The 113838-nt window shown below is 56.9% G+C and carries 107 protein-coding genes and 1 tRNA gene (2 of these 108 only partly in view); 54 read left to right on the top strand and 54 right to left on the bottom strand.

Annotated elements, in window-relative coordinates:
- Positions 1–77, top strand: the final stretch of a protein-coding gene (locus tag ACO6TI_RS02805) for a permease (RefSeq protein ID WP_422384302.1). The gene continues 1471 nt to the left of window position 1, outside the view; 77 of the gene's 1548 nt are visible here — the last part of the coding sequence; its start codon lies off the left edge, out of view; it ends in the stop codon at positions 75–77.
- Positions 78–260: 183 nt separating this feature from the next.
- Entirely contained in the window at positions 261–1481 is a 1221-nt protein-coding gene (locus ACO6TI_RS02800) for a 6-phosphofructokinase (protein WP_029062570.1), read from the top strand.
- 176 nt (positions 1482–1657) lie between these two features.
- Here ACO6TI_RS02800 and ACO6TI_RS02795 read toward each other — a convergent pair whose 3' ends face one another.
- Positions 1658–2200 (bottom strand): hypothetical protein, encoded by a 543-nt coding sequence (locus ACO6TI_RS02795; protein ID WP_409860331.1) that lies wholly within the window; start codon positions 2198–2200, stop codon positions 1658–1660.
- 147 nt (positions 2201–2347) lie between these two features.
- Here ACO6TI_RS02795 and ACO6TI_RS02790 point away from each other — a divergent pair, with 147 nt between their 5' ends.
- Positions 2348–2797: a MarR family winged helix-turn-helix transcriptional regulator gene (locus tag ACO6TI_RS02790; protein ID WP_422384301.1), complete on the top strand. Its 450-nt coding sequence runs from the start codon at positions 2348–2350 to the stop codon at positions 2795–2797.
- A 346-nt stretch (positions 2798–3143) separates the two neighbouring features.
- On the opposite strand, the gene ACO6TI_RS02785 is transcribed toward ACO6TI_RS02790, so the two are convergent.
- Positions 3144–4067 carry a LysR family transcriptional regulator gene (locus tag ACO6TI_RS02785; RefSeq protein WP_029062569.1) on the bottom strand — a complete coding sequence of 308 codons (924 nt, stop codon included), beginning with the start codon at positions 4065–4067 and terminating at the stop codon, positions 3144–3146.
- 101 nt (positions 4068–4168) lie between these two features.
- Between ACO6TI_RS02785 and ACO6TI_RS02780 the strand changes: the two genes are divergently transcribed.
- From ACO6TI_RS02780 to ACO6TI_RS02760, 5 genes are read left to right on the top strand one after another with little or no spacing between them, the layout of a single operon-like run.
- Positions 4169–5359, top strand: coding sequence for a CaiB/BaiF CoA transferase family protein (locus ACO6TI_RS02780; RefSeq protein ID WP_422384300.1), 1191 nt, complete (start codon positions 4169–4171; stop codon positions 5357–5359).
- Positions 5356–6312 (top strand): hydroxymethylglutaryl-CoA lyase, encoded by a 957-nt coding sequence (locus ACO6TI_RS02775; protein ID WP_422384299.1) that lies wholly within the window; start codon positions 5356–5358, stop codon positions 6310–6312. Before ACO6TI_RS02780 ends, ACO6TI_RS02775 begins: the two co-directional genes overlap by 4 nt.
- 16 nt (positions 6313–6328) lie before the next feature.
- Positions 6329–7327, top strand: coding sequence for a TRAP transporter substrate-binding protein DctP (dctP, locus tag ACO6TI_RS02770; RefSeq protein ID WP_422384298.1), 999 nt, complete (start codon positions 6329–6331; stop codon positions 7325–7327).
- Between the two features lies 1 nt (position 7328).
- Positions 7329–7859, top strand: coding sequence for a TRAP transporter small permease (locus ACO6TI_RS02765; RefSeq protein ID WP_104702511.1), 531 nt, complete (start codon positions 7329–7331; stop codon positions 7857–7859).
- Positions 7856–9142, top strand: coding sequence for a TRAP transporter large permease (locus tag ACO6TI_RS02760; RefSeq protein WP_422384297.1), 1287 nt, complete (start codon positions 7856–7858; stop codon positions 9140–9142). The genes ACO6TI_RS02765 and ACO6TI_RS02760 overlap by 4 nt, the downstream gene beginning before the upstream one ends.
- Here the strand turns inward: ACO6TI_RS02760 and ACO6TI_RS02755 are convergent.
- Positions 9139–9423 carry a hypothetical protein gene (locus tag ACO6TI_RS02755; RefSeq protein ID WP_422384296.1) on the bottom strand — a complete coding sequence of 95 codons (285 nt, stop codon included), beginning with the start codon at positions 9421–9423 and terminating at the stop codon, positions 9139–9141. The genes ACO6TI_RS02760 and ACO6TI_RS02755 overlap by 4 nt on opposite strands.
- A gap of 213 nt (positions 9424–9636) precedes the next feature.
- Between ACO6TI_RS02755 and ACO6TI_RS02750 the strand changes: the two genes are divergently transcribed.
- Entirely contained in the window at positions 9637–11070 is a 1434-nt protein-coding gene (locus tag ACO6TI_RS02750) for a glyceraldehyde-3-phosphate dehydrogenase (protein WP_422384295.1), read from the top strand.
- Between the two features lie 122 nt (positions 11071–11192).
- Here ACO6TI_RS02750 and typA read toward each other — a convergent pair whose 3' ends face one another.
- Positions 11193–13016, bottom strand: a complete 1824-nt coding sequence (typA, locus tag ACO6TI_RS02745) for a translational GTPase TypA (RefSeq protein ID WP_055114651.1) — start codon at positions 13014–13016, stop codon at positions 11193–11195.
- Positions 13017–13250: 234 nt separating this feature from the next.
- On the opposite strand from typA, the gene ACO6TI_RS02740 reads away from it, so the two are divergent.
- The 5 genes from ACO6TI_RS02740 to ACO6TI_RS02720 all read left to right on the top strand — a co-directional run bounded on the left by ACO6TI_RS02740 (position 13251) and on the right by ACO6TI_RS02720 (position 17477).
- A complete protein-coding gene (locus tag ACO6TI_RS02740; protein ID WP_055114647.1) occupies positions 13251–13712 on the top strand; it encodes a MarR family winged helix-turn-helix transcriptional regulator in 462 nt (153 codons plus the stop codon).
- The gene (locus ACO6TI_RS02735) at positions 13709–14920 is read left to right on the top strand and encodes a multidrug effflux MFS transporter (protein ID WP_108874297.1); all 1212 of its coding nucleotides are present in this window, start codon (positions 13709–13711) and stop codon (positions 14918–14920) included. The genes ACO6TI_RS02740 and ACO6TI_RS02735 overlap by 4 nt, the downstream gene beginning before the upstream one ends.
- Positions 14921–15017: 97 nt before the next feature.
- Positions 15018–15836, top strand: coding sequence for a dihydropteroate synthase (gene folP, locus ACO6TI_RS02730; protein ID WP_104702506.1), 819 nt, complete (start codon positions 15018–15020; stop codon positions 15834–15836).
- A gap of 1 nt (position 15837) precedes the next feature.
- The gene (gene folK / locus ACO6TI_RS02725; RefSeq protein ID WP_281926670.1) at positions 15838–16347 is read left to right on the top strand and encodes a 2-amino-4-hydroxy-6-hydroxymethyldihydropteridine diphosphokinase; all 510 of its coding nucleotides are present in this window, start codon (positions 15838–15840) and stop codon (positions 16345–16347) included.
- Between the two features lie 56 nt (positions 16348–16403).
- On the top strand, positions 16404–17477 hold the full coding sequence (locus ACO6TI_RS02720) for a phosphatase PAP2 family protein (RefSeq protein ID WP_422384294.1): 1074 nt from the start codon (positions 16404–16406) through the stop codon (positions 17475–17477).
- 68 nt (positions 17478–17545) lie between these two features.
- Here ACO6TI_RS02720 and ACO6TI_RS02715 read toward each other — a convergent pair whose 3' ends face one another.
- Positions 17546–18229 (bottom strand): hypothetical protein, encoded by a 684-nt coding sequence (locus ACO6TI_RS02715; RefSeq protein ID WP_422384293.1) that lies wholly within the window; start codon positions 18227–18229, stop codon positions 17546–17548.
- Positions 18230–18240: 11 nt separating this feature from the next.
- On the bottom strand, positions 18241–19461 hold the full coding sequence (locus ACO6TI_RS02710) for an argininosuccinate synthase (protein ID WP_029062556.1): 1221 nt from the start codon (positions 19459–19461) through the stop codon (positions 18241–18243).
- Between the two features lie 249 nt (positions 19462–19710).
- Here ACO6TI_RS02710 and ACO6TI_RS02705 point away from each other — a divergent pair, with 249 nt between their 5' ends.
- The 3 genes from ACO6TI_RS02705 to ACO6TI_RS02695 are packed head-to-tail and all read left to right on the top strand — an operon-like array spanning position 19711 to position 22827.
- Positions 19711–20109 carry a DUF3302 domain-containing protein gene (locus ACO6TI_RS02705; protein WP_055114633.1) on the top strand — a complete coding sequence of 133 codons (399 nt, stop codon included), beginning with the start codon at positions 19711–19713 and terminating at the stop codon, positions 20107–20109.
- Positions 20106–21257 carry an HlyD family secretion protein gene (locus tag ACO6TI_RS02700; protein ID WP_104702502.1) on the top strand — a complete coding sequence of 384 codons (1152 nt, stop codon included), beginning with the start codon at positions 20106–20108 and terminating at the stop codon, positions 21255–21257. Before ACO6TI_RS02705 ends, ACO6TI_RS02700 begins: the two co-directional genes overlap by 4 nt.
- A 16-nt stretch (positions 21258–21273) precedes the next feature.
- Complete coding sequence (locus ACO6TI_RS02695) at positions 21274–22827, top strand: efflux transporter outer membrane subunit (RefSeq protein ID WP_422384292.1); 1554 nt, start codon at positions 21274–21276, stop codon at positions 22825–22827.
- Positions 22828–23088: 261 nt separating this feature from the next.
- Here the strand turns inward: ACO6TI_RS02695 and ACO6TI_RS02690 are convergent, their stop codons facing one another.
- Positions 23089–23706 carry a TetR/AcrR family transcriptional regulator gene (locus ACO6TI_RS02690; protein ID WP_055114628.1) on the bottom strand — a complete coding sequence of 206 codons (618 nt, stop codon included), beginning with the start codon at positions 23704–23706 and terminating at the stop codon, positions 23089–23091.
- Positions 23707–23886: 180 nt separating this feature from the next.
- Here ACO6TI_RS02690 and ACO6TI_RS02685 point away from each other — a divergent pair, with 180 nt between their 5' ends.
- Together ACO6TI_RS02685 and ACO6TI_RS02680 are read left to right on the top strand one after the other, a co-directional pair.
- Positions 23887–24348 (top strand): (2Fe-2S)-binding protein, encoded by a 462-nt coding sequence (locus ACO6TI_RS02685; protein WP_055114626.1) that lies wholly within the window; start codon positions 23887–23889, stop codon positions 24346–24348.
- A gap of 3 nt (positions 24349–24351) precedes the next feature.
- The gene (locus ACO6TI_RS02680) at positions 24352–26541 is read left to right on the top strand and encodes a molybdopterin cofactor-binding domain-containing protein (protein WP_422384291.1); all 2190 of its coding nucleotides are present in this window, start codon (positions 24352–24354) and stop codon (positions 26539–26541) included.
- Between the two features lie 259 nt (positions 26542–26800).
- Here ACO6TI_RS02680 and ACO6TI_RS02675 read toward each other — a convergent pair whose 3' ends face one another.
- Entirely contained in the window at positions 26801–27412 is a 612-nt protein-coding gene (locus ACO6TI_RS02675; RefSeq protein WP_422384290.1) for a cytochrome P460 family protein, read from the bottom strand.
- Between the two features lie 531 nt (positions 27413–27943).
- Between ACO6TI_RS02675 and ACO6TI_RS02670 the strand changes: the two genes are divergently transcribed.
- Complete coding sequence (locus tag ACO6TI_RS02670; protein WP_196999282.1) at positions 27944–30085, top strand: methyl-accepting chemotaxis protein; 2142 nt, start codon at positions 27944–27946, stop codon at positions 30083–30085.
- Positions 30086–30144: 59 nt separating this feature from the next.
- Here ACO6TI_RS02670 and rlmN read toward each other — a convergent pair whose 3' ends face one another.
- Together rlmN and ACO6TI_RS02660 are read right to left on the bottom strand one after the other, a co-directional pair.
- A complete protein-coding gene (rlmN, locus tag ACO6TI_RS02665) occupies positions 30145–31368 on the bottom strand; it encodes a 23S rRNA (adenine(2503)-C(2))-methyltransferase RlmN (RefSeq protein ID WP_055115553.1) in 1224 nt (407 codons plus the stop codon).
- 245 nt (positions 31369–31613) lie between these two features.
- Positions 31614–32123: an invasion associated locus B family protein gene (locus ACO6TI_RS02660; protein WP_055114619.1), complete on the bottom strand. Its 510-nt coding sequence runs from the start codon at positions 32121–32123 to the stop codon at positions 31614–31616.
- A 285-nt stretch (positions 32124–32408) separates the two neighbouring features.
- Between ACO6TI_RS02660 and ACO6TI_RS02655 the strand changes: the two genes are divergently transcribed.
- Together ACO6TI_RS02655 and ACO6TI_RS02650 are read left to right on the top strand one after the other, a co-directional pair.
- Positions 32409–32975: a sigma-70 family RNA polymerase sigma factor gene (locus tag ACO6TI_RS02655; protein WP_055114617.1), complete on the top strand. Its 567-nt coding sequence runs from the start codon at positions 32409–32411 to the stop codon at positions 32973–32975.
- Entirely contained in the window at positions 32965–33687 is a 723-nt protein-coding gene (locus ACO6TI_RS02650) for a M15 family metallopeptidase (RefSeq protein ID WP_422384289.1), read from the top strand. Before ACO6TI_RS02655 ends, ACO6TI_RS02650 begins: the two co-directional genes overlap by 11 nt.
- A 12-nt stretch (positions 33688–33699) precedes the next feature.
- On the opposite strand, the gene ACO6TI_RS02645 is transcribed toward ACO6TI_RS02650, so the two are convergent.
- Positions 33700–35022, bottom strand: coding sequence for an NADase-type glycan-binding domain-containing protein (locus ACO6TI_RS02645; RefSeq protein WP_196879731.1), 1323 nt, complete (start codon positions 35020–35022; stop codon positions 33700–33702).
- A 178-nt stretch (positions 35023–35200) separates the two neighbouring features.
- Here ACO6TI_RS02645 and ACO6TI_RS02640 point away from each other — a divergent pair, with 178 nt between their 5' ends.
- Positions 35201–36631: an MFS transporter gene (locus ACO6TI_RS02640; protein WP_422384288.1), complete on the top strand. Its 1431-nt coding sequence runs from the start codon at positions 35201–35203 to the stop codon at positions 36629–36631.
- Positions 36632–36679: 48 nt separating this feature from the next.
- Here the strand turns inward: ACO6TI_RS02640 and ACO6TI_RS02635 are convergent, their stop codons facing one another.
- Positions 36680–37225 carry an RNA methyltransferase gene (locus ACO6TI_RS02635; RefSeq protein WP_422384287.1) on the bottom strand — a complete coding sequence of 182 codons (546 nt, stop codon included), beginning with the start codon at positions 37223–37225 and terminating at the stop codon, positions 36680–36682.
- Between the two features lie 181 nt (positions 37226–37406).
- Here ACO6TI_RS02635 and ACO6TI_RS02630 point away from each other — a divergent pair, with 181 nt between their 5' ends.
- Complete coding sequence (locus ACO6TI_RS02630; protein WP_422384286.1) at positions 37407–38381, top strand: NADPH:quinone oxidoreductase family protein; 975 nt, start codon at positions 37407–37409, stop codon at positions 38379–38381.
- Between the two features lie 124 nt (positions 38382–38505).
- Here the strand turns inward: ACO6TI_RS02630 and xth are convergent, their stop codons facing one another.
- Positions 38506–39315 (bottom strand): exodeoxyribonuclease III, encoded by an 810-nt coding sequence (xth, locus tag ACO6TI_RS02625; protein WP_422384285.1) that lies wholly within the window; start codon positions 39313–39315, stop codon positions 38506–38508.
- Between the two features lie 615 nt (positions 39316–39930).
- Between xth and ACO6TI_RS02620 the strand changes: the two genes are divergently transcribed.
- Positions 39931–41133, top strand: coding sequence for a porin (locus ACO6TI_RS02620; RefSeq protein ID WP_196879733.1), 1203 nt, complete (start codon positions 39931–39933; stop codon positions 41131–41133).
- Between the two features lie 152 nt (positions 41134–41285).
- On the opposite strand, the gene ACO6TI_RS02615 is transcribed toward ACO6TI_RS02620, so the two are convergent.
- The gene (locus ACO6TI_RS02615; protein ID WP_055114610.1) at positions 41286–41846 is read right to left on the bottom strand and encodes a TetR/AcrR family transcriptional regulator; all 561 of its coding nucleotides are present in this window, start codon (positions 41844–41846) and stop codon (positions 41286–41288) included.
- A gap of 583 nt (positions 41847–42429) precedes the next feature.
- On the opposite strand from ACO6TI_RS02615, the gene ACO6TI_RS02610 reads away from it, so the two are divergent.
- On the top strand, positions 42430–43131 hold the full coding sequence (locus ACO6TI_RS02610; RefSeq protein WP_035898754.1) for a GH25 family lysozyme: 702 nt from the start codon (positions 42430–42432) through the stop codon (positions 43129–43131).
- Positions 43132–43168: 37 nt separating this feature from the next.
- Here ACO6TI_RS02610 and ACO6TI_RS02605 read toward each other — a convergent pair whose 3' ends face one another.
- Positions 43169–43660, bottom strand: a complete 492-nt coding sequence (locus ACO6TI_RS02605; RefSeq protein WP_051644779.1) for a hypothetical protein — start codon at positions 43658–43660, stop codon at positions 43169–43171.
- Between the two features lie 208 nt (positions 43661–43868).
- On the opposite strand from ACO6TI_RS02605, the gene ACO6TI_RS02600 reads away from it, so the two are divergent.
- Positions 43869–44282: an SH3 domain-containing protein gene (locus tag ACO6TI_RS02600; RefSeq protein ID WP_422384284.1), complete on the top strand. Its 414-nt coding sequence runs from the start codon at positions 43869–43871 to the stop codon at positions 44280–44282.
- A 7-nt stretch (positions 44283–44289) separates the two neighbouring features.
- On the opposite strand, the gene ACO6TI_RS02595 is transcribed toward ACO6TI_RS02600, so the two are convergent.
- Entirely contained in the window at positions 44290–44826 is a 537-nt protein-coding gene (locus tag ACO6TI_RS02595; RefSeq protein ID WP_422384283.1) for a CAP domain-containing protein, read from the bottom strand.
- Between the two features lie 361 nt (positions 44827–45187).
- The gene (gene ccrA / locus ACO6TI_RS02590; protein ID WP_196893815.1) at positions 45188–46489 is read right to left on the bottom strand and encodes a crotonyl-CoA carboxylase/reductase; all 1302 of its coding nucleotides are present in this window, start codon (positions 46487–46489) and stop codon (positions 45188–45190) included.
- Between the two features lie 284 nt (positions 46490–46773).
- On the opposite strand from ccrA, the gene ACO6TI_RS02585 reads away from it, so the two are divergent.
- The 4 genes from ACO6TI_RS02585 to ACO6TI_RS02570 all read left to right on the top strand — a co-directional run bounded on the left by ACO6TI_RS02585 (position 46774) and on the right by ACO6TI_RS02570 (position 50768).
- Positions 46774–48771 carry a protein meaA gene (locus ACO6TI_RS02585; RefSeq protein WP_104702490.1) on the top strand — a complete coding sequence of 666 codons (1998 nt, stop codon included), beginning with the start codon at positions 46774–46776 and terminating at the stop codon, positions 48769–48771.
- Positions 48772–48916: 145 nt separating this feature from the next.
- Positions 48917–49294: a hypothetical protein gene (locus ACO6TI_RS02580; RefSeq protein WP_104702489.1), complete on the top strand. Its 378-nt coding sequence runs from the start codon at positions 48917–48919 to the stop codon at positions 49292–49294.
- A 162-nt stretch (positions 49295–49456) separates the two neighbouring features.
- Positions 49457–50452, top strand: coding sequence for a sodium-dependent bicarbonate transport family permease (locus ACO6TI_RS02575; RefSeq protein WP_196893817.1), 996 nt, complete (start codon positions 49457–49459; stop codon positions 50450–50452).
- A 4-nt stretch (positions 50453–50456) separates the two neighbouring features.
- Complete coding sequence (locus ACO6TI_RS02570) at positions 50457–50768, top strand: P-II family nitrogen regulator (protein WP_055115542.1); 312 nt, start codon at positions 50457–50459, stop codon at positions 50766–50768.
- On the opposite strand, the gene ACO6TI_RS02565 is transcribed toward ACO6TI_RS02570, so the two are convergent.
- Positions 50765–51691, bottom strand: a complete 927-nt coding sequence (locus tag ACO6TI_RS02565) for an AraC family transcriptional regulator (protein ID WP_422384282.1) — start codon at positions 51689–51691, stop codon at positions 50765–50767. The genes ACO6TI_RS02570 and ACO6TI_RS02565 overlap by 4 nt on opposite strands.
- Positions 51692–51819: 128 nt before the next feature.
- On the opposite strand from ACO6TI_RS02565, the gene ACO6TI_RS02560 reads away from it, so the two are divergent.
- The 3 genes from ACO6TI_RS02560 (at position 51820) to ACO6TI_RS02550 (ending at position 54091) form a co-directional block, all read left to right on the top strand.
- Positions 51820–52662 (top strand): cysteine hydrolase, encoded by an 843-nt coding sequence (locus ACO6TI_RS02560; protein WP_422384281.1) that lies wholly within the window; start codon positions 51820–51822, stop codon positions 52660–52662.
- A gap of 228 nt (positions 52663–52890) precedes the next feature.
- Entirely contained in the window at positions 52891–53550 is a 660-nt protein-coding gene (locus tag ACO6TI_RS02555) for a carbonic anhydrase (RefSeq protein ID WP_422384280.1), read from the top strand.
- Between the two features lie 22 nt (positions 53551–53572).
- A complete protein-coding gene (locus tag ACO6TI_RS02550; RefSeq protein ID WP_104702484.1) occupies positions 53573–54091 on the top strand; it encodes a DinB family protein in 519 nt (172 codons plus the stop codon).
- A gap of 95 nt (positions 54092–54186) precedes the next feature.
- On the opposite strand, the gene ACO6TI_RS02545 is transcribed toward ACO6TI_RS02550, so the two are convergent.
- From ACO6TI_RS02545 to ACO6TI_RS02535, 3 genes are all read right to left on the bottom strand, one after another.
- On the bottom strand, positions 54187–56265 hold the full coding sequence (locus tag ACO6TI_RS02545) for a M10 family metallopeptidase (RefSeq protein ID WP_422384279.1): 2079 nt from the start codon (positions 56263–56265) through the stop codon (positions 54187–54189).
- A gap of 395 nt (positions 56266–56660) precedes the next feature.
- The gene (locus tag ACO6TI_RS02540) at positions 56661–57557 is read right to left on the bottom strand and encodes a catalase (RefSeq protein ID WP_422384278.1); all 897 of its coding nucleotides are present in this window, start codon (positions 57555–57557) and stop codon (positions 56661–56663) included.
- Positions 57558–57627: 70 nt separating this feature from the next.
- A complete protein-coding gene (locus tag ACO6TI_RS02535) occupies positions 57628–58587 on the bottom strand; it encodes a catalase (RefSeq protein ID WP_422384277.1) in 960 nt (319 codons plus the stop codon).
- Positions 58588–58708: 121 nt separating this feature from the next.
- Between ACO6TI_RS02535 and ACO6TI_RS02530 the strand changes: the two genes are divergently transcribed.
- Positions 58709–59152 carry a MarR family winged helix-turn-helix transcriptional regulator gene (locus ACO6TI_RS02530; protein ID WP_422384276.1) on the top strand — a complete coding sequence of 148 codons (444 nt, stop codon included), beginning with the start codon at positions 58709–58711 and terminating at the stop codon, positions 59150–59152.
- A 31-nt stretch (positions 59153–59183) separates the two neighbouring features.
- Here the strand turns inward: ACO6TI_RS02530 and ACO6TI_RS02525 are convergent, their stop codons facing one another.
- The 5 genes from ACO6TI_RS02525 to ACO6TI_RS02505 form a co-directional block, all read right to left on the bottom strand.
- Positions 59184–60068: a glycerophosphodiester phosphodiesterase family protein gene (locus ACO6TI_RS02525; protein WP_422384275.1), complete on the bottom strand. Its 885-nt coding sequence runs from the start codon at positions 60066–60068 to the stop codon at positions 59184–59186.
- An 81-nt stretch (positions 60069–60149) separates the two neighbouring features.
- Complete coding sequence (locus ACO6TI_RS02520) at positions 60150–61253, bottom strand: extracellular solute-binding protein (RefSeq protein WP_055114586.1); 1104 nt, start codon at positions 61251–61253, stop codon at positions 60150–60152.
- A gap of 136 nt (positions 61254–61389) precedes the next feature.
- A complete protein-coding gene (locus ACO6TI_RS02515) occupies positions 61390–62217 on the bottom strand; it encodes an ABC transporter permease (RefSeq protein WP_055114584.1) in 828 nt (275 codons plus the stop codon).
- Complete coding sequence (locus tag ACO6TI_RS02510; RefSeq protein WP_104702480.1) at positions 62214–63068, bottom strand: ABC transporter permease; 855 nt, start codon at positions 63066–63068, stop codon at positions 62214–62216. Before ACO6TI_RS02510 ends, ACO6TI_RS02515 begins: the two co-directional genes overlap by 4 nt.
- Positions 63065–64117, bottom strand: a complete 1053-nt coding sequence (locus tag ACO6TI_RS02505; RefSeq protein ID WP_422384274.1) for an ABC transporter ATP-binding protein — start codon at positions 64115–64117, stop codon at positions 63065–63067. Before ACO6TI_RS02505 ends, ACO6TI_RS02510 begins: the two co-directional genes overlap by 4 nt.
- Positions 64118–64284: 167 nt before the next feature.
- On the opposite strand from ACO6TI_RS02505, the gene ACO6TI_RS02500 reads away from it, so the two are divergent.
- Entirely contained in the window at positions 64285–65439 is a 1155-nt protein-coding gene (locus ACO6TI_RS02500) for an ROK family protein (RefSeq protein ID WP_158705406.1), read from the top strand.
- Between the two features lie 10 nt (positions 65440–65449).
- Here ACO6TI_RS02500 and ACO6TI_RS02495 read toward each other — a convergent pair whose 3' ends face one another.
- The 3 genes from ACO6TI_RS02495 to ACO6TI_RS02485 form a co-directional block, all read right to left on the bottom strand.
- On the bottom strand, positions 65450–66571 hold the full coding sequence (locus ACO6TI_RS02495; protein WP_422384273.1) for a mandelate racemase/muconate lactonizing enzyme family protein: 1122 nt from the start codon (positions 66569–66571) through the stop codon (positions 65450–65452).
- Positions 66568–67665, bottom strand: a complete 1098-nt coding sequence (locus tag ACO6TI_RS02490) for an alcohol dehydrogenase family protein (RefSeq protein WP_281926649.1) — start codon at positions 67663–67665, stop codon at positions 66568–66570. The genes ACO6TI_RS02495 and ACO6TI_RS02490 overlap by 4 nt, the downstream gene beginning before the upstream one ends.
- Positions 67666–67799: 134 nt before the next feature.
- Entirely contained in the window at positions 67800–68804 is a 1005-nt protein-coding gene (locus ACO6TI_RS02485; RefSeq protein WP_282045989.1) for an isopenicillin N synthase family dioxygenase, read from the bottom strand.
- A 164-nt stretch (positions 68805–68968) separates the two neighbouring features.
- Between ACO6TI_RS02485 and ACO6TI_RS02480 the strand changes: the two genes are divergently transcribed.
- Positions 68969–69910 carry a LysR substrate-binding domain-containing protein gene (locus ACO6TI_RS02480; protein ID WP_196999269.1) on the top strand — a complete coding sequence of 314 codons (942 nt, stop codon included), beginning with the start codon at positions 68969–68971 and terminating at the stop codon, positions 69908–69910.
- Between the two features lie 20 nt (positions 69911–69930).
- On the opposite strand, the gene ACO6TI_RS02475 is transcribed toward ACO6TI_RS02480, so the two are convergent.
- The 7 genes from ACO6TI_RS02475 to ACO6TI_RS02445 all read right to left on the bottom strand — a co-directional run bounded on the left by ACO6TI_RS02475 (position 69931) and on the right by ACO6TI_RS02445 (position 78669).
- The gene (locus ACO6TI_RS02475) at positions 69931–71646 is read right to left on the bottom strand and encodes a methyl-accepting chemotaxis protein (RefSeq protein ID WP_055114568.1); all 1716 of its coding nucleotides are present in this window, start codon (positions 71644–71646) and stop codon (positions 69931–69933) included.
- A gap of 175 nt (positions 71647–71821) precedes the next feature.
- On the bottom strand, positions 71822–73855 hold the full coding sequence (locus ACO6TI_RS02470; RefSeq protein ID WP_422384272.1) for an FAD-dependent oxidoreductase: 2034 nt from the start codon (positions 73853–73855) through the stop codon (positions 71822–71824).
- A 217-nt stretch (positions 73856–74072) separates the two neighbouring features.
- Positions 74073–74966, bottom strand: a complete 894-nt coding sequence (locus ACO6TI_RS02465) for a DMT family transporter (RefSeq protein ID WP_055114566.1) — start codon at positions 74964–74966, stop codon at positions 74073–74075.
- Positions 74967–74969: 3 nt separating this feature from the next.
- Positions 74970–75710: a TenA family protein gene (locus tag ACO6TI_RS02460; RefSeq protein ID WP_422384271.1), complete on the bottom strand. Its 741-nt coding sequence runs from the start codon at positions 75708–75710 to the stop codon at positions 74970–74972.
- A 259-nt stretch (positions 75711–75969) separates the two neighbouring features.
- Entirely contained in the window at positions 75970–77004 is a 1035-nt protein-coding gene (locus ACO6TI_RS02455) for an aspartate-semialdehyde dehydrogenase (protein WP_055114550.1), read from the bottom strand.
- A gap of 107 nt (positions 77005–77111) precedes the next feature.
- Positions 77112–77249, bottom strand: coding sequence for a hypothetical protein (locus ACO6TI_RS02450; RefSeq protein WP_156958709.1), 138 nt, complete (start codon positions 77247–77249; stop codon positions 77112–77114).
- A 337-nt stretch (positions 77250–77586) separates the two neighbouring features.
- Positions 77587–78669: a pyridoxal-phosphate dependent enzyme gene (locus ACO6TI_RS02445; protein ID WP_055114547.1), complete on the bottom strand. Its 1083-nt coding sequence runs from the start codon at positions 78667–78669 to the stop codon at positions 77587–77589.
- Between the two features lie 151 nt (positions 78670–78820).
- Here ACO6TI_RS02445 and ACO6TI_RS02440 point away from each other — a divergent pair, with 151 nt between their 5' ends.
- Positions 78821–79153 carry an ArsR/SmtB family transcription factor gene (locus tag ACO6TI_RS02440; protein WP_055114545.1) on the top strand — a complete coding sequence of 111 codons (333 nt, stop codon included), beginning with the start codon at positions 78821–78823 and terminating at the stop codon, positions 79151–79153.
- A 22-nt stretch (positions 79154–79175) separates the two neighbouring features.
- Positions 79176–79676: an arsenate reductase ArsC gene (locus ACO6TI_RS02435; RefSeq protein ID WP_055115531.1), complete on the top strand. Its 501-nt coding sequence runs from the start codon at positions 79176–79178 to the stop codon at positions 79674–79676.
- Positions 79677–79684: 8 nt separating this feature from the next.
- On the opposite strand, the gene ACO6TI_RS02430 is transcribed toward ACO6TI_RS02435, so the two are convergent.
- Positions 79685–80884: a multidrug effflux MFS transporter gene (locus tag ACO6TI_RS02430; RefSeq protein ID WP_055114543.1), complete on the bottom strand. Its 1200-nt coding sequence runs from the start codon at positions 80882–80884 to the stop codon at positions 79685–79687.
- A gap of 229 nt (positions 80885–81113) precedes the next feature.
- Between ACO6TI_RS02430 and ACO6TI_RS02425 the strand changes: the two genes are divergently transcribed.
- The gene (locus ACO6TI_RS02425; RefSeq protein ID WP_422384270.1) at positions 81114–83333 is read left to right on the top strand and encodes an esterase-like activity of phytase family protein; all 2220 of its coding nucleotides are present in this window, start codon (positions 81114–81116) and stop codon (positions 83331–83333) included.
- A gap of 84 nt (positions 83334–83417) precedes the next feature.
- On the opposite strand, the gene ACO6TI_RS02420 is transcribed toward ACO6TI_RS02425, so the two are convergent.
- Positions 83418–83912 carry a cytochrome b gene (locus ACO6TI_RS02420; protein ID WP_422384269.1) on the bottom strand — a complete coding sequence of 165 codons (495 nt, stop codon included), beginning with the start codon at positions 83910–83912 and terminating at the stop codon, positions 83418–83420.
- Positions 83912–84319, bottom strand: coding sequence for an antibiotic biosynthesis monooxygenase family protein (locus ACO6TI_RS02415; protein ID WP_422384268.1), 408 nt, complete (start codon positions 84317–84319; stop codon positions 83912–83914). The genes ACO6TI_RS02420 and ACO6TI_RS02415 overlap by 1 nt, the downstream gene beginning before the upstream one ends.
- Positions 84320–84837: 518 nt before the next feature.
- Here ACO6TI_RS02415 and ACO6TI_RS02410 point away from each other — a divergent pair.
- Positions 84838–86730 carry a methyl-accepting chemotaxis protein gene (locus ACO6TI_RS02410; RefSeq protein WP_108874256.1) on the top strand — a complete coding sequence of 631 codons (1893 nt, stop codon included), beginning with the start codon at positions 84838–84840 and terminating at the stop codon, positions 86728–86730.
- Positions 86731–86826: 96 nt separating this feature from the next.
- Here the strand turns inward: ACO6TI_RS02410 and ACO6TI_RS02405 are convergent, their stop codons facing one another.
- A complete protein-coding gene (locus tag ACO6TI_RS02405; RefSeq protein ID WP_055114534.1) occupies positions 86827–87699 on the bottom strand; it encodes a LysR family transcriptional regulator in 873 nt (290 codons plus the stop codon).
- Between the two features lie 104 nt (positions 87700–87803).
- On the opposite strand from ACO6TI_RS02405, the gene ACO6TI_RS02400 reads away from it, so the two are divergent.
- The 6 genes from ACO6TI_RS02400 (at position 87804) to ACO6TI_RS02375 (ending at position 95461) form a co-directional block, all read left to right on the top strand.
- Positions 87804–89249: an aldehyde dehydrogenase family protein gene (locus tag ACO6TI_RS02400; protein ID WP_422384267.1), complete on the top strand. Its 1446-nt coding sequence runs from the start codon at positions 87804–87806 to the stop codon at positions 89247–89249.
- Positions 89249–90226, top strand: a complete 978-nt coding sequence (locus tag ACO6TI_RS02395; RefSeq protein WP_422384266.1) for a membrane dipeptidase — start codon at positions 89249–89251, stop codon at positions 90224–90226. The genes ACO6TI_RS02400 and ACO6TI_RS02395 overlap by 1 nt, the downstream gene beginning before the upstream one ends.
- On the top strand, positions 90223–91908 hold the full coding sequence (locus ACO6TI_RS02390; RefSeq protein ID WP_422384265.1) for a hypothetical protein: 1686 nt from the start codon (positions 90223–90225) through the stop codon (positions 91906–91908). Before ACO6TI_RS02395 ends, ACO6TI_RS02390 begins: the two co-directional genes overlap by 4 nt.
- Positions 91905–92531: a DUF3726 domain-containing protein gene (locus ACO6TI_RS02385; RefSeq protein ID WP_422384264.1), complete on the top strand. Its 627-nt coding sequence runs from the start codon at positions 91905–91907 to the stop codon at positions 92529–92531. The genes ACO6TI_RS02390 and ACO6TI_RS02385 overlap by 4 nt, the downstream gene beginning before the upstream one ends.
- Positions 92532–92540: 9 nt before the next feature.
- Complete coding sequence (locus ACO6TI_RS02380) at positions 92541–93554, top strand: Ldh family oxidoreductase (RefSeq protein WP_235808767.1); 1014 nt, start codon at positions 92541–92543, stop codon at positions 93552–93554.
- Between the two features lie 80 nt (positions 93555–93634).
- Entirely contained in the window at positions 93635–95461 is a 1827-nt protein-coding gene (locus ACO6TI_RS02375; protein ID WP_055114526.1) for a BCCT family transporter, read from the top strand.
- A 59-nt stretch (positions 95462–95520) separates the two neighbouring features.
- Here ACO6TI_RS02375 and ACO6TI_RS02370 read toward each other — a convergent pair whose 3' ends face one another.
- The 12 genes from ACO6TI_RS02370 to tsaD all read right to left on the bottom strand — a co-directional run bounded on the left by ACO6TI_RS02370 (position 95521) and on the right by tsaD (position 104797).
- On the bottom strand, positions 95521–95910 hold the full coding sequence (locus tag ACO6TI_RS02370) for a VOC family protein (protein WP_055114524.1): 390 nt from the start codon (positions 95908–95910) through the stop codon (positions 95521–95523).
- 4 nt (positions 95911–95914) lie between these two features.
- Positions 95915–96334 (bottom strand): hypothetical protein, encoded by a 420-nt coding sequence (locus ACO6TI_RS02365; protein WP_055114522.1) that lies wholly within the window; start codon positions 96332–96334, stop codon positions 95915–95917.
- A 76-nt stretch (positions 96335–96410) separates the two neighbouring features.
- Entirely contained in the window at positions 96411–97523 is a 1113-nt protein-coding gene (gene leuB / locus ACO6TI_RS02360) for a 3-isopropylmalate dehydrogenase (RefSeq protein WP_104702715.1), read from the bottom strand.
- A 142-nt stretch (positions 97524–97665) separates the two neighbouring features.
- Complete coding sequence (locus ACO6TI_RS02355) at positions 97666–98430, bottom strand: sulfite exporter TauE/SafE family protein (RefSeq protein ID WP_055114520.1); 765 nt, start codon at positions 98428–98430, stop codon at positions 97666–97668.
- Between the two features lie 4 nt (positions 98431–98434).
- Entirely contained in the window at positions 98435–99229 is a 795-nt protein-coding gene (locus ACO6TI_RS02350; RefSeq protein ID WP_055115520.1) for a helix-turn-helix domain-containing protein, read from the bottom strand.
- 96 nt (positions 99230–99325) lie between these two features.
- Positions 99326–100501, bottom strand: coding sequence for a M20 aminoacylase family protein (locus ACO6TI_RS02345; protein WP_196879759.1), 1176 nt, complete (start codon positions 100499–100501; stop codon positions 99326–99328).
- A 156-nt stretch (positions 100502–100657) separates the two neighbouring features.
- Complete coding sequence (locus ACO6TI_RS02340; protein WP_422384263.1) at positions 100658–101317, bottom strand: class I SAM-dependent methyltransferase; 660 nt, start codon at positions 101315–101317, stop codon at positions 100658–100660.
- Between the two features lie 3 nt (positions 101318–101320).
- Positions 101321–101746 carry an EVE domain-containing protein gene (locus ACO6TI_RS02335; protein WP_055114514.1) on the bottom strand — a complete coding sequence of 142 codons (426 nt, stop codon included), beginning with the start codon at positions 101744–101746 and terminating at the stop codon, positions 101321–101323.
- Positions 101747–102037, bottom strand: coding sequence for a YciI-like protein (locus tag ACO6TI_RS02330; RefSeq protein WP_055114511.1), 291 nt, complete (start codon positions 102035–102037; stop codon positions 101747–101749). It abuts the gene before it with no gap.
- A gap of 78 nt (positions 102038–102115) precedes the next feature.
- Positions 102116–103123 carry an NAD(P)H-dependent glycerol-3-phosphate dehydrogenase gene (locus ACO6TI_RS02325; RefSeq protein ID WP_055114509.1) on the bottom strand — a complete coding sequence of 336 codons (1008 nt, stop codon included), beginning with the start codon at positions 103121–103123 and terminating at the stop codon, positions 102116–102118.
- Positions 103110–103586 carry an NUDIX hydrolase gene (locus ACO6TI_RS02320; protein WP_055114507.1) on the bottom strand — a complete coding sequence of 159 codons (477 nt, stop codon included), beginning with the start codon at positions 103584–103586 and terminating at the stop codon, positions 103110–103112. The genes ACO6TI_RS02325 and ACO6TI_RS02320 overlap by 14 nt, the downstream gene beginning before the upstream one ends.
- A gap of 140 nt (positions 103587–103726) precedes the next feature.
- Complete coding sequence (tsaD, locus tag ACO6TI_RS02315) at positions 103727–104797, bottom strand: tRNA (adenosine(37)-N6)-threonylcarbamoyltransferase complex transferase subunit TsaD (RefSeq protein WP_422385286.1); 1071 nt, start codon at positions 104795–104797, stop codon at positions 103727–103729.
- 133 nt (positions 104798–104930) lie between these two features.
- Between tsaD and hemC the strand changes: the two genes are divergently transcribed.
- Together hemC and ACO6TI_RS02305 are read left to right on the top strand one after the other, a co-directional pair.
- Complete coding sequence (gene hemC, locus ACO6TI_RS02310; protein WP_055114504.1) at positions 104931–105857, top strand: hydroxymethylbilane synthase; 927 nt, start codon at positions 104931–104933, stop codon at positions 105855–105857.
- A 4-nt stretch (positions 105858–105861) separates the two neighbouring features.
- Positions 105862–106578 (top strand): uroporphyrinogen-III synthase, encoded by a 717-nt coding sequence (locus tag ACO6TI_RS02305; protein WP_108874249.1) that lies wholly within the window; start codon positions 105862–105864, stop codon positions 106576–106578.
- Here the strand turns inward: ACO6TI_RS02305 and ACO6TI_RS02300 are convergent.
- On the bottom strand, positions 106575–107291 hold the full coding sequence (locus ACO6TI_RS02300; RefSeq protein ID WP_196893887.1) for a hypothetical protein: 717 nt from the start codon (positions 107289–107291) through the stop codon (positions 106575–106577). The genes ACO6TI_RS02305 and ACO6TI_RS02300 overlap by 4 nt on opposite strands.
- A gap of 7 nt (positions 107292–107298) precedes the next feature.
- Between ACO6TI_RS02300 and ACO6TI_RS02295 the strand changes: the two genes are divergently transcribed.
- The 3 genes from ACO6TI_RS02295 to ACO6TI_RS02285 all read left to right on the top strand — a co-directional run bounded on the left by ACO6TI_RS02295 (position 107299) and on the right by ACO6TI_RS02285 (position 111146).
- A complete protein-coding gene (locus ACO6TI_RS02295; protein WP_209013175.1) occupies positions 107299–108636 on the top strand; it encodes a COG4223 family protein in 1338 nt (445 codons plus the stop codon).
- 78 nt (positions 108637–108714) lie between these two features.
- Positions 108715–110679 carry a heme biosynthesis HemY N-terminal domain-containing protein gene (locus tag ACO6TI_RS02290; RefSeq protein WP_422384262.1) on the top strand — a complete coding sequence of 655 codons (1965 nt, stop codon included), beginning with the start codon at positions 108715–108717 and terminating at the stop codon, positions 110677–110679.
- 391 nt (positions 110680–111070) lie between these two features.
- Positions 111071–111146: transfer RNA gene (locus ACO6TI_RS02285), tRNA-Thr, on the top strand.
- A gap of 249 nt (positions 111147–111395) precedes the next feature.
- Here the strand turns inward: ACO6TI_RS02285 and ACO6TI_RS02280 are convergent.
- On the bottom strand, positions 111396–112151 hold the full coding sequence (locus tag ACO6TI_RS02280; protein ID WP_422384261.1) for a class II aldolase and adducin N-terminal domain-containing protein: 756 nt from the start codon (positions 112149–112151) through the stop codon (positions 111396–111398).
- A gap of 102 nt (positions 112152–112253) precedes the next feature.
- Here ACO6TI_RS02280 and ACO6TI_RS02275 point away from each other — a divergent pair, with 102 nt between their 5' ends.
- Positions 112254–112445, top strand: coding sequence for a LysR family transcriptional regulator (locus ACO6TI_RS02275; RefSeq protein ID WP_321207498.1), 192 nt, complete (start codon positions 112254–112256; stop codon positions 112443–112445).
- 731 nt (positions 112446–113176) lie between these two features.
- Positions 113177–113838: the 5' portion of a hypothetical protein gene (locus ACO6TI_RS02270; protein WP_055115513.1), read on the top strand. The gene runs 73 nt beyond the window's last position; only the first 662 of its 735 coding nucleotides appear in the window; it begins with the start codon at positions 113177–113179; its stop codon lies off the right edge, out of view.

The following is a 113838-nucleotide window of genomic DNA, read 5'->3' as shown; positions in this document are numbered from 1 at the left end:
TTCTGCCTGTCGTCCTGCTTTTGATTGTGCTTGGGATCTCCCGGAGTATCCGTCCGAGGCATGACGCAAAAATTTAAGGGTTTACGCGCCGGATTGGGCTAGACAGCAAACGCAAGTGCGTCCATGCGTCCACAAGTGATCAAGCCCAAGGCCGCAGCGAGGATGAGTTTGGTCCGATAATGCCGGCCGTCCAATTAGACGCTTGTTCTTTGACCATTATTGGTGCCAGTTTCTATAGATAGATTCGGGAGGACATCTCTGTGTTTCACGGCAAGGTACTGGTCGCCCAGGGAGGCGGTCCAACGGCGGTTATCAACCAGTCCATGGTTGGGGCGGTCCTGGAATCACGCAAGTTCCGCTCCGTCGAGTTGATCTACGGTGCCGTGCACGGCGTGCGCGGGATACTGGACGAGGATTTTTACGATCTGACCCAGGAGACCACCCACAATCTGGAAATGGTGGCAAACACACCGTCTTCGGCGCTTGGCTCGACGCGCGACAAACCGGACCTGAAGTATTGCCAGGAAATCTTCAAGGTCCTGCGGGCGCACAAGATCGGCTATTTCTTTTACACCGGCGGCAACGATTCCTCGGATACGGTTCGCATCGTGAATGATGAAGCGCGCAAGGCAGACTACAATCTGCGCTGCATCCATATTCCGAAAACCATCGACAATGACCTGGTCGAGAACGACCACACGCCGGGCTTTCCCTCAGCCGCGCGGTATGTGGCTCAAGCATTCATGGGAATCAATCTCGACAATGCGGCGCTGACCGGCATCTATATTGGCGTTGTCATGGGGCGCCATGCCGGTTTTCTCACCGCCGCATCGGCGTTGGGAAAGAAATTCTCCGATGATGGTCCACATCTCATCTACATGCCCGAGCGTACCTTCGAGATCGATCGGTTCATCGGTGACGTCAAGCAGGTGTATGAACGCTACGGGCGCTGCGTCGTTGCCGTCAGTGAAGGCATCCATGACGGCTCGGGTGAGCCGATCATCGCCAAGCTGGCCAAGGAGGTCGAGCGCGATGCACATGGTAATGTGCAGTTGTCCGGAAGCGGCGCCCTGGCCGATCTGTTGACGCAGAAGGTCAAGGAGGAACTGCAGATCACGCGGGTCCGGGGTGACACGCTCGGCTATATCCAGCGAAGCTTTGTCGGATGCGTTTCCGATGTTGACCAGAATGAAGCCCGAGAGGTCGGTGAAAAGGCCGTCCAGTACGGGATGTTCGGCGATCGCGACGGATCGGTGACGATAAAACGCACCGGCCACTACTCGGTGGATTACGAACTGGTTCCGCTGGAACTGGTTGCGGGAAAGACCCGCACAATGCCCGACGAGTTCATCACGGCTTCCGGTCACGACGTTACAGACGAGTTCCGGATGTATCTTCGCCCCCTTTTGGGCAAGGGCATGCCGGACGCCCATCGCCTTCGTCCGAACAAGGTGCCGAAGATCCTGGCAGCCTCGTCATAGGAGACGGCACTCGCGCGGGCGGTTCCGGACTTTTTCTGCTCGGTGAATGAACGCCAGGTCAGCGGACATTGCGGTCAGTTTTATGGTGTCTGCAATGGTTGAAACTGCTGTTGGGGTCAGACGTTCAAATCCTTCCTGTGCTGAGGTGTCGAGCTCGCCGCCGACCCCAACTTGAGTCATTGGCTGACAACTTTCCATTGCTTCAGCGAGGCATCGATCTCATCGCAGGTTCCCAAAGTGAGCGGCCGTTTCACCCAGGGACCCGCTGGGACGGTTTCCGCAGCGACCGCCACACAAATCGCCTTGTCCTCATTCAGTCTCAGGGTCTGATCTGCTTCATTGTAAATGAACTTCTGTCGCGGATGGTCGCTGCATTCCAGCAGGGCAAACTCCGACTTTCCGGTCGCGACCAAGGCCTGCATGCAGAAGCCTTCAAATGGGTAGGAAACGACCTGCATGGTGTTTGTGTTGTACTCAAAGCGGGTGTCATGCCCCTCATAGCTGCGCGGCTCGCCCTCACTGGGTGGTTTGCAAGAATGGGTCTGCAACAGATCGGAGCGCCCGGGGCCATATGTATCGATGCAAAACCCAAATCCGTTTGGTTCGTCCTGGTTGTCGCTGAGGACGATGTACGGCGCTTCAGACGGAACCTTTGGTGCGTCGGCGCCGGCAATGCCAGTCGCCCCGAGCAGCGCAGCAGAAATTATGGCAAGTCGCATAGTGCGTCCTTTTCATAGCTTGTCGAGATTACATCTGATTAGCGGCTTTTTGATTTACTATCAACTGAAACAATTTGAATTAGAACTATTTTTCCTGGGCGTATTCTGGCTCTTTTGATAGGCCGCAAGTTCACTTAAAGTGAGTTCATGAAACGTCAGCACGCACAAATTCACCCCTTCCTCCATTCAGCAGCAATTATGGAGAAGCAATTGGAAAACCTGCTTGGATCATCCAAGATACGGCATCGACAAGCTCTTGTTCTGGATGCGCTATTGCAAATCGGACCGTCCTCTCAGCAGCACCTTGCCAAACAGTTCAGCGTCTCACCTGGAACCATGAGTTCGATGATTTCTCGGCTTGAAACACTTGGATACGTGCAACGTGAGACCAACCCTACAGATCGACGCGCCGATGTCGTCAACATCACAGCTGAAGGGCTGACGGCTCTTGCGGGTGTCGCAGACATTTGGCGTGAGGGTGACAAGATTATCGAGAACATCCTCGGACCAGAAGAAAGCAAACGTTTCTTTGCACTCTCGGACAAACTCAGCAGAGCGCTTGGCGGCGGCCCACCAAAGAAAGAAAAGTCCAACTAACAACATAGAACTGTAGTGGTCGCGCATGAGCGCAGTTTTGATTGCTGAGCGGACGTTCATGTTTTGCGCAGTATTTACAACGTCATGCATTCTCGAATGCAGAATACGTTCGCACGTCTTGCGTGATTGTCGCCGCGATGCGGGCTACACCTCCCAAACCATTATTGAATGCCGCTGTTTGACACTGGTTCCGTATTGAGCCTTCGCTGCGATCGAGATCGGCAAACAGGGAGCGGACCAAGGCGTCATCTGATCAAATTGTTCGAACTGGTGCCTGTGGTGCAAAGCGATCAGCGGAACACTTCGCAGTGAACGGCTGCTTCGAACCGATATCGATGTGATGCGGTTAACCTGACAGCGTCGCTTTCCATTGCCGCGCTTCCACCGCTTCAACCGTGAGTTCAATACAGAGTTGACGCACAGCCTCTAAGGCAAACGTTGCCGGGCGATCGCTCAATTCTCCGATATAGAGCGCGCGACTGAGCTTCGGCCTGACAATCGGGCGAGTCACCAATGTGCCTGCGTCAATGTGTTCTTTCAGGATAAACTCGGTGCCTATGAGGCAGCCGATGCCAGAAAGAAGGGATCCGCCGATAGCGGCGATCGAGTTTATCTGGAACTGAGCGTTTTCTTCGATCCGTCTAAGCAGGGACGGATCGTCCATCACGGCCCGGGTGTTCAGGCCTTGACGAAGAATAATCAGCGGTAATTCCAGAAGTGCCTCAAAGCTGATTGCGTCAGTCCCGCCCATTACATCCGGGCGGCCCACCAGAACCAACTCTTCTTCCAATATTGGCTGGAACCTGAAGCGTGAGTCAGGAGACTGATTGTAGGTAAGGGTCAAATCGACTTCCGAAGACGCAAGCTGCTGGGCGGTGGACCCGGAAAAGATCTCGGAAAGATGCAGGCGGAGTTTCGGATAGGCTTGCGAGACACGCTGCACCAGGGGCACACCGATTGCCTTAACGGCCGAATGCGCAAAGCCCACCGAGATCTCACCCGCAACCTCGTTCGCATTATCTCTGATATCGGCACTGGCGGCCTGCATGGAGCGCAGGATCGCTCGCGCGTGCTCATACAATCGAGCACCAGATGCCGTCGGCCGAACGCCCCTTGGCAATCTCTCAAATAACGGCGTTCCAAGTTCAGCTTCCAGATTGGAAAGATGCCTGCTCAAAGCAGACACCGCGACCCTTTCCCGATCCGCGGCGCGAGCCAGCGCACCTTCCTCAAAGATCGCTGCAAAATATCGGAGCTGTCGACTGTCCATGCGTTCTCAATAACAGAAAGGAGCTTTATTAACATTGAAATTTTGCAAAGCACGCCGATCGAGTACCGTTGGCTGGCGCGAGTCCAACCGGAGCACAAACGGTGTCAAACGATTTCAGACCCTTGCAGGGCATCAGGGTCGTTGAAATGACCCACATGATAATGGGGCCAAGTTGCGGCCAAGTCCTCGCCTATCTCGGGGCCGAGGTGATCAAGGTTGAGCCTCCTGCAGGGGATAAGACAAGGCACCTGACAGGAATGGGGCGTGGGTTCTTTCCAAGTTTCAATCGCGGCAAGCGCTCGATCACTTTGGATCTCAAGGCCGAGGCAGGAACGATTGCGCTCGATCGGCTGTTGGCTACCGCCGATGTTTTCGTTGAGAACTTCCGCGACCAGTCACTTGACAAGATGGGATTTGCGCCCTCCGAGTTGCGAAACAAGCACCCCAAACTGATCATAACGTCCTGCAAAGGCTTCCTGCGCGGTCCCTATCAGGATCGAACGGCAATGGACGAAGTCGTTCAGATGATGACCGGAATGGCCTACATGACTGGCCCAACGGGTCGTCCATTGCGCATTGGTTCGTCTGCAAATGACATCATGGGTGGGGTTTTCGGGGCTCTTGCGGTTCTCGGGGCCCTGATGGAGCGACAACAGTCCGGCCAGGGGCGCGCCTTACGCGTCGGCCTTTTTGAGAATTGCCTAATGCTTGTCATGCAACACATGGTTCAGTTCGATCTGGACGGACGCGAACCAGCCCCTATGCCCGAGCGCGAGTTTTCTTGGCCGGTCTACGATATCTTCGACACGCATGACCAGCGCCAGATCTTTGTGGGTGCTGTCACGGAGGGCCATTGGCAGATATTGTGCAACGCCATCGGTTTAGAGCACTTGCTGGAGGATAGCCGGCTCCAGACGAAAATGAGCCAAATCGAAGCGCGGCACTGGACGATCCCCATTTTTGCAGAAGCAATCAAAAAACTCGATTTCACTGAATTGGTCGAAATTCTTGAAGCTTCAGGCATCCCCTTTTCTCCAATCAACCGTCCGGCTGACATGTATCGGGACCCACATGTCTTGCGTCCCGGCGGTCTACAGCACTCGATGCTGTCTGGTGGGCAGGTATTCCGGGCTCCGGGATTGCCCATAGAAGTTGATGGCGACAGTCCCCGTCCGGCATCACTCGATGTCACAGATGTCGGTCATGATACCGAAAACGTTCTTTCAGAGCTTGGACTGTCACCTTCTGAAGTACAGGCCGCAAGCGGCGCTGTGAACGGGAGAACGGCGTGACCCGTCTGTCCGAAGTGTACCCTCCCGAAAGGGTCGTGTTGCGGGAAGTCGGTTTGCGCGACGGTCTCCAGATGGTCCGGCGCCACCCGTCAACAGCAGCGAAGGCCGATTGGCTGCGACGGGAAAGTTCCGCCGGTGTTCGACATTTTGAGATCGGATCTTTCCTTCCGGCAATGGCTATGCCGCAGTTCGCGGATGTTCGGGAGATCATCGACATCTGCCAACGTCTTGACGTGCATTCGGCGGCACTTGTCTTGAACGATCGAGGTGCAGCTGATGCAGTTCAAACCCCGGTCGGTGAAATCGTCACGGTCGTCTCGGCAACCGAAGAGCATAGCCAGGCAAACGCCCGCCGTTCTCGGAAGGACGCAATCGCTCTGGTCGGTAGAACCGTTGAAATGGCCAGGAACTCGGAAACCTTACCTTTGGTTCAGGCCGGTATTTCTATGGCTTTCGGCTGCTCGATTGCCGGTGAAGTCGACCCAGACGAAGTTGTGCGTATCGCATCAGCGTGTGCGGACGCCGGCGCAGACATCATTGGTCTTGCGGATACTGTGGGATTTGCAGGCCCAGATCAGGTGCAAGACCTTGTTGAGTGTGTAAAAAATGAACTGGGCGATGTCGCGCTGAGCATTCATCTGCATGACACAAGGGGGATGGGGGTCGCCAATGCCTCTGCTGCCCTCGACGCTGGAATCCGGGTGATCGATGGCTCGCTGGCGGGTCTCGGAGGCTGCCCCTTTGCCCCTGGCGCGACCGGGAACGTGGTCTTTGAAGACCTAATATACCTTTGTGAACGAAAGGGCTTTGCGACCGGCATCGATCTGGAAAAGCTGATGTCTGCCCGCGAGATCGCCGCATCCGAAATGCCTGATGAACATCTTCGCGGTGCGCTGGCGCGTGCAGGAGCTCCGCGCCAGATCAACTGGCACGCCCAACAATCAACCGGATGACAAAATGGAGGAGAATATGAACATCGTGAAAACTGCAGCCGCCGCATTGCTGGCCGCAACGACCATGAGCAGTGTGGCTCACGCCGAAGCAACCGAGATGCGCTGCAGCCACCAGCTACCGCCTGCGCACCATATCGCGAAGGTCATCGATCGGTGGGCCGAAGAGATTGAAACCCTGTCAAACGGAGAAATCGACGTTCAGGTCTTTGGCGCAAACAGCCTCGTTGGCGCGCGGGAAAACATCCCGTCCGTGGCCAAAGGCAACATCGAATGCGCATTTTCGATCAACCCGCAGTGGGGCAAGACCCTACCCATCATGAACGTGACGCTGAAACCTTATGCCGTAACTGATCTGGAGACACTTGCTGCTTGGCCGGGCAGCGATGCGGCTGCGTTTCTGGACCAAAAGCTCCTTGAAAAAGGCGTGCAATACGCGGTGTGGCTTTTCACTACGCGAATGACGGCGATGACTTCGAAGGGGTCACCGTTGATCAATCCCGAAGACTTCGAAGGCGTCAAGATCAGGGGACTGAACCCAGTGGCTGATGAGGGCCTTGTCGCCATGGGTGCTGCGCCTTCAGCCATGTCGGGATCGAAGGTTTATGAAGCGCTTTCAACCGGCGTGATCGATGCGGGCATGACCGATATTGCAGCTGCCTATTCGCGCAAGTATTTCGAAGTGCAAGACCACGTCACGGTCGTGCCGCTCTTTAGCGTGTTCTTCCATGGTTACCTCAACCCGGCCTGGTATGACGGTCTGACCGATGCGCAGAAGGCTGCGATTGCCGAGGCGGGGGCCAAAGCTGCGGAATGGGCGGTTGCCGCGTCCGAAGAAGCGTCGGCCTCGGCGCCTCGGCAACTGGCCGATAACGGTATGAAGGTGCATTTCCAAACACCCGAGGAAGAAGCTGCCTGGAATGCGATAATGGTACCGGCTTTCGACAAGTCGTTTGGCGACGCAACCGGTGAAGACGGCGTCAAGCTGCTGGAGCTGGTCAACCAGATTTCGAACTAACGTGAAACTAGATCATGAAACTGACGCCTCTGAGGCCTTGCCGGTCTCAGGGGTGGAACGCGGGGTGCGCCTGATTACGTTGTCCGGGGCAGGCATTGCCGCGTTGCTGGTGCTCATCGTCTTTGGAGTGGTGAGTTATAGCGTTTTCATGCGCTACGTCCTTGGAACACCGATCACTTTTTCCGACGAACTCAACGGCTTTATCGTTGTGGCTATGGTGGCCCTCGGAGCTGGCGAAGTACTCTTGCGCGGCGAACATTTCGGGGTCGACCTGCTGACTGAACGCGCTGGCCCCCGAATTCAGTGGCTGGTCGAGGTTTGGGGGATGATTGGTGTGATCCTGGTAGCCGCAGCTGTTCTTTATAGCGCGGTGCTCATGGTGCAGTTTTCATATGATTTCGGCATCTATTCAGATGGATATCTGGGTATCCAAATGTGGATTCCACAAGGTTTTCTGCTGATCGGCATGATCATTTTGATCCTTGCGGCGCTGGCTCGCATCTTCACACTTGTGACGGTGCGCCGGCCATGATGACGTTTCTGATCTTGGTCGGTTTGATTGTCCTCCTGCTAACAGGCATGCCAATCTTTGCCGGACTGGGGCTGACATCGCTAATCATAATGTTGCTGACGGAAGGCAACGTGAACAGCGCAGCCGATACGGTGTTTGCCAAACTGAACAACGGACTTCTAACGGCGATACCGATGTTTGCCTTCATGGCACATGTGATGATCCGTGCTGGTGTGGTCAAGGACCTTTATGACGCAGCCAATGCCATGGTCGGCCATCTGCGTGGTGGTCTTGGAGTTGCAACGATCCTTTCCTGTACCATTTTCGCAGCCATTTCCGGTTCTTCTGTTGCAACGGCGCTGACAATCGGCTCGACGGCCATCCCGCAGATGAAGCGCTTCAGCTACCGCCCGAGTTATTCCTACGGCGTGATTGCGGCTGGCGGTACGCTGGGGATCTTAATCCCACCCTCTGGACCACTCATTCTTTATGCAATCGTAACCGAGGCATCGATCGGAGCTCTCTTTCTAGCCGGGTTGTTGCCGGGTATCATGATGGCGGTCATTTTTGCAGTCTGGGCGATGATCAGCGCCGGGTTTGGGAGCGCAGTTGTCTCCCAACCTTTTGCAGGCATGCGGGTCATCTGGTCGCGCATAAGACAGTCGATCTGGGCCTTGTTGATGCCGCCGGTCGTGTTAGGCGGGATCTACCTCGGAATCTTTACAGCGACTGAAGCTGCTTCTATCGGTTGCCTCTACGCTCTGTTAATCAGTGTTCTGGTTTACCGGAATTTCGGTCTCCGTGACCTTTGGGTTACAGCGTTTGAGACAGTGCGCACAACGGCTATGCTTTTCATGATCCTGGCGGCTGCTGCGCTGTTTGGTCATGCAGTAACCATCATTCGTCTCCCAATCGAGATCGTCGAACAAGTGACGGCAATCGGCCTCAGCCCCGCCCTGTTTGTCGTTGCAGTTATGTTGCTCATTCTTGTGCTGGGCATGTTCCTCGAGACAATCTCGATAATCCTGATCACGACGCCAATTGTTTTTCCTGTAATGCTGGCACTTGGGATCGACCCGATATGGTATGGTATCCTGCTTATGATCAACCTCGAACTTGCGTTGATCACACCTCCCGTGGGGATGAACCTTTTCGTCATCAAAGGTATTGCCAAAGCCCCTTTGTCCGAAGTAATCCGCGGCGCCCTGCCCTATGCAGCGCTGATGCTTCTGGGCCTGATCCTCGTCTTTGCATTCCCAGCTTTGTCCACATTGCTTCCCGAGGCGGCGGGGTTCGGAGGCTAAGCCACGCGTTCACGACACTCCCCGTGGAAGAACATTATTGTGCTGCTTAACTTAAGCGGCACCATAACTCCGCAAAGCTTGGTGTGATTATGGACAATGGCGGCAAAGCCGACCTTCATGCAAGGCGCAGCAATCGGTTGTTTGGGTTCGAAGCTGACTTTTGCAGCGCAGTGCACGGATGCCTGCACAAGACCGAAAAGCGGCTTTAACAGCCACACCAGATGATGCCCGCGATTAACCAGTACCTGCCTTAAGATTTTACAATCAACCCAAGCATCCATGTGTCGATTTCCGATGATCTGGCATGCTCATGATGTGTCGAAAAGGGACAAAAATGCTCCGCCGACAAAGCCCCCCAATTTCAATCGATTAATCTTCAAACAGCTTATGGACATTGTGTTTGCACAAGAGCTAAACACCGGGCGCGAGCCGGGGTCCTGACCCTGAAGACGGCCAGATATTGCGCTGGAAATACCATAAGGGAGTTGCTGGAAATGGCGGCCATGGATAATCACTTCGACAACTGGAAGGAACAACAGTCCGCCGCCGAGCAGCTGATCCCGCTGGTTGGCCATCTCTATCGGGATTACGGCATCAACATCCGGATCTTTGGACGGCGACTGCTGAACAACTCCGCAATAGAGATCATCAAGGCACACCGTTATGCCTTGCAGATTACTGGGCAGGAACTGGAAGTCTCCAAAAGTCTCGAAATCGTCAAGGCGATGCTTGAGATGGATCTCGCCGCGTCCCGCGTCGACCTCGGCAAGCTGTGTCACCGCTACATGGAGGAGGGCGGCGATGTTTCGAGCTTCGTGCAGGAGCAGCTTGCCAGCATCAACACCGGCAAAACCTCTATTCTGCAGGAACCGCAGGACGTCGTTCTTTATGGTTTCGGGCGCATTGGCCGTCTCCTCGCCCGCATGCTGATAGAGCGCGTTGGCGCCGGCAACAAAATGCGGTTGCGCGCAATCGTCGTGCGTGGCGGCAAGGGCGGTGATCTGAAGAAACGCTCCAGCCTTCTGCGGCGGGACTCCGTTCACGGCGCGTTCAGCGGATCAATCACGGTTGACGAAGAACAGAACGCGATTATCGCCAACGGCAATTACATTCAGGTGATCTACGCCAACTCGCCCGCCGAGGTGGATTACACCAAATACGGCATCCGTAATGCGCTGGTGGTCGACAACACCGGGATTTGGCGCGACGAGGAAGGGCTTGGTCAACACTTGAAATGTCCGGGCGCGTCGAAGGTCATCCTGACCGCGCCGGGAAAAGGCAACATCAAGAATGTCGTCTATGGCGTGAACCATGGTGACATTACCGAAGATGATGACATTCTGAGCGCTGCCTCGTGCACCACCAACGCGATCACGCCGGTGCTCAAGGTGATCAATGACGGGTTCGGGATCGAGAATGGCCACGTGGAAACCATCCACGCCTTCACCAACGACCAGAACCTGATCGACAACTATCACAAGGGCGATCGCCGCGGTCGGGCCGCGCCTTTGAACATGGTGTTGACGAGCACAGGTGCGGCCAGCGCAGTGGCAAAGTGCCTGCCTGAAATGAAGGGCAAGTTGACCGGCAACGCGGTTCGGGTGCCGGTTCCCAATGTCTCCATGGCAATCCTCAACCTGAACCTTCAGCGTGAAACGACAGACGCGGAAATGAACGACTACCTGCGTGGGATTTCCGTTCAATCGCCGATGCAGGACCAGATCGATTACACGGCGTCAACCGAGTTGGTCTCCTCCGACCTGGTCGGCTCCACCCATGCCGGTGTGGTCGATAGCCAGGCCACGATCGTCGACGGCAACCGCCTCGTGCTTTACGTCTGGTATGATAATGAAGCGGGATACAGCACCCAGGTGATCCGGTTGATGCAAGAAGTTGCCGGTATGAAATACCCGACAGTGCCTGAGTGATAGAGGTTTCCGCGACCGCACCGGCTGGAGCAACGGCCCGCGTGTTGCAGGCCACCACCGGAAACAAAAAAAGCCCGGGACGATGCCCGGGCTGTTTCCAGAAACGGTCGGCAAAGCCAGCCTTACGCGCTTTCCTTGTTGGCAGCGCGTTCGATGCGTTTGCGCTCGTGCGGATCGAGAATGGCCTTGCGCAGGCGGATGGAGCTGGGAGTGACTTCCACCAACTCGTCGTCTGAGATGTAGGAAAGCGCGGCTTCCAGCGTGAGTTTCTTCGGCGTCGTCAGCTTGACCGCATCGTCCTTTCCGGCAGAACGGATGTTTGTCAGCTGCTTGCCTTTCAGCACATTGACTTCCAGGTCATTGCCGCGCGTGTGCTCACCAACGATCATGCCCGGATAAACCTTGGTGCCCGGGTCGATCATCATCGGGCCGCGATCTTCCAGATTGAAGAGGGCATAGGCAACGGCTTCACCGGTGCCGTTGGACAGCAGCACACCAGTATGACGTCCCTGGATCGGGCCCTTGTAGGGCTCGTAGCCGTGGAAGATACGGTTGAAGATGGCCGTTCCGCGTGTGTCGGACAGGAGCTCGGCCTGATAGCCGATCAGTCCGCGGGTCGGAGCATTGAACACGAGCCGGGTGCGGCCGCCACCGGAGGGCTTCATTTCCAGAAGATCGGCTTTCCGTTCCTGCAGCTTCTGCACCACGACACCGGAATGTTCCTCGTCAACGTCGATGATGACTTCCTCGATCGGCTCAAGGCGATTGCCGGCATCGTCGAACTGGTAGACAACGCGGGGTCTGCCGACTCCGAGTTCGAAGCCTTCGCGGCGCATGTTCTCAATCAGGATTGCGAGCAGCAGTTCGCCGCGGCCCGAAACGACAAATGCGTCCGGTTCGCCGGTGTCTTCCACCTTGAGGGCGACGTTGCCTTCGGCTTCCTTCATCAGACGTTCGCGGATGACACGGGACTGAACCTTGGAACCTTCGGTGCCGGCCAGCGGGCTGTCATTGACGCGAAAGGTCATGGACAGCGTCGGCGGATCGATCGGCTGCGCCTGCAGTGATTCGGTGACGCCGGTTGCGCACAGAGTGTCGGCGACGGTTGCCTTTGCCATACCGGCAATGGCGACGATATCTCCGGCCTCGCCCTGTTCGATCGGCTGGCGTTCCAGTCCTCGGAACGCGAGGATTTTGGAGACACGTCCCGATTCCACCTGGCTGCCGTCACGGGCAAGCGCCTTGATGGGCATGTTGGGCAATGCTGTTCCGGAAACGACGCGCCCGGTCAAAATGCGGCCCAGGAAAGGGTCGGACTCGATCGTGGTCGCCAGCATTCGGAATTCACCCGGGTCCGCTTCAGGAGCGGCGACCTTGTCCAGAACCATATCGAACAGCGGATCCATATTGTCCTGTGGTCCGTCCGGTTCGAGCGCCATCCATTCCTGTTTGGCGGAACCGTAGAGAACCGGAAAATCCAGCTGGTCTTCATTGGCATCGAGCGCGGCGAAGAGATCGAAAACTTCGTCCAGAACTTCGTCGGCACGCTGCTCCGGCTTGTCGATCTTGTTTATGGCGACAATCGGTTTCAGGCCGAGCTTCAGTGCCTTGCCGAGCACGAATTTGGTTTGCGGCATCGGACCTTCTGCAGCGTCGACAAGCAGGATGACACCATCGACCATGTGCAGGATACGTTCGACTTCACCGCCGAAGTCGGCGTGGCCCGGCGTGTCAACGATGTTGATGCGTGTGTCCTTCCAGACCAGCGATGTGACTTTCGCCAGGATCGTAATCCCGCGTTCGCGCTCGATGTCGTTGGAATCCATCATCCGCTCTTCAGTGCGCTGGTTGTCGCGAAATGCACCGGATTGCTTCAGCAGGACGTCGATCAGGGTTGTTTTGCCATGATCGACGTGCGCGATGATGGCAATATTTCGAAGTTTCATGAGTGGCTCCAAAAGACAGAGCGGGCCCGATTGGGACCCGCGACATGTCTGGACTTGTAAAATCTGGGATCGGCGCACCCGCCGAATTTGGCGCCTTTATACGTGGACTGCCTGAATTGTGCAATGCGGTGGTGTCCAGGCTTGCATCCCAAGTGGCGAACCTCGACTTTCTGTGCATTGACAGATCGTATCTGGAACCCTAATTCGTAAGGGAACCTTACTAATAGGCTGTCCATGAACATTGCTTACCCAAATGTCAGCGTCACCATGCTGGTCGTTGATCTTGCACGCTTGCTGAGGCGCCGCTTCGAGGCCGCACTCGCCGACGTGGAGACCGGATTGACGGCTGGAGAGGCACGTACGCTTTTTTACGTCTGGCGCCATCCGGGCCAGCGACAGGCAGCGCTTGCGGACATCATGTTTGTCGAGCCGATGACGCTGGTCGGATATCTGGATTCCCTTGAAGGATCGGGGCTGATCAAAAGGTGCCCGGACCCGAAGGACAAGCGGGCAAAACTGGTTGAACTGACGCCGGAATCCAATCCGCTTCTGGAACGCATCGGAGCAGCCTTGCAGTCGGTACGGGCCAAGGCGCTTGAAGATATCCCGGAAGATGACAGGGCTGTTCTGGAAAGACTGCTGCAGGACATGAAGGACAACCTGATATCCGAGGAAGGCATCGGCAAGCGGAAATGAAGTCCGGCACCGCCATCATGAGCGCGCGGCGCACATCGTTGCTGGGCGCTGGCCTCGTCGCCATCGGACCGGTTTCGATGGCGCTCTATACGCCTGCCATGCCGACACTCGTCGAGGTTTTCGGAACGACAGACGCGGCCGTCAAGCTGACCCTGACTGCCTATTTCGCGGGATTTGCGATCGCGCAGCTCATCTGCGGTCCGCTGGCAGACGCATTCGGCCGCAAGCCTGTTACTCTTGCGTTCTTGAGCCTCTATCTGGCTTCAAGTTTTCTGGCGACATTTGCACCGACGGTTGAGTTCATGGTTGCCGCAAGAGCGCTGCAGGGAATCGGCGCCGCGGTCGGCATTTCCGTTTCGCGGTCGATTGTCCGTGACCAGTTCACGGGACAGGCGTCAGCGCGGATCATGAACGCCATTGCGATGATGCTGGCGCTGGGCCCGGCCGTGTCTCCGACAATCGGTGGATTTGTCCTGGAACTGTTCGGATGGCGCGAAGTCTTCTGGTGCATGGTGATCTACGGCGTGGTTCTGATGGTGGCCGTTGTCTTTTGCCAGGTTGAAACCAATCCGAACCCGGGCCGGCACCATCTCAATCCCGGCCAACTCGCCATCAACTATCTGACGCTTCTGCGGGATCCGAGGTTTCTCGCCTCCAGCATCCTGATCGGGTGCGGACTTGGAGGTCTTTACGCGCTTGCGACCATTCTGCCGTTCATTCTGATAGAGAAAGTGGGATTGACACCTTTCGAATTCGGTCTCGCAATGATCATTCAGTCCGGGTCGTTTATCGTCGGTACTGTCGTGACGGGACGTTTGCTCCGGGTCGTCGAGGCGCGGCGGCTTGTTCCCGTCGGCATGGTCCTCTGGATCGGTTCATCCACACTCATGTGCCTTTTGACGCTGACACAGGAGCCGACAGTCCTGACCGTCATGGGACCGGTGGCCCTGTTTGTTTTTGCACTCGCATTCATTCTGCCGGCAAGTTTCACAGATTCCATGGCGCCGTTCCCTCACATTGCCGGAGCCGCATCGGCCATGACCGGTTTCATGCAATTCGGTGGCGGCATCGTTGCCAGTCTGATTGTCGCCGCGCTTGGCGATCCGCTTGTGGGCCTGGCTTCGGTGCTGCCATTGATGCCGATCGTCGGCATGTTGCTCCACCTGCTTTTCAAAAACCGGGCAACCCGTCTGGCGGCCGCCGAATAGGCAGCTGTTCTTTGTGTCTTCCCGCATAGCTCTTTGCTTGACCCTGCCCGGTCAAACAGGCATCTGTCGGGGAAGACAAGAAAGAGATGGTCTGGGAATGGCGAAAGCCGCTGAATATACCTTGCCGACGCATCGCGCTCACGTGATGGGCATCTTGAATGTGACCCCGGATTCCTTTTCGGACGGAGGCCGTCACAATGAAGACCAGGCTGCCTTGACGCATGCAGCGGTCATGATTTCCGAGAAGGCCGATATTCTGGATATCGGTGCTGAAAGTACCCGCCCGGGCTCGGCGCCAATTACGCTGGAAAACGAGTGGAAGCGTCTGGCGCCCGTTCTGGAACCTGTCTGTGATCTCGGGATTCCTGTCTCCATCGATACCTACAAGGCGGAAACTGCCCGGCGGGCGTGCCGCGCCGGGGCCGTGATCGTCAATGATGTCTGGGGGCTGCAGCGGGATCCTGCCATGGCCGATACCGTTGCCGAAGCCGGTGTCCATGTGGTGATGATGCACAACCGGCAAGCGGCTGATGGAAGCATCAACATTATGGACGACATTGACCGGTTCTTCGAAAGATCCCTCCACCTGGCCGACAAGGCCGGAATTCCCAATGGAAAGCAGATCCTCGATCCGGGTTTTGGCTTCGGCAAGACGGTCGACCAGAATTTCGTCATTCTGAATCGCTTCGAGACCCTTGGAAAATACGGTCTTCCTGTCCTGGCCGGCGCGTCACGCAAACGCATGATCGGTGCGATCCTGAATGTGGAAACGGATGACCGGCTGCATGGATCACTTGCGGTGCATATGACAGCGCTCCTGAAAGGCGCTGCAATTGTCCGTGCCCATGATGTCGGTCCGCATGCAGATTGTGTACGTATGCTGGAAGCGACCCATCTTGAACGGACACCCGACTGACATGAATTCCTCCTCACACGCAACCGACGCCCCGTTCCGCTCCGCGCTCGGGCTTGGCTCGAACCTGGGAGATCCGATTGGCAATCTCGATGATGCCGTCAGACGTCTGTCGGAAACGGACGGGATCACGCTGGTTGCGCGTTCTTCCAACTACAGGACACCTCCCTGGGGACCGGTGCCCCAGGACGATTTCGTCAATATCTGTGTTGTCATTGACACCATTCTCAGCCCTCAGCAGCTTCTGAAACGCTGTCTTGAAGTGGAAAATGAGCTCGGCCGGGTCCGAGAGGTCCGCTGGGGACCAAGGGTGATCGATGTCGATGTTCTGCTCTACGGTTCGCGAAACATTCATGAGGACAATCTGGAAGTGCCGCACCCGCGCATGGGTGAACGTGCATTCGTTCTTGTTCCGCTCGCCGAAATCTGGCCGGACGCCCTGCTGATTGACGGGCGGACCGCCGCAGAAGCACTGGAAACCTGTCCGGGTCAGGACGGGGTGATAAAGACTTAACTTTGATTACATCTGATTGTGTCTTTAAACAAAATATTAAAATCAGCAATCTATGAATGCGCCGTGCTGTTGTATTGGACTCAATTGCGGTGATTGCGGTGACTATAGAGAACTTATCCGACGCTGCTTCGAGTATAGAATTAGAAAAAAATATCTCACCAATTCGGCAGGACTCGCACTTTGAAGGAATAACACAGGATTTTCTGAAGCTATTTCCCGGAAAACTTCCTTATTCTATCCTTCTTATGGTGATTTTTGCAGATTTATTGCTTTATATCAGTCTTTCTGCTGAAATTGAGTTTCTGACATTAGTTCCATATTTTTTTCTTTCTCTGGTTTCTTTGATTTTTGCCAAGTATCTCGACTTGCGCGACAGTGCATTGTCGATCCAGGTTCGGATCCTTGACCGCCTGAAAATCGTTCTTAAAGGCATTGCGTTCATTCTGCTTGCGCTCTCTTCGCTGCGAATTCTCAATCACCTGACCATGAGCATTGCTTTTCCGTTTGCCGATTCGATGCTAGCGAAATCGGATGTCGCGCTTGGTTTGAACTGGTTGGCATACTTCAATTTCGTCGAGACTTACCCACTACTGAAGATTCCACTTGAGACTGCTTACGTGTTGTTTGACGCTGCTTCGTTTGCAGGGTTCATTTTACTTGTTCTGTGCGGGTATTTTCGACGCGCCAAGTTCTTTTGCGAAGTTTTTCTGATCGCTGCCACAATCTCCATTAGTATCGGCTTTCTGTTTCCTGCTCTCAGTGCACCCATTCATTTCTTTGGAATGGTAGATACATTGCCTGGATACGATAAGGTTCCAGGAGCCTATCATCTAGAGCACATGATGGCGCTAAGGGCGGCAGACACACCGGTTGTAAATCTGTTTTCGGTACCGGGGCTTGTGACGTTTCCGTCGTTCCATACTGCGGGCGGCGTCATACTGATTATCTGTTTTCTGCGAACTAAGCTGGTCTGGCCCGTCTCGGCCTATTCACTTACGATGATTGCATCTGCGCCGATTTTCGGAGGGCATTATTTCATCGATCAGATTGCCGGCGCAATGCTTGCAACTGCGGTGTGTATGCTGATAGCGAAGCGCTCCTGCTACACTCGTTTGTTTACTGATTTCTAATTGCAGTTCGCTCCAGCCGAGTCCTTGTAAAGCATTAGGCCAATCAGATCGAAACTAGTTGTATTGCACTAGAGTCCGATAAAACTCTTCATGTGAAACCGGGCGGTATCTGCCGGTGGCTTGTGGTCCACGCCAAAGGGGCAGGCGCGCCGGGCAAGGCAGCCGGACCAGCAATCCGCATCGGGGTTCTGCTCCAGATGGGTTCGGCAACCGGCAACATCGTAATCACCCTTGAGGGACACCGCGTTCACCGGACATATCGTCAGGCAGGGTTTGTCCACACATGTCTCACAAGGTCCTTGCCGGGAAGTTCGTGTCAAAAGATCCGAAGGCGAAGATGACAGAAACACAGCGCGAAAGCCCGACCAGGGGCCAAATTCGGTGTGCGCGAGGACACCGAGCGGGCTTTGTGAAAACCCGCCACACCTCACGGCCCAACGCTGAAAGGGATGATAGGGGGGGCCGTCGAACGGAAAAAGAATCTGGAAACCGTACCTGGACGCCATGGTACCCAGAACACGTCTTGTGTACCGGTCCAGCGGGTCCGGACAATTGTCGGAATACTCGGGGCTGAGACGAAGCACAGGACCGAGCGAAGGTCCTGTGCTGCCGATCAGAAGCAGCGCTCGGGTTGCGGCGCCGTCAGAGAGTGCCGGAACACCGTCCGCATCTTCAGGCATAAAACCACCCAGCGACAAGAAACCGGCGGCCGCGAGATCTTTTTCAATGGTCGCCGCCACCGGAGTTGCCATGTCGGTCTGCCTCAGTCGAGCCGGTCGCGCTTGGCAAGTGTGCGAAGGCGCAGGGCATTCAGTTTGATAAAGCCCGCGGCGTCCTTCTGGTCGTAGGCGCCCTGGTCGTCTTCGAATGTAACAAGCTCTTCGGAATAGAGCGAGTAGGGTGACGACCGGCCAACAAGAATAACATTACCCTTGTAAAGCTTCAGACGGACTGTACCGGTGACGTGTTCCTGGCTCTTGTCAATCAATGCCTGCAGCATTTCACGCTCCGGAGAGAACCAGAAACCGTTGTAGATCAGTTCCGCGTAGCGCGGCATCAACTCATCCTTCAGGTGCGATGCACCGCGATCGAGCGTGATCGATTCCATCGCGCGGTGCGCCGTCAGCAAGATGGTGCCGCCCGGAGTTTCGTAAATGCCGCGGCTTTTCATGCCGACGAACCGGTTCTCGACCAGATCGAGCCTGCCGATCCCGTTGTCACGGCCATAGTCATTGAGTTTGGCAAAGAGTGTCGCCGGTGACATTTTATCGCCGTTGAGCGAGACTGCGTCGCCCCTTTCAAAACCGATCTCGATTTCCGTGACGACGTCCGGCGCCTCAGTGGGGTCGACAGTGCGCTGGAATACGTAATTGGGGGCTTCTTCGGCCGGATCCTCCAGGACTTTGCCTTCCGACGACGAGTGCAGCATGTTGGCGTCCACGGAAAACGGAGCCTCGCCGAGCTTGTCCTTCGGTACCGGAATCTGGTGCTTTTCGGCAAAATCGAGAAGATCGGTCCGAGATTTGAAGGACCAGTCGCGCCAGGGCGCGATCACCTTGATGTCCGGGTTGAGAGCGTAGGCCGAGAGTTCGAATCGAACCTGATCATTTCCCTTGCCGGTCGCACCGTGTGCTACCGCGTCAGCGCCGGTTTCTTCCGCAATTTCGATGAGACGCTTGGAGATCAGCGGGCGCGCAATGGAAGTGCCCAGCAGATAGACGCCCTCGTAGACGGCATTGGCGCGGAACATCGGGAAGACGAAATCGCGGATAAATTCCTCGCGCAAATCGTCGACATAGATTTCCTTGATGCCGAGCATCTCAGCCTTTTTGCGCGCAGGTTCGAGTTCCTCACCCTGGCCGAGATCGGCGGTGAATGTTACCACCTCGCAGCCGAACTCGGTCTGCAGCCATTTCAGAATGATGGAAGTGTCGAGGCCGCCGGAATAGGCCAGAACGACTTTTTTGATATCTCCATGCGCCATTTTGGGGTGGATCCAGTCCGATGTTGTGGCGGTTCTACCGCACCGTTGAAAATTTTCGGCAATTTAGCCGGTTCTCTTGGCGGTGCAAGCCCTTCAATTCGGCCAAATGGTCGCCGTTCCCCCTGCCTGCAAAAGATGGCTCAATCGTCGGTACGTCCGTGACGGTACTTGCAATTGGTCGCGCTCCGGTCGAGGGTGTTCAGGTGACAAAAACATCAGTCTGGTTGTGTTGCGGGCCTGGGAGGTAGAATGGATCTTATCGACTTCAAACTCGATGGATATGACTACGCGACCTTTCTGATTCTGCTATTGGTCGTGATCGCTTTTTTCTATGCGATGATCACACTGGGGGGCTTGCCCGGAAAGCTCGCGGAAAAGCGCAAACATCCGCATGCGGAATCCGTAAAGCTCGGCGGATGGATCGGGCTTTTCACGGTCTTTCCCTGGATTCATGCCCTTATCTGGGCCTATCACGACAGCCTGACCATTGATGTCCGCAAACTTCCCAAGGACATGCGCGACACACCTGAAGACGAGGATCCGGAGACGGGTGAGGTTGCCCGGACGGCGGCAATCCAGGCAACACTGTCCGGAACCGAAGCGGCGGACGCGACACGAAACGCAGCAAAGGACGGAGCGTCCTCATGACTGTCGCGTTGTTGATCCTCGGGTTTTATGCCCTCTTCATGTGGCTGGTGTTCTACAAGTTTCAGTGGCTCAAGTTCAACATCGCCTGGGGTGTGGTGAGCTTCTGGGTGGGTTTCCACGTTCTTTTTCTGCTGATCGTGTTTCTGCGGTTCTATACGCCCTACACGATCGACGGGCATGTCATCCGGCAAACGATCCAGATCGCACCACGCCTTCCGCATCCCACGGTATTGCAGGAAGTCTACGTCTCCCAGAACCAGAAAGTGAAGAAAGGGGACCAGCTCTACCAGTTTGATCCGACCCTTTATGCGGCGCAACTTGCGGAATCCGAGGCTAACCTGGCCAACGCCCAGCAGAATGCGCTGATCCTGGAGGAGAACGTGGTGCTTGCACGCGACTCCCTCAATCAGGCCCGGGCGAACGAGCAATTCGCGAACGAACAGGTGAACCGCTATTCCAACCTTGTGCCGCGCGGCGGGGCCAAGCAGGAAACACTGGACCAGTGGAACGCGCAGCTGGCCGGTGCAGAGGCGCAGGTCGCGGAGGCCGAGGCCAATGTGAAGAAAGCTCAACTGGCCGTGGATGCGAAATTCGATGGTGTCAACGCACAGGTTGCCGCCGCGCAGTCCCAGGTGGATCAGGCGCAATACTATCTCGACCAGACGACGATCTACGCGCCGGAAGACGGCGTGATCATCAGCCAGCAGGCGCGGCCCGGGCTGGTCGTGGGTGGTTTCCGTGTCGGCTCCATCGCAGCTTTCGTTGCCGATGCAAATCCCTATTTTCTGGCTACATTCTATCAGGAACACCTGAAATTCGTCGAACCCGGTCAACCGGTGGAAGTGGCGCTGGACATCTATCCGGGCCAGATCTTCAACGGCAAGGTGAGGGCCATCTGGGAAGGAACCGGTCAGGGACAGATCATTCCCCGCGGACGCGTGCCGGAATTCCTGTTCATGAGCCCGCAGGGGCGGTTCGCGGTTGAAATCGTTCTCGATGACGACCCGGCCCTGAAACGCTATCCGGCGGGAGCCCATGGCGCCGCTGCAATCTATACCGGAGGTGGTGGAAACTGGGTCGCGGTCCTCCGGCGCGTGAACATGCGCCTTTATTCCTGGGTCAACTTCATCGTACCTTTTGATGTCTAGGACGGGCGACAGGTTTATGGGGCGATTGCAAAAGGCAAGACTATCGGCGGTTCTCGGCAGCTCGCTGCTGCTGGGTGGTTGCATGGTCGGACCGGACTTTGAACGGCCCGAAGCTCCCATTCTCGACAGCTGGAGTTCCGGTGCCGATCTGCCGATCGACAGCCGAACCGGGTTCACCACGAGAAGCGCGAATTCCGTGCCGTGGTGGCATGTCTTCCGGGACGAAACCCTGAACGGCCTGATTGCCCAGGCTTACCGGCAGAATGTGGAGCTGCAGGCGGCAGGTGTCCGCGTCTATCAGGCGCGCGCGCAGCTGGGAATCGCACGGGGCGAACTGTTTCCCCAGGTGCAGGAGATCAACGGTGGTTCCAAGAGCATTCGTTTCAGCGCCCAAGATCCGTTTATCCGGGACTTGGAGAGGGTCGGGCTGGTCAATGACCACATTACCCGTGTGTCTGCGGGGTTCGATGCTGCCTGGGAGATTGATGTCTGGGGCAAGATTCGCAGGGACGTGCAGTCGGCCGACGCCAACCTGAAGGCAAACATTGCTTCCTATGATGACGCGCTTGTCACGCTCACGGGTGATATCGCAGCGACCTATGTGACCGTCCGCGAGCTCCAGCAACTGGTGGCAACAGCGCGCAAGAATGCAGCCCTGCAGAAAAAATCACTGGATCTTACCCGGCTACGTCTGGAAAACGGCGCGGCAACCAAGCTGGATGTCGACGAGGCAACTGTTCTTTACAACAACACGCTTGCCAGCATTCCGGGTTACGAGGCTGAACTGGCGCAGGCCTATAATGCACTCAGCCTGCTCTTGAGCGAGCCTCCGGGCAAGATGAAGTCGCGCCTTGGGCGGAGAGCCCGTTATCCGCGTGCCCCGGCAGAAGTTGCCATTGGTGTTCCGGCTGATCTTCTGCGCAGGCGCCCGGACATACGCTATGCGGAATATGTGGCCGCGGCGCAGTCGGCCCAGATCGGCGTTGCCAAGGCGGACCTTTATCCCGCGTTCTCCATTTCCGGCGCGATCGGTGTCAGTGCGGATGATTTTTCAAACCTGTTCGGCAAGGGCACGGCAACCGGTTTCATCAATCCGGGGTTTTCCTGGAACTTCCTGAACTATGGCCGCATCCAGAACAATGTCCGGGTCCAGGATGCCGAATTCCAGGAAACGCTGCTCAACTACAAGAATACCGTTCTCAATGCGTATTCGGAAGTTGAGAACGCCCTGACGGCCTTTCTTCGGTCCAAGCAGGAAGCGGTTTACCTGCGCCGCAGCGTGGCGGCTGCCCGCAGTGCCGTTTCTGAGGTCGAGGCGCAGTATGAAGATGGGACCGCATCCTACAACCGGGTGGTCGATGCCCAGAAGAGCCTGCTTGTCGCCGAAGAACGTCTGATTGCCGCGGAAGCGAACGTGCTGACCAACCTGATCGCGGTCTACAAGGGGCTCGGGGGTGGCTGGGTTCCGGAAAATGTAGACGGCCTGATTTCCGAGGAGACGCGCCAGCAGATGGCGGAGCGGACACGGTGGGGCAAGTTGCTGGAAAAGCCGGTTGGGAATTCGGGTTAGTCAGCTTGTGTCGTCGTTTTGTTTGATGGGCTCGAACCATTGTCGTCTGGGACGCTGCAGAGTGGAGGTTCGGGATCCATTGCGCCGCCGCGGCGGTGTGTCTCTCTCCCTTCAGTGAATACCGGATCTCTGTCTTCGCAAGGATGACAAAGGGGTGGCTCTAGCGTTTTGAACCAAAGATGTCCGTTTAAATCTTGCGGCGTTACAAGAAGGCTACCTGACGGACAAGTCGTCGCGATCGGTTCAGGGCTCAGAGAAAGCCTATTCCGCTGCCGATTTTGCCACTGATGCAACACCATACCTTGCCAGGAACAAGTCGACGCTTTCCTCGATGATCTTGCCGATCTCCTCACGGTCGGGAACGCGGGCGGCGTAGATGTTCGGGAAAAAGGCGCGGGACTTTATGAGGCCCAGAAACTGTTCGGCGGCAACAGCGGGATCTTCGGCCTTCAGTTTGCCTTCCTTCGTCGCGCGTTCGATGAATTCGGCGAAAACGACGAGTTTGGTCATGCGGGCATTCATATCGGCAGCGAGTTCCGGATCGCGGATGGTCTCGCTCATGATCATGCGGGCAAGGCTCATGAAGCACGGATTGATCATCAGTTCACCCTCTGCCCAGCCCAGCCTGACAAGCGCATCGCGAATGGGCAGGTCCGGATCATAGGACAGTTCAAGTGCGGAATTGATCTGGTCGGCGAGACACTGGTTGATGGCCCTGAAGAGAACGTCCTTGCTTTCAAAGTGATTGTAGACTGTTCGCTTGGAGACCTGCGCACGTTCGGAAATCCGGTCCATGCTTGCGCCGGCATACCCCTTTTCCTGAAATTCCGCGATCGCGGCCTCGACTATCTGCTTTTTCTTCTGGTCGGATACGGACATGTCCTGCTCACATCAGCCCTTGTTGCATTTCTTTTTTTGTTTTCAGTTCCCCGCTCTTTTTTCCCAAAAAAGGCACTCTATGTAAACTAGGGAGTTTACAGATACGAATACAAAGACTAAACTGCACAGTGTAGTTTACACCCTTTAGCCAGTTAAGGCCAGCCAAGGGAGACGTCCTTCATGTCAGTTACACTTAAAATCAATGGGGAAACGCGGACGCTCGACGCCGATCCCGAAAGCCCGCTCTTGTGGGCACTGCGCGACGAACTCGGGATGACCGGAACGAAGTTCGGCTGCGGCATTGCCTCATGCGGCGCCTGCACCGTTCATTGGGATGGCGTTCCGATCCGGTCCTGCCAGACATTTGTCGGTGATCTGGAAGGTGCCGAAATCACTACCATCGAGGGAGTTGACGGCAAGGCGGCGCAGGCCGTGCAAGCCGCCTGGAACGAGCTGGATGTGCCGCAATGCGGCTATTGCCAGTCCGGCCAGATCATGGCGGCGACCGCTCTTTTGAGCGAAACGCCGAAGCCAACGGATGAAGATATCGATGCCGCCATGGACGGAAATGTCTGCCGCTGCGCAACCTATGCCCGTATCCGCAAGGCAATCCACCTTGCATCCGACAAGATGGAGGCCTGATCCATGTTGCATTTGCTGCAAAAGCCGCTCGAAGCCGCAAAGCCGAACCGCCGGACCTTCCTGAAGATGTCCGCAGGCACCGTTGGCGGTCTGATGATCGCGATGCACCTGCCGCGTGCTGCAGAAGCTGCCACCGGCGACAGTGGACTTGTCCAGCCGTTCGTGCATATCCGACCGGACAACACCGTCATCGTCCTTTCCAAACATCTGGACAAGGGACAGGGGACTGCAACCGGGCTTACCACGCTGGTCGCCGATGAACTCGATGCGTCCTGGGATCAGGTCTCCGCTGAATTCGCGCCGTCAAATCCGCAGGTTTACGCAAACACACTGTTCGGTGTGCAGGGCACGGGCGGCTCGACCGCCATGGCCAACTCCTTCATGCAATACCGTCAGGCCGGAGCCGTGGCCAAGGCCATGATCGTTGCTGCCGCTGCACAGGAATGGGGGGTTCCGACGGGTGAAGTCACAGTTTCGAACGGGGTGGTCAGCCATTCTTCCGGAAAATCCGCGACACTCGGTGAACTGGCAGGATTGGCTGCTCAGCAAGATGTTCCGGCCGAGCCGCAATTGAAAACCCCGGATCAGTGGGTCTATATCGGAAAAATCTTCCCGCGCGTCGACGTGAAGAACAAGACAATCGGTGCGCCGAACACCTACACCATGGACTTTCAGCGCGACGATCTCCTGGTTGCGGTGGTTGCCCGCTCACCGAGGTTTGGCGGCAAGCTGAAATCCTTCAACGCAAGCGAGGCGGAGAAAGTTCCCGGTGTCGTCAAGGTTCTCCAGATCCCGAACGGGGTAGCCGTCGTCGCAGAATCAACCTGGCCTGCCATCAAGGCGCGCGATCTTCTGGAAATCGAGTGGGATGACGGTGACGCGGAAACCCGTTCAAGCGATGCCATGATGGCGGAGCTGAAGGAGTTGACAGCAAAGCCGGCGCTGAAGGTCCGCGAAGACGGTGATGTCGACGCGGCACTCGAAGCATCCGCGAGCGTTATCGAGGCCGATTTCGAGTTTCCGTTCCTCGCTCACGGTGCCATGGAGCCCCTTGATGCGGCGCTCCTGTATGATGGCGAGACAGCGGAACTGTGGCTCGGTTCCCAGATCCAGACGATCGATCACAACGTGGCTGCAACGATCCTCGAGGTTCCGTTCGAAAAGGTGAAAGTGAACACCATGTGGGCCGGCGGGTCTTTCGGACGGCGGGCACAGGCCGATAGTCATCCGGTTGCAGAAGTCGCCTTCCTCGCAAAGGCGATGCTGGCTGCTGGAATGGACCCGGCACCTGTCAAGATCATCTGGACCCGCGAAGACGATATGGCTGGCGGTTATTATCGTCCGATGTCGGCGCACAAGATCAAGGTCGGATTTGACGGCGACAACAACGTCACTGCATTCAAGTACAACATCGCGGCCAAATCGATCATCAAGGGCACGCCTTTCGAAGCGATGCTGATGAAGGACGGCGTCGACCACAACATGACCGAGGGTGCGCATGACACGACCTATGCGTTCCCGCTGATGAACATGGACCAGGCTTTCCAGGAAACGAAGGTTCCGGTTCTCTGGTGGCGCTCTGTCGGTCACACACATACTGCCTATGTCATGGAGACCATGATGGATCGCCTGGCGAAGCAGGCGGGCAAGGATCCGGTCACGTATCGCCTCGAAATGATCAAGGACGATCCGCGAAAGGTGGAAGTGCTGAAACTGGCGGCCGAAAAAGCCGGCTGGGATCAGCCTGCGCCCGAGGGTCGATATCGCGGTGTCGCCGTGCACAAGTCCTTCGGATCCTATGTTGCGGAGGTTGCGGAAATCTCCTTGCGGGATGACGGCACGGTGAAAGTGGAAAAAGTCGTGGCAGCTGTTGATTGCGGTACTCCGATCAACCCGGACAATATCCGGGCGCAGGTCGAAGGCGGCATCGGTTACGGTCTTGGTGCCATCCTGCGCAACCAGGTGACGCTTGCCGACGGAATTGTCGAAGAAACAAACTTTGATACCTATGAACCGATCCGCATCTCCGACATGCCCGAGATCGAAGTGCATATCGTGGCATCAAACGAGGCCCCGACCGGAATTGGCGAACCCGGGACCCCTCCGATCGGTCCGGCTGTCGCGAATGCCATTGCCGCTGCAAAGGATGAATGGGTCACCAACCTGCCTTTGACCAAGGCAGGACTGGTATAACCGGAACAGCGAATTGACCTTGTAAGGCCGCCTCAGGGCGGCCTTTTTGCTTTGTGACCTTGCAACTGTCTGTGTTGTCGGCGCTATGACGCAAAGCGCGCTGGTCCCACCGTTCGATCAAAAGCGCAAACCTGGCCGTTTGCGCAGGCGTTGGCTCAACAATCGAGTGTATCTTTTCGCTGAGGCGGGTAGTCGATCCTGCGAACGTATTCCCACAGTTGCTCGTTTGATCGGCATTTCAACAGTGACACCCGAACCGCTATTTCCGGATCCGGTAGTCTTCGGGAACAAAGAACGTAAAATCCCGGTCTTCGACGGCAAGATGACATTCATGACAATAGGTCATGAGGTCAGGATTGTCGCCAGTGGTATCGCCCACGATGGAGCCATCGGGAATCACCATGAAATACCGCCAGTCAGCTGTTTTGGGACTGGCGCCCTCGGCCAGTTTTTCCATGCCGAACATGGCTCCTGGGAAAATGCGACCGTCGCCCGTAACCGTGATGCTGTCCTTAGCAAGAACAGAGCCGACGGGCAGCTCCTCGCCTTCAGCAAGGATTGCATAGTTGATGGCCCTGGCGTTGGCGTAATTGTTGACGTAGCGCTGACCATGAGTAGCCGAAATATAGGGAGCATCGTTGAAGGCTTCCCAGGACTGATAATCGCGAATCTCCGCGAGATCCGACATGGCGTAAAGGGATGCCATGCGCTCCTTCAGGTCGCTGTAAATCTTGCGCGCTTCGTCCTTGGAAAGATCCGCCGGATTTTCGATGGCAATATGGCTGTCGAAAGGCTGACTTTGTGCAAAGGCATCCACGACGATTGCGGAAATCACCATAATTATGAGTAGAATGATAACATGTTTGCTCATTGCAATTTCTCCCAAACCCTCACGGGATTCGATGGGCTTTCTTTCAGCAAGCGCCGGAAAATCCTCGCCGTGTGAACTTCATACAGGCAATTCTTTTTTCAGGCACCAATTACAGACCCGGGCAATGGTCGGTCTGCGTATCCAGCAATTTCCGGCTTGGCCCTCTTTTGTGAAGTGGTTATCCCGAAGAGTAATACAACCGCGCTGTAAATCTAGGTTGGTATTCCCTGCAATCACCCGGATGTGCGCAGTCTTGATCATTCAGTCGAATCGCCGACCGGCCTGATTGTGCGCGATACACCTAAAAGATGTAAGTTGTGAATTGCGAAATTTAAAATAGAATTCGCATAAGTTGAAAAATACCAAGTATACATCTTGTTATAATTGAGTATTAAAATAGATTTGGTTGATAAAATAAAAGTCACAACTTCCATTTTTTCATCATTAAGCCTAATAATTGGGCATAATTAACTTTGCAGTAAGCAGACTCACGTCAACTCAGTAAGGTGATCTTAATAACTGGAGGGTGCCATGGGGACCCGGTTTTCCAAGCTGAGTTTTCGACTGCCCGCGATCATTTCGGGGTGTTCAGTTGTCGCAGCGGTCTTTGTCGGTGCGCTTGCCTACTGGGTGAGTGCATCCAACATCGAGGAGCAGGCGGAGGAGCGATTGAGCGCGCTCGCCAAGGTTCGCTCAGACGATCTTTCTCACTATCTGGAATCGATCGTCCAGGATCTCACCGTCACTGCGGGAAGCCCGTTTGTGCAGACTGCCCTTGAAGACTTCGACGCAGCCTGGAAAACCGGGGAAGGCGATGTGGCAACGACGCTTCAAAACGCCTACATCCACGACAATCCGCATCCGTTGGGGGAAAAGGATGCCCTGATGAGCGCCGGGGACACGCCGTACGACGTTGTCCATGCGCAGTACCATCCGTGGTTCCGGCAAACACTCAAGACCCACGGCTATTATGATATTTTCCTGTTCGCCGAAGATGGGTCACTGATCTACTCGGTCTTCAAGGAACTGGACTACGCGACAAATCTTATCAATGGCCAGTACAAGGACACTGACCTCGGCAATGCATTCCGGGCAGCATTGAAGGGCGATAGGGACAAAGTCCATTTCTTCGATTTCAAACCCTACGCACCGAGTGCTGATGCTCCCGCAAGCTTCATTTCGACCCCGATCTACAAGGGCGATGAAAAGCTTGGCGTGCTCGTCTTCCAGATGCCGATCGATAACATCAACTCGATCATGTCAGGCGTTGCGGGGCTCGGCGAGACCGGTGAGGCGATCCTTATCGGCGCCGACAAACTGTTCCGGAACGATTCGGCGAAAACGCCTGAAGACAACGATATTCTCAAGGCCAGCCTTGACAGCGAGGTTGTCGACAAGGCGCTTGCCGGCCAGGCATCCAATGGACATCTGGACAACTTCCGCGGAGAATCATTTTTTGCCGCGTCGTCGCCGCTTGAGTTTCATGGCGCAAAACTGGCTGTGGTCGCTGTTGAGGCGGAAAGTGAAGTTCTCCTCCCCGTAACCAGGCTTGGTACGCAGATCGCCGTGATCAGCGCGGTGATTCTGGTTGTCATGACGATTATCGGCCTGTTCGCCGCCCGTTCGATTACCAATCCGATCAAGAACCTGGTTCAAAGCGCGGCCAAACTCGCAGGCGGTGATGTCAGCGTCGAGTTCGCGGAAGCCGGTCGTCAGGATGAAGTCGGAGAGATTGCCTCGGCAATTGCGGGCTTCCGTGACGGCGTTGCGGAACAGGCACGCCTGGCGGAAGCGCGGGAAGAAGAAGAGAAGCTTCGCAATGAGCGCCAGCACAGGGTCGAGAACCTAATCGAGACTTTCAGGACACAATCCTCTGAGTTGTTGAGCACAGTCGAGGCATCGATGACCGAGATGCAATCCAATGCGTCGTCGATGATGGCAACCGCGTCGAACGCTGCTGACGAGGTCAGTAGCGCAGCGACCGCGACCAATCATGCTTCCGGCAATGTTCAGACCGTGGCGGCCGCGACCGAAGAATTGTCTTCGTCAATTTCGGAAATCGGCCGCAGGGTTGATGAAACCAGTCAGGTCATTTCAGATGCCACGAGCCAGACCCAGATCAGCACCGAAAAAATGGAAATGCTGTCGTCCGGTTCAGCTCGCATCGGTGAGGTCATCGGTCTCATCCAGGCAATAGCGGAGCAAACCAACCTGCTTGCCCTGAATGCGACGATCGAGGCAGCCCGGGCAGGTGAAGCCGGCAAAGGCTTTGCGGTTGTCGCGGCGGAAGTCAAGGAACTTGCGACGCAAACGTCAAAGGCGACGGAAGACATTTCCAGTCAGATCTCTGAAATCCAGGCGGCAACACAGCAGGCTGTCGCGGCAATCCAGGGTGTTGCGGATATCATGGTCAAGGCGAATGAGAACACGGCGTCCATCGCTGCCGCCGTTCAGGAACAGGATGCCGCGACCGGCGAGATCAGCCGGAGTGCTTCCGAGGCCTCCTCGGGCACGACCACGGCAAGTGACAACATGTCAAATGTCAGCTCCGCGGTCGATACGACGTCCATGTCCGCACGCTCCGTCGAAGGTGCCGTGACAGATGCGTCGGAGAAGCTGGAAACGCTCAACGTCACGGTATCGGAATTTCTACGCGATGTTGCGGCGGCCTGATCGGTCGCCATCGCAAACGAAAACGGCGGCCACTGGCCGCCGTTTTTTTGAGAAATCGTTCAGGATGCCGCGAGCGCCTCGCGATCTTTCTTGCGCATTCGTTCCGAAGCCGATTTCAACTGGCCGCAGGCTGCAAAGATATCGCGGCCGCGCGGCGTTCGGATCGGTGATGCGTACCCCGCCCGGTTGACGATGTCGGCGAATTCCTCAATCCGCTCCCAGTCCGAGCATTCGTAGTCCGATCCCGGCCAGGGATTGAACGGTATGAGATTGATCTTCGCTGGAATGCCCTTGAGAAGCCGGACGAGATCCAATGCCTCCTGATTGCTGTCGTTCACACCCTTGAGCATCACATATTCGAAGGTGATGCGCTTGGCGTTGGAAAGTCCCGGGTACTGGCGGCAGGCATCGAGCAGGGCCTCGATGTTCCATTTCTTGTTGATCGGCACCAAAACATCGCGAAGGTCGTCGCGAACTGCGTGAAGCGAGATTGCCAGCATGCAGCCGATCTCGTCACCGGTGCGGAATATTTCCGGCACGACGCCGGAAGTCGACAAGGTGATGCGGCGCTTGGAGAGTGACAGGCCGTCGCCGTCGGATGCGATCAGCAAGGCCTTCTTGACGTTGTCGAAATTGTAGAGCGGTTCCCCCATGCCCATCATGACGATGTTGGACACGAGGCGGCCTTCGGAGGGAACAATTGCACCTTGCGGGGTGTCGGCATGAGGGAAATCCCCCAACCTGTCACGGGCCATGAGAATCTGCGAAAGAATTTCCTCGGCGGTCAGGTTCCGCACGAGTTTCTGGGTTCCAGTGTGACAGAATGTGCAGGTCAGAGTGCAGCCGACCTGCGAAGAGACACAGAGCGTGCCGCGGCCTTCTTCCGGGATGTAGACAGTCTCGACCTCGACCGGACGGCCGGCCCCGCGTGGCGGAAACCGGAAAAGCCATTTGCGTGTGCCATCAACGGAGATCTGCTCGGAAACGATTTCCGGACGCACCAAGGTGAAGGCTTCAGCCAGTTTTGCGCGCAGATCCTTTGCGATGTTGGTCATGTCGGCAAAGTCGGATACGCCGCGCACATAGAGCCAGTGCCAGAGTTGAGAGGCGCGCATGCGCCACTGCTTCTGTGGAACACCGATGGTCCCGAGCAATTCACCGAGTTCCTCGCGAGACAGCCCGATCAGAGTTGGCCTGTCGTCATTGTGCAAAGGGGTGATTGCTGCAGCGGTAACTGTCTGCGCGTTCGGATTGTCTCGCGCGATGTCGAGCGTAGTTGCCATGTCGTGATCCGTTTCACATCCGGCATTCGTCAACACTTTGCGCTCAGCAAGCAGCAGCCGGGTCGCCCGCATCCGCAGGCTCAAACTCAAGCGCTTCCAAAACCACAATTGAGCCGAAAAATCAAGCTGATTGGCCGCATTGGAGCCATGCCACGCGCGCATGCATGCGAAACGTCATACGCAGTTACCCGGCCGGGGTGTTCCCGGCCGGGCCAAAATTCCGTCGGTTCAGAGCGAACCGTTGCCTAGCGGCAGGCCTGCGCAGCCGTGTCGATCGCCGCGGTAACACCTGACAGGGAAAACTTGTAGGTCGTCCTGGTGCCGCGGCTGGATTCGCCGTTCACGTTCATTTCCCGACCCGCCTTCATCGCAGACACCAACTGAGCTTCAGTTGCTGCATTTTCGACCCAGGCGCCATCGTTGTTGGTAAAGAGCGTAAAGTTCTTACCGTCAATGTCGATCGCGACAGAGGACTTGTCCTTGAAGGGGTAACCTACAACCAGGCTTGGTTCGGACGAGACACCTTCAGCCGGTCGCGAAGTCACGAAGAAGAATACATCCCCATGATTGCGATCGCCCGGAAGCATCGTCGTGGGTTTTGTCAGCGCGTAACAAACCTTGCCGCTTCCGCTGGTCAGTGAGTAGGCCGCCCAATCCTTGTGCTGCTTAAGGAGCGTCGGGGTTTGTGCGAAAGCTGCTGCACTCGAAACGGCTAGGCCTACGAGGGCCAGTACCAGCGATTTTGCTTTCATCATCTCCACACCGTTTGGCTATGAGTTTTCGTCAAATTTGATGCAATTGCCGTCTGTCTTATAAAGGTTGCTTTAATGATAACTTAAAGCGGGTTACGAAAGGGTTGAAGCTTTCACGAGGCAATTTCGGTTTTCTGACGTTTCTGCCGGTTGATCTCGTTTATGATTGTTTCCGCTACTGGCTGTTGCGGTTAATCGAGGCAACAGTGTGGCAGAAAGGGCTGAACCCTCTTTCGAAAACTCTCGAACCTGTTAAACAGGAGTGGCAGACGGGGAGCATGTTGGCCTTTGGTGCAGACGCAGTATTTTTCGGATCTGATCGTCAAGGTCGCGGTTGACCGCGACAAAGCCGCATTTGTTGAATTGTTTGATCATTTTGCCCCGCGTTTGAAGGGCTATCTGATGAAACAAGGCGCCGACGCGGCGATCGCCGAAGAAATCGCCCAGGACGTCATGGTGACGCTTTGGCGCAAGGCGAATCTTTTCGATCCGAGGAAATCTTCGGCGAGTACCTGGTTGTTCCGGGTCGCCAGAAATCGACGAATCGACAGGCTGAGGCGTCAAAAAACCTCGGAGCTCGACCCCGATGAACCTCTGTTGCAACCAGCTCCGTTGCCCGATGTTTCGGAAGAAATGGATGCAAGACTGCGCGAGGAGCGTGTGCGCGAGGCCCTCGGCAAGCTTCCCGAGGAGCAGAGGGAAGTTGTCCGACTTGCCTTCTTTCTCGGGCAGTCTCACAGCGAAATCTCAGAATCCACCGGTCTGCCGCTCGGAACCGTCAAATCACGTATTCGCCTTGCTTTCGGCAGGCTGCGGCAGTTGATCGAGGCCGATGAGGCCGTCGATGTGGACTAGGCAGACAGTCTCGGCAGCCGTGATTTCACTGCTTCTGGGATCGTTCTGCCAGGCAGGTGAACTTCCTGACGGGTTTGTGTATCTGCGGGAATATGTCCCAGATATCCGTCAGGAGATCCGCTATGCAGGCAAACGGAATTTCATGCGCCAAAGGCTGCCCGGTTACAATGCCGGGGAGTGTGTTCTGACCGAAGCCGCCGCCAAAGCGCTCGGCAAGGTGCAAAATGCTGCCGTCAAAATTGGCCGTTCACTGGTTGTCTTTGATTGTTACCGGCCACAAGGCGCCGTGGAAGCCATGGTTGCCTGGGTGAAATCGGGGAAGGGAACGGATCCGGCCTATTTTCCCAATGTTTCAAGATCGGAACTGATTCGTCAGGGCTATATCGGCGCCAAGAGCAGCCATGCGCGCGGCTCTACCGTTGATGTGGGATTCGATCTTCTGGGTGAGAAGCCATTCCAGGAAGGACAAGCGGTCTGTAAAAGAAACGACCGCGAAACGGTCGATTTCGGGACTCCGTTCGATTGCTTCGATCCGGCCAGTCGAACAGACTCTGCTGCGGTGTCGGCACACGCACAGCAGTTTCGAAGAGAACTGGTCAGTTTGATGCGCAAGGGCGGATTTCGAAACTACCCGGGCGAATGGTGGCATTTTACGCTGTCGAGTGAACCTTTTCCGAACCGGTCCTTCACTTTTGCGATCGACAGAAGATAGTTCCGGACGTCCCTAATCGGCAAAAACCGGAACAAGCTCCGACAAGGCCGTGTCGGTATATTTTGAGCCACTGAAAACCGTCTCTATCTGCAGCTCCAACCAGGTCGTCTCGACAGGTTGCGCGAAGCTGAAGCTGCTTGTCGCCATCGTATCGGGAAGGGAAATGATCTGGCTGTCGCCATTTGACAATGTCAGGCGAGCCGTCTGAACTCTGGCATTCTTGCGGAAAATGTCCCGGTTCTTCGCATAGCCGTTGACGATTTCGAACCCGGCCAGTTGTCGCGGCCGTTTGAAAGACATCACGATTCTCTCACCCGGTCCGTTTCCCGAAACACCCTCGACCCATGCGGTCGACAACTTGCCGTCCAGGAGATTGCCTGGTCCGTACCGATTGCCATATTGCGGGTTGAGGATTGAGCTGGCACAGACCTCGATTGTGTCGCCCGGGACCGGGGCGGCAACACATTGGCTGCTGATATATCTGGGAGCAGGTCTGTGAGAGGGCCGGGGTGCACTTGGGGCAACTGCTGCGACCTGTGGCTGCGGTCTGTTGGGAGACGCGCCCGATGCCGATTTTCCTCCGAAGTAGAATTCACCGATCAGCGCCTCATTGAGCCAGGGAAGCTGGCGCTCACCGGTTGACACATATACGCTTTCGCGCACCTTTCCCATCAGATGGCGGACTTCGAGGTCAGGTGTGTCGATCAGACGCGCGAGCGCTTCGGTAAAGGGGCTGTTGTTTCCTGTTCCGTCGAGAGCCACGTCGCCCGGCGCCGTCGCAAACGCAATCATCATCCCTGCCGCATTGGCTTCCAGCCGGGCAAGGCCGTTCGATGTGCCTCTGGTAAGCGATCGCGGCAACGGATTGTTGCGGCAGGCATCGAAGAATACGAGTTTCAGCCTCGCTCCGGATATTTCCATGATTTCCAGAAGGTCGTTTGCCTTGATTGCCTGACCGGGGAGATCCGTCGAGGCGATGATGTCGGCGTCAATTGGCAACAGCCAGTTACGGCCGTTCACCTGGACGCCGTGTCCGGCGTAAAACACCAGGGCAACGTCCGCCCCCTGAGCCTTGCGCCCGAATTCGGTCAGGGCCGCGGCAAAGGCTGCCTTGTCTCCGTCGATGACCCGAACGACTTCAAAGCCGAGCCCGGACAATTTGGTGCTCATGAGATCGGCGTCATTTGGCGGATTGCGAAGTGTCGACATTGCCCGGTAGGCGCCATTGCCGATGACCAGCGCGACCCTGTCGAATGCCGCCTGAGCCGGATTGAACGTCAGGAGACACATCAAAAGGCAAAGCACCGACAATTGAAACTTGATAGAAACGGTCATCGATTTCCCCCGGCTGTGTTTCCAAGAAAACTGCCCGTTGTCGGCAATTGCAAGATTTATTACTTCGGAAACATCCCTGCAAAAACATACAAAAGAAATCTTGACCTCAACTTAAGTTGAGCCCCTAGGTAGAGGCGGCGTTGAGCAAATTCCTGTTCTGAAAAGAGAGAATACACTCATGACAGCCACATTCGAGCAGTCCGGAGAAGCGCGTTGGAGCGAAGTCCTTTGGGGTGCTCACGCATCGGTCTCGGCAGTCCTGGCAGGCGGAATCATTCTGCATGCCATAAACATCAATATTTCTGCAACGATGCTGCCATCGATCGTCTCTGAAATCGGCGGGCAGGCGCTATATGCCTGGAATTCCAGCCTGTTTACGCTCGCTGCCATTTTGAGCGCGGCCGTGACCGGCAAGATCCTGAACAGACTGGGTGCAAGGTTGTCCTTTGCCGTATCGGGGGTCGTCTTTGCACTCGGCAGTCTGATTACCGCTGCTGCTCCTGACATGCCGGTCATGCTTTTCGGTCGGTTCATTCAGGGAATCGGTGGCGGGATCATGTTCACGTTGTGCTATGCGATGATCGTGTTCGCCTATCCCGAACGGTTGTGGTCCCGGGCCGTTGCATTGCTGTCGGGAACCTGGGGCATTGCGATGCTGTTCGGTCCGGCAATCGGGGGCATGTTCGCAGAATATGACTTTTGGCGCGGCGGGTTTGCATCGCTCATCCCCGTCACGATCATTTATACCGTGCTGATCTGGCGACTTCTGCCCCAGGTCGGGGACGACCTGCCACCGGCAGCCCCGATCGCCTTTGGCCAACTGGCGCTTCTTGCTGGCGCGGTCCTTGCTGTCTGGGCCGGATCCCTGGCGACGTTTCCACTCGTGGCGGCAGCGGGCGTCGCGCTGTCAATTGTCCTGGTACTCGCTCTGATGCGGCGGGAGAACACTGCCGACATACGTCTGTTTCCACGGGGTGCAATGCAGCCCGGGTCGCCCTTGTTTCTGTCTTTCGCCGTAATGTCTTTGCTCATTTTCTGCGTCAATGCAGAGTTTTTCATGCCATTTTATCTGCAGCGTCTGCACGGTCTCTCTCCGCTGCTTGCAGGATACATCGCTGCGCTCGTTTCCATCGGCTGGTCATCGGCCGAGGTCTATTCTGCGCGCTTCACCGGTGTCGCCATGCACCGCACTGTTGTCACCGGACCGGTGGTCATGCTGGCGGGCACCCTGTTGCTGGCAATTGCGACACCCATGTACGGTTCAGCCGGGACAGCGCTTGCCGCCGTCCTGTCGTTCGCACTCATTCTGGTCGGGGCCGGTATCGGTATGAGTTGGCCGCACCTGAATACGTTCGCGCTGCAATTCACGGATGTTTCTGAAAAGGAAAATGCGGCTTCAGCCCTTTCCACCATCCAGATGTTTGCCGTTTCATTCGGCACCGCGGTTGCCGGACTGGTTGCGAACCTTTCCGGTTTCAACACGAGGAATGATCTTGATGCGACGGCAAATTCCTCGATCTGGCTGTTTGCCACATTTGCGGTCATGGCGGTACTGGCAGCCGTCGTCGGCAGATCGCTTATTGCAACACAGCGCGGGGCATCTCGGTAGAGCCGTCTTTCGTCTCTTGATGTGTGGACGTTACCTCGTGTGGCGGGTTCAGGTTCCCGGCACCTTTCGCCCCCCGCGCATGACAGGTCCGCCACTGACATGCTTCGGACGATCGGTCTTGGGGCCGCCAGCGGTGACCGGGCGTTCCGCATAGCGCCCAAGCGCCCTGTGACGATCATACATGACGATCGCACCTGCCATGGCGACATTGACGCAGAACCTTGTCGGGATCTTCACGACGTGATTGCAGCGCTCCAGCATTTGCGGCGAGAGCGAGCCACGCTCCGGACCAAGCACGTAGGCCGCCTGCAGCGGGTGTCCGAAGCTCGGAAGATCAATTGCGTTGTCGGTCAGTTCAATTCCGACCAGCTGGCACCCGCGGGGCAATTCCATTGTGTCGACACTGTCCCAGGTAAAAACCGGCAGATGACCGGGGCTTTTGGACGTATCTGAAGGAGGTGCCTTTCGGATCTTCTGATCCGCGTCAACCGTGAAGAAGAAATTCGCCCCAAATGCATGGGCAGACCGCATGAGCGTGCCGAGGTTCATCCGCTTCGAGAGGCCCTCCGCACCGACGGCAAAATATCCGCGCATTACATGTTCCGTTTTTTACTGCGTTGCCGCCTCTTACCGGAAAATCGCCAGACATTGAACCGCGAGCTTATCCGGAATGCCTATAGGTGCGGTGCAAAAGACTTGCTAACGTGCCTTTGGCTCGCGCCGGGTTCCGGTGTCGCAAGCAGTATCTTCCGGTTTCGTGTTCAAAGAGGTTCCGTTGAAAGCCTGTCTCTGCAAATCATTCGGCCCGCCTTCAAATCTTGTCGTCGAGCGGATTGCCGAGCCCGCGGCAGAGCCCGGGCAGGTTGTCGTCAAGGTCGAGGCCTGTGCTCTCAACTTTTTCGACACGCTGATCATTGAGGGGAAGTACCAGTACAAACCGGATTTCCCGTTTTCACCGAGTGCGGAATTTGCAGGAGTGGTCGAGGCCACCGGAGCTGATGTGGCCGGATTTGCCGCCGGCGACCGGGTCATGGGATACATGAAATGCGGAGCTGCCCGTGAAAAGGTGCTCGTGCGGGCGGAAGACCTCATCAGGATTCCAGACGGGGTGTCCTTTGACGTTGCTGCGGGACTGGCTGTGACCTATGGGACCACGCTGCACGCCTATCGCGACCGTGCGGATCTCAAACCCGGTGAGACGGTTGCCGTTCTCGGCGCATCCGGGGGCGTCGGCCAGGCTGCGGTCGAAGTGGCGACGATCATGGGAGCAAAGGTGATCGCCTGTGCCTCGTCGGAGGAGAAGCTTGCCTTCGCCCGTTCACTCGGCGCTGATCTGACCATCGATTATTCCCGGGAGCCGCTGAAGGAACGGCTCAAGGAACTGACGAACGGCAAGGGTGTGGACGTGGTTTACGATCCGGTCGGAGGTGATCATACGGAGAAGGCCCTCCGGGCTACCGGATGGGAAGGCCGATTTCTGGTCATTGGATTCGCGGCCGGGGACATTCCCCGGATTCCGTTGAACATCGTCATGCTCAAGGGGGTCGATGTGCTTGGTGTGTTCTGGGGAGCGGCGATCGAGCGTGATCCGGAAGGTCACCGCAAAAACATGACGCAGCTTCTTGAATGGGTCCAGGAGGGGCGGCTAAAACCTCATATTCATGCAGTTTATCCGCTTGAGGAGATCGAGACGGCTCTTGAGGAAATTGCGGCGCGCAAGGTGCGTGGCAAGGTGATATTGAGACCTTGATCTGCTGTGCCGCCCTGACAACCATCTTTCAGAGACAAAAGAACGCGGTGCCCCGGTCCGATATGCGATGAGGTCGGAGTTTCAAACGGATAACAATTTCGATCTGTGAATGACTTCGAAAGGGTTACGCTTCGAAAACAGCAATCACCGGTGCGTGGTCGGAAGGTTTCTCCCAGCCGCGTGCTTCACGCATCACCGTTGTGCCTTTGACATGCGGAGTAAGCGGCCCGGAAACCCAGACATGGTCAAGCCTGCGTCCCTTGTCGGCTTTCGACCAGTCCTTCGCCCGATAGCTCCACCAGGTGTAAAGCTTCTCCTCCAGCGGCGTGAACTGACGCATGGCGTCCAGCCAACCGCCTTTTTCCCGCACACTTTCGAAAAGTTCTGTTTCGACAGGCGTGTGCGAGACCACTTTCAAAAGCTGCTTGTGAGACCAGACGTCGTGTTCATATGGAGCGACGTTGAGATCGCCGACGAGAACTGCTGGCCGATCCGTTTCTTCGCCCTGAAGCCAGTCATGCATTTCCGACATGAAGTCCAGCTTGTGACCAAATTTCGGATTGACTTCACGGTTAGGTTCGTCACCGCCCGCCGGGACATAAAAATTGTGCAGTCGCAGGCTGGACCCGTTGAAGGGAACGTCGACTGCGACATGCCGGCTGTCTCCGACATTGCAGAAGTCGCGCTTCTCGGTGTTGGTGAGCGGTCGCCTGGAGAGGGTTGCCACGCCGTGATAGCCCTTTTGACCGTTGATAGCCATGTGCTCATATCCGGCCTTGCGAAACGCGTTCTCCGGAAAATTCGCGTCCGGACACTTGGTTTCCTGAAGGCAGATGACATCCGGTGCGATCTCGTCGATCAGGTGTTCCACAATCGGCATGCGCAGACGCACGGAATTGATGTTCCAGGTAACTAGTTTGAGACGATCGGTCATGGAGGCCCCGGGGCTGGGAATGGTTACGGAAAGGCCAGTCATAAGGATTTGAGTGCGGAGTGCAATACGCTTGGGACTTGCCGGATGACCTTCAAGCCCTCTTTCCGTCGCCTTGGGGACTGCCGGCACGTTTTCAAGTGCATGCAACTGTAAGGTTAGAAATATCTCGGCGGTGTTGTAATTTGGACATATAGACGAAAAGACATTTTGACATTTTTGTTATTTGAGTCCATTTTCGGACTGAGGCATCATGAAAACTCACAATGCCTCAGTTACTCGCCGCAGATGTGCGGTCAATAAAAATCAGAAGAATAAAAGATCTAATAGAGTATAGAACCGTTTTCCATTCTCTGGAATTTCGGATGGCCTCGCTATGAAAAAGACAATAAAGTCTTTTATATCAGAATGTTGTAAAAATGTTACTCTGAAATTCAATCCTACCTCACTCAATCTTTTACGCTTGAGCTTCCGAATAAAAAATGATTTTCGTAGTCAAAGCAGGACAGATAAGTGATTCAGATCTTCACTAGGGATTTGAATGCAACGCAAGATATAGAAATCTACACCGACTGCATCAAAACTTATTTGCTTGTGACCAGAAACTTGGAGATTACGATGAAATTGAAAGCTTTGATGCTTGGAGTAGCTGCAGCTGCTACCGCTACCACCGCCCAGGCAGCCGATCTTCCGGTTGCTCCGGAGCCGGTCGACTACGTTCGCGTCTGTGACGCTTACGGTTCGCGCTTCTACTACATCCCGGGCACAGAAACCTGCCTGCGTGTTGGTGGTCGTCTTCGTACACAGTTCGTTGTCAACAACGTTCTGGAAGATGGTCCATGGGGCTCCCGTGATTCTGACGGCTATTCCTGGCTGACACGCGGTTACGCCTACCTCGATGCGCGTAACGCGACAGAATTCGGTACCTTGCGTGCCTATGTCGGGCTGCGCATGCAGGTCGAAAACGGAGAGAACGGGTTCAAGCTTGATGCGGGTTACATCCAGTGGGGCGGCCTGACAGCCGGTTACCTCGGATCAAACTTCAACATCTACACGGGTCAGGCCTTCATCGGTGTTGTCACGCGCGATTGGTCTGATGTCACAACGAACCAACTCGCCTACACCGCTGCATTTGGCAACGGCTTCTCTGCAACGGTCGCTCTTGAAGACCGTTCGGACCGTGAAGTCGGTGCCTACGGCGGTACGCGTGCTCCGGATTTCGTTGCCGCACTCAGCATGTCCCAGGGTTGGGGTTCCGCACAGCTTTCCGGTGCCCTGCATCAGGTCTATCCGGATGCGGCGTTCAACAGCACGAACGCTTCTGGCGATGAAGACAGCCTCGGCTGGGCAATCGGCGCCGGTGTGAACGTCAACCTGCCGTTCGCGAGCTCCGGTTCCAACATCTACTTCCAGGGTTTCTATGCTGACGGTGCGTTGTCCTACATTGGCAACGGCATCACCGATATCACCGTGGTCAGCAACACTGGAACGACACTTGGATCCGTGGCCGACTACGGCGGAAACGGCGACAAGAGCACCGGTTACTCCCTGTCTGCCGGTGTCTACATCCAGGCAACCCCGACCATCGGTCTTGCAGTTGACGGTTCCTACGCACACGTCGATCAGGAAGACTTCATCGGGGCAACTGATGCCGACATCGACCGCTGGGCAATCGACGGTTCAGTCCAGTGGGAGCCGGTCTCCGGTTTCGTTCTGGGTGCTGACGTTGGTTACTCCAACACAAGCGCCGACATCACCGGTCAGAATGTTGATGACCTTGACGAACTCCTCTTTGGTGTTCGTATGCAGCGCACGTTCTAATCTTTCGATTAGAATCTGACTGAGAAAAATTGACCTCCTCTCAGTCATTCGGCCCGGCAGACTCCAAACTGCCGGGCCTCCCCCTATCTGGAGGTCGGATTTCCGTTCAATGAAATCAGAAGCCAAATGCCGGCAGATATGCTGGCGTCTGGTCAGTTCCTGACGCTGTTTTCAAGCAATTGTCTGAGCGGCGCGTACGACCGGTCAATCTGGTTCTTTTCTTCGCTCTTGGTTCTGATCTGGTCGAAGGAAAGCCTGATAAAATTGCAAAGATCTCCGAATTCAACGGTGCCAAGTCGCAGTCTGTCCCTGAACGGCTCCAGGGCATTCCCGATCGCCTCGTTGCAAATTCGAACGATGCTCTCCTTCTTCGATGCGTCAATTCCTTCGACAATCTGGAGAATTTCTTCACCGTGAGGCATTTGAAGCATCATTTCGCAGGGTTTGGCGCTCAGGTGGAAAAAAGCGACATCGAGACGTTCACCGAGAGTGTCCAATTCGGCGCATTCTTCGGAAATGAGGCTTGACGATTTGCGAACATGATGCTCTACGGCGTCGTAGATCAGCTTTTCCTTGCAATCGTAAGCATTGTAAAGTGTTTGTCTTGCAACCCCGGCGGCGGTTGCTATTTCGCTCATGGTTGTCTTCTTGACTCCGTAGTGAGAAAAAAGTTGAAGCGCCGTCTCAACAATCTTGATTTCACGTTCATTCATAAATGCCCCCCGGATTTTTATCTCTTTGAGATTTTTTTATCTTCCCCGGTTGAAATAGTCTACCTGAATGACGATTTGCTGCGGTCGACGTGAAGTAAACACGCAAATTTTTAACACTATGATTTTCCAGATTGTGCCGTGTTTTTGTTTTTACTGCACGGTTTCACACGATAGATGAGACGAATTGGTCTTAAACTGGAAAATTTGGGGAAACACTCAGTCTTCAGCCTGATTGCAGAAATTTATCCAATCGGTTCGGTTCCCCTGCCAAGCAAAATATGCGGCGGGCCGTCGACAAGCTGGCCATAAAGCTTGTCAGCCATGGCACATCAGGTGTGGCCACGGCCAGAGCGTCGTCCTGATTGTCCCTCGAAATTCCTCGACAGTCAGGTTCTTGTCTTCGTGCTGCCGTAATGCCGCCCTAATCGGGTAGCCGGTTAAAGATGAATACGGGTTTTTGCGGAGATTTTGTCAATTCGTCCACGTTCCGTTAGGAACTCGCGCGCATTTTGAGCGGACAAGAAAAGCCTTTCTTAACTCTGTAGAGGTTGCTGTGCTGGCCCTGGTCAAATCCTTCTGTTCGATGTTCGGAATATTGTTCCTGGGCGCTTGTTCGGCTTATGACTTTCCGGACCCGACGCCGGAAGACTATGCGGTTCACGGTATCGATGTGTCGCGCTGGCAGGGGGACATCGACTGGGACAAGGTCAAAAAATCCGGAGTTGCATTTGCGTGGATCAAGGCGACCGAGGGCGGAGATCATGCTGATCCCAGGTTCGCACAAAACTGGATTGCGGCGCGCAAGGCAGGTGTTCCAAGGGGCGCTTATCACTTCTATTACTTCTGCCGTCCGGTCGAGGAACAGATCGCCTGGGTCAAGGAAGTGGTCCCCCAGGATCCCGATGCGATTCCCCTCGTCCTCGATATGGAGTGGAACGCCCATTCCAAGACCTGCCGCTTGAGACCGGAGCGGGCAAAGATTGTCCGCGACATGAAGGTTTTTCTGGATGAAATGGAGCGGCACTACGGCAAAAGACCGGTGATTTACTCATCAGTGGATTTTCACCGGGACCGGATGGTCGGAGCCTTGAAGGGCGAACAATTCTGGCTGCGTTCCGTCGCCACGCATCCAAAGAACATCTATGACCAGCGGGACGACTGGGTCTTCTGGCAGTATACGGCCGAAGGACGTGTCTCCGGGGTCAAGGGCGACGTCGACCGCAACGCATTCTTCGGAACCAAGTCCCAGTACCGCGCCTGGCTCAAGGGCAAGCTCAAGCGCTGAGGGCTCGCGGGTGGCAGACGGTCGGCTCCGGGGCGATCTACTGGATCTTGATCTGGTGCGCGACATCCTTGCCGTTCGTCACGGTGACCTGCGTGAAGCCGATAAGCTTGCAGAAGTCCAGAAAATTCAATTCGTGAGGATGATTGGAGCGGGCGAAAAGCTCCGTTGACCGTGCCAGGGAGGTCAGAGCAGCAAGAAGCGCGCGCATGCGATACAACGTGTCATACCGGTCGTCACCCGTTGAGACGATGATCAGTTTCTCAAGGTCTCCCCCCTTGGCAAAGAGGTGATATCCGGCTGCATGATTCTGCTTCGCGTGCTGGGCGGCAAGCCCGATGACAAAGGCAGCTCGAGACCGTTCCTGCGCGTCCGGTGCGACGGGCAGCTCGGAAATGTAAACTTCGCGAGTCTGGGGTTCGGGATAATAGTACCCTGCATGGGCGTCAAACGCAGAGGCGTTGGTCTGAGACACCAGGAGCAAGGCCGCCGAAACTGCCACTGCCGATGCAAGCTTGCGAATGCTGTTCATGTTGGTTTTTCCCCACCTGTCGTTTCACCCCAAATGAAGCCGATCGGGCAGGTCGAGGGCAAGGAGAATCTCTTCTTTCGACCGGGCGATCAGGAAATACGGGCCCAGGTGCTATATTTTCGCCATGTTGTCTTCCCACATCTGCACCGTGTGGGCTTGGAGCCCGGGCGGTCTGCACCCGGTCTCAAGTTATTCGGAGAATGATAATATGATGATCCGCTTGCCGCTTGCGTTTTGCGCCGTGGCCATGATGTCAATGCCGGCGCTGGCCCAGTCGGGTCCCGCGATTGCTTACACGACCGCAAACCTCAACATGCGCGCGGGACCGGGTACGAATTATCCTGTTATCACGACGGTTCCACAGGGCGGTGGTGTCACCGTATTCGGATGCACGGCGAATTTTTCCTGGTGCGACGCGGCGTTTGCCAACGTCAAGGGCTGGGTGTCTGGAAAATACCTGAGTTACGGCGTTCAGGGGAGTTACTACGGTCGACCGATTCCGAGTGCCGGGGTCTATGTCGGTGTGCCGCGGTACTCAAACAACTATCCGATCTACCGGCGTCCGCCGGCGGTGGTGCGGCCGGTCCAGCCCATTTATCCCCGATATCCGCGCCGCTACTAGGCGGTTTCTACTGTGCGGGCCGGGGAGACGCCAGAACCAGGGACCAAAAGACCTTGTGCTTGGCGGTGGGCGAATAGGCTGTTGCGATACCCAGACGGGTTGCGTCCCCGGTCAGAAGAACCTGATTGTGCCCGGGCGACTCCCGCCAGCCTGAAAAGGCTTCCGCAAATGTCCTGTAACCCGCACTGACATTTTCCGCCGCAGCCGTCTTCGGTTCGCCGATGGACGACATGCGCGTTGCCAGTTGCTGGTCTGGTGCCAGGGATGCCTTAACCGATCCGGCCGCCGCCATTGCTTTAGCCTGGGACTTGGCGATTGCATTGAGTTGCGGGTCCGGCGCAACCGCCGGCAGCCCGTTGTTGATCCTGTATTGCGAAATCATCTGTGCCGCAGTGGAAGTGTCTACCTGACCGTCCACGCGCGCAAGATCCTTGTAAAACGGCGGCGTTTGAAAGCGTTCGCTCTGGCATGCGGCGACGGAGAGCGCGGCAATAGCGGCAAGGGCATATTTGGTGGTCCGAAAACCCCTGTGGTGCTTGTTCACGTGCGGCGGATCTCCGGTTGCGTTCCAACGAATCAATTCTGACTCTTAAGGGAAATCGACAACGCAGCAGAATTGCGGCAGGCCCAAAAGGAATTGTGGGCAATGCCTTTGGTTGCCCGGAACCAATGCTTTGGCAGATGCATTGCATGCGAGGCTGTCGCGACTTCGTGCTGCGGCAGGTCAGGGAATGAAACGTGTTGAAGCGGCTTTTTCGCTTCTATCGGGAACCGGGCCCGATTCCCGGTGTGCATTTCGGCATGACCCTGGACCTTGGGCCGAAAACGAAAAAGACCGGCCCGTGAGACACGGGCCGGCCAGGCTGCATCAGGCTTGGGGTTCAAGCCTTTCAGGGAGCTTTTTGTCAGCGCTTTCCAGCTTCCAGAACGTCTTCGAATGTTCTCAGCCCGGTCGTTGGAGCAGATACCAGAACCGACATGTTTCCGGGTGCATGCTGGTTCTTCCACATTTTCGTATGTGCCCTGGGTATCTGGTCCCACGGAAAAACCTCGGACATGTAAGGATCTATGCGCCGTTCGACCATCAGCTTGTTGGCGGAGGCCGCCTGTTTCAAGTGAGCGAAGTGCGAACCCTGAAGGCGTTTCTGGTGCATCCACATGTAACGGACGTCGAATGTACAGTTGAAGCCGGAGGTTCCGGCACAGATCACAACCATGCCGCCCTTCTTGCAGACGAATGTTGAAATCGGAAAGGTCGCTTCCCCGGGGTGCTCAAAGACGATATCGACGTTGTTTCCCTTGCCGGTGAACTGCCAGATTGCCTTGCCGAAATTGCGTGCTTCCTTGAACCACTCTCCGTATTCGGGCGAGCCCACGGTCGGCAATTGTCCCCAGCAGTTGAAGTCCCTGCGATTGATCACACCCTTGGCGCCGAGATCCATGACGAACTGCCGCTTGTCTTCGTCGGAGATCACGCCGATAGCGTTTGCGCCCGCTGCCGTTATCAACTGGATGGCATAGGAACCAAGCCCTCCTGACGCGCCCCAGACCAGGACATTCTGCCCGGGTTTCAGCTCATGCGGATGGTGTCCGAACAGCATTCTGTAGGCGGTCGCCAATGTCAGCGTGTAACAGGCGCTTTCTTCCCAGGTCAGGTGTTTCGGCCGGGGCATCAACTGCTGTGCCTGGGCGCGGGTGAATTGCGCGAAGGAACCGTCCGGTGTTTCGTAGCCCCAGATCCGCTGGCTATTGGAGAACATCGGATCGCCGCCGTTGCATTCCTCGTCATCACCGTCGTCCTGATTGCAGTGAATGACGACCTCGTCACCGACTTTCCAGCGCTTGACCTTGTCGCCGACAGCCCAGACGATCCCGGAGGCATCCGATCCGGCGATGTGATAGGGTGCGCCGTGGCCATCGAACGGGCTGATAGGTTCACCCAGACCTGCCCAGATACCGTTGTAGTTGACGCCAGCCGCCATCACGAGGACCAGCACTTCGTGGCTGTCGAGCTCCCAGGTCGGCACGACCTCAAGCTGCATGGCATCTTCCGGTGCTCCGTGGCGCTCACGCCGGATTGCCCACGCATACATGTTTTTCGGGACATGGCCGAGTGGTGGAATTTCACCGATTTCGTAAAGATCTTTCACCGGAGCATCCTCAAGAGTTCGGTTGTCATTGGCTTCGGCTGCTGCTGCTGATGTCATTCATCCCCTCCCAGGGCTTCTTGTCACTTCCGATTTCGCATCTGCACAAGGCTCGAGTGGCTCAGAACCCCATTTTGCGCAACTATTGTTCAAAATAGGGTGTTGATCTATACGACTATTGCTTAACTTGCATTTTAATGCCAAGCATATTTTGCATTGCACAGTGAAATTTCGCATGCGCGTAATCTCATGCATGTTGCTGCCAGACCGGGAGATCTGGGCGGCCCAGGCGCTGCGAATACAGAATAAGACAGGCAGAAGAAGGCCTTAGAAGGAGTTGTGGCATGAGCCAGGCGGGAAAGAATATCGGGGACAGGGATCGCCCCTGGATTTTCCGAACCTATGCGGGACATTCGACTGCAGCGGAATCGAACAAGCTGTATCGCGGGAACCTTGCCAAGGGCCAGACCGGACTATCGGTTGCGTTCGATTTGCCGACACAGACCGGATATGATCCGGACGACCTTCTGGCTCAAGGAGAAGTCGGCAAGGTCGGCGTCCCGGTCGCGCATCTTGGAGACATGCGTGCACTCTTTCACGAAATTCCGCTGGAGCGCATGAACACGTCGATGACGATCAATGCCACGGCTCCCTGGTTGTTGTCGCTCTACATCGCGGCTGCCGACGAGCAGGGGGCCGACCGCGCGCTTCTTTCGGGCACGACCCAGAACGACATCATCAAGGAATATCTTTCGCGCGGAACCTATGTCTTTCCGCCGGCGCCGTCTCTGAAACTGACCACGGACGTGATTGCCTGGACCTATTCCAACATGCCCAAGTGGAATCCGATGAATGTCTGTTCCTATCATTTGCAGGAAGCGGGCGCGACTCCGGTCCAGGAACTCTCCTTTGCCCTGGCAACCGCGATTGCCATTCTGGATTCCATGAAAGCCAGCAAGGCAATTCCGGAAGAGGATTTTCCAAAGGCCGTCGGCCGGATCTCGTTTTTTGTCAATGCCGGAATGCGGTTCATTACCGAAATGTGCAAGATGCGCGCATTTACGGAACTGTGGGACGAGATCTGCCGGGAACGTTATGGCGTCGAGGACGAGCGTTATCGGCGTTTCCGTTACGGTGTCCAGGTGAATTCCCTTGGACTGACCGAGCAGCAGCCGGAAAACAACGTCTACCGGATCCTGGTCGAAATGCTCGCCGTGGTGCTGTCCAAGAATGCGCGGGCACGGGCGGTGCAACTGCCGGCCTGGAACGAAGCGCTCGGATTGCCTCGACCGTTTGATCAGCAATGGTCGCTCCGGATGCAGCAGATCATGGCCTATGAAACGGACCTGCTCGAATATGCCGACATTTTTGATGGCTCTCAGGAGATCACTCGGAAAGTCGACGCGCTGAAGGCCGAGGCACGTGAGGAACTTGCCCGGATCGATACCATGGGAGGTGCGGTCGCCGCCGTTGATTCCAGCTATATGAAACGGCAGCTCGTTGAAGCAAATTCAGCGCGTCTGGCCGCAATCGAGGCAGGCGACCAGGTCGTTGTCGGCGTCAACCGTTGGATCGAGAGCGAATCCTCTCCGCTGGCGGCGGGTGAAGATGGTGCCATCCTGACCGTGCCGGAGCACGTGGAGGAAGAAGCGGTTGAAAAGGTGAAGGCCTGGCGCGACGCCCGCGATGACGCTGCCGTTTCGGCCACGCTTGCCGAACTCAAGTCGGCCGCTCAGGAAGGCCGGAATATCATGGAGCCATCCATTGCGGCGGCAAAGGCCGGTGTTACCACTGGTGAATGGGGCCGTGTCCTGCGCGATGTCTTCGGCGAATACAGGGCGCCGACCGGTGTCGGGCAGGCTGTACGTGACGATGCCGGCGATCTGGCATCGGTTCGAAGCGACGTCGAACTGGTTTCGGAAAAACTGGGTCGCCGCCTCAAGTTCCTGGTCGGCAAACCGGGGCTCGACGGTCATTCCAACGGGGCTGAACAAATTGCGGTGCGCGCACGTGATTGTGGAATGGAGGTTGTCTACGAGGGCATCCGGCTGACTCCGGCGCAGATCGTGAATGCAGCAGTCGAGGAAGACGTTCACGTCATCGGATTGTCGATCCTTTCGGGGTCGCATCTTGCCCTCGTCCGCGATGTCATGGAGCGGCTCAGGAACGCAGGCGCGGATGATATTCCCGTTGTTGTCGGTGGAATCATTCCGGATGAAGACGACTCCCTGTTGAAGGCGATGGGGGTTGCCGCCGTCTATACTCCGAAGGACTTCCAGTTGACAGATATCATGACTGACGTTGTCAAGATCGTTGGAAGTTCAGCGGAGCGCGCTGCCTAGAATTTTCGGGTGCATAACGTCGCGAGGCACTATTGTTCTTGGTGTGTCAACAGGTTAACTTTGCGTAAAGCTTTGTTAACACTTTGTTGAGACTATCAGCGGGTTCCGCCAGAAGGCGGCATTCTCTGACGGCCAGGAGGCCCAGATGGCGACGATCGAAAGGCCTCAAACGGCCCAGGTCGTTGCGCACGCGACAGAGTATCCTGCGGACAAGGACGGTGATGGAACCGGCTATGACCGCAGAGACAAGCGTAACCGCGCGCAGCGACACGACAGCGATACCGGTTATTCCGAAAATGAACCGGCGGTGCTCATTGATGCCCACCACGTTGAAAATCATGCTCTGGATGGCGTTGCAGCCTATCGCGCGGCTGCATTGCAGGCGCTGGAACCGGGAATTGATCATGGACCGGTTCATCCGCTCCGGGGCGCGGTTGACGGAATTCCACCCGGCAACATCAGGCATGCCTACGAAGATCATGGCGAAGGCGACGAGCCCCACGAGGTGAATGTGGCGACCTGAGTCTCTATCTCTCAAGGTATGAGGCGTTTTTCAGCGGCTGTCCTGCTGACGGTCCTTGACGCGTTTCAGGAAATACCCATATCCGCCAATATAAGTATTCTTACGTATTCTGTTCGATGAAGTCATTCGTCGGGATGCGGTCGGGCTAAGGGCGCAACGGGTTTGGTTGAAACGATCTTTTCATTGGCGGCAGAAAACCTGCTGTCGCCGATCATCCTCTTCTTTGCGCTTGGACTGGGGGCCGCGCTGGTCAAGTCGGACCTGTCTGTTCCGGAAGCGGCGGCGAAAGCGATTTCCATCTATCTGCTCTTCGCCATCGGTTTCAAGGGCGGAGTAAGCGTGAGTGCGCATGGCATTGATTCCACGCTCCTGCTCGCACTTCTTGCCGGCCTTGTCCTTTCGTTCGTCATTCCATTTGCCGCATTCGGACTGTTGCGCACCATGACACGCCTCAGTGCGGTCGATGCGGCTGCCGTTGCCGGGCATTACGGTTCGATATCGATCGTGACCTTTGTCGCGGCGACGTCGGTTCTGCAGAGCCAGGGCATTGCCAGCGAAGGCTATCTCGTTGCAGTTGCAGCGGCCATGGAGGCTCCGGCCATCCTGTCGGCTCTTTGGCTGGCGGCCAGGTTCTCGTCTGCCGATACCAATGCAGAAAGGGCCAAGGGGACCAAGGGACTTTTGAGGGAGATCCTGCTGAACGGTTCCATCGTGCTTCTTGTCGGTTCGTTCTTCATCGGGTTCCTGTCCGGTCCGAAAGGGCTATCGGAAATCGAAAGTTTCATCGTTTCCCCATTCAAGGGTGTTCTTTGCCTGTTTTTGCTCGATATGGGTCTTGTCGCCGGACGCGGACTGCGCAGCAGCGCCGGACTCCTGCGGCCTGGATTGATCTCGTTCGGTATCCTGATGCCGTTGATCGGCGCGGTTGCCGGCCTCCTGGCCGGAAACGTGATCGGCCTTTCGGTTGGCGGGACGATGCTGCTGATGACGTTGAGTGCCTCCGCGTCCTACATTGCGGTTCCAGCCGCCATGAGAGTTGCGCTGCCAGAGGCCAATCCATCGATTTACCTTACAATGTCTCTCGGCATTACCTTTCCGTTCAACCTGACGATCGGAATTCCGCTTTATCTCAGCATTGCCCAGGCTGCCGGAGGATGAGTTCATGATGATGAATGATGCAAAACGGGTGGAAATCATCATTGAGGCGCCCATGGAAACGCGGTTGACCGACGCATTGGATGAAGCCGGAGTGACCGGTTACACGATCCTGCCGGTGATGGGCGGCAGTGGCCGGTCGGGGCGCTGGAGCCGCGAAGGCCAGGTCTCCAGAGCCGGAGGCATGATCGCGATCATATGCATCATCCGTCCCGAGCGGCTCGACGAAATGCTGGAGGCGGCCTTTGCCGTGGTCGAGCGCCACATCGGCGTTGTTACGGTATCGGACTGCTCGGTCCTGCGTGCGGAACGCTTCTAAAGGATTTGCCTTTGTGAAATTTGCTGTTGCCGGTACTGAATCGGACTTTGGCCTGTGCGCTGTTCAAACAACCGGCTGAAGGCAGTGCGACTGCTGAATCCGACCGAGTGCGCAATCGTCTTGACGGGCAAATCACCGTCGCGCAACAACCTTGCGGCACGGTGCAACCGCAAATCGCGCAGGAGCTCAATGGGGCCGCTTCCATAGGCAGCGGCAAATCGTTGAGCGAAGGTCGAACGGCTCATGCCGACGCGCGCAGCCAGGCTTTCCACTGTGTGCGCGTCTCCCGGAGCGTCCAGCAGTGCCCGCAGCGCTTCCCAGACCGATGGATCCCGAAGGGCGGCCATCCAGCGCAGGCCTTCGTCGTCGTGCACAACGCGACGGCGCAGCAACTCGATCATGCACTGCGTCAGCAGGGACCGGATCATCGCGTGGCTCCCGGTCGTCGGCCGGCTCAATTCCTGCAGGATCATGTTCAGCACGGGGCGCAGCGGGTTATCAGGGTCGATCCGCTCGACGATCGGGCTGCGTATGAGATCGATGACGTCTTCCGCACCGCGCAAGCCCACGCGTACACGCGCGCAAAGCGCGATAACCTGATTGTCGTCGCCGCCATCTCGAGAAACTTCCAGCACGTGTCGCAGTTTGAGCTCTGCCGGATCACATTTGGGGACCGGTTCGCCGGGTCTGCCGAAGCTGCGCAGCGCATGGCTCTGGAGAGCGGGAATGAGCACAAGACTTCCGGGGTTGACCTCGATGGCCGGTTCGCCATGGATCAGGATCGCGCCTTCCCCGGCGAGAATGTAATGCAGCGTGGCATTTGCATCCTGTCCCAGACCCAGATCGCATTCGCCACGCAATTCGCAAACAGCGAAAGGGTCTGTCGTGAGCTCAAGCTGATCGAATACGTGCTCGAAATTCATGTTGTGACACTGCACGCCTTTCGGATGAAAAGATACAAAAATTGTTCTTTTAGTCTCTTTCTCGGACGCAAAGATACATCATGTCTCTCAAGTTGGGGTCATTGACATCAAACCCGGAGGATTTGTCGATGTGCAATTGTCACGATCATGAACATGAGAACGAAAAGCGGAAGTCGGGAGTTTCGCGCCGCGCCGCGCTGCGCGGTGCCCTGGTGGCCGGAGCGGCAGGTGTCGCTGCCACCGTTGCAGGGAACGCATCGGCAGAAACGGCCAATCCTTATGCCGATCCGGCGGAACCGGCCTTGCCACCCTCGAACATGAAGCTTGATCTCAAGCGCGCTGCTCTCGTCGTTACAGACCCGCAGATTGATTTTCTTCATCCCGATGGTGTGACGTGGGGCGTGATCGGTGCGAGCGTGGAAGAACACAACACGGTCGATAACATCGAAACGCTGTTCAAGTCCGCAAAGGAAGCGGGTCTGACGGTGGCTGTTTCGCCTCACTACTACTACCCGACGGATCACGGATGGAAATTCGAAGGTGCGCTTGAGAAACTGATGCACAAGATCGGCATGTTCGACCGCAAGGGAGCCTTGACGACTGAAGGCTTCGAGGGGTCCGGCGCCGACTGGATGCCGCAATACAAGCCATACATCAACGATGGCAAGACCATCGTGACGTCACCGCACAAGGTTTATGGCAACGACACCAACGACCTTACGCTTCAGCTGCGCAAGAACGGTGTGGACCAGGTCATACTCGCCGGGATGTCGGCAAATTTGTGTACCGAAAGCCATCTTCGCGAATTGCTGGAACAGGGATTCGAAGTGGCCGTGATACGCGATGCAACGGCAGCTGCGAAATTGCCAGAAGGTGATGGATACCTGTCCGCGATCATCAACTTCCGCTATATGGCCAACGCTGTCTGGACAACGGAAGAGGTCGTGCAAAAACTCAAGTCTGCCAGCTGACAGGCCGGAGACTTGCGCCGGTGCACGTGCCCGGCGCAAGCACGGTCCGACGATCCGACATGAAATCGTCACCGGCTAACCGGTCCGCCACGGTGTTTCCGTGATGCGCCGGAGCTCCTGTTCTCCCAACAGCGTAGTCGCGTTGGCTGATTTGCATTCCTTTTGGCAAGTGATAAGAACCTCCCAACCGATGATGCGCGCACCCAGTGCTTTCAAGGAGGCTAATCGTTGACTTTTCCCGCATCTCTCATGGACGGCTATGAAAGGTACCTCAGCAAGGGCTTTGTCCGTTACAAGGAAACCCACGAGCGTCTGGCTGTCTACGGTCAAAAGCCGGACATTCTGGTGATTTCGTGCTGCGACAGCCGGGTGACACCTGAAGGGATATTTCATGCCGGGCCGGGCGAATTGTTTGTCGTGCGAAATGTTGCCAATCTGGTGCCGCCGCACGAGGAAGCGCAGGGTCAGCACGGCACGAGCGCCGCGATCGAGTTCGCCGTGGACAGCCTCAAAGTCAAGCATATCGTTGTCATGGGCCACGGGCAGTGCGGCGGTGTGAAAGCTTTCCGCGAAAACGCGAATTCGCCCATGGATACCGGCGAGTTCATCGGGCGCTGGATCAAGCTCTTGGAACCGGCTGCAATCGCCATGGCCTGCATGCCGATCGACAAGGCGGATGATCCTCAACTCGCCATGGAATATGCCGGTGTTCGCCAGTCACTGAAGAACCTGATGACCTTTCCCTTTGTGGAAAGAGCAGTCCGGGAGGACGGTCTTCTGTTTCACGGTGCCTGGTTCGATATCGGCTCCGGAGAACTCCGGCTGATGGACCCGGAAACACAGCGGTTCGAAACAGCCGGTTCCGGATCAACCGAGGATGCGGACTGAGGTTCGCCAACGGAGCAGCACAATGCAGATCGATCCAGGCCTTTACCAACGCATGGCTGCCTACAACAACTGGATGACGAACAAGATCCATGTTGCGGCAGACCAAATGAGCGATGAAGATCGCAAGCAGGATCGGGGCGCCTTTTTCAGGTCGGTTCACTCAACACTCAATCATATCCTGTTTGCAGACCGGGTCTGGATGAACCGGTTTTTCGAAAAGTCCTACAAGGTCAACGGTATGGGTGTTGACATCTTTGACGATTACCTGGAATTGCGCCAGGCGCAACAGGACATGTGCGGCGATATCATCACCTTTGCCGACCAGCTTTCAGAAAATTGGCTTGCACAAACGATGACCTGGACCAGAAGCACGGATGGTGTCTCGCGCAGTCGTCCCCGATGGCTGCTTGTCATGCACATGTTCAATCATCAGACCCACCACCGTGGTCAGCTTTCAACCCTGTTCATGCAGGCCGGTATAGATATTGGCGTTACGGATCTACCGTTCATGCCGGATCTGATCAGCGATTTCGGTGGCTGACCCCGGCATTCAGATTCTTCTGCTGCAACAGGTTTTGCAGAGCGAATTTGTCCGGTCATGCGTCGGATCGGTGCCGGTGTTGCGCGCGTCATAACTCAGGAAAATTCGAACTCGTCGGCCGAGTATGCGGATCCGTCGGCAAATTCATACCGTTCAATGTTTTGCCCAAGGTCGTTTACCGTGACCTGACCCGTGCCGTCGTGCCAGGAGAGAAGCAGCATGTCGCCATCGACGATCGCGGTTTCGATGTCCGACGGCATCAGGCCCTCGAAAACCAGGCTGTCAGAGCCTTGTTCGAACAGTTCCTCGATATAAGTTCGGCCGCTATCCGTTGAAATCCGGTAGGTGTCGCTTCCGTCACCACCAAAAAGTTCCTGTTGTCCTGACGTGGAAGGGCCGGGATCAAGTAGGTCATCGCCATCCTTGCCAAACAGGATGTCGGTTCCTTCTCCCCCAAGCAAAGTGTCGTTACCTCCACTCCCCCGCAGGTCATCGTCGCCGCCACCGCCATCCATGCGATAGTTGACGCTTGCATCGTTTCCGTAAACCCGGTCCGTCTTTTCAGCACCTTCGAAGGCTTCGAAGCCGTACCATGAGAGACCTACGGTGTTGAATTTCGAACCGTTTTCGATCATCAGGGTGTCGAACCCGGAGCCGCCGATGTCCCGGGGTTTGTGGTTGTCCCAGAACACCTTGCCGCTCGCGTAGTAGACGGTATCGTCGCCCTCCTGGGCAAAGAGTTGATCATAGCCCCAGATGCCGCCACGCAAGAAATCATTGCCGGCGCCCCCGGTCAGGACGTCGTGGCCGTCACCACCAAGAAGAGTGTCGTTCCCGGCGTTCCCGGTCAGAATGTCATTGCCATAGCGACCTTCCAGAATGTAGTCGACGGTTCCATCGTCGCCGATCGCCTGGTCGTCACCGCCACCACCCCAGAAATGTTCGATGCCGAATTGCGAAAGGCTGTCGGTCTCGAAGTATGATTCAAGGGAAATGATCAAACGATCATACCCCGGACCGCCCAGGTCGACCGGCGCACCATCCTTGAAAAAGACGTCCTCGTTCGTCGCCATGATGGTGTCGTCTCCCGGGCCGCCGAACATCAGGTCGACGCCGTTCCATCCGCTGAGAAAGTCATCTCCCTCGCCACCGATCAGCGTGTCGTTACCGTCGTAGCCAACCAGAAAGTTATCGGAGGAATTGCCGATAATCTCGTCATTCCCGTTTCCACCGTAGGCGCGTTCGATGACGGCACCGCGTGCGATGACGAGATTGCCCTTTCCGCCGGCGAAGTCCGACGTCGCTTCCTGGTTGAGATCTATGCGCTGGTCACCGCTATATCCGAGAAATCGAATGAGATCTTCACCACCGGAATCGAAGATGGTCACAGTCGCATCCGGACTGATTTCGTAAAAGCCTCGCTCGTTGTAATCACCGTAGACATTGGCGCCGAATATCCTGTAGTCCGGATAGATGTAGTCCGGTTCCCCGTAAAGGTTCTGAACCGCCAGAATGTCGGCAATCATCGGTGTGACCGGATAGGCGAAACTGGCATCTATCGAGGTGTTGTCGGTCTGGCTGAACGCGGACATGACGGATGATTGCCAGGAATCGTTGGCATAGTGATTGTCAACGCCATACGTGGCGGTGTCTTCGTAATTCCCGGCATGACCCAAACCAAGAGCGTGCCCGATTTCGCGCAGATACATGAAATAGGCAAATCCGGGAACCTCCGTGCCGTGGGTTTCCAGATAGGACAGGGGAATGTTGACCTCAGATGAAAGAATCGTGCCTCCACTGGTTTGGGATGTCGCGGATGCATTTGTGTTTTCATCATTGAAGGTTATCTGAGCAGCACCGGGAACGTAGACGAATTCCAGATCGGCGACGTTCGACCATTCCGTGAGCGCACGTTGCGCCAGGGTTTGCCCTTCTTCGCTGAGACCATCGATGTTCACCGACACCTGATTGCTGCTGCTTGTGTCAAACGCTCGCCTCAGTCCACCCTCGTTCAGCCAGTAGCCATCGGTCAGTTGATCCGCAATCTCGTCGAGCGAGAAAAAAGGCAACGAGGCCTGGTCGAGGTTTTCCGCATGGCTTTCTGTGCTGGTGGAAGGATCAGGCATTGTTTCGTCCGCCGATAGGAAGGCTGGATCAAAGGACGGCTTCGTCATGATGCATCACTTCCTGTTTGCGGACAGCAAATGCTGGTTGTTCGTGGGGCATTCGTTCATAAAAACCACCGGATTTAACATTATGGCCATGAGTTTTCTGCAATTCCCATGTTATTTCTTTTGAAGTATTGGATTGCAGGAAGTTTTTTTCAATTAAAAGTAATAAAACTCAAATTTCGTGAAATAAAATAGTAATGTAGATCGAATTTCTAGGTAATTTTCTTGTTCGAAGTAAAGTCTATTTCTGCAATTGATCGAGCTGACCGAGATGCGCCGTGCCAGGAATGTCCGGGCACGGTAACAAGAAACAAACCTTCATCGCAGCGCCCGGTGCCGGAAGTATCGTACCGACAACAGAGATCTTCACGGGGCTGAGCCAGACACCATACGGATGATCATTCAGTGCGACGCGATTTCGATTCCGCGTAGGCAGCACTGCGCAAAGCAAAAACCTTGTCACCTGGAGCATCGACACCTTTTGCAAGATGCGCCGGATCAAACACCCGCAACTGACTTTCCTTGCCGTCGTCCAGGTCTTCGATCTCTATTGTTCCAAGGACAATTTCCCGGTGTTCTCCATCCCAGGGAACTGTCGGGTCCCGGACCTCGTCTGCCGCATTTGCAACGATCAGCTTCAGCACCCAGCAGACCGGGCCATCGGCCAATTTGAGGGTCATCGCATCCCGGAGAAAATCGTCGGGAAAGACGGCCAGTTCCTCCGGCGTCAATCCGGTGCGACCAGCCGTCGGTTCAAGGACCAGCCGGGCAGCAACCGACGCATTGTCGATTGTAAAACCGTATGCGTGTCCCGAGTGGTACCGCTCGGTGGAATAACAGCGGCAGGGCGAGGTGGACTTGAGATATTCCTGATGTGGCACGGTATTCGGATTGGCAGTGTTGAAGGCCTTCACCTTCTCCGGATCCGGACCTCCGATCTCAGGGTCGGGTGCGCGGGCGGCGAGGAAGTCGACGAACTGCTGTGCGCTATTGGCGAAAAAGACCGGAGCAGAAATCAGCGCCAGAGACCAGACCTCCGACGCGCCGCCCATCATCAGTCCGATACCGCGCACGGTTGGACTTTTGTCACTGATACCCGGCTTGCCGCCGCCAACCGAAAACCTGGCCGCGACCGGCTGTTCGGATTGAAGAAGGGGGATTTGAACACCCGCATTTGTCTGTGCCGGGATAAAGCGGCCGCTGACCGCAAATCCCTTGGCGTGCGAAGCGCGAAAACTCTTGTGGCGTCCGAATGTACCGTTGAGTGCATCTATCAGCTTTGTGGCCTGGGTCATTTTTGTTTCCTGGCGGGAAAGAGGAAATTTCAATTTGTTTCGGGTGTCGCTGGTTGAGGAAAACGGAAGGTCATTCCTTCTCCGAAAGCCGCTTGCCGACACCGATCGCATAAATCAGAGAACGGGCTTCAAGCATCCTGTCTTCCGATGGCTCGAAGCCCTGGCTCAAAACCGTGGGGTCGTAGTTGATCGCATCGCACCGGCCATCCGTTTCGGTCATCGCGGACGTCACGACGAACTTGCCAGCGTTGATCCGTTTGTGATCGCCTTTCCACGGAACCGCCGGATTGTTCACCGGATCACCCGGATTTGCGATCGTGATCACCATGTTCCAGGCCACTTCTCCGGCCTGCAGGTTTGCCAACATGTTCTGAAGGAAAAAGTCCTTGGTCGGGTCAAGCGCAATCTCGTGCTCTCCCACCGGCATGAAAGAGAAACGGATGGCTGTCTTCTTTCCAGTCTGGTCAACCAGGTAAAAGCTGTTGATGCTGTTGTAGGTTGCGCCTTCATATGGACGGAGCGATTTGTCGAGTGCTGCGTGATAGCTTTTGTGGGCCCGCAATTCCGGGCTTTTTGCTGAGAACCGCGCAACTGCCTCTTTGCCGGTTGCCTTCGCACGCATCAACTCGGTGAAGTCCTCGGGCGTTGCGACGGGGAAAAAATGTTCGGTGTTCATGTTGATGATATGCACATCGTCGTCAGGTGTCGTGATCTCCATAGCCAGGCCGTAGTGACCGAACTTGTCGTCGGATGCCTCATTGTTTCCGCTCTTGTGGGAAACCCTTCCGATGACCGTTGATGTTCCGGTGAAAAGCGGGCTGACGGAAAAGTCGCGTATTGCCGCGTCCAACGGCTGGAATTCGCCTTCAATGCAATAGCCCTTGGTGTGATTGCGCCGCTTGCCTTTTGTCACGCCAAACACGTCCTGGAATGCGGCAAATGCACTTTCCGCGTTTGCGAGCGGATCATCGGCAAACGAGGTGCCTGGGGTCAGGGCGATGCAAAGTGCCATGAAAGCCGGTCTGAACATTAGTGGTCTCCTCGTTATTAATTAGAAAACGAATTGTTCGTGCACTAACATTATGCGTAAAGATAATCAAGTGCTATATGCTGACATTGTCGTCAGGCAGCACCAGCCAAGGATCACTCACTTGTCAGAAAAATCGGCAGTCTCGGAAGCAGCAGAGATTACGCTCGATTCCCAGTTGTGTTTTGCACTCTATTCGGCATCCAACACGATTGATCAGTATTATCGCCCCTTGCTGGAGGAGCATGACCTTACCTATGCCCAGTATATCGTGCTGATGGCGCTGGCGGAAAAGGACAATGTCTCGATCACCAGTCTGGCGAATCGCCTCGGCCTGTCAAAGGCAACGATGACGCCTCTGCTCAGACGACTGGAGGGACGAAATCTGCTTCGACGGGAGATGGCGGAAGGTGACGAACGCCAGAAGTTCATTCACCTTACGCCGGAAGGCAGGGAATTGTGGAGCGAGAGCTGCAAGGTCACGGACAAGGTGTTTGAAAAGACCGAACTGACACCGCACGAGGCAGCGACGCTTGTCGCCCTGTGCAAACGTATCACACGTTCTTGACCGCTCCGGCCATCAAAAGGTGTGACCCGGGCTAAAGGCCCTGGATTGCCGAAGCCGGTTCCGCCTTGCTGTCGGCATATTTTTTCAGCGCCTCGGGGTGGTCCGTCTGTAACAGCCGGGCGCCTTGACGCATGAGGCGGCCCCAGCCCTGGTCCGGATCAGACAGCGACGGAGTATCAGTAACGACAGCAGAGGGCACTTCGTCGAGAGTGTTCAGGAACAGGTCGGTTCCGGCTCGATGGGCTGCCTCGGCATATCGTTCGAAAGTTTTCCAGGTATCGCACAGGATCTCCACCAACGGTGTCGGGCGTGTCTGCAGGAAGCCGAGAAAGGTCTCCAGAGTGTCGCCGGTGACATGCAGCACGGGCTTGATCAGCAATCCAGTTCGTCGTTCCAGATTATCCAGATATTCCAGGTCTTTCGGGGTTGCCACCACGGTCTTGAGATTGACGTGGTGACGGCTTTGGTGTGAGCGCACATATTCGCAGACAACTTCAAGATCCCTGAAGTGCTTCACGTCAATATCGACATAGATCCTGTCCGAACTCACATTCAAGAGATCGCCGAGAAGAGCAGGAAGAGAGGATGTGAATTCTGCATTTTCTCCACCCGCGCCTTCCTTGAGAAAAAGGCCCGTCAGGTCAGCAGCCTCGGATTGAGCCACGACGTGAGGTTGTCCCGTCATGCGTTCGACCGAATCGTCGTGAATGCAGACAAGTTGCCCGTCCGCAGTTGCCTGGACATCGATCTCGACAAACTCGTATCCGTTCCGGATTGCTAGTTCGACCGAACGGATCGAATTCTCCGGTGCCCCATGCCAGGCGCCGCGATGGGCGACAACGGCGAGTTTCCAGGACCGGTCGGCGAGAAAATCGTTCAGCGGAGGGCGGGCGACGGGTGTCTGTTGAAAATTCATATGGCTACTTCGGTTGGTATCGTTGTTTTGAAGTTTGCGGTTCCGCGATTGCCGCGAAACCGCCTTTGACAGTATTGCGCGTTAGCGCTCCAGGATCACGTTCTCGATGAAACTTTCCTCAACTGCCTTGCGAAATGGCTGGCCTGCCCATGGTTGCCGGTTCGCGCGCTGGTCGTTCGGCACAAGGGCGTTGCTGTCGTCAGCCTCGGCATGCATCGGCGCGGTGCCGAAATCACGGTTGAACATGGTCTGTGTGTCCGCGGATGTCAGCCAGTTTACGAAGACGGCAGCCGCGGCCGGATGCGGAGCATTGTTCGGAATGGCAATGCCGTTGCCACCGCCGTTCATGCCCATTTCAGGGATGTAGAACTTGATTTCAGAGCGCACTTCGCCACGTTTCTGCAATCCGGCGAGGTGATCTTCCCAGGCCGGCACCATCCAGAGTTCGCCGTCGCTGACGCGAACGATACTGTCGGCGTTGGAGGCTGTGACAACGTAGTTTTCGGCGTTGTCGTTGAAGAAGCCGTAGCCTTCCTCGACTTTTGCCAGCTTGCCGTCGGAGATCTCTCCATTCGAGAAATCAACTCCGGTCAGACTGCGAAGCGTATTTTGATAAAAGGACGGACCAGAGCCGCCTTTCTCGTAGTTGAAGCCGAATTTGCCGGGATTCTCGCTCCAGAAGGCTGCGAATTCCTCGGGGGTTTGCGGCAAGTTGTCGGCTGAAACTTTCGCCGGGTCATAAGCGATGCCGGTCTGATTGCCCCAATAGGCCAGCACGAAGTCGCCACCATCGATGCCAACCAGTTCCGAGACCCGGCCGTCATCGGCCGGCAGCATCTTGAGCGGTGAGAAAGTTGCTGCCAGATCCACGGTTTCAAAGTCACTGTAACCCCAGGCAAAGACGTCAATGTCACCGACTTCACGATTGCGTTCCGCGATGAGCTTTTCAGCATTTCCGGCAGATGTTCCTTCCGGAATCGTGACATCGATACCATATTCGTCTTCGAACGATTTGACGGCGCGGCGCAGGTCGTCCTGCAGGTACCAGACGTACCAGGTGAGTTCACCTTCCGCCTTTGCCTGGGTAACGATATCGTCCCAGCTCATGCCGGAAAGGTCGGAAGCTGCGGATGCACTGACGCCGATGGCCAGGGCTGTGGTGGAAAGGATGAGAGTCTTCAACATGCCGGTTGGTCTCCGTTAAGCTCGAAACAACCTGCGTCCGGCCGGACACAGAAGAGTTGCTCCAACATTTTCAAGTCGATCAACTTCTGACACCCAATCGACGCCGACCGGATTAGTGTTGATCTTGGTATTCTCGTCAGCCCTTTCCCGAACTCAGTGCCGGATTGGCCGATTTCAGAAGCCGCTCCAGGATGAGCATCAAGATGACGTTGGGCACGACGAGAATGAGGGACAACACGGCTGCATTCGGTCGAACGAAGTCCTGTCCGAGCGTCCCGTAGAGCAGTGTTGGAATGGTGGTGAAGTCGGGCGAGCCGACGATGAAAGCGAGTGCGAATTCCTCGATCGACTGGATAAAAACGATCAGGAGCGAGGCGAAAATGCCCGGTTTGAGAGCTGGCAGATAGGCCACTTTCCAGCGTGCCCAGGCGCTGGCTCCAAGGTCCCGCGCCGCGTCGATGTGGTCACTGCGAACCTGCTCGAAACTGACTGTCATGATACGGATTGCGTAGGGCATGAACACAATCGCATGGGCAAACAGGATCGCACCGAAACGCCATGTGTGCAGGCCAAGCTGGTAGAGCATCGAAGTGAAGAAAATGGAGGTGACGAAAGGTGGCACGATCAGCGGCAGCAAAGCCAGGATCTTGCAAACTTCCCGGCCCGGGAACCGGATGCGGCCAAGCGCGAAAGCCGTCGGCATCGCCAGGGCGAGTGCAGCGATAGCGGCGGAAGGTGCCAACAGGTAGGAATTGACGAGCGCCGTCTGCAGCGAGGAATTTTCCCACATGTCCTGCCATCGGTAGAATGACATGACCGGTGGCACCAGCTTGTCGGCGGTCCAGGGTTCAGCCGGATCGACGAGCGACCAGAGAATCGCCATGGAGAAAGGGACAATCAGCCAGATAGCGGTGAGGCTGACAAGCAGAACCAGCAGGATCTGGTTGAGACGTTGAGCGCTCATGCGATCCTCCCGCGCATCACGATCCGGCTGACGGCTGCAAGCAGCGCAGATCCGGCGATGGCAATGATCATCAGGCTGACGCCGACGACAGCGGCATCGTTCCAGCGACCGCCGTCCTTGAAAAACACCATCAGTTGTGAGAGCGACTGTCGGTTGGTTGGCCCCGCGATCACCTGGAAGCTGAAATCGGCCAGTGCGCCGATGAAGATGATGATGAGAGCCGCCTGCATGGCCGAAACAGTGAGCGGGGCGATTACCTTGCGAAACCGGTCGAAACTGCCAGCGCCCAGATCCCGGGCCGCGTTGAGGACATCATCGGAAATGCTCTGGACGGCGCCGGTCAAGAGGAGCAGCGCGAAAGGCATGTTCTTCCACGTTTGCAGGATGAGAACACCGATTGCATTGCGGTCGTTCTGAAGTCTGTGCGGTTCATCCCAAAGGCCGATACCCTGAAGCAGCTGGTTGAGAATGCCGTGATAGGAAATGACGTTGATAAACAGAAAGGCGGCGACCAGACCGTGCACCAGAAGGGGCGCTTTCAGCATTGCGCCAATTGCAAGTGAGCCTGGAAACGGCTTGCGCAGCCAGATTGCCAGCGGGTAGGCAAAGGCCACAGACAGAAATGCACTGATCACCCCGATATAGATCGAGTACATCACGGCGCGGCTGAACACCTTGCGGCCCAGCATCCTGTCCCAGAACTCAAGCGAGAAACTGCTTTCTCCGGCCAGGTTGTAATAACCAAAGGACTGCGCAGCCGCTATATAGACCGCGACACCGATAAAGGCGACGATCAGACCGATGCCCGGTGTCAGCAGGCTCAATACGAGCAACCACTTCTTCCAGGTCATGCAAGGGCCTCCAGAAGAACGATCTGGTCGGATCTCAGCGAAAAGGTGACCGTGTCCCCTTCCCGGATCGACGGCTGGTTGGTCTGGATCCGGTATCCGTTGCCACCGTCATCCAGATGGAGGTCGGTGAAATGTCCCTGAAAGGCCCTGTGCGTTACTCGTGCGCTCAACCGGTTTTCACCCGTGGCCGTCAGGTCGGCATGTTCCGGACGCCAGCAGATTTTTACCTTTCGTCCCATCGGCGGCGCCCCGGAATTTGCCTTCAGCGGGCCGAGGGGCGTTGACAGTTCGACGTCCCCGTTGCCGTTCGTCGATGTGACGTCCGCTTCCAGGACATTGGCACTGCCGATGAAATCGGCGACAAAACTTGTTTTGGGGGCGCTGTAGAGTTCTTCCGGCGTGTCGGCTTGTTCGATCTTGCCGCCATTCATGACAAAAACCCTGTCCGACATGGCAAGGGCTTCGGCCTGATCGTGTGTCACGTAGATTGCCGTCAGGCCGAAATCACGCTGGATGCGGCGGATTTCGATGCGAACCTGATCGCGCAACTTGGCGTCGAGATTGGAAAGAGGTTCATCGAACAGGATCACGTTCGGGCGCATGACGAGTGCCCGACCGAGGGCGACACGCTGCTGCTGTCCACCGGAAAGCTGGTTCGGCAGTTTGCCCAGATGCAGCGCCAGATCCAGATTATCGATTACGGCATCCAGGCGTTGCCTGCGCTCTGCCGGCGGCACACGCTTCTGCCGAAGGCCAAACTCCAGGTTTTCCAGAACTGACAGGTGCGGAAACAGGGCGTAGGACTGGAAACACAGTGCGGTGTCGCGTTTTTCCGGCGGTGTGCGGGTCACATCCACACCCGAGAGATGGATGGTCCCACTGGTCGGCGTCAGGAAGCCGGAGATCATCTTGAGAAGGGTTGTCTTGCCACATCCCGATGGCCCGAGAAGCGTTACGAATTCACCAGCTGCAACTTCGAAACTGACGTCGCGGACAGCGACAAAGTCGCCGAAAACCATCTTCAGGTTGCCTGCTGTTATCCCGTCCATTATTCGCCCTCGCTCCCATTTTCTTACCCGTCGAATAATATCACTCTTAGTGAGTAATAACATTTATTACTCACTAAGTGTAATAAAAATATGACAGGGATTGGCGCAGCTGGTGTGGCTGGTTAGGATGGACAGGTGATTCAATCTGCGACTTCGGGAAACAATCAGTGACAGCACTTTTTCGGACTCAACAAGCCTCTGAAAATGCTGGTTATTTTCCTATCGGGCCGAGCAGTTCGGCAATTCTTGAAGCCGTCAGGGTGAACGAACTTGTCGCGCGTGCGGACCTGCCGCCCCTGACCGGTCTGTCTCAACAGACGGTTCACCGGCTGACGGAAGATCTGCTCGAAAAGCAACTTCTCCAGCGTTGCGAACCGGTGATCCAGGGGCGCGGCAAACCAAGTCCGAGGCTTGCGGTCAATCCGTCCGGAGCCTTTGGCTTCGGTGTTTCGGTCGACACCAATTCGGTGGAGGCGGTCTGGATCGACCTTGTCGGGCAGATTCTTTCCAAATCCAGGATTGACGTGTCTCCGAACGATCCGGAAGCCGTCATCGCAGCTGCCTACGAGACCGCGACAAGCCAACGCAAGGCGCTCAATATCGATCCGGTACGCGTCGCGGGCTGCGGAGTTTCGACACAGGGGTTCAGGATCACGAGGGAAAATCTGTTCACGACCCCGCTTCCGTTGAACAAGTGGACCGGATTTGCAATTGAAAAGCGGGTTTCGGAAGTCTTTGGTTGTCCCGCGCATGCGGAGAACAATGCGACGCTCGGAGCGATTGCCGAATTGTGGAGTGGTGCCGGAAAGACCTATCCGACATTTGCCTACCTCTCCTTCAATCACGGATTTGGTGGCGGCCTGGTTATCGAGGGCAAGCCCTTTTACGGTTTCAACAAGAATGCAGCCGAACTGACGACGTCCTTTCCGGCCGAAGAACGGGCTGACCGTCCGGCACTGCAGTACCTGATCACGGAGCTTCGGGAGAACGGGGTCGATGTGCCGTCGATCGACGTGTTGAAATCAAACTTCGACCCGCAATGGCCAGGCGTCAGAGACTGGGTGCAAAGGGTGACGCCGGCACTCAACCGGATTGTCGGCAACATCTACGCCATCCTTGACCCTGCCGCGATTGTTTACGGCGGTGAAGCGCCGCCCGCGCTTCGTGAGATGCTGATCAATGCCACGTCGATCGGTGAGCCGGACAGGTTTGGCAGGAACATCCCCGGCCCGGTTTTGATTCAATCGCAAATCCCGGCGGAACCGAGTGCAGTCGGCGCGGGCATTCAGGCAATCCGCAGACAGGTTCTCAATCAGGCCTGAAACATGTGGGTCAGTCCCAACTGGCCACAGGATCGCCCAGAGCCGCGCGATCAACGGTCAGACCAAGGCCCGGGGCCGCCGGAGCAAGCACTCCTCCATCGACCAGCGGTGCGTCGAACTCCGCCAGCTGTTTCGTGACCATGTCGCGGCAATCAAGTATGCATCGCAAGATCTTTTCAGGGACGGTCTGTCCGAGATGGGCGACCGCAGCAAATGCAATCGTCGAGCCGACCGTGTCCTGCACGCTGATTGTCATTCCGGCCGCTCGCGCCGTGTCCCTTTGCCGCCGGCCGGGCGTAAGACCACCGGCCTTGGAAATCTTGAGACCTATTCCGTCGCATGCATCCAGAGCTATCGCCTGGGCCAGGTCTTCATCCGTCTGCATCAGTTCATCCAGGATGATCGGAACCGGGCAGCGAGGCCGTAGTGACAGGGTTTCCCGCCAGGTAGCGCAAGGGGCTTCCAGAACGAAATCCAGTCCGTGAGGCAACAGGTTCAGCATTCGCAGAGCCGTTTCCGGCGTCAGGCCCCCATTGGCATCGACCAGAAAAAACTCGTCGGGCTGGCGATCCGCCAATGATGCCTCGATCCGCGCGGCGTCGAGCGCGGGACCACCTTCGCCGTCGAACGCGCCGACTTTCACCGAATGACCCAGAAATCCCTTGGCACGATGTTCGGCTACACGCCTGCGCATATCTTCCGGTGATCCGGCATGGATTGAAGAAATTGCCGGCATGCGCCGGGCCGTGGTCCCACCCAGAAGCATCCAGCAAGGCATGTCGGTTGCCTTGCCGAGAATATCCCAGGCGGCAACATCCAGTGCTGTTTTGGCATGGGCGTGGCCCGCCAGGGCGGTGTCCATGACATCATAGAGCCGTTCAACCTGTCTCGGATCGCGTCCAACAAGAGATGGAGCAATCTCGGCAATGCCGGCGCGCGCGCCCAGTGCGTGAGCGGCGATGTAGTTTGAACCGAAGGGTGTCGATTCTCCCCAGCCTTCAAGACCGGTATCCGTCTCCATCCTGACGATCGTGGCGTCGAAAACAGAAAACTTGCGACCCCCGGACAACATGTACGTTCCACCGGAATAGGGGAGGTCGGCCTGGAACAGATCGATCCGCCGTATTCTCATGCCTCCACCTGCGGCGGAACCAATACCAGTTTCCCGGGATAGGTTTTTGCGAGAAAGTCCTCCTGTGCGTCGGCAATATTCGCCAAGGGATACTTCCTTGATACCAGCGGTCGGATTTCACCGTTTTCAATGTAGGTGACCAGGTTTTCAAAAACGGCGTCTTCCTGAAAAGTGCAGCCGAACAATGTCAGGTCCTTGAGATAAAGCGTCCGGACATCAATTTCGGAAATAGGTCCGGCGATGGCGCCTGCTGTCGCATATCGACCACCGCGCTTCAGGACCTGCAGGTAAGTGGGCCAGGCTTTTCCTGCCACCAGGTCAATCACCACGTCAACGCTGCCTTCTCCCAATTCTGCCGGCAAGTCCGCGTCGCGGTCTATGACCTGATCCGCACCGAAAGACAGGACGGCTTTTGCCTTCGCGCCGGACGACACGGCGATCACCTGTGCGCCGCGCCTTTTTGCGAGTTGCACTGCAGCGGATCCGACCCCTCCGGAGGCGCCTGTTATCAGGACCCTTTCAGCTCCGACCGCCGCCCGGTGCAACATGTTTTCAGCGGTGGAATAGGCACAGGGAATGGAGGCCAGTTCCTCGCTGCTCCAATCACAGGAGACGGCGTGCGTTTCCCGGGCCGGGGCAACGCAAAACTGTGCGAAACCGCCATCGCATTCCGAACCGAGTGTCCAGCACTCGAAGGGACGATAGTCGACATAACTTCGCAACATGTTGCGAACGATCACCCGTTCACCCAGGCGCGTATCGCTGACTTTTTCGCCGACGGCAACAACATGACCGCAGACATCTGCACCCTGGATGCGCGGGAAGGACATGGGAATGCCCGACCACGTGGCATCGGCGTCAGCAGCATTTTCGAAACCCTCTGCGCCACCCGTATTGGTGCTGTCGGTGACCTTCTTGGAATACCAGCCGATCCTCGTGTTGATGTCGGTATTGTTGACCCCTGCTGCCGAGACCCTGATCAGGAGTTCCTCCTTGCCGGGGCGGGGCACCGGGACGTCGGTCCGGTATTCAAGTGCTTCAATCCCACCGTGGTGCGTCAGCAGCACTGCAGTCATCGTGTCGGGTAGCTTCATGCACGTTTCCTATGAGGGGTAACCGCTGTCCACACCACGGCGCTTTTATCCAACCATATCGGGAGTTCGTACGCCGTGTTCCCCAATTAGCAGATGTCAATGTGTGCCCGTAACTGCAAAAAATCCACCATTGGTCAGGCGGGAACTTTCTGAAGATGCGGGTAGCTCTGGACGAACCGCCCGTATTTGTGGGCACCGCAAGTCACCGCCTCATAGCGCGCCGGATTGTCCTGCGAGACGCAGGAAGGAAGAGGCGCGAATTCGGCATCGTAGTCCGCATCGATGAAAAACGGGATTGAATAGCGTTCGCGCCCGCTGGTGTTGACTACGCGATGCAGGTTTGCCAGGTACCGGTCATTGGTCAGGCGCTGCAGCAAATCGCCGATATTGATGACGAAGGTGCCAGCGATGGGTGTACCCTCAACCCACTGCCCGTCGCGGTTCATGACCTGCAGACCACCCACATCGTCCTGTGCCAGGATTGTCAGGCTGCCGTAGTCCGTATGTGCACCTATGCCGATGATGCTTTCGTCCACGATCCCTGTTTGTGGAGGATAATGCAGGAGACGCTGGATGCTGATCGGGTTGCGCATCCTGTTTTCGAAGAAGTCCGGTGCCTGATCAAGACTGCGGGCTATCCCGGTCAGTATTGTCATCGACAGTCGTTTCATTTCTTCATGGTAGCGATATACCGCATCGCGAAATCCGGGAATTTTCGCTTCGTCCGGCCAGGGATTCGGTCCGAAGAAGGGGCAGTCAGGCTCGGATTCAGGACCAAGGTCGAAGCACTCCTTGAGGTCCTTGGTCTTGCCAGGGTCAGTGTTTTCGCCGAAGGGCTCTATGTAGCCGCGTAACGTCTGGCCGGATCTGGAAACGTGCAGATCCATTTTCTCGGTATCCGGCAGTTTGAAAAAAGCCTTGGTCTGATCGAATGCATCGTCAACCACGGTGTCGGCGATGCCATGGTTCCTGACATACATGAAACCCGCATTGGCCAGCGCCCAGTTGATTTCTCCGGCAACCTTTTGCGGATTGCTTCCATCAATCAGTGGGGCCAGATCAACGACGGGGATTTTGTCGAACGACTGACGGGTGGCGTGCAAGGCGTCGGCGAGCATCGGCGTATTCGGGTTCAGCATGAAAGATCCTGAAGGCTTCGAGTTCGTTCCTGACCTTATTTCTCGAGTTCATCGCCCAGGCTGGCAATGACAAAAATATTCATCTTGAGTCAAAAAAACTAATGCAGATATCTCAAGTGGTCCTTAGGATGTTACATCGCTGCCCGGATTGAGGTGAGATCGATTTGCCTAAGCGTCCGTATGATCTGCCACCGCTGAGCTCATTGGTCAGCTTTGAATCTGCCGCCAGGCATGTCAGTTTCAAAAAGGCCGCGGCCGAACTGAATGTTACGCCGGCGGCGGTCAGCCATCAGGTGAAAGCGCTCGAACAGGATCTGAACAGCGTTCTCTTCCGCCGCCATCATCGCGGCGTTGAACTGACAGAGACAGGAGCCTATCTGCTGGTTTCGCTCCAACGCGGATTTGAGGAGATCAACGGTGCTCTGGATCAGTTGAGAGCACGGGCGTGGAAAACATCCGTGACGATCCGGGCGACGACCGCGATGAGCGCGTTGTGGTTGACACCTAGGCTGGCGCAATTCTGGAAGTCGCACCCACACATCTCGGTATCGCAGATCGTCAGTGACGCCGACGAAATCGAACCGGACTGCGATCTCAGTATTCACTACGGTGATATGTCCAGTGACACCGGGCTGTGCCGGGCATTGTTCCATGACCGTATTTCAGCGTTGGCGAGTCCGCGTTTTGCTGAACAAAACAGGATCTCGACAATCGACGATCTGGCAGCCCTGCCGCTGATACATCTGGACGCCGGCGGAACAGACTGGACCGACTGGCAGGACTGGTTCGCAGCGCTGGGCTATGGAGGAAAGCTGAGAAACAGCCACCGGGTCAACAACTATGTCATCGCGCTCCAGGCAGCGCAGGATGATATGGGCGCAGTTCTCGGTTGGGAAGGTTTGACCCGTTCTTTCGTGGAGACAGGGCGCCTGGTGAAACTGTTGCGGGAAACCGTTTCGTCTCCGCGTGACTACTACGTCAAACTGCATCCCCATGCGTCCGAACAGGCAAGGCTGGTATTCAACTGGCTGGCCGCGTCGTCCGGGCGCAAAGAGGGTGAGGCGGAGAGCGCCGGTGCGCGGAGACCGGAGGCCTCCGCGCGATAACGGTGCTTCAGAAGCGTGCCTCAGGCGGCAGCAACATTTTGCAGGAACGACTCGACTTCCCGTTGCAGTTCCTCGGTGCGCGTGGACAACTGCTCTGAGGCATCCAGAACCGTTTGTGAAGACTCCGACGTCTCGTTTACGGTTCCTGACAGATCAGACATTCGCGATGAAACGAATGTGGTGCCTTCGGCGGCCTTCTGCGCGTTTTGAGAGATTTCGCCCGTTGCCGACCCCTGTTCGTTGACCGCAGAGGCGATGGTGCTGGTATAGGAATTCACCTCTTCCATGATCGTCGTTATTTCCGCGATCGCGCTGACGGATTCCTTGGTCGCATCCTGGATGGCCGTGATCTGGGCACCGATCTCCTCAGTTGCCCTGGAAGTCTGTGTCGCAAGCTCCTTCACTTCGGCCGCAACAACCGCGAAGCCCTTGCCGGCTTCTCCGGCCCTCGCCGCTTCGATCGTGGCGTTGAGTGCCAGAAGGTTTGTTTGTTCGGCAATCGCCTGGATCAGTGTCACGACCTCACCGATCTTGGAGGCTGAAGATGCAAGACCTTCGACCTTTTCGTTGGTGACACGAGTGCCCTCTGTCGCTCTGCTGACAACTTCGGTCGTCTGGGCCACCTGGCGGGAGATTTCTCCGATCGAGGCGGAGAGTTCCTCTGCTGCGCTTGCCACGGTTTGGACGCTTGAGGTGGCATCGTCGGCCGAATTGAGGGTTTCCGTGGCGCTGGTCGCGCTTTGACTTGAAAGGTCGGACAGGCGTCCGGCTGTACCCTCCAAGTTCTGGACGGTTTCGTTCACCGAATTCAGAACGTTCGATACATTGCTGCGGAACCCTTCGATCAATGCCTGAACACTGTTCTGACGCTCATGTGCAGCGACTTCCGTGTCTCGTTGCTGATCGGCAAGCGAAAGGCGTTCCACGGCTCTTGTCTTCAGTGTGTTGACGGCCTGAGCCAGCGCGCCGATCTGATCGGTTCGTTCCTTGAAAGGAACTTCTTCCTCCAGATTGTCCTGAGCAATCTGCGTGGTGATTTCTGCAAGTTTTGTCACGGGGCGCAATTGCTGACGGATCGCGAAAATCAGAAGCAGTACAGAAACGATCACCACCGGAAACGCCAGCATGGCGTAGCCGCTCATGAGTTCCCAGACGTTCGCCTGCACAGCAGCTTTTTCGACCCCGGCATAAAGAATGCCGATGATATCACCCTGGCTGGCAAAGATTGGTTTGTAGACCGTGAAATAGTCCTTGCCGAGGATCGTTGCCTGACCGTAGAACGTCTTGCCGCCGGTCACGACCGGGTAAACGGCACCCTTCTGGCCCAGAGGCGTTCCAACCGCTCGTTTGCCGTCGCCCTTGATGATGTTGGTGGTCTTGCGCCAGAAGTCGCGCGTTTCCGGATCCCAGGCAAAAACAGTAGCCGTCTCACCGGTCATCCGGCCGATTGCATCGATCATCTGATGATTCTCGAAAGCAGGAATTTCGGCCAGTTCGATCCGCGTGACGTTGCCGGCATTGTTCCAGCTTACATTCGTTCCTTCAACACGTTCTTGAAGGATCGTCGCGGCGACGCGCAAGTTGACATCCTGTTTCTTGATGGCAGCAGATTGAGCCTGACCAAGCGCCACCTGATACAGAATGAAACCGACGACAACCATCGAGATTGTCAGCACGCCGGCCGAAACAATTGCCAGCGTGGACGTAACGCTCAAACGAGCATAAAGACTTTTCATGAAATTCCCCTATAGCCTCTCGTAGGGGATCGTAAATTTTCAAGGTAAATATTCGGCAAATGACTTCAATTTTTACTTGTATTCTTGTTTTTGTTCGCGCGCCCTGTCTAATCCGCTGAAAGCAGGTGATCAGTGATCGCCTCGGGGTGCCGGCGACAAGAAGTCCGGAAGCGATTCAAACCGGCACACATATGCGCAAGGCGTCCAGGATTGCGGCATGCATGTTGCGGCTTGCGATCGCGTCGCCAACACGTGCCAGATCGAATTGACCTTCCGGATTGGTGTCCGGGAAGGCGATTTCTCCCCTGATCAGTGCAGTGTGATTGATCTGACCGAAATTCTTAGAAAATGGCTTGAGCTCATGAAAAAGCCCGTCCATCGGAGTAAGGCCATGTTCTACAACCACGTGATCGACGTGACGTGCGGTGATCTCTCCGGTCAAAGTGTGACGCAGGTGCACCTCTATCCTGCCACCCATTCGGGTCAGCTCCGCAATTTCTTGAAGGCACGTGAATTTGACGCCATTGGCCGACAGATCTCGCAAGGCAACAGCGCTTGTGGTCGGGCCAAGATCATGCAGCAGCGTGCGGTCGGGTGTTGCAATCTCGACAGAGCTTCCGGCGCGCGACAGAAAATCGGCAGTGACCGCAGCCGGATGATCGCCGACCTCGTCAAACAGAAGGATTTCTCCCGAAACTCGAGCTTCACCGGACAAAACGTCCCAACTGGAAACGGCGAGTGCAGCACCGGGAAATGTTGGAGGTGCCGGCCAGCCGCCGGTCGCGATGATGACGAGATCCGGCATCTCGGGAGTCACTTCGCCGGCTTCCGCATAAGTGTTCAGGCGGAGGTCGACCCCGAGGGTGTTCACCTCCGAGATCAGCCAATCCACGACCCCCTGGACCTGTCTGCGCGTCGTCCCCCTGGCGGCCAGTACCAATTGTCCTCCAAGACGATCGGAGGCCTCGAAAAGGACAACATCATGACCCCGGTGAGCACAGACACGTGCAGCTTCGAGTCCTCCGGGGCCTCCGCCCACAACGACAACTTTCCTGGGCCGTTGACTGGCTGACAGGACGTGAGGCAAGGTCTGTTCCCGCCCGGTTGCAGCATTGTGCCCGCAGACGGCAGGTTTGCCCTGATTGACCCTGTCGACACAGTAGCCGAGGCCGACGCAGGGACGAATGCGGATTTCCTCCCCGCGTGAAAGTTTGGCCACCAGATAGGGATCGGCCATCTGGGCGCGTGTCATTCCAACCAGATCGACGTGACCTTCAGCTATCGCATGTTGTGCTGTGGCAATATCGGCAATGCCGCCTGCATGAAGGATGGGTAGGTTGACGGCCTCGCGGATGCGTCCCGCCACCTCGATATGTGGAGCAGATGGCAGTCCCATTGGGCGTACCCATTCGGCAAGGCCCAAATCATCGTACGGAGCACCTGCAAGAATGTTGAGCAAGTCGACTTGACCGGTTTCCTCAATCAGCCGGGCAGCGGCAATGCAGTCCCGGGTGCTCAAACCGTCCCCGGTGAGTTCATCTCCGGTGATGCGCATCGAAAGGACGAAGTCCGGGCCAACTTCTGTTCGCACGGCATCAATCACCTGCAGCGTCAGACGCATTCGATTTGCGAGAGATCCACCATAATCGTCTTCGCGCCGATTGGTGAGCGGAGACAGAAACTGTCCCAACAGGTGCGAGTGGGACAGCAATTCAATTCCATCGAAACCACCTGCCTTGCACCGGCGCGCCGCTGCGGCGAAGTCATGGACGATACGATCCATGTCTTGCAATTCCATCACCTTGGGGAACGCACGGTGGGCACGTTCGCGCACGCCTGAAGGTGCCAGGACCGGAAGCCAATGCCCGTCGTCCCATGCCGTTCGGCGACCCATATGGGTTATCTGGCACATCACAGCCGCGCCCTGCCGGTGTACGCCATCGGTCAATTCCCTGAACCATGGCACGATGCTGTCATCGCCAGCATAGAGCTGGCCGAAAACCGAGGGGCTGTCCGGCGCGATGTTCGTCGATCCGCCGATCATCGTCAGGGCAACGCCGCCTTTCGCCTTCTCTTCGTGGTACAGCCTGTAGCGCTCACGCGGATGACCGGCTTCGACAAAATTCGGCGCATGCGACGTGCTAATGATGCGATTGCGCAGCGTGAGGTGTTTCAGCCGAAACGGTTCGAGCAATACGGACACGTCCATTTCCCCTTGACCGCAACCTTGATTCGCAGCGTCGTCCGGATCCCCGGTGTGCTGCCGGGTGACTTTGACCAACTTTTCTCCTGGACAGGCTAGATTGCAATCTCTGGCGATTGTTTACATTTATCGACGCTGCAGCGAAAAAAGGCGACGTCCTCGGGCTTGTCCGGCCCATGCATGTTGTTCACGACACGATGCACTTTTGTTGCTGCGAATTCTCTCAGACGACAAACAGAAGCGCGCTCCCTGCAACGACGAGGACAGCACCTGCCCATGCACCCAGAGCAGGAAATTCCTTCGTCCGCCACCACATCATTGGCAGCATCACCGCCGGGGTCGTTGCTGAAAGTGTTGCGATGATGCCGACTTCGCCGCCGGAGAGAGCGAAGAGTATCAGGGTCATGCCGATGCCCATGCCCAGCAGGCCGGAAACCGCAATGATGCCGATGACGGGAAGCGTGAAGCTTCCAGCAGGCTTGACCCAACTGAATGGCAGACGCGTCAACAAGACGAGGCCGAGTGCAGCCACTCCAACGCGGATACTCGAGGCCGCAACGGGGTCTGCGCCGGTTTCCATGACAGGGCGGGCAATCAAGGACCCTATGGACTGTGACAGCGCTGCGGCAATGCCAAACAGGACACCAACCCAGAGCGGGCCCTTGATACTTTCCCATTTGTGCAGCTGTGACTTGCGTTTGCCGAAACGAATTGCCAGCAGCACACCGAGAAAAATCAGCACGATCCCCAGAACCTGTATGGCGGTGAGCGTTTCATCCAGGATCAGCCAGCCGAGTATTGCAGACATGGGTGCGTTAAGTGCGAAGAGCATCGCCGTGCGGCGCGGACCCATTCGGTTCAGCGTCAAAAACAGGGCGGTATCGCCCATGAAGATTCCGATGAAGCCTGACAGGATCAATGGCGACAGGTGGCCGCTGCCGATTGAATTCCAGCCATCGGTCAACATCACCCAAACGCACAGCATGATCGTGACGAGAACCATGCGCGTGCAATTGAAGGCGATTGCGCCAAGGTGTTGAGCGGGCGCAGCAGACAAAAGTCCGGTCAGGGCCCAAAGACTGGCGGCTCCGAGAGCGGCAGCTTCATAAAGATACATGCGTTACGGCCGTTGCGGATCATCAAAAGCTGCCGGGATTTCGCCTGTCCATGCTGCTTCAAAAAACGCGTCTTCCAGCATGCTCATCCGGGCGAAGAGTTCAGCGAGTGTTTCCTGTTTCAAAGGCGACAGTGCAGGGCCGATCTCATCGAGTTCAGCGCGGATCCAATCAACGAAGTCTTCGAATCCGGAAACGGCGTGAAGGTCTATCCATTCAGCGAGGTAGAATTTCTCCGGTCGGGGCTTTTGTGCCTCGCGCCGACCCCAAGTCAGGTAACACCATTCGGCGCAGAGCAGGCAAGTGAGCCCTTCGGCATAGGATCCCTTGCCTGAAGATGTCAGGAGCAGATCGGCAAATGCACGCGTGACCGGTCCTTGCGCGGCGGTTTCATAGGTCTCGGCCGGGACGCCAAGAGCGTCGAAGGACCGCAGGAAATAATCATTTTCCTCCGACGTGAGCAGGGCGAGGAATGCAGACAGACGCGACTTTGCCCGCATGTTCGGCGCTTTGGCGACCAGGTAACCAAGTGTCGAAGCAAGATCCGTGATGAACGTGTAATCCTCGATCAGATAGCGAGCGTATGCTTCGTCCGGCATGGATCCGTCACCAATCGCGCGTGTGAATGCGTGATTGGTCGCGCTGGTCCAATAAGGTGCCGCACGTGTTGCAATCCAGTCGGTGAACCGTGCGCCGGGTGCCGATGCCGAAAAGTTCTGAAAGGAGCTGTCAATCGAGGCATGCATTCGGGAATCGCGCTCCTGAAATCACGGATAAAGATTGGGCAGATTGTTGATGGGACGATCAGAAAGTCCGGCAATCACTGACAATACGGGCGCACCCGGCATGCGGGACCGAGGGTTCGTATCGGTGCCTGAATATCGTGCTTGGAACCGGCAATCCACCCACCAACCCCTTGCCCGGTTCCGACACCAAGAAGATCGTGAGAAACCGGACCTGTTCGGAATGAAGAAACGGGCGCTGGAAAGCGCCCGCCAGAATCAATCAGGCTGCGGCCTTCTTGGGAGTTATCAGGCCGCGATTGACCAGAACTTCAGCGATCTGGACAGTATTGAGAGCCGCTCCCTTGCGAAGATTGTCGGAGACGACCCACAGGTTCAGGCCATTTTCAACGGTGGCATCTTCTCGGATACGCGAGATATAGGTCGCGTCCTCGCCGGCGCTTTCATACGGCGTGATGTAGCCACCGTCTTCCTGCTTGTCGATCACGAGACAGCCCGGAGCCTCCCGCAGGATGTTGCGAGCCTCGTCTGCTGTAATCTCGTTTTCGAACTCGAGGTTGATGCTTTCGGAATGGCCGATGAACACCGGAACGCGAACGGCGGTGCAGGTTACCTTGATGGCCGGATCCAGCATCTTCTTGGTTTCGGCGAGCACCTTCCATTCTTCCTTGGTGTAGCCGTCTTCCATGAAGCTGTCGATGTGCGGGATGACGTTGAAGGCGATGCGCTTGGTGAACTTGTCCGGTTCGATCGGATCGTTCACAAAAATGGCCCTCGTCTGGTTGAACAGCTCTTCCATCGCGTCCTTGCCACCACCGGACACCGACTGGTAGGTCGAAACGACGACGCGCTTGATCCTGGCGTGATCGTGCAGCGGCTTGAGTGCCACCACGAGCTGGGCTGTTGAGCAATTCGGATTGGCGATGATGTTCTTTTTGGTGAAGCCGGTGATGGCGTCCGCATTGACTTCCGGAACGATCAGAGGCACGTCCGCGTCATAACGCCAGGCAGAGGAGTTGTCGATGACAACACAGCCCTTTGCGCCGATCCTCGGCGACCACTCCTTGGAAACAGTACCTCCGGCTGACATCAGGCAAATGTCGGTGTCGGAGAAATCGTAATTCTCCAGAGCCTGAACCTTCAGTGTCCTGTCGCCGAACGAAACTTCCGTTCCTTGCGAGCGACGGGACGCCAGGGCGACAACCTCGTCTGCCGGAAAGCCGCGCTCGTCGAGAATGTCAAGCATCTCGCGGCCGACATTGCCGGTAGCGCCTGCAACTGCGATCTTGAAACCCATTTCTGACTTGTCCTTGTCCGTCTCCCCGCTTCACCGGCTGCCCGGGGAAACGGGCTCGCCGGCTCCTGGCGCCTCCCATCCCCGGGGAGGCGGGATGAGCGGCACCGTCAAGCGGTGGTTTTGGTTGTCTTGGTTGTGCGTTTGAATGCGGTTGCGGCAGCCGACCGGGTCTCGCCGCGCAGAAATGTAGCGCTGGCAAGGGCCATGGACATCATATCCAGAATGTCGGCTTTCAGCCGGTTCATCAGGTGCTCGCAATCGTCAAAACTTGAGACGGCGGTGTTTTTGCCCGGAATCCCGTCGAAGTCAACAAGGAATACAATGAAATCGCTCGATTGATGCTCGCATTGTCGCATGAAATTCATGAACGACATGCTTGAACCCGGGATTGAACGGGCACTCGGGGCTCTTTGCCCTGGTAGTTTTTCCCGCAAGCATCCTGTGCCGCACAAGGGCAGTGCCTGAATCGACCACCGGCTTGCCATGTGACTGTTCGAGGCCGGCGACGCATGGTGTCACGGCCAGTTATGTGCCCAGACTCTGGTCAGCCTCTCTTGAGAATTGGTTTTGGGGAGATCCTTATCAGCCTTGTTCGGGACCTTCGGAGAGGTAGCACAGGACCCTGGACCCGGAGGTCAGGCCAAGTTCATCGAACTGGCCGCGTGCGTGATGAAGCGCGGACAGGCCGGCGGCTCCCGACGGCGTTGTATAAAGGTCATGGTCTTTCAGCCAGGACACCGTCTCCTCTGCTTCCCTGTCGGTTATCGTCGCAAAACGGTTTGCCTGCCTGGCCAGGTATTTCAGTGCCAGATGCGATGGTTCCTTGCAGTCCAGGCGGCCCATGGTTGAAACCGGACCGGGTGCATTCACCGGCTTGCCAGCCGCAATGCTGGCCTGAAGGGCGGGGGCTGCCTCCGGCTCGACGATCGTGATCGTGACATCATTGCCCCAGCTTGCGCGCGCGCTCAATGCGCAGGCTGCGGCCAGACCGCCAACACCGGCCTGCAGAAACACATGTGTCGGCGGCTCGGGTATCTGACATTCAATTTCTTCGCCCATGATCAGATATCCTTCCATCACGTCCCGTCCGGGGTCGGTCATCCCGGGCCACGTGCTGTCAGACAGGAGTTGCCAGCCATGTTCCAAAGCCTGACGTTCCGCTTCCGCCATGCTGGTTTCGTAAATCGCACCAGCCCGGACTACCCTTGCGCCTCGGCCCCGCAACCGGTCAGCGAAAGCCTCCGGCACCGTTTCGGCGACGAAGACGACGGCTTCGGCACCGAACATGCGCGCACCCTCGGCAAGGGAAAGTCCGTGGTTGCCCGCGCTTGCACAGACGAATGTTGTGCCGTGAAGCGCCGTTGCGGGATCACTTGTCTCGCCCGCCTCGATTTTTGCAAATGCGCGCTTCGCAATGGCATAGGCTGCGCCAAGTGCCTTGAAACTTCCCAGTCCAAGACGATTTCGCTCGTCCTTCACGTAAAGGGCGCCGACCCCAAGCTCCAAGGCAAGTTCGGAGAGGTTCAACAGCGGAGAGGGTTCAATTCCCGTAACGTCGGCAAAGAACTCCCGCTCCGGGCCCGGTGATTGCGAAATACTGCCGGCCGCGAATCCCGGTGTGTTTTCAAGTCCTCTACCGAGCCAATTGTTCGCGAATGTTTTCATGATTTCCCTTCCGTCGTCCGACAGCGCAGATCAACAGTTCGGACGCAGGAAAACAAGCCTGTTTGCGCAATGAGGGATCCGGATACCGAAAGTTCGATCAAATGGCGATTCTTTGCTTGCTGTCCGCAAAAGAATCAATATATCATGATTTATGGATATAAATGAAGCTTTGAGTGCCTTCGGTGCGCTCAGCCAAAAGACACGTCTGGATGTTTTCCGGCTTCTGATTAATGCAGGTCCGGAAGGCATGAGCGCGGGTGATATCGGTGAAGCGCTGGGTGTTCGCCAAAACACCATGTCGGCCAACCTGTCTGTTCTCCTGCAGGCCGGGCTGGTTCGAAACGAACGTGAGGGACGCTCGATCCGCTACTACGCGGATATGGATGGAACGAAAGAATTGCTGACTTATCTTGTGGCCGATTGCTGCGGTGGCCACCCTGAACTCTGCGCGCAGGTGATGGAGGCCATTGCCTGCCGGAAATAGCGAATAGTACCTGGAGGGAATGATGTCCAACGAAGTCTTTAATGTCCTCTTTCTGTGTACCGGAAACTCGGCGCGGTCAATCATGGCAGAAGCGATATTGAACCGGGATGGGAAAGGACGTTTCAAGGCCTATTCTGCTGGATCGAACCCTGCCGGCTTCGTCCGGCCGGAAGCATTAACGCTCTTGGAGAAACTCAATTTCAAGACTGAAGACTTCCGTTCAAAGGACTGGTCCGAGTTTGCCGGGCCTGGGGCACCTGAAATGGATTTCGTCTTCACCGTCTGCGACAATGCAGCGAAGGAAACATGTCCTGTCTGGCCGGGACAGCCGATGTCGGCACACTGGGGCGTTCCTGATCCGGTGTTGGCCAAAGGCAACGAAACCGAAAAACGATTGGCCTTCAACGAGACATTCCGCATGCTCAACAACCGGATCGCAATTTTCATCAGTTTGCCGATGTCCTCGCTCGACAAATTGTCGCTCAAGGAAAGACTGGACGAAATCGGAAAATCCTCCGCCTGAGGACGTCCTCAGGCGGGAGCATTGCCTTCCTGTTGCGGACGCAGCGTCAACAGAGCCAATACAAAGGCAATGAAGGCGCAGGTTGCAACAGCGCCGACCAGCGGCAAGGCGGTGCGGTCAAAGAACGGGCTGCAGATCAGAATCATGAGGCCGCCGGCAACCATCTGAAATGTTCCACCAAGCGACGATGCCATGCCGGCGTGTTCTCCGTGCTCCTCCAGAGCCATGACCATTGTCGGAGCGATGACCAGTCCGAGGCACGAATTGCCAAGGAAAAACATGGCCATCAGTACCGGCAGATCATCGAGACCCAGCCAGACGAGCGCAAATAGCGTCGAGGTTGCCGCGGCAAATCCGCAGACCGCCCAGAATGCAACACGGCCCATACCGTATTTTTGACCGAGATCGGCCGCGAATTGCGAGGCGGCGAAAAAGCCTACTGCATTGACGGCGAACACCAGGCTGAATTCCGTCGGCGTCAGGGCGTACTGGGTCATGTACACCATGGGCGCTGAGGCGATGAAGACGAAGAAGCTGGCCAGCGCGAAACCACCGATCATCGTCAGGCCCAGGAACCTTGCATCTTTCATCAGGTAGACGGTGCTGCGCAGCAAGGCGGCTGCATTTATCGGGCTGCGCCGGTCCGCGGGAAGTGTTTCGGGAAGCCGGAGCGCTGTCAGGACCATTGCGAGCAAGGCGATCAGCGCGAGGGCGCCGAAGATCATGCGCCAGCTTGCAAGGGAAATGATGAAACTGCCGGTCAGGGGCGCAAGCAGCGGCGAAATGCTGATTACGAGCATCACCAGAGCCATGAGCCTCGTCGCCTGCGTGCCTGTATGCAGGTCCCGGACCACCGCGCGCACGATCACCATCGGTGCAGCAGCCCCGAGTGCCTGCACGAAGCGACCAAGGGTCAGCATGGAAATGTCAGTCGCCATGGCACAGATAACGGAACCGGCAATGAAGACCACGAGCCCTACGAAAATGGGCGGTCTGCGGCCGAGCCAGTCCGCGATCGGTCCGTAAATGAGCTGTGCGAGACCGAAGGCAATGAAATAGACCGTGAAGGTCATGTGTGCTCCGGCGTCATCCGTATTCAGATCCTGAACGATCTGGGGTGTCGCCGGAAGATAGAGATCAATGGCGAAAGGACCAACGGCGGCAAGCAGCCCCAGCACCAGGGCGGCGCGGACAAATCCGATCTGCATGAGAATATCCGAAATAGAGAAGCGCGCGTTTTGCGCGAGAAAATGCAAGGGTTGCAACGTGAGAGAATTCCGGTGTCTTGTCCAGCTTTTTCTGGAAACCTCACCCTGGAAACGCTGCATATCTTATTCGTGAGCTTGTCACACAACCTTCATGCGATTGTCACTTTTTCTGTAATGAGGCCAACTAGTTTTCGCGCACCTCAACCCAAAACATATGGGAGCTAGTGCAATGTCGGACCCTCGCGGACGTTTTCTGAAAAGCGTCAGCCTTGCTGTTCTGTGCGGTCTTGGTGCCGTGTCAGCAGCGCAGGCGGAGTTTTTCGAGCGGATCAATACCTACCCGGTTTACAAGACCCTGCCGGACGGTGTCGACCAGGCGACCGAGACAGTAGCCGAAATCATTTCTGCATCGAAGGACGGCCGCACGCTGGCGTTCACCGACAGTCCCGGTGAGGCGATCGTCTTCGTCAACGCGGGCAACCCGCTGAACATTCAACCGATCGGGCGGGTCGATCTCGGTGGTGAGCCGACATCCGTCGCTGTTGGTGAAAAGGCCGCCTATGCCGGGGTCAACACCAGCGAGGACTATGTCAATGCATCCGGCCATCTGGCCGTGATCGGGCTTGATGGCATGGACGTCATCGCCAGATGCGACACCAACGGCCAGCCGGACAGCGTTGCCATTTCGGCGGACGGCAAGTATGCCGCGATCGCGATCGAGAACGAGCGCGATGAAGACCTGAATGACGGTGTCATGCCACAGATGCCCGCCGGCCACCTTGCGATCTTCGATCTTGACGGCAATGGCGCGCCGACCAATTGCGATGCGGTGCGCCTTGTCGACCTGACCGGTCTTGCCGGAACCGCGCCGTCAGATCCGGAGCCGGAATTCGTTTCCATCAACTCCAGAAACGAGGCGGTCGTGACGCTGCAGGAAAACAACCATCTTGCGGTAGTCGACCTTGCCACGGGCAAAGTTGTCGCAGACTTTTCCGCCGGTGTTGCGACGGCAGAAAATGTTCCTGTCAAAAAATCCCGGATGAGCGATGCCTCCGGGAGCAGCGAGAACGTTCCACGCGAACCTGATGCGGTTGCCTGGATCGATGACGAGCGTTTCGTCACTGCCAATGAAGGCGACTACGAAGGCGGTTCGCGCGGCTTTACCATCTGGAGTGCCAAGGGCGACGTTCTGTTCGACAGCGGCAACCAGATGGAGCATCTGGGCATGTCACACGGACATTACCCGGCAAAGCGTGCCCACAAGAAGGGAACAGAGCCGGAAGGTGTTGCTGTCGGCAAATTCGGCGGTGAGACCCTGATATTCGTCAACTCGGAGCGCGGCAACTTTGTTGCCGTGTACAGGGACACGGGAAGTGAGCCGGAATTCGTCCAGTTCCTGCCGACCCATGTCGGCCCGGAAGGATTGCTTGCCATCCCGGGGCGCGATCTCTTCCTGGTCGCCAACGAAGTTGACAGCGCGGAAGACAATGTTCGCTCGCATATCACGCTCTACAAGTTCGGCGCTGAATCTCCGGCATATCCGTCCGTCGTTTCCGACATGGATCCGGAAAAGGGAGCCCCGATCGGCTGGGGTGCGATCTCCGCGCTGGCTGCCGATCCGTCCGACGCCAACAAGCTCTACGCGGTGAACGACAGTTTCTATGACGACGGCCGGATATACACCCTGGACATTTCCGCCAAACCGGCAAGGATCACCTCTTACACCACCGTGACCGGCTTCAATCAGGAGAGACTGGACCTGGAAGGCATTGCAGTCGCACGGGACGGCGGGTTCTGGCTGGCCTCGGAAGGCCATCCGAAGAACGAACGTGGCCATCTTCTTTTGAAAGTCGACGCCGATGGCGCAGTTCAGGAAGAAATCACGTTGCCACAGAGCCTGATCGACCAGCAGAAGCGGTTTTCGTTCGAAGGGGTCGCTGAATTCGAAATGGACGGACAGAACCTCGTTGCCGTCGCTGTCCAGCGGGAATGGAACGATGATCCGAAGGGTCACACCAAGATCGGGATCTACAACCCTGCCGACAAGTCCTGGGGTTTCGTCCACTATCCGCTCGACACGCCGAAGAGTGCTGCCGGTGGCTGGGTCGGATTGTCCGAAATCGTCTCGCTCGGTGACGGCCGGTTCGCGATCCTTGAGCGGGACAACAAGGGTGGCGAAGATGCCGCAATCAAACAGGTCACTGTTGTATCGCTAGAAGGCATCACGCCAGCCGCACACGGCGAAACCCTTCCGATCCTCAAGAAACGACTTGCGATGGATATACTTCCTGCCCTGGCGCAAGGAAAAGGCTGGGTCCAGGACAAGCCGGAAGGCCTTGCGGTGACTGCAGGCGGGCGTCTGATCCTGGTTACCGACAATGACGGCGTCGATGATGCTCCGGGCGAAACCCAGCTGATCGATCTCGGACCTGCGTCACGGCTGAACTAGACCAACGGCGCCTCATCCAGAAACTGAAAACAAGCCCGGCTGTTCTGACAGCCGGGCTTGGCACTTTTTAACCGCTGACGCCTGTCATGAGGGGCTTTTCGCGCTGGTCTTCCGGAAATGCCAGATCGCTGCCCCCACGTGAAGCGCGGTCAGTGCAGCAAGCAGCAACGCGGCCATGTGATGCAGATTGCGAGGCGGCAGATCCTGAAAGACGACAAGACCCTGAAGTGTCCCCTCCCGTATAGACGGGAAAGCTCCTGACAATGCGATCATGCCAGCCCCACTTGCCAGCAGGGCGAGTGGAACCAGACGCAGAAGTCCGTGCACGATCCTGCTGACCACCTTCTGAAGCCGCGATGAAACCGGATAAATGGGTTGCGGTGCGCCGCGTTTGAACCAGATCAGGACGCGGAGCAGCGTCAGCAGGCCGGCAGCGATGCCGCATCCCAAATGAGCTTGCAGAAGGGCAAGGGAAAACGGTTCAGTCCTCGTCATAGCGAAGCCGGAGGCAAGCGCTGCCAGAACAAGCACCGCGATTGCCCAGTGCATCAGCCGGTCCTGCCTGAAGTTTCCCGACATCACTCGGTTTCCTCATCTGTCCGGATAACCCGATAGAGAGCTGCATGGAAAACAGTATTCCGGGCATCCGTGTCAACACTGGTGTTGCGCATCTTGCCGATAGCTGCCTGGAAGGCTTCGGGGCTTTCCCAGATGGCAATGTTGATCAACTGAAATCTGGCAGCCGGTGCAAGTGCCCGGTGCAGCCGCGTTGAAATGTACCCGGGCTGCTGACAAAGGAAATCACGTGACTTTTCCCAGAATTCGACAGTCGTGTCGATCTGGTCCGCGGGGACCTCAAAGACATTTATCAAGGTGACAGGTTCGTTTGTTTTGAGATCAGCGGCAGTTGCGGCTGTTCCCGCGAAAAAGCCGGCAAGGATCAACAGGGCCAGAATGAAAGATTTGAAGTCCGGGAATTTCGGCATGCGTCGCTCCATAATATAGCAAGCTATTAATATTATATAGTATGCTATCTATCTAACATGCAAGAGGTGACCTTTAAAAAGTGTTTTCGGCTTGATGTTTCGCCACCTGAGTGTGCCTTTGGTAAGGGATGACCAGGCCACTCGCGGGGCAAGCGGAGAGGATGGCCGCGAACATCAAGTCCTTCAGGCCCAAGGGGTGAGTCACATGAACGAGCCTCTCTCCCGGGAAGTCTCCTGTAGCAATGCGCCGCGGCCTGTTGAATTCGTCGTAACTGGAAGAGGAGGGATTTCCGGACAATTGGGGGGCGTAATCTCCGGGTCGCAGAACGCAGCAGCTGACACAAAATCGGAAAAGTGGCCAGACCCTGTTCCTGAGTACACTCAATCGCCAAACTGACTGAACGAATTCAACAATTTAGATTCGAAGTTCATCATTTGGCGGTCCTGTTTCGAATTTATTGGGAATTTCGACCTAGGTTTTCTCTCAATTCGTTCCAAAGCGATTCGGGAGACATCCATTGACCATCCGCAAGAGACTGTTCATCCTGGTGATCGTTCTGACGGTACCGATTGTCGCCTGTGCGGGCTGGATTATCCAATCGGCCTACAAGGACCTGGCGCGTGACAGTGCAAAACTTGAGGGCCTTCCAGCTCTTCAGGCTGTGTGGGCCGATGCCGTGATGGCGGATGGCACCTTGCCGAACGACGTATTGGCTGCCTATCCCGCCTGCGCTCCCGATGAGCAGGCAAAAACACCTGCGAAGAAGCTCACCCAGGCCAATCGACTGATCAATTGCATTGGTGACAAGTCCGGCGTTCGTGCGAACCGGTCTCAGGAAGCGAACCTCCTTGCAGAACTCGTCTCGGGACAACTTTCGGATCTTGTGGTTCGGGTCAGTGCCGTTGTCCGCAACAGCGAAAATGTTGCCGCTAAGACCGAACTCAGCCATTCCGACACGATGTCGGTTCTTGTTGGCGCCGGTCAGTTCAAAGTACTCGCGGACCAGATCAGCAGCCTGACCAGAACAGAAATGCATGAAGGAGCAGAAGGTGATGAAACGCCATTCGGCAAGGCAGGGAAGGCTTTCCGGCGAGCGAATGGCGGTTTCCAGGGAGAACTTGCAAGCGTTGCCCGCGACGTCGGGCAGGGCGCAGACGGCACGGCGCTTGATCTGACCCCTTTGCAAGATCGTTACGGTGCCTTTCTTGCTGCCATGAACGACCTGCAGCAGGTCAGTTTGGCGGATCTTGAAACACGGCTTCAGGCAATGGTCACAGAAGCCAAGACCCGGATGTGGGGAGTTGCCGGGGCTCTCGGTATTGTCTTTGCGCTTGCATTTGCCGTTGCCTGGCACTTCAGCAAATCGATCCTTTATTGCATCCATTCCTTGAACTGCGGCATCCGGAAGCTTGCGGATTCCGACGGTCTGGAAACCGACCTGCCTTTTTCTTACGGCCACACCGAGATTTCGGATATCGCCCGGGCGGTTGGATATTATCGCGATCGCACGATCGAACTGACACGCGAGAGGCAGCAGCTCGAGGGACAGGCCGCTGCCGAACGACAGGAACGGGTCGACAATCTGATCGAAGGTTTCAGATGCCGCATGACGGACCTGCTTGAAGAAGTCGACGGGGCCCTTGCACACATGAAAAACACCTCCGGATCCCTGGAGGACATTGCCCAGAGTGCCGATAAATGCGCGCAGGACACCGCCGTCGCATCGTCCGGTGCATCGGAAAATGTTGACGCCGTTGCAGAAGCCTCTGAAATCCTGGCCAACGACATAACTGCCATCAGCAGGCGCGCGCAGGAGGCCACTGACATCGCGCAGGCGGCAAATCAGAATGCGGCGACTGCAAATGCCGAGATCGAAAGCCTGGCGGAAATATCCAGGTCGATCGGGGAGATCGTGTCCCTAATCAGTGCAATTGCAGATCAGACCAATCTCCTGGCGCTCAATGCCACGATCGAGGCGGCCCGCGCGGGCGACGCGGGCAAGGGCTTCGAAGTTGTTGCCGGTGAAGTCAAGACGCTTGCCGGTCAGACCGCGTCGGCCACCGAACAGATCACCGGCCAGGTCGTACTGGTTCAGGAGCGGACGGGTCGCGTCGTGGAGGCAATTGAAAAAATTATCGCCGATATCGGCGAAGTGACCGGATGCACCACGCAGATTGCCGAGGATCTTGAAAACCGGCGACAGTCTACCGACGCCATCAAGGGCAATGTTCTGGAAGCAGCGGACCAGACCCGGTCTGTCGTGGGGGACATGGACCAGGTGAAGGAAATTGCGCAGCAATCGAGCTCGGCTGCCGCAGACATGGGTAGCCGGACAAGCGAAGTTGTGAAGAGCACAGAGGATCTGCGAACGGAAATCAGGGTTTTCCTGAGCGACGTTGCCGCGGCTTGACGCCTCGTATTCACACAACGACCAGGAGACGGAAACGCGTGCATTCTGTATGATCTGCGCAGAATTTCGCAAATCGTGGGTCGCGTCTTTTGGTTCTCAGAGCAATTCGGTTCTCAAGATGAAATTGCTGCACTCTTCTGTCAGTTCCCTGAACCGCGAACGTTCCCGGATGTAGAGAAAAACTTCCCGTTTGTCCGGCAGGTCCGAAATTTCGCGAAACGCGGTCGATTCAGGAATGAAGCGCGCGACCGTTTGAGGCAGGACGGTGACCCAGGCACCGGTTCTGACCATCGTGATCAGTGAATGTGTGTTGTGGATGGTTACGTCGGTATTTGCCACAGCGGTCAGGAACCGGGGTGTTCTGATCAGTTCACACAGGGCATTTGCGACGAACGGAGCGGCGACGACATCGGCAATCGTCAATGGCTCGGCCTTCAGCATCAACGGATGATCGGCAGCGCTGACAAGACCAAACTGGTCTTCAAAGAGCGGGACGGCCTTGATACCGTTCAACGGGTGATACCCCGACGCAATTCCGATGTCGGCCTTGCCTTGCGTCATGGCGTCCAGCACCTGTTGTGTGTCGGTATCCCTGAGTTCGACCTTCAGGCCGGGAAATTTACGGGTCATGTGCTCGAGAACAAGCGGAAACAGCAGGGCGGCGACTGATGGTACGGACACAATCCGGATCAGTCCCTGAACGGCATTCGCGGCTGCTTCTATGCTCTGTACTGCCTGATCGAACTGGCGCACCTGTTTGAGTGCCAATTCAAACACCTGTTCTCCCAGAGGTGACAGCCGGTTTTTGCGCTCACCTTCGAACAGTCTCTTGCCCAAATGATCTTCAAGCTGCTTGAGCGTCATTGAAACCGCAGACTGAGTGCGTCCGAGTCGGTCTGCAGCTTCAACAAGACTGCCTGTCTGGGCCACCGTGCAAAAGCACCGGAGCATTTCAATCTTGACGGCCATTCTTCAGTTTTTCTGAAATAGAGTTAAGTTTATTGAGTTTGACTGATATTGTGATTGGTGTCCATCCTGTTTCCATTCTGAATTCTTTGGACCTGGAACCTGTTGTGACGAAATTGAACCTGATTGCCGGCGAATGGCTGGCCGGCGAAAACGAGATCGAAAACCGCAATCCTTCCGACCTGAGCGACCTGATCGGGATGTTCGCGCAGGCAGGTCCGGACCAAATCGACACTACGCTGGATCGTGCCCGGTTAGCGCAAACCGAATGGTCTGCCTATGGCCTGGAGCGGAAGCAGGCTGTGTTGATGAACATCGGCAACGAACTCATGGCGCGTGCCGAAGAACTCGGCACATTGCTGTCGCGAGAGGAAGGCAAGCCTTTCGCGGAAGGCAAAGGCGAAGTCTACCGCGCCGGTCAGTTCTTTACCTACTATGCGGCCGAATGCCTTCGCCAGATCGGTGAAAATGCCGACAGCGTAAGGGACGGTATTGAAGTCGACGTGCGCCGCGAGCCGGTCGGTGTCGTTGCGGTCATCTCTCCCTGGAATTTCCCGACCGCTACGGCTTCCTGGAAGATTGCACCCGCGCTTTGCTACGGAAATGCCGTCGTCTGGAAACCCGCCAACATGACCCCGGCATCGGCGGTCGCGCTGACGGAAATCATCGAGAAGCAGGATATTCCAAAAGGACTGTTCAGCCTTGTGATGGGCGCTGGCCGGTCCATTGGTCAGCGTCTGGTGGAAAGCCCGAAAGTGAATGCCATCACCTTCACCGGCTCTGTCCCGGTCGGCAAGGGGATTGCTTCAGCTGCAATCCAGAACCTGACCAAGGTTCAGATGGAGATGGGTTCCAAGAACGCGCTGGCTGTTCTGGACGACGCTGATCTGGATCTTGCAGCTACCCTGGCCCTTGGAGGCGCTTTCGGTGGAACGGGTCAAAAATGTACCGCCTCCTCCAGACTGATTGTCCACGAAAACGTGCATGATGCCTTTGTCGACAAGCTGGTTGCGGGGGCCGAGGCCATGAAGGTCGGTCACGCGCTTGAAAAGGGCACCCAGATGGGCCCGGTAGTCAGTGCGGAGCAGCTTCAGGAAAACCTCTCCTACGTGGAATTGGGCAAGTCCGAGGGCGCCGAGCTGGCCTGCGGCGGCAAGCGTCTCGAACGGCCGCACGAAGGTTTCTACATGTCCCCGGGGGTGTTTCTCAACACCACCAACGGCATGCGTATCAACCGAGAAGAGATGTTCGCGCCGCTCACCTGCGTCATCAAGGTCGGGAGTTACGATGAGGCGCTTGCGACCGTCAATGACACCAATTTCGGCCTGACATCCGGGATCGCCACGAAGAGCCTTGCCAGGGCCAATCACTTCCGCCGCAATGCACGAACCGGGGTCGTCACCATCAACCTGCCAACAGCAGGCACAGACTATCACGTTCCGTTCGGTGGTCGCGGCGACAGTTCGTATGGACCGCGTGAACAGGGCAAGGCGGCGGCCGAGTTCTACACGACCGTCAAGACCGCCTATATCAGCGCCGGGAGCCCGGACTGATGCGGATCGACGGGCTGCAATATGCCAACTGGTCGGAAAAGATTTTCCGGCAACTGCGCGAAGGTGGCGTGGACGCGGTTCACGTCACGATCGCCTATCACGAGAACTTCCGTGAAACCGTCCTGAATTTCGAAAAATGGAATCGCTGGTTCGAACTGTTTCCCGACCTGATCATGAAGGGTGAGTGGGCAGCTGATATTGACGAGGCGCGCCGGACGGACCGGACTGCGATCTTTTTCGGATTTCAAAACCCGTCTCCGATTGAAGATGACATCGGGCTGGTCGAGATCGTGCACACGCTGGGCGCCAGGTTCATGCAGCTGACCTATAACAACCAGTCGCTGCTGGCGACAGGCTGCTATGAAAGCGAAGACACCGGCGTTACCCGTATGGGCCGCGAGGTCATCAAGGAGATGAACCGCGTCGGGCTGGTCGTCGACATGAGTCATTCGGCCGACCGGTCGACAATCGAAGCCGCGGACCTCTCTGAACGACCGATCGCCGTTACGCATGCCAATCCCCATGAATGGGCTCCGGCGCTTCGAAACAAACGGGACGCCGTCATACGCGCAGTCACCGAGAATGGTGGCATGCTTGGATTTTCGGTTTACCCGCATCACCTGAAGGACAAGTCCGACTGCACGCTGCAGAGCTTTTGCGAGATGATCGCTCGAACCGCCGACAAATACGGTTCGCAGCATCTGGGCATCGGTACCGACCTCTGCCAGGACCAGCCGGATAGTGTCGTGGAGTGGATGCGGGTCGGCCGCTGGACCAAGGAAATCGATTATGGCGAGGGCTCGGCGAAAAACCCCGGTTTTCCGCCAATGCCTGACTGGTTCGGCGACAACCGTGATTTCGGCAATATCGAGAACGGACTGCGTTCCGTCGGCATGAACCAGGACGAGATTTCCGGTATCATGGGGGGCAACTGGTACCGCTTCTTCGCCGAAAACTTCGGGAGGAAAAACCGGTGAACACGGGCGGCACGCAAATTCCGCGACGCGATCCCGCAACAGTAATGCGGTTGAAACGTCTTGGCTCCCTGCACCAGTGCCGCCTGAGTTTCATGCGTGTCCTGACCCGCCGAATGGCCGGTGAAGGCTGGGAATTTTCCTGCCCCTTGTTCGATATCGATGAAAACGGCGTCGGACGTGCGGTCTATACAGCGAAAGGTCCGGAGCGGGTCTATTCACTGGTTGCCTTCGCTCATGACCTGCCTGCCGAAAAACGCTCGGATCGGGTGATCGCCGATGCGTGGGATGCCACATTCGCCTTGTTCGACGGTATTCCGACGGAAGCGGACATCAATCGGTTGTCGCAAAACGTTCCTTTGCAGGAAGCCGGACGCATCAGCGAATGCGAGTTGTCCCTGTCACGGGCGAACCGCTCGGTCCGGCTGTGGACCCACGTGGTCGACAGTCTTGCAGCCGGCCTGCAGCCCGATCCCGCGCAAATCTCGGCGGTCGGCTACCTGATGCGTACCACCGCTGTCTACGGGTCCGGAAAATTCGGTGCCGCGGACCGGGAAATCATAGCCGGGCGCAGCGAAATGCAGGTGCCGTTTCAGGCGGAAATGCTGTCCGTTTATCTGACCCGAACATTTGTCCGGGACCTGGTGCAGCATATGGCTGACGCAAAAGGCGGCGAACAAGCCGTCTCGCTGGACCCGATCATCGCGCGTCGTCTCGGAATCGGTAACTCGACCGGGTTGGGCATGGCGCCGTTCATCATCAATCACCCTGTCCTTTTCAACAACTGGATGATGGTGCGCGAAGAAGCAATCGCACGGGTGCGCTCGGTCCGGACGGCATTGCCGGAAGACATCGAGACCTTCAGGAATGTTCTGAAACGGACCACCGTTTCCGTCGATCAATGGCGTTCTGAACACCCGGTTCAGCTCGCCAAGCTGGGGCAATTGAAATCCGATCTGCAAAAGCTTTCGCACTATCTCGACGACGCCGATCTGGGCAATGACTACCCCTGGAACAAGCTCGTGGAATGGTCGGAGGTATCGCTCAGCGAGGAAGGGCAGGAATTTGTCGCTTCCCTTGTTCTGGAGCCCTATGGCGAACTCGTCGATCAATTGACCTGTTGCATGGCAGACAGCAATTCAGACGCTTTCAGAATTGATGGGTCAATGAAGGTCGGCGATGTTCGAGCGCTGCTGGAAGACGGTTTCGGCTGGGCATTCGAACTTGACTGGACCGACCCGACCAATTGCGCAAGGGCCTGGTACGTTTCGGAGGAAAAGCTTGAACCTCGCATGGGGGAAAGGTTCGAGGAACCGATCACAGACTATGAGCAGCCCCTGGCGCCGGCACGTGATGCCGCGAAGGCATTTGCCGCACTGAAAGCGTGGGATGCCACGGAACCGATCGCCCGTTTTCTGCTGAACCATCCCGAGCACCGGCACACCATCCGCAGGGCGCAAATGAGCCGGGTCGCGCCGTATGGCGAGATACGCGACAACACGATCAGCGCCACGGTCATGCCCATCGACATGTTACGGGCGAAACTGTCTTTCTTCGGGGCAACCCATTTTGATCCGCGCTCGGACCGGTGGGTGAGAATCTGCATGTATGCCGGGGCACCGTATCCTGAAGACCTTTCACCGGAAACCGCCGATTTGTGGATTTATCCGGAGATCGCCGGATGAGCTATTCCCTCAATGAAATCGAGGCAGCTTCGAAGCGGGCAGCAAGGGGAGCGGGGTACTCCTGGGGGTGCGCCGAAGAAGCTGCCAAAGCCACCCGCTGGCTTTGCGCAAACGGGCAAGACGGTGTGACAATTCTTGCGGGTTTGCTGGAACGGCGGCTGGCTGTCTCGGCAGATCATGCACCGACAGGCCAGGAAGGCGAATGGCGCGCCGATGGCGAGCTGTGCCCGCTGGTTGCGGGCGCCTACCTTTCCGACTGCGCGCATCAACTGGCAAAGGATGCCATCCACATGCGCCGGGTTGCCGCTCCGTTGGTGATCCTGCCGTTTGCGGCGAATGCTGCCCGTTTCCACAAATGCTGCGTGACTGTCGACATCGACGGTCAGCTCGCGATCACCGACGGGGTTGCCCTGAGCTGCCCTGACGGTATTCCAGCTCAGGCGGAAGAACTGACGGTTCGAACCGGCGGAGAACTTGCCGCACGCTGCCGCAGCAAGAGCAGAGCAACACCCGATCCCGACAGCTGGGCCAGACTCAATGAGTATGCCTATCGCACTTACGCTCCGGCGACCGATGAATCACGCCTTTTGGGCGCAGGTGCCGGGCTATCCGACAATGACTGAAAAGGTGTCATGATGACCGAAACCCGGACACTTTCACTCGCCGAAATCGAGGACCTGTCCTTTCGCGCGCTGGTTGCCGCTGGCACGTCGGAAGAAAGTGCGCGCGCCCTCGCCCTGGCCACTGCCGCAACCGAGGCAGATGGTGTTGCAAGCCACGGGCTCGCCTATATCCCGATCTACTGTGAACACGTGCGATGCGGCAAGGTCGATGGACAGGCCACGCCGGTGCTGACGCGACCAAAACCGGGTGTCGTTGCGGTCGATGCGGCGACCGGATTTGCCCATGCTGCCATTGATCTGGGTTTCGAAACGCTTGTACCCGCGACCCGAGAACAGGGTCTGGCGGTTCTGGTGATCAGGAACAGCTACAATTGCGGCGTCCTCGGATACCACACCTATCGTCTGGCGCAGGAGGGACTGGTCGGGCTTGGGTTTACGAATGCGCCGGCATCCATCGCGCCATCCGGAGGGGCAAAGCCGGTGGTTGGAACCAATCCGTTTTCTGTAGCTGTGCCCGGTTCCGATGGACAGCCGGCCCTTCTGATCGACCAGAGCGCCAGCACGATCGCGAAAAGCGAAGTGATGAAACACGCACGGGAAGGCAAGCCGATCCCGATCGGCTGGGCGCTCGACGCCGAGGGCAATCCGACAACCGACCCGAATGTCGGCCTCAAGGGCTCGATGGCGCCGTCCGGCGGCTACAAGGGTGTTGGCATCGCGCTTCTGACGGAAATCATGGCTGCTGCACTCACCGGTGCGACGCTGGGAATAAACGCTTCGCCGTTTTCGGGAACCTCCGGTGGCCCACCCAGGACCGGTCAGTGCTTCATCGCGATTGATCCGGCTGCAACCGCTGGCGGTAACTTCGCGTCCACTGTTGCCGAGCTCGTGGAGGCGATCCGTTTTCAGGACGGTGCACATCTGCCGGGCGATGGCCGCAGAACCAAGCGTTTGTCGGCCCGAGGTCATGGAGTTGACGTAAATGCGACAACGCTTTCGAAAATCGAAGCCATATTGGCGTGATGTCGTGCGGCGTAAAAGCCGGGAAGCCGCGAATGAAGCCGCCCGGACAATCAGGACACGTGTGAACAGGGAGGAAACACATGTCAATCAAACAACCCTTCACTGATCTGCAGATCAAGAAATCTGCGGGTGGATTCTATGAAGGCCATAGCGTCGAGATCGCGATCTTAAGCAAGGCGATCATGGTTGCGCTGGTCATCTGGGCCCTTGTCTGGCCGGCAAACGCGAATGGCGTGCTGGGCAGCCTGAACTGGCAACTGCTGGGAGATTTCAACGGCTTTTACGTCGTAATCGTCGGCTTTTTTTCCTTTTTCCTGCTTGCGATCACCTTACTGCCGCAGACTGGAAGCCGGGTTATGGGCACACCGGGAGAGGCCCCCGAGTTTTCGACATTTTCATGGTTTTCCATGATGTTCGGCGCTGGCCTTGGTGTTGGTCTGATGGTGTTCGCAACTGCAGAGCCACTTGGGCTTTGGGGGTCGAATCCGTTGATTCTGGCCGGTGAAGTCACCGCGAACTCAGAAGAGGCGATCCAGTCGGGATATCGCTACACATTCCTCCACTATGGTTTTCATGCCTGGTCGATTTACGTGGTGACCGGTCTGTCTCTTGCCTACTATGCCTATACCCGCAACATGCCGCTGACCATCCGGACGGCTCTGACGCCCTTGTTTGGTCGTCTGATGAACGGCTTCCTGGGTCACGTTGTCGATGTGCTAGGTGTCGTTGCAACGATCCTCGGCGTCTCGGTGACGATCGGTTTCGGTGTGTCCCAGTTTATCGACGGTCTATATGCCATTTCAGGCATGGACTGGATGATGGACATGAGCGGTGATGCACCTGCACCCGGGACAGTGGGGCTGATCACGGGTCTGGTGGTCATCATGGGCCTGTCGATCATATCAGCGGTCTCCGGTGTTGGCCGGGGTGTCAAATACCTGTCCAACCTGAATCTTGTTCTGTCGATCATCCTGCTTCTGACATTCGTCGTGTTCGGGTCATTCCTGTTTGCGATGACCACATACGCAAGTTCGATCGCGGACTACATCATTCACTATGTATCCCTGAGCTTTGGCGCATTCGGTCCGCAGTCCGCGGCAGACTTTGCAGCGGCGTTGCCGCCGGAAGCTGCGCCGTTCGCCGACGCGTTGCGCACAGGTGCCACCAATGCCTGGGGATCGTTCGATGCGTTCAAATCCGGACTGGAAGGCGAGGCGGCAGCATTGCCTGAGAATGTTCTCACAGCGGCCTATGCTGCCGGTGAACCGGGTCGTCAGTTTGGCTGGCAAGCCGGGTGGACAACATTCTACTGGGCCTGGTGGATCGCGTTCTCACCCTTTGTCGGGCTGTTCCTGGCGCGCATCTCAAAGGGACGTTCCGTCCGCGAATTCATTATCGGCTGCGTCATTGCTCCGGCTCTGGTCTGCTTTGCCTGGATGACCATTCTCGGCGGCACTGCCATCGATCTGGAACTGACCGGCGGTGCGGATGGTGCAATCATCGGTGCTTCCAATACGGCGAAACTGTTCGTCACCCTCGGACAAATGCTCTCCGGAGGCTTCCTCAGTGCCATCACCGTAATGTGCGTGGTCCTGATCCTGACCTTCCTGGTTACCTCTGCGGATTCCGGCATCCTCGTGATGAACACGATCATGTCGGGTGGCGAACAGCAGACGGGTATCAAGCACCGGATCGTCTGGGGCGTGATCCTGACACTGGTCATCGGTACCCTGCTGATCGCGGGCAAGACCAATGGCGGAGCCGACCCGATGGAGGCACTAAAAAGCGCCATGATCATCGGGGCGTTGCCGTTCACGATGGTAATGGGGCTGATGTGTGTTGCACTCGCCAAAGCACTCTATCGCGACGGATTGCGTGAAAAGTCCGCGACGGTGGCTGCCGAATAAAAACGTCGGGCAGCCGTTTCAGACGGCTGCCCGAACTTCACTTCCCGGCCAAGACCGGCCTAGTATTTCTCGATCAGATCCCACTTGTTGCCGAACGGGTCCTCAAAGACGGCAACCTTGCCGTAAGGCTCGACGCGTGGCGTTTCCAGAAACGTGACACTTTTTGATTTCATGGCCTGGTGATCCCGGTCGAAGTCGTCCGTATTGAGGAACAAACACACCCGGCCACCGGTCTGATTGCCGATGGCAGCGATCTGTTGGTCATCATCCGCCAGAGCAAGCAGAAGTCGCGTCTCGGTGCTTCCTTTCGGGGCAACAAGAACCCAGCGTTTGTTGGCCGAGAGTTTCGTGTCCTCAACAAGATCAAAGCCGAGTTTTTCGACGTAAAACGAGATGGCTGCGTCGTAGTCAGGGACTACCAGTGTGACGGCGCCGATGATCTGCTTCATGATTCTATTGTGCCTTGCGGTAGACAGATGTGTTGGTGAAGCTTGCCACGTCGACGAGGTGCACGGTCTGGGTGATGGTCAGGGTCTGGCCATCTTCCGATAATTCGCGGTCGGCTTTCATGATCGTCAATCCACCGCGACGGGCCTCGGAAATGAGGTTCCGGTCTCCCTGAAACACAAGTCGCATGGCATCTACCAGACCACTCTTGCCGAGCTTGACTTCCGGGCCGTCAGGCACGGCCTCGAAAGTATCCCTGGTTTCCTCACCCTCCGCGGAAAGCTGGTTCATGGTGAAGATCACCATGCCAAAATTGTCCTCGATCCGCAGTGTTGCGCTTTGCGGCGGCTCGCCCTGATCGAACTCGCTTTCGTCCGCATCCAGGATCCACGTGCCGAGAAAAGGGGCGATTTTGTCTTCGATCATCTGAACAACTTCTCTGAGAAAAGCAAACCGCCCACGGGATGCCCGCGGGCGGCTCGAATTGCAAACGGTGTCAGGTTCAGGCGTTCAGTGCAGCCAGTTCGGCCACAATGGCATCGCCCATTTCCGCGGTGGTTACGACGGTGTCGCCATCCTTTGCAAGGTCTTTCGTACGCAGCCCTTTTTCAAGTGTTGCCTCGATTGCCTTTTCGACCTTGTCTGCAGCGCCGACTTCCTCAAAGGAATACCGCAGCGCCATCGCGAAGCTGGCGATCATGGCGATCGGGTTGGCCGCACCGGTGCCGGCAATGTCGGGAGCCGAGCCGTGAACCGGTTCGTAAAGCGCTTTGCGCTTTCCGGTGACGGGGTCCGGGGCGCCGAGCGAAGCGGAGGGCAGCATGCCGAGGGAACCTGTCAGCATGGCGGCAACGTCCGACAGCATGTCGCCGAACAGGTTGTCGGTCACGATCACATCGAACTGCTTTGGCCAGCGGACCAGTTGCATGCCGCCGGCATCGGCGAGCATGTGGTCCAGCTCGACGTCATCAAAACCGTTCTTGTGCGTTTCGGTAACGACTTCGTTCCACAGGACCCCGGACTTCATCACGTTCCGCTTTTCCATGGAGGTGACCTTGTTATTGCGCGTCCGCGCCAGCTCGAAGGCAACCTTGGATATCCGTTCGATTTCGTAGGTGTCATAGACCTGGGTGTCGACGCCACGTTTCTGGCCGTTGCCAAGGTCGGTGATTTCCTTGGGTTCGCCGAAATAGACACCACCGGTCAGTTCGCGCACGATCAGGATGTCGAGTCCTTCAACTACTTCGGGTTTCAGCGAAGACGCATCGGCAAGGGCCGGATAGCAGATCGCAGGACGCAGGTTCGCGAACAGTTCCATTTCCTTGCGCAGGCGCAGCAGGCCAGCCTCCGGACGAACATCGTAAGGCACCTTGTCCCACTTGGGGCCACCGACTGCACCAAATATGACTGCGTCCACTTCGAGTGCCTTGGCCATGTCCTCATCGGAGATTGCCTGGCCGTGCCTGTCATAGGCCGCTCCGCCGACATGGCCTTCGGTGGTGTCAAAGGTCATGTCGCTGTTTTCGTTGAACCAGTCGACGACCTTTTCCACTTCCTTCATGATTTCGGCGCCAATGCCGTCACCCGGCAAGAGCAGAAGACTATGAGAAGCCATGGAGCGTTCCATCCCAAATTATTGAAAACCGATCGGGCTCAGTTACCGCGTCGGGCTTCGTCTTTCAAGGCAAAGCCTGTTGCGAATATCTCAAGTAACGCTTCTGGAACCGTCAAGCTTGGCAATTCGCGGTGCGAATGCTTCAAAACCAGTTTCGGCCTGCCTGCCAGAGCAGGTTCAGCGCCAGGGCCGTCATCACCCATTTGAAACCGGTCCGGAAGGTTTTCTCGTTCATCTTGCCGAGCAGCCGCGATCCGGCGAGCGTGCCGAGGAAGCCGCTGAGGATCATCAGGACGATCAGGCCGGCCCAGGGGGCAAAGGCAAAGCCGAGTGCGCCGAATGCGATGATCTTGAAAACATGCATGACGAGGGCGGTGACGGCCTGGTTGGCGACGAAACCGTGTCGTGTCAGGCCGAGAGTGGAGAGTACGGCACCGCCGATCGGACCGGCGGCGCCGAAAAACATGGAAAGAAATGTCGATGCAAAGCCGGCAGCCGCCATGGCCCGTTTCTGAACATTGACAAATTTCGGCGGCTTGCCCCAGACAACCCACAGCACGAAGAGACCGATGCCGGCCCGCAGCACAGACGACGGCAGCTCAACCGCAATGGCGCCACCGAGGGCCGCGCCGAACACGGCGCCGATCGTGAACCAGGCCACGATCAACCAGTCGACGTGCCTCAGCTGAACCAGCGCGCGCCCGCCATTGGAGCCGATCTGCACGACACCATGGACAGGAACCAGGGCATTTGCCGGCATGAGAGTTGCCATTACTGCGATGAGTGCGACGCCGCCACCGAGCCCGACCGCGGCGGTCAGGGCAGACGTGAAAAAGCTGGCAATGACCAGGGCGATTGTCGAGAAACTGCCGAGTTGATCGGGAAAAACCGATGCGAAGACGTCCATCCCGTCAGTTCCAGCGAGACTTGGCGTAACTCAAGGCTTCGCGAACATCCAGCTGGCGTGTTGAATTGCCGCTGCGAACGTAAAACGCCGAGGAGCGGTTCTCATCCAGATAGGCAGCACGTGGGGTAGGACGAATGATGATCATCGCCACGTCGCTTGAATCCACCCTTGCAAAGACCGTGTGGATGTAGGGGCACAGGTCCCCGCCAAGATATTTTGAAACGATGTCATTGACCGTGCGCTCGAAAGCGTCGAGATCCGGGCTTTTCAACGTGGACAGGTCCTTGTCGAGCCCGAGCGCCTTGCCGTCGTCGTCGACCCCGACAAGAAGATAGCCGCCTTCCGCGTTAAAAAAGCCGGCGATCGTCTTGGCGATGACCTTTTCGAGGCCACGGTTGATGCGGTCTTCCTTCATGTCCCAGCGAAGTGAGGACTTGAATTCAACCCGTTCGTTTTCGCCCTGATTCATGATTGCCGGGATCTGCGTCGTCTGTTCGTCGCGCAGCGACTTGTAGGCCTCAGTGGTGCGCAGATAGTTGCGGGTGAAGACTCCGAAGGCCAATCCGACGATCGCGCCGACAAAGGTGTAGGCAATCGCGACATCGAGATGACGGGGCAGCAGTATCAGCCACAGGCGCGCTGAAAGAAATTCCAGGACATTCGGCGCTGTTTCAGAAAAACGGGAGAGTTCCCACCAGACGACCACCAGATTGAGCGGGTGGATCACCAGAACACCGACGACGGCACCTACCAGTATGTACGTGGCGATAAAGGGAAGCTTGAACGGGGAGAGTGCCATTGTGAAATGCCCAAATGAAAAACGCCGGTCGGGACCGGCGTTTGTTTTATAGGTAATCTGAAGATTCGTCATCCCGCGGAACGGGCCAAAAGCGCACTAGGCAGCTTTTGCAGGCAATGCCGTTTCAACAAGCTTTACCCAGTAGGAACAACCGACAGGAATAAGGTCGTCGTTGAAGTCATATTCGGGGTGGTGCAGACCTGCAGTGTCGCCGTTGCCGGCAAAGATGAACGCGCCCGGGCGTTCTTCCAGCATGTAGGAAAAGTCCTCGCCGCCCATCATGGGTTCAATGTTCCGGTTGACCTTGCCGTCGCCGGCGATGCCTTCGGCGATTTCAGCCGCGAAATCCGTCTGGTCATCATGGTTTGCCGTGACCGGGTATCCACGGCGAAACTCCAGTTCTGCGCGTGCATCAAATGCTTCGGCGATCGACCTGACAATGTTGTTCATGCGCTCTTCGGCAAGATCACGCATTTCAGGACTCAAGGTCCGGACTGTTCCTCGCAAGAGTGCTTCCTGTGGAATAACGTTGAAGGCATTTCCGGCGTTGAACACAGTCACGGAGACGACGACCGAATCGAGCGGATTTGCATTCCGGCTGGCGATTGTCTGCAGGACGGACACCATCTTGGATCCGACGACGACCGGGTCGATTGTCTGATGCGGCTTGGCGGCGTGGCCACCCTTGCCCGTAATCGTGATCCGGAACTCATCGGTCGCTGCCATGATCGGACCCTTGCGGATCGCGAATTCACCGACCGGCATGCCCGGATAGTTGTGCATGCCGTAGACTTCATCAATCGGCCAGCGGGTCATCAAGCCGTCGTCGATCATCGCCTTTGCCCCGGCACCACCTTCTTCAGCGGGTTGAAAGATCACCACAACCGTGCCGTCGAAATTGCGTGTCTCCGAAAGGTACTTGGCCGCGCCGAGCAACATCGCCGTGTGGCCGTCATGGCCACAGGCGTGCATCTTGCCAGGGATTTTCGAAGCATATGGCTTTTGTGTCGCTTCCTCGATCGGAAGCGCATCCATATCGGCGCGCAGTCCGACGGTCCTGCCTGTGCCGCCGTTGCGGCCCTTGATCACGCCCACGACACCCGTCTTGCCGACGCCCGTCGTGACTTCGTCGACACCGAAACTTTCCAGCAACTCCGCGACCTTTTCGGCTGTGCGGACGGTTTCATAGAGAATTTCCGGATTTTCGTGAAAGTCGCGGCGCCAGACCGTGATCTCGTCAGCCAGATCAGCAAGGCGGTTAACGATGGGCATAAAGAACTCCTAGAAACACTTCCAATCGGTGGGGCAGTTTGTTCGCCAGAGCGGCTAACCTATCGCAAGCGGCGCAAAGAGGAAGTCCCGCCAGGCAAAAACTTTTGTGTATCCGACCACTTCGCAAGATCTTCCCGCAAACTCACGATTTGCGGATCAATTTTTCCCAAACCGGAACACGCGGGTTTTTTTGATCTCACTGTCTTCCAGAGCACCGACAACCGGAACACGATACGCTGCCAGTTCCTCGAGACGATCGATCGGCACATAGGATCTGCCGGGATCTCCGACCAGCACGTCGATGCCGGCGTCGACGAGCCTGTCCAGAAACGGCAGAATCCTGTCGGTCATCTGTTTGGCGTAAAAGACGTCACCGCAAAAGACGATCTGTGCGGCCGGAAGCGGAAAAGCCGTAATGTCACCGATTTCGAAGCTGAGTTCGACGCCGTTCAATTCAGCATTCAGTTCAGATGCCGCAAGTGCGAAGGAATCGATATCCACGGCATGGCAGGACCGGGCGCCGGACATCATTGCCGCAATGCCAACCAGGCCTGAGCCGCATGCAAAGTCGAGCACACGTTTTCCAGCGACCAGCGACGGGGTGTCCAGGACATACCTGGCCAGACCCTGACCGCCCGCCCAGGCAAATGCCCAGAACGGTGGCGCGAGACCGAGTTCACCCAGTTCATCTTCCGTCTTTTGCCACAGTTCCATGGCTTCGTCGGCGACATGGAGGCTGATTTCCTCAGCATGAGGAACCGGTCTGATGCGGGTCTCGCGGCGGATGAATTCAGTCGGATCATCGATGATCGGCATGGACTAGGCCGGTTCTTTCAGGCCGCCCATATCGCAGACAATTTTCCATTCTTCTTCGGTCACGGGCTGTACGGAAAGGCGCGTATTGGCCACAAGGGCCATCTTTTCAAGTTGCTCTTCAGCCTTCACGTCAACAAGGGTGACGGGTTTCGGCATGTCGCAGACAGCCTTGAAGTCCACGCATTCCCAGCGGGGATCGTCCGTTGTCGTGTCAGGATGAATGTCGCTGCACACTTCGACGACACCGACAACTTCCTTGCCGATATTCGAATGATAGAAGAATGCCCTGTCGCCGATTTTCATGGCACGCATGTTGTTGCGCGCCTGATAATTCCTGATGCCGTCCCATTGTTCGCCGACATCACCCTTGGCTTTCTGCTGTTCCCAGGACCACTTGTCCGGCTCGGATTTTATCAGCCAGTACTGCACTTATGAGACCTCCGGATTCTTGACCACCCAGTTCCATGGGCGAATTTCGACGCTTTCGAAAAGGCCGACCCTGGCATAGGGGTCTTCCTCGGCTATGGCCAGTGCCTCGTTCCGGTTGGCCGCTTCAATCACGACCAGGGAACCGGTCATGTTGCCGTCGTCGTCCAAAAACGGGCCTGCGGCCTTCAGCCCGGCACCGAGCCCCTTGAGAAAGGCGATGTGATCATCGCGGGTGTCCAGGCGCGTTTGAAGCGCACCGGGTTTGTCGGTGCAGATCAAGGCATAGAGCATGATGTGGAATCCCTGGTTGACGTAGTTTTTCCGAACCTAGGGCCGAGTTGATACAAACTCAATGCCGGATTGAGACGTTCAAAGACTTTCCGTTTCCGCTTTCAGCGGACGTGCCATCAAGGTGTTGAGCGCATCGTCGATCGAAAGATCGGCGTCTATCATCTGGGCAACCGTCTCGCAGATCGGTACCTCAATGTCGTGTTTTTGCGCAAGCTTGACCGCGACCCTGGCGGAATAGGCGCCTTCGGCGAGTTTGCCTCCGGCGGAAATCAGTTCCGACGCCATGAAACCCTCACCAAGTCGGAGGCCGAAGGAAAAATTGCGGGACTGGGTGGAGGAACAGGTCAGGACAAGGTCACCAAGGCCGGAAAGGCCTGTCAGCGTCTCGCCCTGGGCTCCCATGGCAGTTCCAAGCCGTGTCAGCTCGGCAAAGCCGCGAGCCGTCAGTGCAGCCTGGGCGCTGGCGCCGAGCTTGCGGCCCACGACAGCTCCACAGGCGATGGCCAGAACATTCTTCAATGCACCGCCGATCTGAGCTCCAAGCACATCGATCGACGCATAGGGCCGGAAACATGTTGACTGCAGCGCTTCGCACAGGCTGAGGGCTGTCTTGGCCGAGTTTGCCGCAACCGTAACGGCGGTCGGCAGCCCACGTGCAACATCGTCGGCGAAGCTCGGACCGGACAAGACTCCCGGCTCAACCCCCGGCAGTTCCTCGCTCAGGATCCGGGACAAGAGTTTCCCTGATGTCTGTTCGATGCCCTTGGCGCACAACACTACCGGGCCCCGAACCGTACCGGTCTCCTTCAAAGCGGCGAGCAGGGCGCGGGTGGTCTGCGCGGGTGTAACGAGCAGGATCGCGTCGGCGTCCGCAATTTCACGCAGCGATGAGGTTGCGTTCAGGTCCTCGTCAAAGGTAATGCCGGGCAGATAGCGCTGGTTCTGCTTCCGGGAGCGAATGTTGGAGACCGTTTCGGTGTCCCTTGCCCAAAGCCGAACCTCGCGTCCGGCGCGCGCGGCCGTCAGTGCAAGGGCCGTGCCCCAGGCACCCCCTCCAACAACGCCTACTGTCCTAATGGCGCCCATTGTTCTGCCCTTCCATGCGCGACCGTAGTGTCTCAAGCTGCACTCCAAAACCTTCAAAGAACCGGGTCTCGCTCGGCGGGCCATCTGCGAACAAGTCGATCCAGAACAGGCGGAACCGGATAGGCGGACCGCCCGCGCTTGGCGAAGATTCGAAGTGTTCCCATTCCGCGGCAGGCTTCTCCGGTATTCGGCCGTGAAAATGCCGCCGCCGATGCAGGCCGTCGAGACAATCGGGAACATTTTCGAGGATCCGATCCTGATCCGCGAACGATTCGAGCGCGATATCCAACGAAAGTCCGGTTTCTTCGCAAAACTCGCGTCTGGCGGCCTGAAGGTAGCTCTCACCCGGGTCCAGGGTGCCGCCCGGAACCTGCAATCCGACTTCCGGATAATCGGGCTCCGAAAACACAAGAAGCTCACTGCCGCAAGTCAGGTAAACATATGCCTTGTGATAGACGCGCATGCTGCCGAATTCCTTTGCTGGAGGGCATTGCTTCCTATCAGGGTCCCTGCACGGGCAAAAGGGCAAGTTTGTGATCGCAGCGTCAAATCCGCAGTGATGAAGAAAGATACCGACGCTCTTGTTCGAACGGGAAAGTCCTTTCAGACCTTCGCGCCTTTCTTGCCTGCGCCCAGTATGCCGGCATTTTCCGAATCAAGCGGCCAGCGCGGGCGTGGGGGGAGGCTCATGTCGTTCACTGGCCCGAGTTGCATGCGCTCGATCCCGGCCCAGGCAATCATGGCGGCATTGTCGGTGCAAAGGTGCATGGGAGGGGCGACAAATCGGGCGCCGGTTTCAGCGGCAGCGTGCGTGAGGGCGTTCCTGATTTCCTGATTGGCAGCCACACCTCCGGCAACCACTATCACCGGTTCGCTTTGCGGATGCCACTCCCGGAACAGGTTCAGGGCCGTTCCTGTCCTGGTCGCAAGAACATCCGATACTGCCCGTTGAAAGCCGGCGCAAAGATCCGCGATGGTCTGGTCGTCGACCGGTTCCAGTTTTTTCGCCTGGGTCCGCAGAGCGGTTTTCAACCCGGCAAAGGACATGTCAAGACCGGGTCGATCCAGTAATGGACGGGGTAGTCTGAAGCGGCGGACATCACCTTTTGCCGCCATCTTTTCGACATGCGGTCCGCCTGGATAGGGCAGCCCGAGCAGCTTGGCGGTCTTGTCGAAGGCCTCGCCGATCGCATCGTCGATGGTTGTGCCGAGGCGTTCATAATCTCCGACGCCGCGCACCATCAGAAACTGGCTATGGCCGCCGGAGACCAGAAGCAGGAGAAACGGAAAATCCAGGTCATCCGTCAAGCGGGCAGTCAGCGCATGCCCTTCCAGATGATTGACGCCTATCAGCGGTTTGTCTGCCGCCATGGCGATTGCCTTGGCCGTCATGAAGCCCACGATCACGCCGCCGATCAGACCGGGGCCGGCCGTTGCTGCAACAGCATCGATATCATCCCAGGAACAGCCGGAGTCGTTCATGGCTTCAGCGACGATGCGGTCAAGTACTTCGATATGGGCACGCGCGGCGATCTCGGGAACGACACCGCCGAATTCGGTATGCTCGTCGATCTGCGATCGGATGGTGTTGGAGAGGATTTCCCGTTGAACTGGACCGCGCACGACGGCGGCAGCAGTCTCGTCGCAACTGGTTTCAATGCCCAGGACAGTCAGATTGGTCGCATTGTCTTTTGAATTGACTGAAGTCATTGGTTTTGCAATCGCGGCCTGTAATAGGTCATAAGACTGTTAAACTCATCGCATGTCCGGCATTTTCCTGCCGGGCGTAACATCTGGATGGTAAACCTTGCAATCAAATCCTTTGCGTATCGGAACAAGGGGCAGTGCGCTGGCACTGGCGCAGGCCTACGAGACCCGTGACCGGCTCATGGCGGCGCACGGTCTTTCGGAAGAGGCGTTTGAAATCGAGGTCATCAAGACCTCCGGCGACCGCATTCAGGACAGACCGCTGTCCGAAGTTGGCGGCAAGGGTCTTTTCACCAAGGAAATCGAGGAAGCGCTGCTCGACGGGCGTATTGATATCGCTGTTCATTCTTCCAAGGATATGCCGACAATTCTGCCGGACGGTCTCGCGCTGACGGCTTTTCTGCCGCGAGAAGACGTTCGCGACGCTTTCCTGTCTCCAAAGGCCGGTTCGCTTGCCGAGTTGCCGCAAAACGCGGTGGTCGGCTCCAGTTCACTGCGCCGCCAGGCCATGATCAAGCGGCTGAGACCGGATATTGAAGTCGTGATGTATCGCGGCAACCTGCAGACAAGGCTGCGAAAACTGGCCGAAGGCGCTGTCGATGCGACACTTCTTGCCGCGGCGGGCCTCAACCGGCTGGGTCTTGAAGGGGAGATCACCAGTCTGCTTGACACCGATACATTTCTTCCTGCGGTCGGTCAGGGGGCAATCTGCATCGAAAGCCGCGAAGGTGACGCTGCCACGCTTGACAGGCTTGCGGCGATCCACGACCAGTCGACCCAGACCCGGCTTGATGCCGAACGGGCCTTTCTTGCCGTTCTCGATGGTTCTTGCCGGACACCGATCGGCGGTCTTGCAACGCTTGATGGCGACCAGCTGCACTTCAAGGGAATCGTCCTGAAACCCGACGGAAGCGAAGCACACGAGGCTGAGGCAACCGGAGCTGCGGAAGATGCGGCAAAGATCGGTGTTGGTGTCGGCGAAACGCTGAAGATGCGGATGGGACCCGGATTTCTGTCGGAGCACTGACCTGATGCGCTTTCTGGTGACACGGCCGCAACCCGACTGCAAGCGAACAGCCGACAAGATAAGGGCCGCCGGTCACCATGCAGATGAAGCTCCGCTCCTGGATTTTCGAGCAGAACCACCCGCGCAGTTTGACCTTGACGGCGTTGCAGCACTTGCATTTTCAAGCCGCCGCGCCCTTTCAACGCTCGAACGACATGCGCAACTGCGTGATCTTCAGGATCTTCCCGTATTTGCGGTGGGAGATGCGACGGCTGATGCCTGCCGGAGGGCCGGGTACCGCGATGTTGTATCCGCTTCAGGTGACGTTGAAGCGCTTGGACATCTGATTCTCGGCAGTCGCGACAGGTTGGGTCCGGGAGATGTGCTTTATCCCGCGGCAAAGGAGCGCGCAGGAAACCTGGAAGGCATTCTGGCGGAAGGAGGCCTGTGCTGCCGGGTATCCGTTGTTTACAGCATGCAGGAGGTGACGGCATTTCCCCAGTCCTTCAACGAAACGCTTCGGAGCGGGGGCTATGACGGGGTGCTTGTCTATTCAAGACGCACGGCAGACGTGTTGCTGCGCTTGCTCAGAAACCAGGAGCCGGATCACAATTTCTCCAGTTTGCGGATTTACACGATCTCGCATCGCGCGGCAGAGCCACTATCTGTTTATATGAGGGTAGAAGTGGCTGACGCCCCATGCGAAAAAGCACTATTGGATCTGGCCTTAGCAGAGTGTTAACCAGATCCGGTGGAGTCGTTGTTTTGCAGCGCGACAAAGACATGCCGCACCGGTACCGCTTCGCCAAGAGGTGTGTATAGTAAGTGACCGGAAGGTTCAGGAGGAGAGTAGATGGCGACGGACAAGAAATCTTCTGGCGGAACGTCCTCTTCAGGTGGAAACGGCAGCGGCGCTTCGGACAAGCCGGGCAGCGGTACGACGCCGGCGAGCGGTTCGGGAACCGGTTCCAAACGGCCGGTGACAATCGATCTGAAGGCTGAAAAGGTGGACGAAAAGCCTGGTAGCCCTGGTGCTTCGAGCGCGTCGACAAGCGTTCCCAAGGCCGGAGCGACGCCGGCAGCAGACAAGAAACCAGCGGACGCGAAGCCTTCCGGCTCCGGTCCCGCCTCCTCCAGACCGGGTGCCTCGACGGCGAGTTCAGCGTCTGGTTTCAAGCGCGATTCAACACCTCGTTCAGCGGCATCAGCCGGTTCTTCCTCACCGTCTGGAACATCAAGCGCAGGTTCTGCGAAACCAACCGGGACGACCGCATCTGCGACGTCAACGTCCGCTGCTTCCACCAAGCCTGCTTCGACAGGTGGCGCTTCCGCCGCGGCGAGTACTGCGAAACCCGCGTCGACCGGAGCCTCGGCGAAGTCTTCAGGATCTTCGAGTTTTTCAAGCCCTCCACCGACAGATGATCGCGGCGGTGTCGGCGCGTTCGGGGTTCTCATAGCAGCTGTGATCGGCGGGATTATTGTGCTGGGCGGGGGCTTTGGTCTGCACCAGGCCGGAATTCTCAAACTTACGCCGGAGCAGGATCAGCAGCTTGCAAGCGCTCTTTCGGCAGCTGAAGGAAAAATTTCCGAACTGGAACAAAAACTCGGTGATGTCAGTTCGTCTGCGCAAGGTCAGGACGCCAGTGCGGCGGTAAGCGCGCTCGAGAGCAAGGTATCTTCGCTTGAAAGCGACCTGCAGAACGCCGTTTCGTCGGCATCTGCGGATGTCTCGCCCGCGATTGACGCCCTGAAACAGGACATTGAAAGCCTGCGCGGCGATATTACAGCTGCGGCCAGTGGCAACGGAGAAGGCGCCCCAATCAGCCTTAAACCCCTGGAGACCCGGCTTGCGGCTCTGGAAAGTTCAACCGGATCGCAGTCGCAGGTTGATCTGAAGCCGCTCGAGCAGCGCCTCTCCAAACTGGAAGGCGAGGCAACTGCCTCGACAAGCGAAGCAGGCAAGCTTTCCGGATCGCTCACCGGCCTGGAGAGTGAAGTAAGTGCGCTGAAGACGCAGCTCTCCGGCGTTGAAAACCGTGTTCAGAACGCTGAGGCTACTGCCAAGGCGGCCCAGACCGCTGTCTCGACATCCGACGTTTCCCTGAAAACACTTGCCGACAGCCAGGCCCGTGCGACCGAAACGCTGTCGAGCCTTTCCTCCGATATCAATTCGGTTGGCGCCGCAAATACGGCTGCACTGGAAACCATCCGGGCCGAGCTGGACGCGATTTCAAAACGGCTTCAGCATGTGGAAGGCACAATGGGCGATGCGACCGCGCGCGAAGTCGCCGCTAGAGCATTGTCTGTTTCCGCGCTCAAGTCGGCGGTCGATTCGGGTCGCCCCTACGCGACGGAGCTTGCAGCTGTCAAAGCAGGATTGCCGGCCGATATCGATCTCAAGGCGCTCGAGGCGCATGCGGAGAGCGGCGTCGAACCGGTTTCCGTCCTGATCGCGCAGTTCCCACCGGTCGCCCGGAAGATCTATCAGACATTTTCCGAGCCGGATCATTCCGACGACGTCCTGAACAGTCTGCTTGCGAGCGCGAAATCCATCGTTGCGGTCAGAGGCCCGGGTGATGAAGATGGCACAGGGCCGGAAGCAGCCTTGCGGCGTATGGAAAATGCTGTTTCCAATGGTAATCTCAAGGGTGCGATTGCAGCCTTTCAGGAGCTTCCGGAAACGGCAAAGGCAGCCGGCAGCGACTGGATTGCCCATGCCGAGGCGAGAGTTGAGGTCGATGGGTTAACAGACAAGGCCTCACAGGAAGTGCTTAGTGCGCTTGCTGGGAAGGACAGTTAAGCGGCGACCGCTGGCCGGTCGTCCACGCAGTAGTTGTTTTGAGCCGGAGTCGCCCGGCGACGCTTGGGAGCGAGCTTTATGATCCGCGTCTTTTTGTTCTTTCTCCTGCTGTTCGGCCTGGCTGCCGGGTTTGGCTGGGTAGCGGATCTGCCCGGGACAATCTCGGTCAGCTGGGACGGATATGTGTGGGAACAGCCTCCGGTTGTCGCAGCGCTGGTGGTTGGCGCACTGCTTGCGGTCTTCCTGATTGCCGTCTGGATTATCCGGGTGATCCTGAAATCGCCGCAGATCGCCAACCGGTTCTTCAAGCGCCGCCGCCAGGACAAGGGCTACGCGGCCCTGTCGCACGGACTGATCGCACTTGGCACCGGCGATGCAAAACTCGCCCGGCGACATGGTCTGGAGGCAGACCGGTTGTTGTCCGAGGAACCTGCGGCCAAGCTGCTTCTGGCGCAGACGGCCCAGCTTGCCGGCAAGGATGATGAAGCACGGCAGCGGTTCGAATCCATGCTGGACGATCCTGAAACAAAGGCGCTGGGACTGCATGGCCTGTTCGTCGAAGCAGAAAGACACAGGGAACCCGTGGCGGCGCGTCACTACGCGGAAGAAGCCGCCAAAACCTCACCGGGCCTGGAGTGGGCCGGGAAAGCTGTGCTTGGCTATCAGGCGGTTGCCCATCACTGGGACGAGGCACTGAAGACGCTGGAGCGCAACTATGCCGCCAAGCTTCTGGACAAGAAAAGCTATCGCCGGGAGCGGGCCGTTATCCTGACGGCGCTTGCGCAGAAGCTCGAGGACGGAGAACCGGAGCGTGCCTTTTCGCTTGCAAAGGAAGCGCATGGATTGGCGCTCGACCTGGTGCCGGCTGCCGTTCTGACGTCCCGCCTTGCAACCCGGCGGGGCGATATCCGCAAGGCTGCCAAGGTGCTGGAAGCAACCTGGCGCTTGTCGCCCAATCCGGAGCTGGCCGAAACCTACGCCCACGTCCGCACCGGCGATTCGGCGGTCGATCGGCTGAAACGCGTGAAGTCCCTTTCCGCACAGCGTACCAACACGCCGGAAGGCGCGATGGCGATCGCACGTGCTGCCATTGAAGCACGTGAATTCGAAGAAGCGCGCACGCAGTTGAAGAAAGTGCTGCAGTCCGAACCGACACGGTCTGCCTTCCTTTTGATGGCAGAAGTGGAGGAAGCCGAGCATGGCGACAGGGGCCGTATGCGTGACTGGCTGGCGCGTGCGCTGAAGGCGCCGCAGGACAAGGCCTGGGTTGCCGACGGTATCGTGTCGGCCGAATGGCAGCCGGTATCTCCGGTGACCGGAAAGCTGGATGCCTTCCAGTGGACCAACCCGGGAACTGCCGTGGATGAAGATGGCGACCTTGTCGAAGACAGTTTGTTCGAGGCCCCGGCCTTGCCGGTGGCGGCTCCTGCCGAACCGATGACAGTGGTCGAACCCGCCGAGCAGGATCCCATCGAGGAGACGAAATCCGTCGCGGAGCCTAAAACCGTCGAGCTGGAGGCAGAGCCCCTGAAAAAGGAGGCGGCTCCGGTTGAGACGGCGGTCGCCGAAACCAAACCCGCCAAAGCCCCGTCCGTTGCGGTCAACAACGGGAAACAGGGATATGAAGGTACGACCGATGACGTTCACCACAGCCCCGCTTTGAGTGATCTGCCGGACGCCTCGGCGAAGCCAGCTTCTTCTGAACCGGACAAGGAAGATCCGACACCGGCTGCAAAAGCTGCCGAAGAGCCGGATGTGTACGAAGATACGCAGCAAGACAAACCGGTTTCCGCCACCGGTGTCGACAACGGCACGGGCGATGAGCCCGCCGGTGACAAGGAAGACGCAAAATCCTCTTCGGAGATGTCCGAAGAGGATGCCAAATCCGAAGAAAAGAAAGCCGATGAGGAGAAGGCCGACGGTGAAGACGACAAGAACCGTCCAATCCAGTTTCCGTTGTCGCGCATGCCGGACGATCCGGGAACTGAAGACGATGACAAGGACAGCAAGGCAAAAACGTCTCGTCCCCGGTTCTTCAATTGAACGACAGGTGTCACACCTGAAGCAGGCGGGTTTGCACATCGCTTGCGTTTCGGCAGCCCCTTGACTTCAGTCCCGGCCAGGTGCAAAGCGCGCCTGGGCCAATCGAGGTCTTGATGTTTTCACCAACGCAGCCACTGCTTTGGATCTGACAGATCCGGATCCGCACTACACGGCGATTTGGACGGCAAACGAGGTCTGTGGCAACGGTCCGGGCGGTGCCATTTCCTGGGCACAGTGAACAGGCCCGGACAGAACATGCGGAAGAAGCGATCTTCCAAGGAGAACCTTCGGCAAGCCCCTTGCATCTCGGGCCAAGCTCCGGTAATTAGCGGCCCACTCGACACGCTTTCGAGCGCGCGCAATATGCGCCACTACCTGTTCGTCAGGACACGCCGCTGTAGCTCAGATGGTAGAGCACGTCATTCGTAATGATGGGGTCGTAGGTTCGAGTCCTATCAGCGGCACCACTTTTTCATTTGCCAAGCCTGAAGACATGGGTGCCGGAGACATGAGACGCCGTTTCGTGTCGAAGTTTGCGCACTAGTCGACATGCCGGGCAATCGTCGCTGGGTGATCAGCAGCCTGTAGATCCTTTTCGCAAGTCCGCAAGATAGACAAGTCCCGGTTTGTCGGAACGGGAGGCGGTTGATTTCAGGATCTTCTTGCCCAGCCGGACACCGAAGACCAAGCATTGGTCGGCACCTAGTCGCGCATTTTCAGCTGGCGTAGTCCGAGTTTTCACCGTCGAGAATGGCCTTGAGTTCGCTGAGGTGCTGATCGGCCTGGCTGGGGTAGTCTTCCAGCTCCTGCGCCGTTTTTTCCGCAATCTCGTGGGACAGAACGCGCAATAGGCGGCCAGTCTGCAAGGCGCGGATATAGGTCTCCGCTGCCCGCTCGAAATAGTAAAGACGGTTGAACGTGTCCGCGACAGTGTCACCGATTACCAGCACTCCGTGATTGCCCATGATCATCGTCTTGACCTTGGGGTCGGAGAGCAGTGTTGCACAGCGGGCACCTTCCTCTTCAAAGGCAAGGCCACCAAAATCCTCATCGATGACATATCGACCGTAAAACATTGCCGTATTCTGATCGATGGGCGGCAGATTGCTGTCCGCGAGACAGGCGAGCACAGTTGCGTGGATCGAATGAACATGCATGACGCACCTGGCATGCGGGCAAAGGCGGTGGAGGGATCCGTGCAACCCCCAGGCCGTCGGATCAGGGGCGTCTGGCCCTTCCATTGTCGTAGGATCGTTTGCATCCAGAAACAGAAGGTCAGATGCCTTGATGCGGCTGAAATGGCGCTGGTTCGGGTTCATGAGGAACTGTGTGCCGTCGTCATTCACTGCGAGGCTGAAATGGTTTGCGACCGCTTCGTGCATGTCGAGCCGCGCGGTCCAGCGAAACGTCGCGGCCATATCCACACGTTCCTGCCAATGGGTCAGATTTCTGTTTTCCGCTACCTGCAACATCGTGCTTCTCCCTCATGGCGTTCGGCGATTTTGGCAAGCTGAACCTGGACTGACGAACAATGGATTCAAGGATATGACAGAAGGAAAACCAATGTACAGGTTATGCGCGTGATGCAGCACTCAAATCTGCCACCGCTTACCTGGCTGCGTGCCTTTGAGGCGTCAGCACGTCACCTCTGTTTCGCACGGGCGGCGGCCGGGCTCCATTTGACACAATTTGTGGTCAGTCGACATGTTCGCAGTCTGGAAGCCAAACTCGGGCATTTATCGGTGCGGAGACGGGAAGAGACATGACGGCGCAAGGCAACATGGCATTTCACGTCTTCTGGCTTGCACTGCGTCAGAGCCGCCGTTCTTTTCGATTGTGCCGGAACAACCGCGACATGGCGCGCGTGGAGCAAGTTGCGCGGTGAACCGTTCTTCCGGGACAAGGAACTCAATCTTTCCTCGACTTGTGCCATCGCCGCCGCCGCGGCGCCTGAGGGTGCTGGCCTAAAGATGGTTCATGACAAGCTCGTGGGCGAGCTACCGGAAACGGGAAGGCTGGTGTAACCGTTCGATCATTTGGCTTTGCTTGTCGAAGTCAATTTTCTGCTGCCTCCTTCCTCGCACGCACACACCTGCGTCCCAGGCATTCGTTAACCGGATCACAGGAGAGTTTCGGAGGAATTTAGGATGTCATTGTCGACCGCTCGGATATTTTTTGCATCAAGTATTATATATTACAATTGGTTACCGGAAACACCGGAATTCAGGATTGCTGGTTTTACTTCCAAATTGAATCGAGTTTGCCGGCAAAAACTCAGATTATTGGTTACATTGTTTTTGGATAGAATGATCTGGTTGTTGATTTACATCTCTCCTGTTGATTCAATGGCAGAATCAGTAAGTTTCCCCAGTCTGTTACGGTTTCGCTGTCTGAAAGCATGGAGAGCGGTTTGGGCAAAACAGCCAAGATTGAATTTATTCGCCGCGTATTACCTTTGAGCCTCAGCGTCTTTGCGATTGTTTGCGGATTTTTCTTCATGTCGCTGCTGAACAGCCTGTTATGCCTCGTCGCGGCGGCGGGTATCTATGCGGCACTTCCCAAACCATCTGCTCCTTCCGGAGCGGTCAAACCGGTTTGCCGGCCGTCAATCATCGTCTTCGACGCGCTGGGTTTCACGCTTGGAATTTTGTTCTTCTCACTCGCGTTCATCGGAATGGGCAGCACAACAGGAGCGCTCGCACTCATCTCCCTGTGCCTGTTGGTTCCGGCGTGTGCGTGTTTTCCATTCTTTGCAGTGGCTGTCCGGCAAGAGACATCCTGGGTCCGTTTTTTCGGCAACGGATTTGAGTTTACCCAATTCGGATTGCGCGCCCGGGTTCCCTATGACGAGCTGAAAAAAGTCGAAGTCCGCCTTTGGGAGGCATCCGGCTGGGTTGCATGGTTCCAGTCGACCATGGGTTCGATCGGACACAAGAAAGCTGTTCTGCTGAATGGCGCTGAAAGCACAAAGACGCTGGTCTTCAAGCACCCTGCCAACGGAACCTTCACAATTTCGTCGGAACTGATACCTGATCTTCAAAGGATCCTGATCGGCATGGACCGGGCGGGCATCGAGCTACCGGAAGGTATCAGTGAGTGGCAGCGCAAGAAAATCCGCCGGCGCAGGGAGCGCATGTATGGCGAACCGGAAAAGGAAGC

Origin of the sequence: Roseibium album, assembly GCF_965233825.1 — a bacterium.
Classification (GTDB): Bacteria; Pseudomonadota; Alphaproteobacteria; order Rhizobiales; family Stappiaceae; genus Roseibium; species Roseibium album.
The sequence above is the reverse complement of the archived record's forward strand: the minus strand, read 5'-3'. Positions and strand labels throughout refer to the sequence as shown.

What these genes read in the sequence shown, in the direction of transcription:
- ACO6TI_RS02795 (WP_409860331.1), bottom strand. Translation starts at nt 2,200, where the DNA reads ATGCGACTTGCCATAATTTCTGCTGCGCTGCTCGGGGCGACTGGCATT.
- ACO6TI_RS02790 (WP_422384301.1), top strand. Translation starts at nt 2,348, where the DNA reads ATGAAACGTCAGCACGCACAAATTCACCCCTTCCTCCATTCAGCAGCA.
- ACO6TI_RS02785 (WP_029062569.1), bottom strand. Translation starts at nt 4,067, where the DNA reads ATGGACAGTCGACAGCTCCGATATTTTGCAGCGATCTTTGAGGAAGGT.
- dctP (WP_422384298.1), top strand. Translation starts at nt 6,329, where the DNA reads ATGAACATCGTGAAAACTGCAGCCGCCGCATTGCTGGCCGCAACGACC.
- ACO6TI_RS02760 (WP_422384297.1), top strand. Translation starts at nt 7,856, where the DNA reads ATGATGACGTTTCTGATCTTGGTCGGTTTGATTGTCCTCCTGCTAACA.
- ACO6TI_RS02755 (WP_422384296.1), bottom strand. Translation starts at nt 9,423, where the DNA reads ATGGATGCTTGGGTTGATTGTAAAATCTTAAGGCAGGTACTGGTTAAT.
- ACO6TI_RS02750 (WP_422384295.1), top strand. Translation starts at nt 9,637, where the DNA reads ATGGCGGCCATGGATAATCACTTCGACAACTGGAAGGAACAACAGTCC.
- typA (WP_055114651.1), bottom strand. Translation starts at nt 13,016, where the DNA reads ATGAAACTTCGAAATATTGCCATCATCGCGCACGTCGATCATGGCAAA.
- ACO6TI_RS02740 (WP_055114647.1), top strand. Translation starts at nt 13,251, where the DNA reads ATGAACATTGCTTACCCAAATGTCAGCGTCACCATGCTGGTCGTTGAT.
- ACO6TI_RS02735 (WP_108874297.1), top strand. Translation starts at nt 13,709, where the DNA reads ATGAAGTCCGGCACCGCCATCATGAGCGCGCGGCGCACATCGTTGCTG.
- folP (WP_104702506.1), top strand. Translation starts at nt 15,018, where the DNA reads ATGGCGAAAGCCGCTGAATATACCTTGCCGACGCATCGCGCTCACGTG.
- folK (WP_281926670.1), top strand. Translation starts at nt 15,838, where the DNA reads ATGAATTCCTCCTCACACGCAACCGACGCCCCGTTCCGCTCCGCGCTC.
- ACO6TI_RS02720 (WP_422384294.1), top strand. Translation starts at nt 16,404, where the DNA reads ATGCGCCGTGCTGTTGTATTGGACTCAATTGCGGTGATTGCGGTGACT.
- ACO6TI_RS02715 (WP_422384293.1), bottom strand. Translation starts at nt 18,229, where the DNA reads ATGGCAACTCCGGTGGCGGCGACCATTGAAAAAGATCTCGCGGCCGCC.
- ACO6TI_RS02710 (WP_029062556.1), bottom strand. Translation starts at nt 19,461, where the DNA reads ATGGCGCATGGAGATATCAAAAAAGTCGTTCTGGCCTATTCCGGCGGC.
- ACO6TI_RS02705 (WP_055114633.1), top strand. Translation starts at nt 19,711, where the DNA reads ATGGATCTTATCGACTTCAAACTCGATGGATATGACTACGCGACCTTT.
- ACO6TI_RS02700 (WP_104702502.1), top strand. Translation starts at nt 20,106, where the DNA reads ATGACTGTCGCGTTGTTGATCCTCGGGTTTTATGCCCTCTTCATGTGG.
- ACO6TI_RS02695 (WP_422384292.1), top strand. Translation starts at nt 21,274, where the DNA reads ATGGGGCGATTGCAAAAGGCAAGACTATCGGCGGTTCTCGGCAGCTCG.
- ACO6TI_RS02690 (WP_055114628.1), bottom strand. Translation starts at nt 23,706, where the DNA reads ATGTCCGTATCCGACCAGAAGAAAAAGCAGATAGTCGAGGCCGCGATC.
- ACO6TI_RS02685 (WP_055114626.1), top strand. Translation starts at nt 23,887, where the DNA reads ATGTCAGTTACACTTAAAATCAATGGGGAAACGCGGACGCTCGACGCC.
- ACO6TI_RS02680 (WP_422384291.1), top strand. Translation starts at nt 24,352, where the DNA reads ATGTTGCATTTGCTGCAAAAGCCGCTCGAAGCCGCAAAGCCGAACCGC.
- ACO6TI_RS02675 (WP_422384290.1), bottom strand. Translation starts at nt 27,412, where the DNA reads ATGAGCAAACATGTTATCATTCTACTCATAATTATGGTGATTTCCGCA.
- ACO6TI_RS02670 (WP_196999282.1), top strand. Translation starts at nt 27,944, where the DNA reads ATGGGGACCCGGTTTTCCAAGCTGAGTTTTCGACTGCCCGCGATCATT.
- rlmN (WP_055115553.1), bottom strand. Translation starts at nt 31,368, where the DNA reads ATGGCAACTACGCTCGACATCGCGCGAGACAATCCGAACGCGCAGACA.
- ACO6TI_RS02660 (WP_055114619.1), bottom strand. Translation starts at nt 32,123, where the DNA reads ATGATGAAAGCAAAATCGCTGGTACTGGCCCTCGTAGGCCTAGCCGTT.
- ACO6TI_RS02650 (WP_422384289.1), top strand. Translation starts at nt 32,965, where the DNA reads ATGTGGACTAGGCAGACAGTCTCGGCAGCCGTGATTTCACTGCTTCTG.
- ACO6TI_RS02645 (WP_196879731.1), bottom strand. Translation starts at nt 35,022, where the DNA reads ATGACCGTTTCTATCAAGTTTCAATTGTCGGTGCTTTGCCTTTTGATG.
- ACO6TI_RS02640 (WP_422384288.1), top strand. Translation starts at nt 35,201, where the DNA reads ATGACAGCCACATTCGAGCAGTCCGGAGAAGCGCGTTGGAGCGAAGTC.
- ACO6TI_RS02635 (WP_422384287.1), bottom strand. Translation starts at nt 37,225, where the DNA reads ATGCGCGGATATTTTGCCGTCGGTGCGGAGGGCCTCTCGAAGCGGATG.
- xth (WP_422384285.1), bottom strand. Translation starts at nt 39,315, where the DNA reads ATGACCGATCGTCTCAAACTAGTTACCTGGAACATCAATTCCGTGCGT.
- ACO6TI_RS02620 (WP_196879733.1), top strand. Translation starts at nt 39,931, where the DNA reads ATGAAATTGAAAGCTTTGATGCTTGGAGTAGCTGCAGCTGCTACCGCT.
- ACO6TI_RS02615 (WP_055114610.1), bottom strand. Translation starts at nt 41,846, where the DNA reads ATGAATGAACGTGAAATCAAGATTGTTGAGACGGCGCTTCAACTTTTT.
- ACO6TI_RS02610 (WP_035898754.1), top strand. Translation starts at nt 42,430, where the DNA reads ATGTTCGGAATATTGTTCCTGGGCGCTTGTTCGGCTTATGACTTTCCG.
- ACO6TI_RS02605 (WP_051644779.1), bottom strand. Translation starts at nt 43,660, where the DNA reads ATGAACAGCATTCGCAAGCTTGCATCGGCAGTGGCAGTTTCGGCGGCC.
- ACO6TI_RS02600 (WP_422384284.1), top strand. Translation starts at nt 43,869, where the DNA reads ATGATGATCCGCTTGCCGCTTGCGTTTTGCGCCGTGGCCATGATGTCA.
- ccrA (WP_196893815.1), bottom strand. Translation starts at nt 46,489, where the DNA reads ATGACATCAGCAGCAGCAGCCGAAGCCAATGACAACCGAACTCTTGAG.
- ACO6TI_RS02585 (WP_104702490.1), top strand. Translation starts at nt 46,774, where the DNA reads ATGAGCCAGGCGGGAAAGAATATCGGGGACAGGGATCGCCCCTGGATT.
- ACO6TI_RS02580 (WP_104702489.1), top strand. Translation starts at nt 48,917, where the DNA reads ATGGCGACGATCGAAAGGCCTCAAACGGCCCAGGTCGTTGCGCACGCG.
- ACO6TI_RS02570 (WP_055115542.1), top strand. Translation starts at nt 50,457, where the DNA reads ATGATGATGAATGATGCAAAACGGGTGGAAATCATCATTGAGGCGCCC.
- ACO6TI_RS02565 (WP_422384282.1), bottom strand. Translation starts at nt 51,691, where the DNA reads ATGAATTTCGAGCACGTATTCGATCAGCTTGAGCTCACGACAGACCCT.
- ACO6TI_RS02560 (WP_422384281.1), top strand. Translation starts at nt 51,820, where the DNA reads ATGTGCAATTGTCACGATCATGAACATGAGAACGAAAAGCGGAAGTCG.
- ACO6TI_RS02550 (WP_104702484.1), top strand. Translation starts at nt 53,573, where the DNA reads ATGCAGATCGATCCAGGCCTTTACCAACGCATGGCTGCCTACAACAAC.
- ACO6TI_RS02545 (WP_422384279.1), bottom strand. Translation starts at nt 56,265, where the DNA reads ATGACGAAGCCGTCCTTTGATCCAGCCTTCCTATCGGCGGACGAAACA.
- ACO6TI_RS02540 (WP_422384278.1), bottom strand. Translation starts at nt 57,557, where the DNA reads ATGACCCAGGCCACAAAGCTGATAGATGCACTCAACGGTACATTCGGA.
- ACO6TI_RS02535 (WP_422384277.1), bottom strand. Translation starts at nt 58,587, where the DNA reads ATGTTCAGACCGGCTTTCATGGCACTTTGCATCGCCCTGACCCCAGGC.
- ACO6TI_RS02525 (WP_422384275.1), bottom strand. Translation starts at nt 60,068, where the DNA reads ATGAATTTTCAACAGACACCCGTCGCCCGCCCTCCGCTGAACGATTTT.
- ACO6TI_RS02520 (WP_055114586.1), bottom strand. Translation starts at nt 61,253, where the DNA reads ATGTTGAAGACTCTCATCCTTTCCACCACAGCCCTGGCCATCGGCGTC.
- ACO6TI_RS02515 (WP_055114584.1), bottom strand. Translation starts at nt 62,217, where the DNA reads ATGAGCGCTCAACGTCTCAACCAGATCCTGCTGGTTCTGCTTGTCAGC.
- ACO6TI_RS02510 (WP_104702480.1), bottom strand. Translation starts at nt 63,068, where the DNA reads ATGACCTGGAAGAAGTGGTTGCTCGTATTGAGCCTGCTGACACCGGGC.
- ACO6TI_RS02505 (WP_422384274.1), bottom strand. Translation starts at nt 64,117, where the DNA reads ATGGACGGGATAACAGCAGGCAACCTGAAGATGGTTTTCGGCGACTTT.
- ACO6TI_RS02495 (WP_422384273.1), bottom strand. Translation starts at nt 66,571, where the DNA reads ATGAGAATACGGCGGATCGATCTGTTCCAGGCCGACCTCCCCTATTCC.
- ACO6TI_RS02490 (WP_281926649.1), bottom strand. Translation starts at nt 67,665, where the DNA reads ATGAAGCTACCCGACACGATGACTGCAGTGCTGCTGACGCACCACGGT.
- ACO6TI_RS02485 (WP_282045989.1), bottom strand. Translation starts at nt 68,804, where the DNA reads ATGCTGAACCCGAATACGCCGATGCTCGCCGACGCCTTGCACGCCACC.
- ACO6TI_RS02475 (WP_055114568.1), bottom strand. Translation starts at nt 71,646, where the DNA reads ATGAAAAGTCTTTATGCTCGTTTGAGCGTTACGTCCACGCTGGCAATT.
- ACO6TI_RS02470 (WP_422384272.1), bottom strand. Translation starts at nt 73,855, where the DNA reads ATGGACGTGTCCGTATTGCTCGAACCGTTTCGGCTGAAACACCTCACG.
- ACO6TI_RS02465 (WP_055114566.1), bottom strand. Translation starts at nt 74,966, where the DNA reads ATGTATCTTTATGAAGCTGCCGCTCTCGGAGCCGCCAGTCTTTGGGCC.
- ACO6TI_RS02460 (WP_422384271.1), bottom strand. Translation starts at nt 75,710, where the DNA reads ATGCATGCCTCGATTGACAGCTCCTTTCAGAACTTTTCGGCATCGGCA.
- ACO6TI_RS02455 (WP_055114550.1), bottom strand. Translation starts at nt 77,004, where the DNA reads ATGGGTTTCAAGATCGCAGTTGCAGGCGCTACCGGCAATGTCGGCCGC.
- ACO6TI_RS02450 (WP_156958709.1), bottom strand. Translation starts at nt 77,249, where the DNA reads ATGAACCGGCTGAAAGCCGACATTCTGGATATGATGTCCATGGCCCTT.
- ACO6TI_RS02445 (WP_055114547.1), bottom strand. Translation starts at nt 78,669, where the DNA reads ATGAAAACATTCGCGAACAATTGGCTCGGTAGAGGACTTGAAAACACA.
- ACO6TI_RS02440 (WP_055114545.1), top strand. Translation starts at nt 78,821, where the DNA reads ATGGATATAAATGAAGCTTTGAGTGCCTTCGGTGCGCTCAGCCAAAAG.
- ACO6TI_RS02435 (WP_055115531.1), top strand. Translation starts at nt 79,176, where the DNA reads ATGTCCAACGAAGTCTTTAATGTCCTCTTTCTGTGTACCGGAAACTCG.
- ACO6TI_RS02430 (WP_055114543.1), bottom strand. Translation starts at nt 80,884, where the DNA reads ATGCAGATCGGATTTGTCCGCGCCGCCCTGGTGCTGGGGCTGCTTGCC.
- ACO6TI_RS02425 (WP_422384270.1), top strand. Translation starts at nt 81,114, where the DNA reads ATGTCGGACCCTCGCGGACGTTTTCTGAAAAGCGTCAGCCTTGCTGTT.
- ACO6TI_RS02420 (WP_422384269.1), bottom strand. Translation starts at nt 83,912, where the DNA reads ATGTCGGGAAACTTCAGGCAGGACCGGCTGATGCACTGGGCAATCGCG.
- ACO6TI_RS02415 (WP_422384268.1), bottom strand. Translation starts at nt 84,319, where the DNA reads ATGCCGAAATTCCCGGACTTCAAATCTTTCATTCTGGCCCTGTTGATC.
- ACO6TI_RS02405 (WP_055114534.1), bottom strand. Translation starts at nt 87,699, where the DNA reads ATGGCCGTCAAGATTGAAATGCTCCGGTGCTTTTGCACGGTGGCCCAG.
- ACO6TI_RS02395 (WP_422384266.1), top strand. Translation starts at nt 89,249, where the DNA reads ATGCGGATCGACGGGCTGCAATATGCCAACTGGTCGGAAAAGATTTTC.
- ACO6TI_RS02385 (WP_422384264.1), top strand. Translation starts at nt 91,905, where the DNA reads ATGAGCTATTCCCTCAATGAAATCGAGGCAGCTTCGAAGCGGGCAGCA.
- ACO6TI_RS02380 (WP_235808767.1), top strand. Translation starts at nt 92,541, where the DNA reads ATGATGACCGAAACCCGGACACTTTCACTCGCCGAAATCGAGGACCTG.
- ACO6TI_RS02375 (WP_055114526.1), top strand. Translation starts at nt 93,635, where the DNA reads ATGTCAATCAAACAACCCTTCACTGATCTGCAGATCAAGAAATCTGCG.
- ACO6TI_RS02370 (WP_055114524.1), bottom strand. Translation starts at nt 95,910, where the DNA reads ATGAAGCAGATCATCGGCGCCGTCACACTGGTAGTCCCTGACTACGAC.
- ACO6TI_RS02365 (WP_055114522.1), bottom strand. Translation starts at nt 96,334, where the DNA reads ATGATCGAAGACAAAATCGCCCCTTTTCTCGGCACGTGGATCCTGGAT.
- leuB (WP_104702715.1), bottom strand. Translation starts at nt 97,523, where the DNA reads ATGGCTTCTCATAGTCTTCTGCTCTTGCCGGGTGACGGCATTGGCGCC.
- ACO6TI_RS02355 (WP_055114520.1), bottom strand. Translation starts at nt 98,430, where the DNA reads ATGGACGTCTTCGCATCGGTTTTTCCCGATCAACTCGGCAGTTTCTCG.
- ACO6TI_RS02350 (WP_055115520.1), bottom strand. Translation starts at nt 99,229, where the DNA reads ATGGCACTCTCCCCGTTCAAGCTTCCCTTTATCGCCACGTACATACTG.
- ACO6TI_RS02345 (WP_196879759.1), bottom strand. Translation starts at nt 100,501, where the DNA reads ATGCCCATCGTTAACCGCCTTGCTGATCTGGCTGACGAGATCACGGTC.
- ACO6TI_RS02340 (WP_422384263.1), bottom strand. Translation starts at nt 101,317, where the DNA reads ATGCCGATCATCGATGATCCGACTGAATTCATCCGCCGCGAGACCCGC.
- ACO6TI_RS02330 (WP_055114511.1), bottom strand. Translation starts at nt 102,037, where the DNA reads ATGCTCTATGCCTTGATCTGCACCGACAAACCCGGTGCGCTTCAAACG.
- ACO6TI_RS02325 (WP_055114509.1), bottom strand. Translation starts at nt 103,123, where the DNA reads ATGGGCGCCATTAGGACAGTAGGCGTTGTTGGAGGGGGTGCCTGGGGC.
- ACO6TI_RS02320 (WP_055114507.1), bottom strand. Translation starts at nt 103,586, where the DNA reads ATGCGCGTCTATCACAAGGCATATGTTTACCTGACTTGCGGCAGTGAG.
- ACO6TI_RS02305 (WP_108874249.1), top strand. Translation starts at nt 105,862, where the DNA reads ATGCGCTTTCTGGTGACACGGCCGCAACCCGACTGCAAGCGAACAGCC.
- ACO6TI_RS02300 (WP_196893887.1), bottom strand. Translation starts at nt 107,291, where the DNA reads ATGAGAACCCCGAACGCGCCGACACCGCCGCGATCATCTGTCGGTGGA.
- ACO6TI_RS02290 (WP_422384262.1), top strand. Translation starts at nt 108,715, where the DNA reads ATGATCCGCGTCTTTTTGTTCTTTCTCCTGCTGTTCGGCCTGGCTGCC.
- ACO6TI_RS02280 (WP_422384261.1), bottom strand. Translation starts at nt 112,151, where the DNA reads ATGTTGCAGGTAGCGGAAAACAGAAATCTGACCCATTGGCAGGAACGT.
- ACO6TI_RS02275 (WP_321207498.1), top strand. Translation starts at nt 112,254, where the DNA reads ATGCGCGTGATGCAGCACTCAAATCTGCCACCGCTTACCTGGCTGCGT.